General features: G+C 71.6%; 102 protein-coding genes, 3 pseudogenes and 1 riboswitch (1 of these 106 only partly in view). Of the genes and pseudogenes, 58 read left to right on the top strand and 47 right to left on the bottom strand.

The window, feature by feature from the left end; genetic code table 11:
- A protein-coding gene (locus ACIRP2_RS35055) for a hypothetical protein (protein ID WP_404257528.1) crosses the window boundary here: on the top strand, positions 1-213 show its final stretch. It extends 1,032 nt beyond the left edge of the window; 213 of the gene's 1,245 nt are visible here — the last part of the coding sequence; its start codon lies beyond the left edge, outside the window; its stop codon occupies positions 211-213.
- Here ACIRP2_RS35055 and ACIRP2_RS35050 read toward each other — a convergent pair.
- Positions 182-1,696 carry a hypothetical protein gene (locus ACIRP2_RS35050; protein ID WP_404257526.1) on the bottom strand — a complete coding sequence of 505 codons (1,515 nt, stop codon included), beginning with the start codon at positions 1,694-1,696 and terminating at the stop codon, positions 182-184. The two genes, ACIRP2_RS35055 and ACIRP2_RS35050, sit on opposite strands and share 32 nt — an antisense overlap.
- Positions 1,697-1,801: 105 nt before the next feature.
- Here ACIRP2_RS35050 and ACIRP2_RS35045 point away from each other — a divergent pair, with 105 nt between their 5' ends.
- Complete coding sequence (locus tag ACIRP2_RS35045; protein WP_404257524.1) at positions 1,802-2,971, top strand: glycosyltransferase; 1,170 nt, start codon at positions 1,802-1,804, stop codon at positions 2,969-2,971.
- A 1-nt stretch (position 2,972) separates the two neighbouring features.
- On the opposite strand, the gene ACIRP2_RS35040 is transcribed toward ACIRP2_RS35045, so the two are convergent.
- From ACIRP2_RS35040 to gmd, 5 genes are read right to left on the bottom strand one after another with little or no spacing between them, the layout of a single operon-like run.
- A complete protein-coding gene (locus tag ACIRP2_RS35040; protein WP_404257522.1) occupies positions 2,973-3,800 on the bottom strand; it encodes a glycosyltransferase family 2 protein in 828 nt (275 codons plus the stop codon).
- Entirely contained in the window at positions 3,797-4,486 is a 690-nt protein-coding gene (locus ACIRP2_RS35035) for a hypothetical protein (RefSeq protein WP_404257520.1), read from the bottom strand. The genes ACIRP2_RS35040 and ACIRP2_RS35035 overlap by 4 nt, the downstream gene beginning before the upstream one ends.
- Positions 4,483-6,744: a LamG-like jellyroll fold domain-containing protein gene (locus tag ACIRP2_RS35030; protein ID WP_404257518.1), complete on the bottom strand. Its 2,262-nt coding sequence runs from the start codon at positions 6,742-6,744 to the stop codon at positions 4,483-4,485. Before ACIRP2_RS35030 ends, ACIRP2_RS35035 begins: the two co-directional genes overlap by 4 nt.
- Positions 6,741-7,052 carry a hypothetical protein gene (locus ACIRP2_RS35025; protein ID WP_404257516.1) on the bottom strand — a complete coding sequence of 104 codons (312 nt, stop codon included), beginning with the start codon at positions 7,050-7,052 and terminating at the stop codon, positions 6,741-6,743. Before ACIRP2_RS35025 ends, ACIRP2_RS35030 begins: the two co-directional genes overlap by 4 nt.
- Positions 7,049-8,062, bottom strand: a complete 1,014-nt coding sequence (gene gmd, locus ACIRP2_RS35020; protein WP_404257514.1) for a GDP-mannose 4,6-dehydratase — start codon at positions 8,060-8,062, stop codon at positions 7,049-7,051. The genes ACIRP2_RS35025 and gmd overlap by 4 nt, the downstream gene beginning before the upstream one ends.
- 116 nt (positions 8,063-8,178) lie before the next feature.
- Here gmd and ACIRP2_RS35015 point away from each other — a divergent pair, with 116 nt between their 5' ends.
- A complete protein-coding gene (locus tag ACIRP2_RS35015) occupies positions 8,179-9,162 on the top strand; it encodes a GDP-L-fucose synthase family protein (RefSeq protein ID WP_404257512.1) in 984 nt (327 codons plus the stop codon).
- 114 nt (positions 9,163-9,276) lie between these two features.
- Here ACIRP2_RS35015 and ACIRP2_RS35010 read toward each other — a convergent pair whose 3' ends face one another.
- From ACIRP2_RS35010 to ACIRP2_RS35000, 3 genes are all read right to left on the bottom strand, one after another.
- The gene (locus ACIRP2_RS35010) at positions 9,277-10,824 is read right to left on the bottom strand and encodes an exopolysaccharide biosynthesis polyprenyl glycosylphosphotransferase (protein ID WP_404257510.1); all 1,548 of its coding nucleotides are present in this window, start codon (positions 10,822-10,824) and stop codon (positions 9,277-9,279) included.
- A 343-nt stretch (positions 10,825-11,167) separates the two neighbouring features.
- On the bottom strand, positions 11,168-12,166 hold the full coding sequence (locus tag ACIRP2_RS35005; RefSeq protein ID WP_404257508.1) for an MASE1 domain-containing protein: 999 nt from the start codon (positions 12,164-12,166) through the stop codon (positions 11,168-11,170).
- 66 nt (positions 12,167-12,232) lie between these two features.
- Positions 12,233-13,063 carry a PP2C family protein-serine/threonine phosphatase gene (locus ACIRP2_RS35000; RefSeq protein ID WP_404257506.1) on the bottom strand — a complete coding sequence of 277 codons (831 nt, stop codon included), beginning with the start codon at positions 13,061-13,063 and terminating at the stop codon, positions 12,233-12,235.
- Between the two features lie 166 nt (positions 13,064-13,229).
- Between ACIRP2_RS35000 and ACIRP2_RS34995 the strand changes: the two genes are divergently transcribed.
- Positions 13,230-13,529: a DUF1876 domain-containing protein gene (locus ACIRP2_RS34995; protein WP_404257504.1), complete on the top strand. Its 300-nt coding sequence runs from the start codon at positions 13,230-13,232 to the stop codon at positions 13,527-13,529.
- Between the two features lie 144 nt (positions 13,530-13,673).
- A complete protein-coding gene (locus tag ACIRP2_RS34990; protein ID WP_404257502.1) occupies positions 13,674-14,795 on the top strand; it encodes an XdhC family protein in 1,122 nt (373 codons plus the stop codon).
- A gap of 75 nt (positions 14,796-14,870) precedes the next feature.
- Here ACIRP2_RS34990 and ACIRP2_RS34985 read toward each other — a convergent pair whose 3' ends face one another.
- The 3 genes from ACIRP2_RS34985 to ACIRP2_RS34975 all read right to left on the bottom strand — a co-directional run bounded on the left by ACIRP2_RS34985 (position 14,871) and on the right by ACIRP2_RS34975 (position 19,475).
- The gene (locus tag ACIRP2_RS34985; RefSeq protein WP_404257500.1) at positions 14,871-16,574 is read right to left on the bottom strand and encodes an acyl-CoA dehydrogenase family protein; all 1,704 of its coding nucleotides are present in this window, start codon (positions 16,572-16,574) and stop codon (positions 14,871-14,873) included.
- Between the two features lie 67 nt (positions 16,575-16,641).
- The gene (locus ACIRP2_RS34980; protein ID WP_404257498.1) at positions 16,642-17,253 is read right to left on the bottom strand and encodes a TetR/AcrR family transcriptional regulator; all 612 of its coding nucleotides are present in this window, start codon (positions 17,251-17,253) and stop codon (positions 16,642-16,644) included.
- A gap of 137 nt (positions 17,254-17,390) precedes the next feature.
- Positions 17,391-19,475, bottom strand: coding sequence for a SpoIIE family protein phosphatase (locus ACIRP2_RS34975; RefSeq protein ID WP_404257496.1), 2,085 nt, complete (start codon positions 19,473-19,475; stop codon positions 17,391-17,393).
- A 364-nt stretch (positions 19,476-19,839) separates the two neighbouring features.
- On the opposite strand from ACIRP2_RS34975, the gene ACIRP2_RS34970 reads away from it, so the two are divergent.
- On the top strand, positions 19,840-21,525 hold the full coding sequence (locus tag ACIRP2_RS34970; RefSeq protein WP_404257494.1) for a PHP domain-containing protein: 1,686 nt from the start codon (positions 19,840-19,842) through the stop codon (positions 21,523-21,525).
- Between the two features lie 59 nt (positions 21,526-21,584).
- Here ACIRP2_RS34970 and pgm read toward each other — a convergent pair whose 3' ends face one another.
- Positions 21,585-23,225: a phosphoglucomutase (alpha-D-glucose-1,6-bisphosphate-dependent) gene (pgm, locus tag ACIRP2_RS34965; protein ID WP_404257492.1), complete on the bottom strand. Its 1,641-nt coding sequence runs from the start codon at positions 23,223-23,225 to the stop codon at positions 21,585-21,587.
- Between the two features lie 228 nt (positions 23,226-23,453).
- Here pgm and ACIRP2_RS34960 point away from each other — a divergent pair, with 228 nt between their 5' ends.
- Both ACIRP2_RS34960 and ACIRP2_RS34955 read left to right on the top strand, forming a co-directional pair.
- Complete coding sequence (locus ACIRP2_RS34960; protein ID WP_404257490.1) at positions 23,454-23,936, top strand: GNAT family N-acetyltransferase; 483 nt, start codon at positions 23,454-23,456, stop codon at positions 23,934-23,936.
- A gap of 367 nt (positions 23,937-24,303) precedes the next feature.
- A complete protein-coding gene (locus ACIRP2_RS34955; protein WP_404257488.1) occupies positions 24,304-24,621 on the top strand; it encodes a cupin in 318 nt (105 codons plus the stop codon).
- Here the strand turns inward: ACIRP2_RS34955 and ACIRP2_RS34950 are convergent.
- Positions 24,611-25,876: an MFS transporter gene (locus ACIRP2_RS34950; protein ID WP_404257486.1), complete on the bottom strand. Its 1,266-nt coding sequence runs from the start codon at positions 25,874-25,876 to the stop codon at positions 24,611-24,613. The two genes, ACIRP2_RS34955 and ACIRP2_RS34950, sit on opposite strands and share 11 nt — an antisense overlap.
- A gap of 80 nt (positions 25,877-25,956) precedes the next feature.
- Between ACIRP2_RS34950 and ACIRP2_RS34945 the strand changes: the two genes are divergently transcribed.
- A complete protein-coding gene (locus ACIRP2_RS34945; RefSeq protein WP_404257484.1) occupies positions 25,957-26,832 on the top strand; it encodes a LysR family transcriptional regulator in 876 nt (291 codons plus the stop codon).
- A 215-nt stretch (positions 26,833-27,047) separates the two neighbouring features.
- On the opposite strand, the gene ACIRP2_RS34940 is transcribed toward ACIRP2_RS34945, so the two are convergent.
- On the bottom strand, positions 27,048-27,404 hold the full coding sequence (locus ACIRP2_RS34940) for a YciI family protein (RefSeq protein WP_404257482.1): 357 nt from the start codon (positions 27,402-27,404) through the stop codon (positions 27,048-27,050).
- A 155-nt stretch (positions 27,405-27,559) separates the two neighbouring features.
- Between ACIRP2_RS34940 and ACIRP2_RS34935 the strand changes: the two genes are divergently transcribed.
- The 4 genes from ACIRP2_RS34935 (at position 27,560) to ACIRP2_RS34920 (ending at position 31,172) form a co-directional block, all read left to right on the top strand.
- Positions 27,560-28,186: a GNAT family N-acetyltransferase gene (locus ACIRP2_RS34935; protein WP_404257480.1), complete on the top strand. Its 627-nt coding sequence runs from the start codon at positions 27,560-27,562 to the stop codon at positions 28,184-28,186.
- A gap of 216 nt (positions 28,187-28,402) precedes the next feature.
- Complete coding sequence (locus ACIRP2_RS34930) at positions 28,403-29,290, top strand: ABC transporter substrate-binding protein (protein ID WP_404257478.1); 888 nt, start codon at positions 28,403-28,405, stop codon at positions 29,288-29,290.
- A gap of 153 nt (positions 29,291-29,443) precedes the next feature.
- Complete coding sequence (locus ACIRP2_RS34925) at positions 29,444-29,707, top strand: type B 50S ribosomal protein L31 (RefSeq protein ID WP_404257476.1); 264 nt, start codon at positions 29,444-29,446, stop codon at positions 29,705-29,707.
- 532 nt (positions 29,708-30,239) lie between these two features.
- Positions 30,240-31,172, top strand: a complete 933-nt coding sequence (locus tag ACIRP2_RS34920; RefSeq protein ID WP_404257474.1) for a carbohydrate kinase — start codon at positions 30,240-30,242, stop codon at positions 31,170-31,172.
- Between the two features lie 174 nt (positions 31,173-31,346).
- Here ACIRP2_RS34920 and ACIRP2_RS34915 read toward each other — a convergent pair whose 3' ends face one another.
- Positions 31,347-32,639 carry a hypothetical protein gene (locus ACIRP2_RS34915; protein WP_404257472.1) on the bottom strand — a complete coding sequence of 431 codons (1,293 nt, stop codon included), beginning with the start codon at positions 32,637-32,639 and terminating at the stop codon, positions 31,347-31,349.
- A gap of 197 nt (positions 32,640-32,836) precedes the next feature.
- Between ACIRP2_RS34915 and ACIRP2_RS34910 the strand changes: the two genes are divergently transcribed.
- From ACIRP2_RS34910 to ACIRP2_RS34880, 7 genes are all read left to right on the top strand, one after another.
- The gene (locus tag ACIRP2_RS34910) at positions 32,837-34,114 is read left to right on the top strand and encodes a beta-ketoacyl-[acyl-carrier-protein] synthase family protein (protein ID WP_404257470.1); all 1,278 of its coding nucleotides are present in this window, start codon (positions 32,837-32,839) and stop codon (positions 34,112-34,114) included.
- A gap of 13 nt (positions 34,115-34,127) precedes the next feature.
- Entirely contained in the window at positions 34,128-35,999 is a 1,872-nt protein-coding gene (locus tag ACIRP2_RS34905) for an acyl-CoA dehydrogenase (RefSeq protein ID WP_404257468.1), read from the top strand.
- Between the two features lie 260 nt (positions 36,000-36,259).
- Positions 36,260-36,535 (top strand): acyl carrier protein, encoded by a 276-nt coding sequence (locus ACIRP2_RS34900; protein ID WP_404257466.1) that lies wholly within the window; start codon positions 36,260-36,262, stop codon positions 36,533-36,535.
- A complete protein-coding gene (locus tag ACIRP2_RS34895; protein WP_404257464.1) occupies positions 36,532-37,755 on the top strand; it encodes a beta-ketoacyl-[acyl-carrier-protein] synthase family protein in 1,224 nt (407 codons plus the stop codon). Before ACIRP2_RS34900 ends, ACIRP2_RS34895 begins: the two co-directional genes overlap by 4 nt.
- A 76-nt stretch (positions 37,756-37,831) precedes the next feature.
- A riboswitch (cobalamin riboswitch) is annotated at positions 37,832-38,021 on the top strand.
- Between the two features lie 90 nt (positions 38,022-38,111).
- Complete coding sequence (locus ACIRP2_RS34890) at positions 38,112-39,122, top strand: ABC transporter substrate-binding protein (RefSeq protein ID WP_404257685.1); 1,011 nt, start codon at positions 38,112-38,114, stop codon at positions 39,120-39,122.
- On the top strand, positions 39,119-40,210 hold the full coding sequence (locus tag ACIRP2_RS34885) for a FecCD family ABC transporter permease (RefSeq protein ID WP_404257462.1): 1,092 nt from the start codon (positions 39,119-39,121) through the stop codon (positions 40,208-40,210). Before ACIRP2_RS34890 ends, ACIRP2_RS34885 begins: the two co-directional genes overlap by 4 nt.
- Entirely contained in the window at positions 40,207-41,001 is a 795-nt protein-coding gene (locus ACIRP2_RS34880) for an ABC transporter ATP-binding protein (protein ID WP_404257460.1), read from the top strand. The genes ACIRP2_RS34885 and ACIRP2_RS34880 overlap by 4 nt, the downstream gene beginning before the upstream one ends.
- An 83-nt stretch (positions 41,002-41,084) precedes the next feature.
- On the opposite strand, the gene ACIRP2_RS34875 is transcribed toward ACIRP2_RS34880, so the two are convergent.
- A complete protein-coding gene (locus tag ACIRP2_RS34875) occupies positions 41,085-42,113 on the bottom strand; it encodes a PRC and DUF2382 domain-containing protein (protein ID WP_404257458.1) in 1,029 nt (342 codons plus the stop codon).
- A gap of 724 nt (positions 42,114-42,837) precedes the next feature.
- On the opposite strand from ACIRP2_RS34875, the gene ACIRP2_RS34870 reads away from it, so the two are divergent.
- The 4 genes from ACIRP2_RS34870 to ACIRP2_RS34855 all read left to right on the top strand — a co-directional run bounded on the left by ACIRP2_RS34870 (position 42,838) and on the right by ACIRP2_RS34855 (position 46,716).
- The gene (locus ACIRP2_RS34870; RefSeq protein ID WP_404257456.1) at positions 42,838-43,305 is read left to right on the top strand and encodes an SAM-dependent methyltransferase; all 468 of its coding nucleotides are present in this window, start codon (positions 42,838-42,840) and stop codon (positions 43,303-43,305) included.
- A 387-nt stretch (positions 43,306-43,692) separates the two neighbouring features.
- Complete coding sequence (locus ACIRP2_RS34865) at positions 43,693-44,928, top strand: cytochrome P450 (RefSeq protein WP_404257683.1); 1,236 nt, start codon at positions 43,693-43,695, stop codon at positions 44,926-44,928.
- A gap of 104 nt (positions 44,929-45,032) precedes the next feature.
- Positions 45,033-45,755: an adenosylcobinamide amidohydrolase gene (locus ACIRP2_RS34860; RefSeq protein ID WP_404257454.1), complete on the top strand. Its 723-nt coding sequence runs from the start codon at positions 45,033-45,035 to the stop codon at positions 45,753-45,755.
- 52 nt (positions 45,756-45,807) lie between these two features.
- A complete protein-coding gene (locus tag ACIRP2_RS34855; RefSeq protein WP_404257452.1) occupies positions 45,808-46,716 on the top strand; it encodes an NAD(P)-dependent oxidoreductase in 909 nt (302 codons plus the stop codon).
- A gap of 187 nt (positions 46,717-46,903) precedes the next feature.
- On the opposite strand, the gene ACIRP2_RS34850 is transcribed toward ACIRP2_RS34855, so the two are convergent.
- From ACIRP2_RS34850 to ACIRP2_RS34820, 7 genes are all read right to left on the bottom strand, one after another.
- Entirely contained in the window at positions 46,904-47,869 is a 966-nt protein-coding gene (locus ACIRP2_RS34850) for an RNA polymerase sigma factor SigF (RefSeq protein ID WP_404257450.1), read from the bottom strand.
- A 300-nt stretch (positions 47,870-48,169) separates the two neighbouring features.
- Positions 48,170-48,778, bottom strand: coding sequence for a helix-turn-helix domain-containing protein (locus tag ACIRP2_RS34845; protein WP_404257448.1), 609 nt, complete (start codon positions 48,776-48,778; stop codon positions 48,170-48,172).
- A gap of 45 nt (positions 48,779-48,823) precedes the next feature.
- Positions 48,824-50,782: a dipeptide ABC transporter ATP-binding protein gene (locus ACIRP2_RS34840; RefSeq protein WP_404257446.1), complete on the bottom strand. Its 1,959-nt coding sequence runs from the start codon at positions 50,780-50,782 to the stop codon at positions 48,824-48,826.
- On the bottom strand, positions 50,782-51,609 hold the full coding sequence (locus tag ACIRP2_RS34835; protein ID WP_404257444.1) for an ABC transporter permease: 828 nt from the start codon (positions 51,607-51,609) through the stop codon (positions 50,782-50,784). The genes ACIRP2_RS34840 and ACIRP2_RS34835 overlap by 1 nt, the downstream gene beginning before the upstream one ends.
- Complete coding sequence (locus tag ACIRP2_RS34830) at positions 51,606-52,664, bottom strand: ABC transporter permease (protein WP_404257442.1); 1,059 nt, start codon at positions 52,662-52,664, stop codon at positions 51,606-51,608. The genes ACIRP2_RS34835 and ACIRP2_RS34830 overlap by 4 nt, the downstream gene beginning before the upstream one ends.
- Positions 52,661-54,808, bottom strand: a complete 2,148-nt coding sequence (locus ACIRP2_RS34825) for an alpha/beta hydrolase family protein (RefSeq protein WP_404257440.1) — start codon at positions 54,806-54,808, stop codon at positions 52,661-52,663. The genes ACIRP2_RS34830 and ACIRP2_RS34825 overlap by 4 nt, the downstream gene beginning before the upstream one ends.
- Positions 54,809-54,868: 60 nt before the next feature.
- On the bottom strand, positions 54,869-56,521 hold the full coding sequence (locus ACIRP2_RS34820) for an ABC transporter substrate-binding protein (RefSeq protein ID WP_404257438.1): 1,653 nt from the start codon (positions 56,519-56,521) through the stop codon (positions 54,869-54,871).
- 471 nt (positions 56,522-56,992) lie between these two features.
- Here ACIRP2_RS34820 and ACIRP2_RS34815 point away from each other — a divergent pair, with 471 nt between their 5' ends.
- The 8 genes and pseudogenes from ACIRP2_RS34815 to ACIRP2_RS34780 form a co-directional block, all read left to right on the top strand.
- A complete protein-coding gene (locus tag ACIRP2_RS34815) occupies positions 56,993-57,892 on the top strand; it encodes a TIGR03619 family F420-dependent LLM class oxidoreductase (protein WP_404257436.1) in 900 nt (299 codons plus the stop codon).
- Between the two features lie 165 nt (positions 57,893-58,057).
- The gene (locus tag ACIRP2_RS34810; protein WP_404257434.1) at positions 58,058-58,978 is read left to right on the top strand and encodes an NADP-dependent oxidoreductase; all 921 of its coding nucleotides are present in this window, start codon (positions 58,058-58,060) and stop codon (positions 58,976-58,978) included.
- Positions 58,975-59,733, top strand: a complete 759-nt coding sequence (locus ACIRP2_RS34805; protein WP_404257432.1) for a GNAT family N-acetyltransferase — start codon at positions 58,975-58,977, stop codon at positions 59,731-59,733. Before ACIRP2_RS34810 ends, ACIRP2_RS34805 begins: the two co-directional genes overlap by 4 nt.
- Positions 59,734-60,004: 271 nt before the next feature.
- A complete protein-coding gene (locus ACIRP2_RS34800; protein ID WP_404257430.1) occupies positions 60,005-61,210 on the top strand; it encodes a PP2C family protein-serine/threonine phosphatase in 1,206 nt (401 codons plus the stop codon).
- An 86-nt stretch (positions 61,211-61,296) separates the two neighbouring features.
- Entirely contained in the window at positions 61,297-61,968 is a 672-nt protein-coding gene (locus ACIRP2_RS34795; protein ID WP_404257428.1) for a TetR family transcriptional regulator, read from the top strand.
- Positions 61,965-62,738, top strand: coding sequence for an SDR family NAD(P)-dependent oxidoreductase (locus ACIRP2_RS34790; protein WP_404257426.1), 774 nt, complete (start codon positions 61,965-61,967; stop codon positions 62,736-62,738). The genes ACIRP2_RS34795 and ACIRP2_RS34790 overlap by 4 nt, the downstream gene beginning before the upstream one ends.
- Before the next feature lie 56 nt (positions 62,739-62,794).
- Positions 62,795-63,835 (top strand): NAD(P)-dependent alcohol dehydrogenase, encoded by a 1,041-nt coding sequence (locus ACIRP2_RS34785; protein ID WP_404257424.1) that lies wholly within the window; start codon positions 62,795-62,797, stop codon positions 63,833-63,835.
- 112 nt (positions 63,836-63,947) lie between these two features.
- Positions 63,948-64,247 (top strand): annotated as a pseudogene (locus ACIRP2_RS34780) (DUF6191 domain-containing protein); the annotation flags it as partial.
- A gap of 167 nt (positions 64,248-64,414) precedes the next feature.
- Here ACIRP2_RS34780 and ACIRP2_RS34775 read toward each other — a convergent pair.
- Genes ACIRP2_RS34775 through ACIRP2_RS34765 form a run of 3 tightly spaced genes read right to left on the bottom strand, consistent with a single transcriptional unit; the run spans position 64,415 to position 66,386 of the window.
- A complete protein-coding gene (locus ACIRP2_RS34775) occupies positions 64,415-65,119 on the bottom strand; it encodes a phosphatase PAP2 family protein (RefSeq protein ID WP_404257422.1) in 705 nt (234 codons plus the stop codon).
- On the bottom strand, positions 65,116-65,718 hold the full coding sequence (locus tag ACIRP2_RS34770; RefSeq protein WP_404257420.1) for a phosphatase PAP2 family protein: 603 nt from the start codon (positions 65,716-65,718) through the stop codon (positions 65,116-65,118). Before ACIRP2_RS34770 ends, ACIRP2_RS34775 begins: the two co-directional genes overlap by 4 nt.
- Positions 65,718-66,386 (bottom strand): DedA family protein, encoded by a 669-nt coding sequence (locus ACIRP2_RS34765; protein ID WP_404257418.1) that lies wholly within the window; start codon positions 66,384-66,386, stop codon positions 65,718-65,720. Before ACIRP2_RS34765 ends, ACIRP2_RS34770 begins: the two co-directional genes overlap by 1 nt.
- A gap of 255 nt (positions 66,387-66,641) precedes the next feature.
- On the opposite strand from ACIRP2_RS34765, the gene ACIRP2_RS34760 reads away from it, so the two are divergent.
- From ACIRP2_RS34760 to abc-f, 3 genes are all read left to right on the top strand, one after another.
- On the top strand, positions 66,642-66,974 hold the full coding sequence (locus tag ACIRP2_RS34760; RefSeq protein ID WP_404257681.1) for a BlaI/MecI/CopY family transcriptional regulator: 333 nt from the start codon (positions 66,642-66,644) through the stop codon (positions 66,972-66,974).
- The gene (locus ACIRP2_RS34755) at positions 66,971-67,909 is read left to right on the top strand and encodes a M56 family metallopeptidase (protein ID WP_404257416.1); all 939 of its coding nucleotides are present in this window, start codon (positions 66,971-66,973) and stop codon (positions 67,907-67,909) included. The genes ACIRP2_RS34760 and ACIRP2_RS34755 overlap by 4 nt, the downstream gene beginning before the upstream one ends.
- 393 nt (positions 67,910-68,302) lie before the next feature.
- Positions 68,303-69,943, top strand: coding sequence for a ribosomal protection-like ABC-F family protein (gene abc-f, locus ACIRP2_RS34750; RefSeq protein WP_404257414.1), 1,641 nt, complete (start codon positions 68,303-68,305; stop codon positions 69,941-69,943).
- A gap of 84 nt (positions 69,944-70,027) precedes the next feature.
- On the opposite strand, the gene ACIRP2_RS34745 is transcribed toward abc-f, so the two are convergent.
- The gene (locus tag ACIRP2_RS34745) at positions 70,028-70,549 is read right to left on the bottom strand and encodes an NUDIX domain-containing protein (RefSeq protein WP_404257412.1); all 522 of its coding nucleotides are present in this window, start codon (positions 70,547-70,549) and stop codon (positions 70,028-70,030) included.
- Positions 70,550-70,842: 293 nt separating this feature from the next.
- Here ACIRP2_RS34745 and ACIRP2_RS34740 point away from each other — a divergent pair, with 293 nt between their 5' ends.
- Complete coding sequence (locus tag ACIRP2_RS34740; RefSeq protein ID WP_404257679.1) at positions 70,843-74,292, top strand: phosphodiester glycosidase family protein; 3,450 nt, start codon at positions 70,843-70,845, stop codon at positions 74,290-74,292.
- 83 nt (positions 74,293-74,375) lie between these two features.
- Here ACIRP2_RS34740 and ACIRP2_RS34735 read toward each other — a convergent pair whose 3' ends face one another.
- From ACIRP2_RS34735 to dhaK, 3 genes are read right to left on the bottom strand one after another with little or no spacing between them, the layout of a single operon-like run.
- Positions 74,376-74,786 (bottom strand): PTS-dependent dihydroxyacetone kinase phosphotransferase subunit DhaM, encoded by a 411-nt coding sequence (locus tag ACIRP2_RS34735; RefSeq protein ID WP_404257410.1) that lies wholly within the window; start codon positions 74,784-74,786, stop codon positions 74,376-74,378.
- Positions 74,783-75,397, bottom strand: a complete 615-nt coding sequence (gene dhaL, locus ACIRP2_RS34730; protein ID WP_404257408.1) for a dihydroxyacetone kinase subunit DhaL — start codon at positions 75,395-75,397, stop codon at positions 74,783-74,785. Before dhaL ends, ACIRP2_RS34735 begins: the two co-directional genes overlap by 4 nt.
- 20 nt (positions 75,398-75,417) lie before the next feature.
- Entirely contained in the window at positions 75,418-76,410 is a 993-nt protein-coding gene (dhaK, locus tag ACIRP2_RS34725; protein WP_404257406.1) for a dihydroxyacetone kinase subunit DhaK, read from the bottom strand.
- A gap of 273 nt (positions 76,411-76,683) precedes the next feature.
- Here dhaK and ACIRP2_RS34720 point away from each other — a divergent pair.
- The 3 genes and pseudogenes from ACIRP2_RS34720 to ACIRP2_RS34710 form a co-directional block, all read left to right on the top strand.
- Positions 76,684-76,902, top strand: a pseudogene (locus ACIRP2_RS34720) (zinc-binding dehydrogenase); the annotation flags it as partial.
- Positions 76,903-77,131: 229 nt separating this feature from the next.
- Positions 77,132-77,584 carry a WD40 repeat domain-containing protein gene (locus ACIRP2_RS34715; protein ID WP_404257404.1) on the top strand — a complete coding sequence of 151 codons (453 nt, stop codon included), beginning with the start codon at positions 77,132-77,134 and terminating at the stop codon, positions 77,582-77,584.
- A 117-nt stretch (positions 77,585-77,701) separates the two neighbouring features.
- Positions 77,702-78,277 carry a hypothetical protein gene (locus tag ACIRP2_RS34710; protein WP_404257402.1) on the top strand — a complete coding sequence of 192 codons (576 nt, stop codon included), beginning with the start codon at positions 77,702-77,704 and terminating at the stop codon, positions 78,275-78,277.
- 268 nt (positions 78,278-78,545) lie between these two features.
- Here ACIRP2_RS34710 and ACIRP2_RS34705 read toward each other — a convergent pair whose 3' ends face one another.
- The 6 genes and pseudogenes from ACIRP2_RS34705 to ACIRP2_RS34680 form a co-directional block, all read right to left on the bottom strand.
- Positions 78,546-79,583, bottom strand: coding sequence for a TIGR03571 family LLM class oxidoreductase (locus tag ACIRP2_RS34705; RefSeq protein ID WP_404257400.1), 1,038 nt, complete (start codon positions 79,581-79,583; stop codon positions 78,546-78,548).
- 77 nt (positions 79,584-79,660) lie between these two features.
- Positions 79,661-80,491: an aldo/keto reductase gene (locus ACIRP2_RS34700; RefSeq protein WP_404257398.1), complete on the bottom strand. Its 831-nt coding sequence runs from the start codon at positions 80,489-80,491 to the stop codon at positions 79,661-79,663.
- Between the two features lie 17 nt (positions 80,492-80,508).
- Complete coding sequence (locus tag ACIRP2_RS34695) at positions 80,509-80,856, bottom strand: nuclear transport factor 2 family protein (protein ID WP_404257396.1); 348 nt, start codon at positions 80,854-80,856, stop codon at positions 80,509-80,511.
- Positions 80,853-81,299, bottom strand: a complete 447-nt coding sequence (locus ACIRP2_RS34690) for a heme-binding protein (protein WP_404257395.1) — start codon at positions 81,297-81,299, stop codon at positions 80,853-80,855. The genes ACIRP2_RS34695 and ACIRP2_RS34690 overlap by 4 nt, the downstream gene beginning before the upstream one ends.
- A gap of 40 nt (positions 81,300-81,339) precedes the next feature.
- Positions 81,340-81,606 (bottom strand): annotated as a pseudogene (locus ACIRP2_RS34685) (hypothetical protein); the annotation flags it as partial.
- A 406-nt stretch (positions 81,607-82,012) separates the two neighbouring features.
- Entirely contained in the window at positions 82,013-83,011 is a 999-nt protein-coding gene (locus ACIRP2_RS34680; protein WP_404257393.1) for an SDR family NAD(P)-dependent oxidoreductase, read from the bottom strand.
- An 83-nt stretch (positions 83,012-83,094) separates the two neighbouring features.
- Here ACIRP2_RS34680 and ACIRP2_RS34675 point away from each other — a divergent pair, with 83 nt between their 5' ends.
- The 3 genes from ACIRP2_RS34675 (at position 83,095) to ACIRP2_RS34665 (ending at position 86,037) form a co-directional block, all read left to right on the top strand.
- Positions 83,095-84,009 (top strand): AraC family transcriptional regulator, encoded by a 915-nt coding sequence (locus ACIRP2_RS34675; RefSeq protein ID WP_404257391.1) that lies wholly within the window; start codon positions 83,095-83,097, stop codon positions 84,007-84,009.
- Positions 84,010-84,330: 321 nt separating this feature from the next.
- Positions 84,331-85,230, top strand: a complete 900-nt coding sequence (locus ACIRP2_RS34670) for a GNAT family N-acetyltransferase (RefSeq protein WP_404257389.1) — start codon at positions 84,331-84,333, stop codon at positions 85,228-85,230.
- Positions 85,231-85,326: 96 nt separating this feature from the next.
- A complete protein-coding gene (locus ACIRP2_RS34665; protein WP_404257387.1) occupies positions 85,327-86,037 on the top strand; it encodes an alpha/beta fold hydrolase in 711 nt (236 codons plus the stop codon).
- Between the two features lie 242 nt (positions 86,038-86,279).
- On the opposite strand, the gene ACIRP2_RS34660 is transcribed toward ACIRP2_RS34665, so the two are convergent.
- Positions 86,280-86,546 carry a GlsB/YeaQ/YmgE family stress response membrane protein gene (locus tag ACIRP2_RS34660; RefSeq protein ID WP_404257385.1) on the bottom strand — a complete coding sequence of 89 codons (267 nt, stop codon included), beginning with the start codon at positions 86,544-86,546 and terminating at the stop codon, positions 86,280-86,282.
- A 401-nt stretch (positions 86,547-86,947) separates the two neighbouring features.
- Here ACIRP2_RS34660 and ACIRP2_RS34655 point away from each other — a divergent pair, with 401 nt between their 5' ends.
- A complete protein-coding gene (locus ACIRP2_RS34655) occupies positions 86,948-87,730 on the top strand; it encodes an isoprenyl transferase (RefSeq protein WP_404257383.1) in 783 nt (260 codons plus the stop codon).
- A gap of 174 nt (positions 87,731-87,904) precedes the next feature.
- Entirely contained in the window at positions 87,905-88,837 is a 933-nt protein-coding gene (locus tag ACIRP2_RS34650; RefSeq protein ID WP_404257381.1) for a UTP--glucose-1-phosphate uridylyltransferase, read from the top strand.
- 156 nt (positions 88,838-88,993) lie between these two features.
- On the opposite strand, the gene ACIRP2_RS34645 is transcribed toward ACIRP2_RS34650, so the two are convergent.
- Positions 88,994-89,467 (bottom strand): carboxymuconolactone decarboxylase family protein, encoded by a 474-nt coding sequence (locus ACIRP2_RS34645; protein ID WP_404257379.1) that lies wholly within the window; start codon positions 89,465-89,467, stop codon positions 88,994-88,996.
- A 549-nt stretch (positions 89,468-90,016) separates the two neighbouring features.
- Between ACIRP2_RS34645 and ACIRP2_RS34640 the strand changes: the two genes are divergently transcribed.
- Genes ACIRP2_RS34640 through ACIRP2_RS34630 form a run of 3 tightly spaced genes read left to right on the top strand, consistent with a single transcriptional unit; the run spans position 90,017 to position 93,689 of the window.
- Positions 90,017-91,363 (top strand): discoidin domain-containing protein, encoded by a 1,347-nt coding sequence (locus ACIRP2_RS34640; protein ID WP_404257377.1) that lies wholly within the window; start codon positions 90,017-90,019, stop codon positions 91,361-91,363.
- Positions 91,363-92,661 (top strand): MFS transporter, encoded by a 1,299-nt coding sequence (locus ACIRP2_RS34635; RefSeq protein ID WP_404257375.1) that lies wholly within the window; start codon positions 91,363-91,365, stop codon positions 92,659-92,661. The genes ACIRP2_RS34640 and ACIRP2_RS34635 overlap by 1 nt, the downstream gene beginning before the upstream one ends.
- Positions 92,658-93,689, top strand: a complete 1,032-nt coding sequence (locus ACIRP2_RS34630; RefSeq protein ID WP_404257373.1) for a TolB family protein — start codon at positions 92,658-92,660, stop codon at positions 93,687-93,689. Before ACIRP2_RS34635 ends, ACIRP2_RS34630 begins: the two co-directional genes overlap by 4 nt.
- 152 nt (positions 93,690-93,841) lie before the next feature.
- On the opposite strand, the gene ACIRP2_RS34625 is transcribed toward ACIRP2_RS34630, so the two are convergent.
- Positions 93,842-94,489 carry a TetR/AcrR family transcriptional regulator gene (locus tag ACIRP2_RS34625; RefSeq protein WP_404257371.1) on the bottom strand — a complete coding sequence of 216 codons (648 nt, stop codon included), beginning with the start codon at positions 94,487-94,489 and terminating at the stop codon, positions 93,842-93,844.
- 240 nt (positions 94,490-94,729) lie between these two features.
- Between ACIRP2_RS34625 and ACIRP2_RS34620 the strand changes: the two genes are divergently transcribed.
- From ACIRP2_RS34620 to ACIRP2_RS34605, 4 genes are read left to right on the top strand one after another with little or no spacing between them, the layout of a single operon-like run.
- Entirely contained in the window at positions 94,730-95,281 is a 552-nt protein-coding gene (locus tag ACIRP2_RS34620; RefSeq protein ID WP_404257677.1) for a 2Fe-2S iron-sulfur cluster-binding protein, read from the top strand.
- Positions 95,278-96,270: an FAD binding domain-containing protein gene (locus ACIRP2_RS34615; RefSeq protein WP_404257369.1), complete on the top strand. Its 993-nt coding sequence runs from the start codon at positions 95,278-95,280 to the stop codon at positions 96,268-96,270. The genes ACIRP2_RS34620 and ACIRP2_RS34615 overlap by 4 nt, the downstream gene beginning before the upstream one ends.
- A complete protein-coding gene (locus ACIRP2_RS34610) occupies positions 96,267-98,477 on the top strand; it encodes a xanthine dehydrogenase family protein molybdopterin-binding subunit (protein ID WP_404257367.1) in 2,211 nt (736 codons plus the stop codon). Before ACIRP2_RS34615 ends, ACIRP2_RS34610 begins: the two co-directional genes overlap by 4 nt.
- On the top strand, positions 98,470-99,618 hold the full coding sequence (locus ACIRP2_RS34605; RefSeq protein WP_404257365.1) for an XdhC family protein: 1,149 nt from the start codon (positions 98,470-98,472) through the stop codon (positions 99,616-99,618). The genes ACIRP2_RS34610 and ACIRP2_RS34605 overlap by 8 nt, the downstream gene beginning before the upstream one ends.
- 67 nt (positions 99,619-99,685) lie before the next feature.
- Here the strand turns inward: ACIRP2_RS34605 and ACIRP2_RS34600 are convergent, their stop codons facing one another.
- Complete coding sequence (locus ACIRP2_RS34600) at positions 99,686-100,465, bottom strand: hypothetical protein (protein WP_404257363.1); 780 nt, start codon at positions 100,463-100,465, stop codon at positions 99,686-99,688.
- Between the two features lie 181 nt (positions 100,466-100,646).
- Here ACIRP2_RS34600 and ACIRP2_RS34595 point away from each other — a divergent pair, with 181 nt between their 5' ends.
- Both ACIRP2_RS34595 and ACIRP2_RS34590 read left to right on the top strand, forming a co-directional pair.
- The gene (locus tag ACIRP2_RS34595; RefSeq protein WP_404257361.1) at positions 100,647-101,999 is read left to right on the top strand and encodes a hypothetical protein; all 1,353 of its coding nucleotides are present in this window, start codon (positions 100,647-100,649) and stop codon (positions 101,997-101,999) included.
- 318 nt (positions 102,000-102,317) lie between these two features.
- Positions 102,318-102,782: a sec-independent translocase gene (locus ACIRP2_RS34590; protein ID WP_404257359.1), complete on the top strand. Its 465-nt coding sequence runs from the start codon at positions 102,318-102,320 to the stop codon at positions 102,780-102,782.
- Positions 102,783-103,070: 288 nt separating this feature from the next.
- Here the strand turns inward: ACIRP2_RS34590 and ACIRP2_RS34585 are convergent, their stop codons facing one another.
- Positions 103,071-103,535, bottom strand: a complete 465-nt coding sequence (locus ACIRP2_RS34585) for a carboxymuconolactone decarboxylase family protein (RefSeq protein ID WP_404257357.1) — start codon at positions 103,533-103,535, stop codon at positions 103,071-103,073.
- A 127-nt stretch (positions 103,536-103,662) separates the two neighbouring features.
- On the bottom strand, positions 103,663-104,931 hold the full coding sequence (locus ACIRP2_RS34580; protein WP_404257355.1) for an MFS transporter: 1,269 nt from the start codon (positions 104,929-104,931) through the stop codon (positions 103,663-103,665).
- A 106-nt stretch (positions 104,932-105,037) separates the two neighbouring features.
- Here ACIRP2_RS34580 and ACIRP2_RS34575 point away from each other — a divergent pair, with 106 nt between their 5' ends.
- Positions 105,038-105,595, top strand: a complete 558-nt coding sequence (locus tag ACIRP2_RS34575) for a CGNR zinc finger domain-containing protein (protein WP_404257353.1) — start codon at positions 105,038-105,040, stop codon at positions 105,593-105,595.
- A 99-nt stretch (positions 105,596-105,694) separates the two neighbouring features.
- On the opposite strand, the gene ACIRP2_RS34570 is transcribed toward ACIRP2_RS34575, so the two are convergent.
- Entirely contained in the window at positions 105,695-106,360 is a 666-nt protein-coding gene (locus tag ACIRP2_RS34570; RefSeq protein WP_404257351.1) for an SDR family NAD(P)-dependent oxidoreductase, read from the bottom strand.
- Between the two features lie 75 nt (positions 106,361-106,435).
- Positions 106,436-106,963 carry a MarR family winged helix-turn-helix transcriptional regulator gene (locus ACIRP2_RS34565; RefSeq protein WP_404257349.1) on the bottom strand — a complete coding sequence of 176 codons (528 nt, stop codon included), beginning with the start codon at positions 106,961-106,963 and terminating at the stop codon, positions 106,436-106,438.
- Between the two features lie 202 nt (positions 106,964-107,165).
- Between ACIRP2_RS34565 and ACIRP2_RS34560 the strand changes: the two genes are divergently transcribed.
- The 4 genes from ACIRP2_RS34560 to ACIRP2_RS34545 all read left to right on the top strand — a co-directional run bounded on the left by ACIRP2_RS34560 (position 107,166) and on the right by ACIRP2_RS34545 (position 110,397).
- The gene (locus ACIRP2_RS34560; protein WP_404257347.1) at positions 107,166-107,591 is read left to right on the top strand and encodes an ASCH domain-containing protein; all 426 of its coding nucleotides are present in this window, start codon (positions 107,166-107,168) and stop codon (positions 107,589-107,591) included.
- A 490-nt stretch (positions 107,592-108,081) separates the two neighbouring features.
- Positions 108,082-108,705, top strand: a complete 624-nt coding sequence (locus ACIRP2_RS34555) for a histidine phosphatase family protein (protein WP_404257345.1) — start codon at positions 108,082-108,084, stop codon at positions 108,703-108,705.
- A gap of 259 nt (positions 108,706-108,964) precedes the next feature.
- Complete coding sequence (locus ACIRP2_RS34550) at positions 108,965-109,558, top strand: TetR/AcrR family transcriptional regulator (RefSeq protein WP_404257343.1); 594 nt, start codon at positions 108,965-108,967, stop codon at positions 109,556-109,558.
- A complete protein-coding gene (locus ACIRP2_RS34545) occupies positions 109,555-110,397 on the top strand; it encodes an alpha/beta fold hydrolase (protein WP_404257341.1) in 843 nt (280 codons plus the stop codon). The genes ACIRP2_RS34550 and ACIRP2_RS34545 overlap by 4 nt, the downstream gene beginning before the upstream one ends.
- A gap of 153 nt (positions 110,398-110,550) precedes the next feature.
- On the opposite strand, the gene ACIRP2_RS34540 is transcribed toward ACIRP2_RS34545, so the two are convergent.
- Positions 110,551-111,051 carry a transglycosylase SLT domain-containing protein gene (locus ACIRP2_RS34540; protein ID WP_404257339.1) on the bottom strand — a complete coding sequence of 167 codons (501 nt, stop codon included), beginning with the start codon at positions 111,049-111,051 and terminating at the stop codon, positions 110,551-110,553.
- A gap of 627 nt (positions 111,052-111,678) precedes the next feature.
- A complete protein-coding gene (locus tag ACIRP2_RS34535; RefSeq protein WP_404257337.1) occupies positions 111,679-112,041 on the bottom strand; it encodes an ArsR/SmtB family transcription factor in 363 nt (120 codons plus the stop codon).
- Positions 112,042-112,451 lie beyond the last annotated feature (410 nt).

The raw sequence follows: 112,451 nt of genomic DNA, 5'->3' as shown, positions 1-112,451 counted from the left end.
ACTCTCTCCATCCAGGTGGTCTTCTCGTTCGCCGCCGTCGCCTTCCTCACCTGCGGCTACGCGCTCGGCGGGGTGCCGGGCGCGGCCTGGGGCCTGTGCCTGGGGTCCGTCTGCAAGGCGGTGGCCACGTGGGCCCGGGTGGCCCGGCTGAGCCGCCGCACCGTGGACGGCCGGGCGCCCGTCAGCGCGGGCGCCATCCGTTCCGGCTCCTGAAACTGGTGACCAGCAGCAGACAGAGGGCCGCGATCGCCAGCTTCCCGACGGACTGCAACAGCGGTCCGCGCAACAGGATGAAGGTGTACCCGGCGATCAGCGGCGCGGTGACGGCCAGGACGCTGCCGGGGCCCGGACCGTCCCGGGAGACGGCGAGCGCGTATCGCCGGTCGGTGCGCGCCGCGGCGTACCCGATCAGTGCGAACGCGCCGACCATGCCCGGGGCGCCGAAGTCGACCCAGAGCTCGGTCCACAGCGGCGCCGACAGGTTGGTCATGTTCATCCCCATCCACTGGCCGACGCGCACCCCCGTGTCCTCCGGCTTGCCGCTCCACACCGACCGGGGCACGAAGAACAACGCGGAGCCCGTCAGTTGACGCCCATAGGTGTGGCCCCGGGTGTCGACCCAGGTGACGGTGTTGGCGAACATCACCGCCTGGTCGTAGTCCTTGATGGCCAGCGGCTCGAAGACCGACGACGAGTCCACCGGCCGGTACCCGGCGCTGTCGTAGCGGAACCGGTCCGCGTACGGGAACAGCACCAACGCCCCGACCACTCCCGTGACCAGCACCGAGCGGTACATCGCGGCGCTGCTCGGGAACGCGGTGAACAGGAGCGAGACCAGTACGGTGACGAACCAGTAACGAGCATTGGAAACAGGGTTGTTGACGATGACGTTGAGGACCAGCAACGCACACCAGACGAGCACCGTCGAGGGGGAACGCCGGGCCCTGCGCGAGGTCACCAGCCGACGGGTCCAGAAGAGCAGCCCGAGCAGCGCGGGTACCGTACCGAAGCCCTTGAGGAAGGCCGACCCCACATTGGACTGGTCCGACACCACGCCGCTGGCCGCGACCGAGGCGCTGATCTCCTGGCGACTGGTGAAGAAGACGGCGGGCCCGCCGAGCTTCACGATGTAATAGCCGCTCGCCGCGAAGGCCAGCACCACCAACAGCCTGAGCCGTATCCGGTGAGCCGTTGCCGGACCGCTCCCGGAGCGTGCGGTGGCCCGGCGGCGCAGCGGGCGCCGGGACGCCAGCAGCGCCCCGAGGTCGAACGCCGCACACCCCACCAGGACCAGCGCGATGGCCGTGACCAGATCCGACCGCGGCCCGACCATCGGTGTCGGGGTCTGCCCGATGACCACCTGCGCGAACGGCGCCACCCCCATCGCGATGTACACGAACATCCAGAAGACGCCCTGCAGCAGGCGGCGCCGGGTGGACAGGATCATCGTGGCGAGCCGGGCCCCCGCATAGCAGGTCAGCGCGAGTTGCAGCCAGTACGCGGTGTCGCGGACGCCGGTGCCCGGCTGCGCGGCGATCACCGCGGGCAGGAAGCAGACCAGGCCGAGGATGAGCGGCACGGCGAGGGCGCGCGACAGCATGGCCCACGCCAGGGGCTTCGCCGGCGGCTGGACCGGTCCTTGTCGGCCGTGCTCCGGTACGGGGGCGGACGGCGCCGCCTCGTGCACAGACGTCATCTGCCCCCCGCTCCGTGGATCCATGAACACTCTAACGAATCAACCCACTTGGGGGGTTTGGATGACTATTCTGTAAAAGACCGGCCGAGGCTGAGGGGGACTCTGGTGAAGATCCTGCATGTCGTCACACTGCACACTCCGGACCACGCGTTCGGCGGCCCGACCAGGGTGGCGCTCAACCTGTCGAGGGTCCAGCGTGCCGGCGGCGACGACGCCCGCATCATGGCGCTGGGTGACGGCTTCGAGGGGCGGCTGCCGCGCGAGGTCGAGGGAGTCCCGGTCCATCTCTTCCAGGCACGTCATCTGCTCCCCATGTTCGAGGTCAGCGGAATCACCTCCGGCGCGCTGCTGCTCGCCGCCCGGCGCATGATGCGCGGCGCCGATCTCGTCCATGTCCATCTCATGCGCGACCTGGTGACGCTCCCGGCCGCGCTGCTCGCGCTGGCCTCCCGCACGCCCCTGGTGGTCCAGACCCACGGCATGGTGGACCCGACCGAGAAGCGGGTCGCCCAGCTGACCGATCTGCTGGGCGTACGCAAGGTGCTGCGTGAAGCCGACGCCGTACTGCATCTGACCGAGAGGGAACGCCTCGATGTGAACGCCGTCGCCGCCCCTGTGCCGTTGACCCGCACCGTACGGCTGGTCAACGGCGTGAGGCCGCAGGAGCCCAGGCCCGCCCGCGCGCCGGGGCGGCCGCCGACGGTCCTCTTCCTGGGCCGGATCCAGGAGCGCAAGCGCCCGCAGGACTTCGTCGCCGCGATGCCGACGGTCCTGGCCGAGCACCCGGACGCCCGGTTCCTGCTCGCCGGTCCCGACACCGGAGCCCTGCCAGGGACCCTGGAACTCGCCCGCGAACTCGGGGTGATGGACTCGCTCCACCACATGGGACCGCTCGGCCACGAAGAGGTTCTGGCCGCGGACGGGGAGGCCGATGTGTACGTACTGCCGTCGATCGAGGAACCCCTGGCCGTCTCCGTCCTCGAAGCGATGTCCGTCGGCACCCCCGTGGTCATCACCCGCACCAGTGGCCTCGGCCCCGATGTTGCCGAGGCCGGGGCCGGCCGGGTGATCGACAGCCGGGTCGGCGAGGACGGGGAGAACGCCCTCAAGGTCGCCCGCGCGGTGCTGGAACTCCTCGAACCCGAGGCCAACGCACAGGCCGGCAAGGCCGCCTGGGACCTGGTCAATGAGCACTTCACCATCGATGTCGTGACCCGGACCCTCCGGCGGACCTACGAGGACGTGGTCCGCCGGAGAGGCCGTCGGCCGGCCTGAGTCACACGACCTTTCCCTCACGGGACTTGAGTGCGATCTGCCAGCGGTAGAAGCTCATCGCCAGGGCGAAGTCGAGCCCCGCCCGCCCGTCGAGGAAGCCCCGCCGGTACACGTACATGTATACGAACGACACCAGGGGCTTGAAGGGGGCCTTGTGGAACAGCTGCCCCTGGCGGGACTTCACCTTGCGCACCTGCTCCTTGACCTCCGGGTGATGTTCCAGCCATGCCTCCCAGTCCGAGTACCGGTTGTGCCGCTCGAACCAGGCCGTGACCGGGTCGAGGTCCTGATGCTCGATCGGATGGCGGAGCGAGCCGACCGACTCGGCGACCGGCTGGTAGTGGCCCTCGACCTCGCCGATGCCGGGCGCCTCCAGATCACCCACCTCCGGGTAGTGACAGCGGGTGCGATCGGTCAGCGACCGCTTGCGGATGGTGTAACCGTGCCGCAGCCGCTTCCCGGAGAACCAGTAGCCCAGCGGTATGTCGTACGCCGCCGGTCCCGGCGCCCCGGGATCGGCGAAGATCTGCCGCAGTTCGGCCAGCAGACCCGGACTGAGCCGCTCGTCCCCGTCGAGCAGCAGAATCCAGTCCAGGTCCGTGCGGACATGGTCCAGGCACCACTGCTTCTTGCGCGGATGACCGCCGTCCCAGGTGTACGTGATCACCTCGGCCCCGCACTCCTCGGCGATCTTCGCCGTGTCGTCCGTACTGTGCGAGTCGACGACGACCACCGCCTCGAAGTGGCCGAGCACCGACGTGACCGCCTCGGCGATGTTGAGTCCCTCGTTCTTCGTGGGGATCGCCACGGCTATCGGCAGCTTGCTCATCCGAGGTCTCCTTCCGGCAGCCAGGCGTAGCAGCCTGTGGAGGTGAAGGCGCGGGCCGCCTTCGGGACGGTGATCCCGGACCGCTTCCCGGAGGATCCCGACGCCAGGGTCCTTCCGTTCGCCCCGGTGATCCGCCAGGTGCAGCCCTCGGTGGGAGTGACGTCGTGGTAGCGGCCGGGTCGGATCCGCTCGTCCTCGTACGTGCCGTCGGCGTACCCCCGCGAGGCCTCCCGCACCAGGTCGCCGTGGTGGGGGCAGAGGTGCGCGACAGCGGGCTCCGCGTCGGCGATCTCGCCCGTCACGATCGCGCCGACCGCCGTGTCCCGGTCGACCTTCACCAGGTACGTGAGCCTGTCGCAGGTCTCCTGACCGGTCTGGAGCACCGCCGCCGGATCCATTCCGCGGGGTACCCGGTCGACGAGGTACTCCTTCTGCTTCTTGGTGAAGGTGCCGGTGGCCGGTGTGAGTTCATCGGTGGGCAGCCTGGGCGGTTCGCTCGTGCGCCGGGCCGGGGGGCCAGGGGACGCGGTGGTCCCGGGACCGGCCGGGGAGGCGGCGACGGGGGTCCGGCCGGCCGAGGGCCCGGCGCCGGTCGCCCCCTCGTGCCCCTCGGAGGACGAGCCGCAGGCGGTCAGCGCCGCCGTCAGTACGACGACGGCGGCACCGGCCCGGAGCGGATGCCTCATCCACCCGTCCTCAGGGCGTAGTGGGCACTGACCTGAGAGCTGCTCAGCGCGGTCGGGTAGACGGCGGTCTCGTCGATCTGCCCCGCGAAGAAGTTGCTCGTCGGCCGGCTCGGCCAGTTGTTCAGGTTGTCCCCGCCGACCCGCCAGTAGCCGCTGTACGCCTCGTTGGCGGTGTAGAGGGCGCTGGAGGCGCGGAGCTGCCCGTCCACGTACAGGGCCATGCCGCCGGTGCCCTGGGTGGCGACGACATGGTGCCAGGCGCCGTTGTTGTAGGCGGCGGGAGTGGTGATGGTCCTGGTGCCGCCGCTGTGGACACCGAAGACCAGCCGCCCGTCGTCGCGCATGTACACGTGCTTGTCGTACTTGGTGCTGTTCTGCATGGTCACGTTGCCGAAGCCGATGATCTTCCCTCCCTTGGTGGTCGTCGTTCTGATCCAGGTCTCGACGGAGAATCTGGTGGGCTGCGGGTGAAGCTTGTTGCTGTAGGCGTACTGGTTCGTTCCGTTGAAGCCGATCGCGGTGGAGGGCCCCGCGATCGCAGCCGGAGTCTGCCGGTAGGCGGGGGAGTTGCGCAGGAACCCGTTGTCCCGTCCGCCGCCGGTGTCGGCCGCGAAGGTCGAGGAGCCTTCGTCGTACCGCCAGTACAGCGACGCGCCGTCGGCCATCACCCGGGCGGGGTACTTCTCGGCGGCGGACGCCACGGTGGCGGAGAGAGCGGGCGACTTGGCGCTGGTGTTGGTGCCGTCGCTCGCGCTGATCCGGTACGAGTGGGTCTCGCCCGGGGCGACGGCGGTATCGGTCCACCTCAGCTGCGGCCGGTCCCAGAACAGCGAGTATCCGGTCGTGGTGTGCACGGGGGTGCTCGCACCGTCCTTGTAGATCCGATAGGTGAGTTCCCCGTCGTCGGCGTCGAAGCTCGCCTGCCAGTTGACCTCCACCTTGCCGGGGGCGACCGTGGACAGGCTGACGTTGGGCACCCAGGGCGCCCCGGTGTCCGGACCGTCGGCGAACCGCGTCAGGCCCTGCTGCCGGGCGCCGTTGACTGTGGTGAACTCGCCGCCCACCCACAGGTAGTGATGGCCGCCCTTGTCGGCCTGAGCCATCACCCTCGGCCCGACCGGCTCCCCGATGCCGTCATTGGTGTCCGGGAACCACGGGAGCAGTTTCGGATCGCCGACCGACTGGGCCAGCAGGTGCCTGCGCGGCTGGTCCGGGAACTCGCCCATGCTGGAGCAGTCGTGCGCGTGACTCCCGCTGTACAGAACCCCGTTGTGCACCAGGACGGCCTGTGTGGCACCCAGGCAGGTGTCCCGCCAGCGCTGCTCGAAGTTGCTGAGGTTCAGCGCGATACGGCCGTCGAAGACACCGCCTCCGGTGCCCTCGTTGGCGGTGTAGAAACCGGTGGCGTCCGTGGCCAGGTCCTGCACCGTGGAGGTGTTCGGAATGAAGCCGGCCGGGTAGCTCTTGGTGACGGCCCCGGTGGTGGCGTCCACGACGGCCAGCGCGTGCGACGTGGTGCCGTTGACGGTGAAGAAGTCGCCGCCGAGCAGTACGTGCTTGCCGTCGGGCGTCAGTTCCAGGGCCCGGCCCACCTCGTCGGTGTCGGCCTTCCACGGCTTCAGCGCGGCGCCGGTGGTGACCGCGGCGAACTTTTTCCGGGTCTGCCCCGCCACGCTGTTGAAGTCGCCGCCCAGATAGACGGTGTCCGCCGTGACGGCCAGCGCCCGCACCGTCGCGGAGACGGAGAGCTTGAAGTCCTGGCGCGGGGTGCAGGTCGCGGTGTCGATCGCGGCGACATTGCTCACCCCGACCCCGCTCACCGCCCCGAACTGCCCGCCGACGTACAGGGTCTTCTGGTCCGGGGAGAGGGCGAGCGCCCGTACGGTCGCTGTGCCCGACGACAGCGTGAACGACAGGCTGCAGCCGGTCGGCGCACCGGTCGCGGCGTCGAACGCGGCGAAGTTCACCGCGGGCTGTTCGGAGGTACCGGCGCCCGCGCCCGGCGGCCGGACGGTGGAGAAGGTGCCGCCGGTGTAGACGACACCGGCGTCCGACGCGGCCATCGACCAGACGATGCCGTTGGTCTGCCAGGTGGTGAGATCGTCCGCGGTCAGCGAGACCGGCGGGGTGAGGGCCGCGGCGGGGGAGCCCCCGGACGCGGCGGAGGTCAGTGCTCCGGCGAGCAGGCAGAGCGCGGCGCCCGCGGCCCGTGTCCGGCCGTGCCCGGTGGGTCTGCGCCCCGTACTTCCGTTCATCATTCAGCTCCGAAGGTGAGAACGAGCTGCGGCCGGGAGGCCGCGGTTCCTGCCTCGTCCGGCCGGCGGCGAAGACGCTCCGTCCCGCTGCCGACGAGGGCGAGTGAGTGGTCCGGGACCGGGGTCCGGACCGGTGCGGACGCGCTCGGATCCACCGGACGGCCGATGGAGGAGACCGAGGAGGCGCCCGTGATGTTCCCCGGCACGGTCGTGGGGTGCGACAGCCGGGTGCTGTGGGGGAGCGCCGAACCGGGCCACACGACGGTGACCGGCGCGGCGGTGCCGCGGTGGAGGACGGCCGTACGGTTCATCGGTCCACCCGCACGGCCGCTCCGGCGAGTTGGTCGGACAGCTGGCGGATGTCCGCCTCGACCATGATCGTGGCGAGCTCCCGCGCCCTCACCGCAGGTTTCCAGCCGAGGAGTTCCTCGGCCTTGGCCGCGTCACCGATCAGCGCGTCTACCTCGCTGGGGCGCTCGTACTTGGGGTCGTGACGCACGTGCTCCCGCCAGTCCAGTCCCGCGTGGGTGAAGGCGTACTCCAGGAACTGCCGGACGCTGACCCCCTCGCCGGTCGCCACCACGTAGTCGTCCGGACCGTCGCACTGCAGCATCCGCCACATCGCGTCGACGTATTCGGGTGCGTAGCCCCAGTCGCGCACGGCGTCGAGGTTGCCCAGGTGGAGGTGGGTCTGGAGGCCCGCCTTGATCCTGGCCACCCCACGCGTGATCTTCCGGGTCACGAAGGTCTCGCCGCGGCGTGGGGACTCGTGGTTGAAGAGGATCCCGTTGACCGCGAACATCCCGTACGCCTCACGGTAGTTGACGGTCGACCAGTACGAGTAGACCTTGGCGACGCTGTACGGGCTGCGCGGATGGAACGGGGTCTTCTCGTTCTGCGGCGGCGGGGTCGCTCCGAACATCTCCGAGGACGACGCCTGATAGACACGGGTGTCGATTCCGCTCGCCCGGACGGCCTCCAGCAGCCGGATGGTGCCCAGCCCCGTGATGTCGCCGGTGTACAGCGGTGCGTCGAACGAGACCCGGACGTGCGACTGCGCACCGAGGTTGTAGACCTCGTCGGGCCGGATGTCACGCAGCAGGTTCACCAGTGCGACCCCGTCGGCGAGGTCGGCGTGATGCAGCACGAAGGATCTGTTCGCCTCCTCCGGGCCCTGGTAGATGTGATCGATCCGCTCGGTGTTGAAGCTCGACGAGCGGCGGATCAGCCCATGGACCGTGTACCCCTTGTCGAGCAGCAGCTCGGACAGATACGAACCGTCCTGTCCGGTCACGCCGGTGATGAGCGCGGTCTTCGCCACGCCTCCCCCCTCCTGTGGTCGCCTGAAAGGCTGTTGGTACCAGCCGAAATATCGGGAATCGAGTGATCTGCGGCAAAACATCACCGCGGCCGGTGGTTGCTGGCACAATCCGACCCATGACGCCTGATCTCCCCGGATCTCCCCAGGAATCCGTCCGCCCCCTCCTGCGACCCGGCGCCCGCATATTCGTCGCGGGCCACCGCGGCCTGGTCGGCTCGGCGGTGGTGCGCCGCCTCACCGACGCCGGGCACGAGGTGATCACCCGCGACCGGGACCACCTCGATCTGCGCGACACCGCGCGGACCGGAGCGTTTCTCCGCGAGGTCCGCCCCGACGCCGTGGTGCTGGCTGCCGCCAAGGTCGGCGGGATCATGGCCAACAGCACGTATCCGGTGCAGTTCCTCGAGGACAACCTGCACATCCAGCTCAGCGTCGTCGCCGGAGCGCACGCCGCCGGGGTCGAGCGGCTGCTCTTCCTCGGCTCGTCCTGCATCTACCCCAAGCGCGCCCCGCAGCCCATCCCCGAAAGCGCCCTGCTCAGCGGCCCGTTGGAACCGACCAACGAGGCATACGCACTGGCCAAGATCGCCGGAATCGTGCAGATCCGGTCCTACCGCCGGCAGTACGGCGCCTCGTACATCAGCGCCATGCCCACCAATCTCTACGGACCGGGTGACAACTTCGATCCGGAGACCTCGCACGTACTGCCCGCGTTGATCCGCCGCTTCCACGAGGCGCGGCGCGACGGCTCGCCCGCGGTCACGCTCTGGGGCTCCGGGAACCCCCGCCGCGAATTCCTGCACGTCGACGACCTGGCCGCCGCGTGTCTTCTGCTGCTGGAACGCTACGACGGTGACGAGCCCGTGAACATCGGCTGCGCAGAGGACCTGACGATCCGTGAACTCGCCCGCATCGTGGGCGAGGTGACGGGATATCGGGGCAACGTGGAATGGGACGCCTCCAAGCCCGACGGCACCCCCCGCAAGCTGCTCGACGTCTCCCTTCTCACCTCCCTCGGGTTCACACCACGGATCGCCCTGCGCGACGGGATCGCCCGCACGTACGCCTGGTGGCTGGAACGGGCGGCCGCGCGGGCCTGAGCGGACGTGACGCGCCGTCCGGCACGGGCCGGCCGCCGCGATGCGACGGCCGGCCGTCCCCCTGGCCCGGTACGGCCGGTGGTCTCGTACTCCTCGCATCGACCGCCGCCGCTCTCAGTACGCCCCGCGGCCGTCGGTGACGGCGCGCAGCGTACGGGCCATGAGTCCCATGTCCGTGGCCACCGACCAGTTGTCGACGTACCACAGGTCCAGCGAGACGGTCTCCTGCCAGGACAGGTCCGAGCGTCCGCTGACCTGCCACAGGCCGGTCAGCCCCGGTCTGACCGCGAGTCGTCGCAGTTCGCGCTCGTCGTAGCGGGACACCTCCTCCGGCAGCGGAGGTCGTGGACCCACCAGCGACATGTCGCCGCGCAGCACATTGACCAGCTGTGGCAGTTCGTCGAGCGAACTCCGCCGCAACAGACGCCCGATTCCGGTCACGCGGGGGTCGTGGCGCATCTTGAACATCGGGCCGTCGTTCTCGTTCGCCGTGATCAGCCGTTCCTTGTGGCGTTCGGCGTCCACCACCATCGTTCGGAACTTCCACATCGTGAACGGCCGGTTGTGCTGCCCCTGGCGGATCTGGCGGTGGAGCGCCGGCCCGTCGGAGCCGAGTCGCACCGCCGCCCCGATCAGGAGGAGCAAGGGCGCGAGGACCAGCAGACCGAGCCCGGCGCCGCCCCGGTCCACGACGGCCTTCACGGCCGCCTGCGGCCCCCGGCGCAGCGGGGGAGCGACATGCAGCAGAGTCAGCCCGGCCGCGGCGGCCGGTCGTATCCGGCCGGCCGCGATGCCGGAGAGTTCCGACAGCACGGACAGCGGGAGCCCGCCGTCGTGCAGACCCCAGAAGAGCTGGCGAAGCCGCTCCTCGGAGAGCTGCGGTCCGGGCACCACCAGAGCCAGGTCCGCGTCATGGGCGAAGGCCGAGCCCAGCACGGTCGACACGTCGTCGTCGGCCGGTGCCGGTGCGAGCCGGCCCGGCACCTGGACCTCGCACCGCAACGGCGCCGTTCCCACCGGTACGGCGGCCACGACCGTGTACGGGTGATCCGTGCGGGAACCGAGCAGCCGCACCGCTCGTTCCACCCCCGTGGCCTCCCCGACCACCAACACCCGCCGCACGGAACGTCGTTGCCGCCCCGACCAGGGCAACCGCCGTGCCCCCCAAGCGGCGACGCACACCAGGAGGCCGGGCAGCAGTGCCACGACCGCCGTCGCGGGGTCGACCGAATCGCCGGTCATGGTCCGCGCCACGGCGAGCACGCCGATGAGCAGCAGCCAGTCGCCGATCGTGCTCGGTACCCCCGGCGGGCCGCCCGGAGGCCGGTCCGCGTACCGGCCGCGCGCGGCCCGCACACAGGACCAGGCCAGTGCTGCCGCAGCCGCGGCGACCGCCGCCCGAGACTGCCCCCCGGCCCGCAGGACGAGCCATGCCGGAATTCCGAGCCCCAGAAGCTCGGCGCAGATGACAGCAGGCAGGAACCGGCCCGTCCCGCACTTCTTCGCCGCTGGTTCCGAACGTTCGCGCTCTACGGCCGGCACCCTCCACAGATCGTCGAGTTCCTTGCTGCGAGGCCGATTCGACACAGACCGCGGACGTGGTGCCCCCGCCAGTCCCACCGGTCCTGATCTGTCCGAATCGGGTAGCTCGACATGCCCCATGAACCCCCCAGTCACAGTTGCATCGCCATAAACGGGGCGCATCCGCCGATCCCATGGACTGACGGATGCGCCCTCGCTCGGTGCACGATATCCACACACGTGCCATTTCGCTGGAGTTCCAGTGAAGTTCAGACATGCACACTGACTCGGAACTCGTCCCGTTCCGTGCTGGATCTCTCGGTCTGTGCGTGACTGTTCGCATTTGGCGGGTGCTGGATTCGGATGATGTGCGCTGATGGCCGGGTTCGACCCGCAGGATGTGCACCACGACGACCTCCCGGCAACACCGTTCCCGGCGGCGAGCGGGCTTACGCGCGGCCTTCCGGCCACCCGACGAGCCGTGTCAGAGCCTGTCGGGTTCGTCCTCGGGCCGGGCCGGCCAGGCGGTCGGCGCCGCCCTCCGCGGAGACAGACGTTCCACCAGATCGGCCAGCTCCTCGCAGGCATCCTCGATTCTCCGGCGGATGTTGCCCTGTTCGGTGACGACGGCGGCGAGCAGCAGCGCGGTGAGGGCCACGGAACCGTTCAGTACCGCGAGATTGACCATCACATGAAGGAGGGTGTGGCCCTCGAAGGGGCCCACGCCCTGTGTTCCCGCCACGACCGCGAGGACCGACACCAGGAAGGCGCACGGCGCGCTCCCCGCCAGCTGGAATCGCAGGGCCGCCCAGATGAGGAGCGGAAACACCAGGTAGATCATCGCCAGCGCGCTCCTGGTGGCCACCAGTGACACCGCGACGGAGGCGGCCGCCAGCGCGCTCGCCTCGATCCACCGGTCGGTGATCCGCGGCATCCGCGCCCTGCGCATCACGAGCAGCAGCGGAGTCACCACGAGCACGCCCATCGCGTCCCCCGACCACCAGGCCGTCCAGACCGGCCAGAAGCCGCTCAACGGCAGATCGTCGTCCAGCACCAGCATCCATGTGCCCGCGGTCGCGCTGATGGTCATGCCGCCGAGCGCACCGGGGAAGACCAGCATCAGGCCGTCGCGCAGCCGGTCCAGTTCCGTGCGGAAACCGGCCCTGCGGAGTATCAGGTAGGAGCAGACCGGGGCCAGCGTGTTGCCCGCCACGACGACGGCGGTGAGGAGCGACACCGAGTCGTCGAGCGTGGAGATGACGCACAGGGAGCCCAGCGCGATACCCGGCCACACAAGGGGACCCATGCAGAGAAGGGCGCTCAGCGCGATGCCCGTCGGCGGCCACAACGGGGTGACGACCTCCCCGTGGACGGACACCCCGCGGAGCAGACCGAGACCTCCGGCCAGGTAGTAGACAGCGGCGACGGCCAGGATGCGCAGTGCGGCCGAGGCCGTACGTCCGGTTCTTTCGCTGCGGATCACACACCTCATCAGACACCCGCCCGGACGGGTGGCGGCTGTGTGACACGCTCGGCCCGGGGCAGGGCCTCACCAGGGTCCGGGGACGGTCCCGTGCCGCAGGACGAGTACGGCCGCGTCGTCCTGGTGCCCGGTCCGTTCCGCCGCGCGCAGCACCGCGTCGGCCAGCTCGTCGGCGTCGCCCGCGGCCCGGGAGGCCACCAGCCGCATCAGCGCGTCCAGGCCTTCGTCGACCGGGAACGAGGGCCCCTCGACGACCCCGTCGGTGACCAGGACGAAGGCTCCGGGGCCCGTCAGCCTGCGCCGGGTGACCGGATAGCGCTCACCCGCCTGGATGCCCAGCGGCAGACCGCCCTCGTCGGTGGTGCAGCCGTACTGTCCGTCGGTCGTGGCCCACACGGCGGCGACATGGCCGGCGCGGGCGCTGTGGAGTTCCCCGCTGACCGGGTCGAGACGGACGAAGGTGCAGGTCGCGAAGAGACCGGAGTTCACCGAGAGCAGCAGATCATTGGTCCGGCCCATGACCTCGCCGGGGTCCGCGGCGGTGGCGGCTATCGCCCGCATCGCGATGCGGATCTGCCCCATGAACGCGGCCGCCTCGACGTCGTGGCCCTGCACGTCCCCGATGGCGAGCGCCAGCGCTCCGTCCGGCAGCACGAATCCGTCGTACCAGTCGCCGCCGATGTCGAGTCCGCTGCGGGCCGGCATGTACCGGGCGGCGGTCTGCAGCCCCGGGAGGGCGGGCAGTGCCGGAGGGAGCATCTCGCGCTGAAGCGCCTCGGCCAGCTCCACCCGTGCCTGATGCAGCTCCACCTCGCGGCGTGCCCGTGAGGTGAGCTGTTGCAGGGTGGTGAGCAGTTCACCGGCGCTCGCCGCACGGGGAGGACGACGCCGGTTCATGGGCCGCTCCGCACTCGGTGGAAGTGACTTCCCTCATCGTATTTCGACGTCGTGATCTCCGCAGGGCGAGACGGAACGCGCGAACGGGCCCGGCCGGGTGGATCCTGATGGCAGGACCGCGTCGTGGCGGCGCACCGAGTCCGGACGCGGTCGCAGGAGGTGCTCGATGACCCGCAAGCTGGAGTGGAAGGTCCGTGTCGGTCTGTCCGAGGACGACGGCACGACCAGGGCCGAGGCGGTGCTGGACACCGGCTCCGAGAAGCTCGTCGGACACGGGGTCGCCCGCTGCAACCCGCAGGACGTGGACATTCCCGCCATCGGCGACGAACTCGCGGCGAGCCGCGCCATGAAGGATGTGGCCGCACAGCTGATGAAGGCCGCCGACCAGGAACTGGAGTCGGTCGGAGCCGGGCCCGCGAGCGGCCCCGTCGCACCGCCGTACGCATGGTCCGACACGACGGCCTGAGCCCGCTCGAAGGAACGGGGCCCGCATCTCGACGAGAGCGTCGGGGCGCGGTGACGGTGCCCCGGCACACGGACGCGCCCGCCGCCGGGCACGGCCCACGAGCCATGGAGCGGGTGGCGGCAGCACTGCGAGGGGAGGGGGCCCATGCGTGAGATCCTCCCGGTGCTCAGCCGCTGGTACACCGCAGGGAAGCCGTTCGGGCTCGCCACCGTGGTCGCCGTCAGCCGCAGCGTGCCGCGAGGCCCCGGTGCCGCCATGGCCGTCGGCCCGGACGACGAGGTCGTGGGCAGCGTCTCCGGCGGCTGCGTCGAGGGCGCGGTGTTCGAACTGGCCAAGGAGGTCGTGGAGAGCGGCCGGGCCCAGCTGCGGACCTTCGGCTACAGCGACGCGGACGCCTTCGCCGTCGGGCTCAGCTGCGGTGGCGCGATCACACTTCTCGTACGTCCCGTGACGCCGACGTGCGACACCTCCTTCGGCGAGGTCGCCGCATCGGTGGCCGCACACCGCCCGGTGGTGGTCGCCACCGTCACCGACGGACCCGCCTTGCGCGGCGCGGCCCTCGCCGTCGGGCCGGACACCGTCTCCGGGTCACTGGGCACGAGCGGCCTCGACGCCGCCGTCACCGCCGACGCGCGGGGGGAACTCGCCCGGGGAGCCACCGGCCTGCGGCACTACGGCCCGGACGGCGAACGGCGCGAGGACGACGTCACCGTGTTCCTCCAGTCCTTCGCGCCACCGCCCCGGATGCTGGTCTTCGGCGCGATCGACTTCGCCGCGGCGGTGGCCCGGACCGGAGTGTTCCTCGGCTACCGCGTGACCGTCTGCGACGCACGCCCCGCCTTCGCCGACCCACGCCGGTTCCCGGAGGACGTGGAGGTGGTCGTCGACTGGCCGCACCGGTATGTGCGCGACACGGAGGTCGACGGACGGACCGTGATGTGCGTACTCACCCACGACCCGAAGTTCGACGTCCCGCTCCTGGAGGTGGCCCTGCGCACCCCGGCCGCGTACATCGGGGTGATGGGCAGTCGCAGGACCCACCGGGACCGACTGGTCCGGCTGCGCGAGTTGGGTCTCGGCGAGGCGGAACTGGCGCGCCTGCGCTCGCCCATCGGCCTCGACCTCGGCGCGCGCACCCCCGAGGAGGTGGCCGTGTCGATCGCGGCGGAGATCGTCGCACTGCGCTGGGGCGGCACCGGGCGCCCGCTCACCGACACGACCGGGGCGATCCACCGGCCGTCGCCCGACACCCGTGCGCCTGCGTGAGCCGGGTGATTCTCACCGCGCCACCGCACCGTGCCGCCGGCCCGGCGCGTCGACACCGCCCCGGCCCGCGACGGCTCAGCCGGTCCCGCCGAAGTGCCGCTCCACGATCGCCCCGGCATCGGTGCCGCGCGGCAGCACGCCGTACTGGTGGCCGCGCGCCTCGCCGAGCCGGGCGGCGACGAACGCCTCGGCCGCGGCCGCGGGAGCATGACGCAGCATCAGCGAGGACTGCAGAGCCAGCGCCATGCCCTCGACCGTCGCCCGGGCCCGGCTCTGGGCGGCGAGCGGGTCGCTCAGGTCCTCGGCCAGGTCACGGCGCACCCGGCGGACGTGCGCGTCCAGTTCGTCATGGGCGCCGGCCGTGATCTCCAGTTCGGCCCAGAAGGCGTCCAGCGACCGCGGGGTCCTGGCGATGCCCCGGAGCACATCGAGGGCGATGACATTGCCGGAGCCCTCCCACACCGCCATCACCGGCTGTTCGCGATAACGCCGGGCCAACGGCCAGTCCTCGGTGTAGCCGTTGCCGCCCAGGCACTCCAGCGCCTCGTAGGCGTGGTGCGGGCCGCGTTTGCAGATCCAGTACTTGGACACCGCGGTGGCCAGCCGCCGGAACATCGCCTCGGACTCACCGCTGTCGGCCTCGTACGCGTGCGCCAGGCGCAGGGCGGTCCAGGTCGCGGCCTCCGTCTCCAGCGCCAGATCGGCGAGGACCGCCGTCATGGCCGGCTGGTCGACCAGCCGGGCACCGAAGGCGCTGCGGTGGTGCGCGTGCCAGAGGGCCTCGGAGACCGACTGGCGCATGCCCGCGGTGGTGCCGAGCACACAGTCGAGCCGGGTGTGGTTGACCATCTCGATGATGGTGGGAACGCCGCGTCCGGGCTCACCGATCCGCACCGCCCACGTGCCGTCGAACTCCACCTCGGACGAGGCGTTCGACTTGTTGCCGAGCTTGTTCTTCAGCCGCTGGACACGAATGGTGTTGCGGGTGCCGTCGGCCAGCACACGCGGTACGAGGAAGCAGGTGAGCCCGGCCTCGGCCTGGGCCAGGACCAGGAAGGCGTCCGACTGCGGCGCCGAGAAGAACCACTTGTGGCCGGTCAGCAGATGGGCGCGGCCCTCGGGGTCGGAGGCAAGCGGGACCGCCCGGGTGGTGTTGGCGCGGACGTCGGAGCCGCCCTGCTTCTCGGTCATCCCCATGCCGAACGTCAGACCGGACTTGCGGCCCGGGGCGATCGGCCGCGGGTCGTACGAGCGGCTGAGCAGTCCGGGCAGCCAGTCCCGTCCGACATCCGGGTCGCGCTGCAGGACCGGGACCACGGCGTGCGACATGGACATCGGGCAGCCATGGCCGGGTTCGACCTGGGCGAACAGCATGAACGAGGCCGCCCGCGCCACCGCCGCCCCGGGCTTGGGGTCGGCCCAGCCCGCGGTGTGCGTGCCGTGGCTCACCGCCGCACCGATGATCTCGTGGTACGCGGGGTGGAATTCGATCTCGTCGACGCGGTTGCCGTAACGGTCGTGGGTGCGCAGGACGGGCGGAGAGGTGTGGGCGAGCTCCGCGTCGACCTGGAACCGCTCGGAACCGACGAGGGTGCCGATGTCGTGGAGCTCCGGCTCGTGCCAGGCCGCGCCGAAGGTTCGGACGGCCTGTGCGAGCGGCAGATTGGTGCCGTACTCGTCGAGGCCGGTCCTGGGCGGTGCCTGGTTGGTGACCTCGTGGGTGGGGTGCGGCGCCGGGGACTCGGGCCGAAGGCCGGTCCGGTGGGTGGTGACGGTCATCGCGGGTTCCTGTCCTGGGTCGACGGTCGGGCGGCGGGGGAGTGGGGCGGCGGTGTGCGGCTCGCGATCAGGTGCTGTCGGCTCCGACCGCTCTGAGGCAGAGCGTGGTGATGCCCTCGACGAACGGTGCCGGGTCGGCCCGCTCACCGACCGGCGACAACGGGCCGAGCAGCGCCTCGCCGACCGCTCCGATCACGGCGGCGGCCGACAGTCGCGCGTTCTGCGCGGGCAGTTCACCCGTGGCGACACCGGCGGCGACGGCCGATTCCGCGAGGGCGTGATAGCCGCGCCGGTAGGTCAGGCGCTCCTGCTCGACGAGCGGATCGACGGGTTCGGCCAGCAGCGCCCAGGCCGTGCGCGGGGCGCGCAGCGCACGGTACGAGAAGACCTCGACCAGCGCGCGCACCTGCTCGACGGCCCCGCTCCGTGCCCGCACGGCCTCCTCCACCGCGCTGAGTTCGTGGCCCGCGACATGACGGAAGACCGCGGCGAGCAGCTCCTGCTTGGAGGCGAAGTGGTTGTAGACGCTGCCGGTGGCGACGCCGGCCCGGTCGGCGAGCGCGGAGATGCTGGCCGCCGCGTATCCGCCCTCGGCCAGCAGCTGTCGTGCGGCGTCCAGCAGTCGTTCACGGTGAGCGATCCGCGTCGCCTCCGTGCGGGCGGTGGGTCGGTAGGCCACGATACTCTGAACCTCGATTCATATCTTGCTCTGTCACTCAAGCACGGTCGGCCTCCAGGTGCAATGGTTCGTCGCCGACCGTGCGCACCACGGCCGTGGGAATGGGCGCCGAGCGCAGAGGGTGACGCGTGAGGAGGTCAGGACGCGTCTGCCGCGGACGGGATGTCCTGCTCGGTCCACAGGGCCTTGCCGTCCTGGCCGAACCGGGTGCCCCAGTGGGTGGCGAGCTGGGAGACGATGAACAGTCCGCGCCCACCCTCGTCGACGGTGCGCGCATGGCGCAGATGGGGCGACACCCGGCTGCTGTCGTGCACTTCGCAGGTGAGCGTGCGGTCCAGGATCAGGCGCAGTTGCAACGGGGCGGTGCCGTAGCGGACGGCGTTGGTGATCAGTTCGCTCACGATGAGTTCGGTCGCCTCGATCGTCTCCGCGTCGAGGTTCCAGCCGTCGAGCCGGTCGCGCACGAGCGTACGGGCGATGGCGGGGGTGGTCCGGTCGTGTGCCAGCTCCCAGGTGGCGACCCGGTCGGCCGGGACGACACCGGTACGGGCCAGGAGAAGAGCGGCACCCTCCCGGTGGACCTCGGCCGGAAGGCCGTAGACCACTTCGTCGCACAGGTCCTGCAGGCCGCGGCCGGGGGCCGTGAGCGCGTCCCGTACCCGGGTCGGGACCCCGCAGGGCAGCGGCGTGCCGGCGAAGAACGCCAGAACACTGCCCTCGTCGAGCTCGAAGGCGGCGGTGGCGAACGGTGAGCTGTCGCCGGAGAAGAGCCGCGGCCCCTCCGGCACGTCCAGTACGGTCGTGGCGCCGTCGGGCGTGACGAGACCCGGCGTCGGATCCCCCGCCCGAGCGATGGTGCACGTGCGGATGAACGGGTCGTAGACGGCGTACAGGCACGTCGCCGTGACGGATTGTCCGTGTACCCACTCGCCGGGCGGCAGCGCGGCCCGCTCGGTGGCCAGACGGTCGGCGGTGTCGGTCAGCCGGGCCAGTACCTCGTCGGGTGGCAGGTCGAGACCGGCCAGCGCGTGGATGGCGGTCCGCAACTGCCCCATGGTGATGGCGGTCTGCAGGCCCGGACCGTCCACGGCGCCGACGATCAGGGCGGTGCGCGCGCCGGACAGGCCGATGGCGTCGAACCAGCTCCCGCTGTTGTGTCCGGGCAGCAGGACGTGTGCCGTCTCCACGCCGATCCGGGCACCGTCGAGCTGGGGAAGGAGCCGGCGCTGGACCGTCGACGCGATCACGTGGTCACGCTCGTACCGCCGTGCGTTGTCGATGCTCAGCGCGACATGAGCGGCTGCCGTGAGGGTGAAGGGGAGATCGTCCTCCTCGAAGGGCTCCGTTCCCCGGCACCGGTAGAAACTCACCAGACCGAGGACCGCGCCGTGCAGCTTCAGCGGGACCACGATCAAGGAGTGGGCCCCGGTCTTCTCGACCAGCCGGGCGCTGTCGGGGTCCGCTTCGAGCCAGGGCGTCCGGGGGGTGATCCCAACGAGCCGGGGCCGCAGGTCCGAGGCGGCCAGCGCGTAGGGGGTACGTCCGGGCAGCCGGCGCATCTCTCCGACGAGACCGCCCCGGTGGCCGTGGGCACCGGGACCTCGAACCGCGGCCCGGCGCAGCGGGAAGTCGGGCCCCAGAGGGCCGAGCGGAGGATCCGAACCACGCAGGACCTCCTCCACCACCTCGACCACGGCGAAGTCGGCGAACACCGGGACGACGGCCTCGACGAGGCCCTCGCAGGCCGCCGCCACCTCCAGTGACCTGCCCACCTTCGTGCGCACCGCGGCGAGGCACGCCGCCCTGGTACGCGCCTTCTCCCGCTCGTCGACATCGACGACGGCGGCCAGCAGCCCGAGGGCGTGTCCGTGCGGATCGTCCAGCCGGTAGACGGAGACCATGAGGCTGCGGTCGGGCCCCGGAGCGTCCAGGAGCCTGCCGCGGATCAGCCGTTCGCGCGTGGCCACGCCGCTGGCCAGTACTTCGCGCAGTATCCGCTCCGCCCTGTCCGGATCTTCGAGCCGGTACGCGTCGGCGAAATGACGCCCCACGAGGCGGTCACCGGCGACCGCGTCGGAACGCGGGTTCGCCCGCACCACCCGCAACTCCGTGTCCAGCACATGAAGGCCCACCGCGGACTGGCTGAAGAGGGTGCGCAGAAGTGCCGCCCCCATCCTGTCGAACGACGTCGTGACAGGGTCCGGCGCACCGGCGTCCGACACGGACTCACCCCCATCAGGCTCCGCCACCGCCCGAATCGGTGGGTAGAGACCACCGTCGACGCGATCGGCGCGCTCCGCCACCGGTCAGCGGCGTACGGGTGAAATCCGCACGGATCCGGGAGGCCCGCCCGGGGGCCGAGAAGTGCCGGCACGCGAGCCGATCCGGGGCATGCCCGTCCGCACCCGCGGCCTCACCGCGCCCGGGCGGCCCGTGTCCGTGCCCACCGGTGCGCCGCCGGAGGGACCCCCGCCCGTCGGACCCGGTTCATCCGATGGTTCCGGAATCAGGAAATCCTCCGGGCGGCGGTCCTGCGAACCGGGCCTCGGGACGCAGCCGCCCCCGCACGAAGGAGAACCTCGCGTCATGTCCCACCCCGTGCCCGAATGGGCCGACCCCCGGGTACCCGCCCAGTCGCTCGACCCCCAGGGACTCAGCCGGCGTGCGCTGATGCGCCGTGCCGGGCTGTTCGGCGCCGCCTTCGCCGCCGCGTCGCTGCCGCTGCCCGCGCTGGCCGACCAGAGCGGAAGCCGGTCCCGAGGAGACGGGCAGGGCCGCGCACACGGACGGGCTCCCGACCTGGTCTATCTGGTCGGTGATCACCACAACCACTCCGTCTACAGCCACGATGCCAAGTACACCTTCTCCCAACTGGCCTCGGCGGGGCAGCGGTTCGGTCTCGACTGGATGGTCCTCACCGAGCACAGCAACTTCGGGCACGCGGAGTTCGGGGCCGCGCGTGAACACCAGGAAATCCTGGAGGCCCGCGCCGACAACAAGCGCATGCTGATCTTCCAGGGGCTGGAGTGGTACATCCCCGGTGCCGAGCACTGCACCGTCTTCTCGCCGCCCGGGCGGCACGAGGTCGAGCTCCTCACCCGGTTCGAGGAGGCCTTCGACGGCAAACTGCTCGGCTACACCGCCGGTGCGCCGGCACACCCCGACACGCCGCGCAACGAGGCGCACGCGATCGAAGCCCTCAGGTGGCTGGCCGAACAGCGCCGCACCCGGTACGTCGACGACGTGCTCGTCCTCGCCAATCACCCCATGCGACTCGGCATCGACTCCCCGCACGAGATGCGTGCCTGGCGCGACGCGGCCCCCGGGATCATGATCGGCATGGAGGGGGCTCCGGGCGCCCAGGCCGGAGCGATCCCGGGCTGGCACCCGGACACCAACATCCGCGGCGAATACACGAATTCACCGTCCGCCGACTCCTGGCCCGGCTACCCCCGGGAGGCGTACGTCACCTACGGCGGCTTCGACTGGGCGACGGCCACCGTCGGCGGCCTGTGGGACGCCATGCTGGCGGAGGGCAAGCTGTTCACCATCACCTCCAACTCGGACGTCCACCGTGTCGCCCAGGACACCTGGGCCAACGGCCCCTGGCCGCCCGGGCAGAGCTTCGACGACACGGGTCACGTCCCCGACCCGTACGACACCACCGAGCCGCAGCCCGGCGGCGACTTCTGGCCGGGCCAGTTCAGCCGCACACATGTCGGCGTCACCCGGTACGGCTACCGGGACGTGATGGAGGGACTGCGGGCCGGCCGGGTCTGGGTCGATCACGGCCACCTCATCGACGGCATCGACGTCAAGGTGCGCGGCGAGCACGGCAACAGCGCCACCCTCGGCGGCCGACTGCGCGCCAGGCGTGGCGAGAAGCTCACCCTCACCGTCACGGTGACCGCCGCCTCCCGCCGCAATCCGCACGGGCTGCTGCCGAGCCTCGAACATGTCGACGTCATCCGCGGCGCCGTCCGCGGCCCGGCCGCCGACCGCGACGACTGGCACGCCCCGGACACCCGGCTCGTCCACACCAGCGACGTCTCGGGGCGCCGCGGCACGTACACCCTGCGGATCCCCGTCGGCCGTGCGGACGAGCCGTTCTACCTGCGGTTGCGCGGCAGCGACGGCAGGCGGCACGGAGAGGGGTTCCTCGGCGCGGCGGTCGACCCGCACGGACCGCTCCCGCACGAGCCCGGCAAGGGCGATCCATGGCTGGACACCTGGTTCTACACCAACCCGGTCTTCGTGGACATCGTGCGCTGACGTTCCGTCCGGAGCCGTCCGGAGCCGTCCGGAGCCGCCCGGGGCGGCTCCGGACGCGCTCAGGCGCCCAGGGCCGAGGAGACCACCGCCCTGGCCTCCTCCTGCACCCGGCCGAGGTGGTCGGTGCCCAGGAACGACTCGGCGTAGATCTTGTAGACGTCCTCGGTCCCGGAGGGGCGGGCGGCGAACCAGGCGTTCTCGGTGGTCACCTTGATCCCGCCGATCGGTGCGCCGTTGCCGGGCGCCTCGGTGAGCACGGCCGTGACCGGTTCGCCGGCCAGGGTGTCGGCGGTGACCTGTTCGGGGGAGAGCCGGGCGAGAACCGCCTTCTGCTCGCGGTCGGCGGGAGCGTCGATCCGGGCGTACGCCGGTTCGCCGAACCGGGCGGTGAGCTCGGTGTAACGCTCCGAGGGGGACTTGCCCGTCACCGCGAGGATCTCCGCGGCGAGCAGCGCAAGAATGATGCCGTCCTTGTCGGTCGTCCACACCGATCCGTCACGCCGCAGGAACGAGGCCCCGGCCGATTCCTCGCCGCCGAACCCGATCGCTCCGTCGAGCAGTCCGTCCACGAACCACTTGAAGCCGACCGGCACCTCGACGAGTTCACGGCCGAGAGCGGCGGCGACCCGGTCGATCATGCCCGAGGAGACCAGCGTCTTGCCGATGCCGGCGGCGGCCGGCCACCGCTCGCGATGGGCGTACAGGTAGTCGATGGCGACCGCGAGGTAGTGGTTCGGGTTCATCAGCCCGGCGTCGGGGGTGACGATGCCGTGCCGGTCGGCGTCGGCATCGTTCCCGGTCGCGATCCGATAGCGGTCGCGTTGCCCGATCAGCGAGGCCATCGCGTACGGCGAGGAGCAGTCCATCCGGATCTTTCCGTCCCAGTCCAGCGTCATGAACCGCCAGGTGGGGTCGGTCAGCGGATTGACCACGGTCAGATCGAGGCGGTGCTGTTCGGCGATGCGGCCCCAGTACGCGACCGACGCGCCGCCCAACGGGTCGGCGCCGATCCGCACCCCGGCCGAACGGATCGCGTCCAGGTCGAGCACGGACGGCAGGTCCGCCACATAGCTGCCGAGGAAGTCGTACGTCCCGGTGGTCGACGCCGCCCGCGCTCGGGCGTACGGCAGCCGGCGCACGTCCTTCATGCCGTCCGCGATGATCTCGTTGGCCCGCTCCTGGATCCAGCCGGTGGCCTCGGACCCGGCCGGGCCCCCGTTCGGCGGGTTGTACTTGAACCCGCCGTCACCGGGCGGGTTGTGGGACGGGGTGACCACCACACCGTCGGCGAGGTGCGCGGTCCGGCCCCGGTTGTGGGTGAGGATCGCGTGCGACACCGCCGGAGTGGGGGTGTAGCCGTCGGCAGGATCGACGAGCACCGTCACGTCATTGGCGGCGAACACCTCGATGGCGGTGATCCGGGCCGGTTCGGACAGTGCGTGGGTGTCGGCGCCCAGGAAGAGCGGCCCGTCCGTGCCCCGGTGCGCCCGGTACTCGCTGATGGCCTGACTGGTGGCGGCGATGTGGTCCTCGTTGAACGCGGTGGCCGTGGACGAGCCGCGATGGCCGGAGGTGCCGAACGCCACCCGCTGGTCCGGTTCGGCCGGATCCGGGTGCAGCGTGTAATACGCCGTCACCAGCCGGGCCACATCGGTGAGATCCTCCGGCCGGGCCGGCTGTCCGGCTCGTTCGTGCGGCATCTGCCACTCCTCCGTGTCGTCGGTTGCTGCGATCTTCCCCCGCGCCATTTTCGCGGGTGGCCCGCGTCGGCCGACGCCAGCCCCGCCGTGGACACGGAGGGGCCCGCAGGAGCGGCGCCAATTCGGTGGAGGCACCGACGGGCTCCGGCATATGTTCGTCCACGACGACGAACGATTCACCGCCGACCGCGACAAGTGGCGGATTCCGGCCGCACGGGAAGAGATGAAATGGCACCGAACGAGTCCGCACCGGCCGACCGTGTCGTGTTGCGCGAGGCCGCCGCCGAGGACGCGGAGCCGCTCACCGGGCTCTTCCTCGCCTCCCGCGCCGCGGCCATGCCGTACCTGCCGAAGCTGCACAGCGACGCGGACACGCTCGCCTGGATGACCCATGTCGTCCTGCCCGGGACGACGGTGTGGGTCGCCGAGACCGGGGCCGGCGACGCGCTGGGGTTCGCCTCGCTCGACGGAACCGAGCTGGAGCACCTGTATCTGCGGCCCGACGTACGGCGGCGGGGCATCGGCTCGCTGCTCCTGGCCAAGGCGCGCGAGACCGCCCGCGACGAGCTCGGCCTGTACGTCTTCCGACGCAACACCGACGCCCGCGCCTTCTACGAGCGCCACGGTTTCACCGCGGTCGCGTTCGACGACGGCAGCCGCAACGAGGAGAGGGAGCCGGACGTCAGATACCGGTGGACCGCGAACGGCTGAGCCTGCGCGCCCGCCGGTGTGAACGCGCAGGTACATCCGCGTCCCCCGGGCGGGCCGTCCGGCCGGTCGGGGCAGGGGGGGCGAGCGGATCGAGGACGAAGGGCGACTGCCCGTGCGTCGCGGACCTGCACCGTCCGCCACCGAAGCGGGCACACGGGCAGTCAAGGGGCGCGGACCGGTGCGCGTCCACGCCGGGCCCCGGCGGCCCCGCGCCACTCGTTCCGCCGATCGACCGTCGCGGCGCCGTCGCCGGGGCACCCGGCCCCCGCATGCCGGTGCAGCGCCCTTCCCGGTCCCCGGCGATCGGCGACGCCGGTGGGTGCCGCTCAGGATCGCGAGGGGACGAGGGCTGCGGCACAGTGGGCACATGGACGATCTGAATGCCCTCGCCGACGAGCATCTGGCCGCGGCCCGCACCTCCCCGCACGGCCGCAGCGCCCACCGCCTGCTGCACGAGGAACCCCTGCGCCAGACCGTCATCGCCCTCACCTCGGGTTCCGCCCTGGACGAGCACAACGCACCCGCCGCGGCCTCCCTCCAGGTGCTCCGCGGCAGGGTGCGCCTCACGGCGGGCTCGGGCGACGTGGAGCTGGGCACCGGCGGACTCCACCCGATCCCGCAGGAGCGGCACGGGCTGCTGGCGCTGGAGGACGCCGTGGTGCTGCTGACGACCGTCAACGAATGACGGCGCCGGTCCCGCGACGCGCGAGGGAGGCCATCCGGATGCGCTCCAGTACCCACAGGACGAGACTTCCGGCGGCCAGCACGCCGCCCAGGAGGCAGATGCCGCTCCAGCCCGCACGCGACCAGACCACCGAGGCGAGTGCGGCTCCGGTCGCCCCGCCCATGAAGAAGACCGTCATGAAACCGGAGTTGATCCGGTTGCGGGCCTCCGGGCGGAGGCCGTAGATCACGTTCTGGGCGCTGTTGAGCCCCGCCTGCTGGGCGATGTTCAGCGAGATCACCCCGGTCGCCAGCCACAACAGGGAGGACTCGCCGGCCAGCAGGGGCAGCCAGGAGAGCGTGAGGAGCGCGGCCGCCGTTCCCGACACGGCCTGCACCCGGCCGCGGTCGCTCAACCGGGCCGCGAAGTTCATGCCCACCACTCCGATGACGCCCACCAGCCCGAAGAGTCCGATCGCGGCCGCGTTCCAGCCGAAGGGGGGTCGTGTCAGCAGAAACGTCAGCGCCGTCAGCTGCACGCTGTACGAGGCCATGGAGAACGCGCCGATGGCCGCCCGCCAGCGCAGCAGAGGTTCCTGCCGCAGCAGGGCCAGCGTGGAGCGCAGGAGTCCGGTGTACGGCATCGGGGTCGCGTCGTGGTGCCGTGGCAGCCGGGGGAGCCGGTTGTGCAGAAGAACCGCCATGACGGCCACGAGCAGCGCGTTCACCCCATACACGGTCCGCCAGCCGCCGAGCTCGGACAGCGCACCGGAGGCCAGCCGTCCGAACAGCCCGCCGAGCAGGACACCGGACATGACGACGCCGACGGTCCGGCCGCGTTCGGCCGGCGCCGCGAGGGCCGCCGCGAACGGCACCACGACCTGGGCCCCGACGGAGGTCAGCGCGGTGAGCAGGGTCGCGGCGATCAGCAGGGGGCCGGACGGCGCCGCGGCCGTCAGCAGGAGGAAGAGGGCGGTGAGCGCGAAGAGGGCAACGGCGAGCCGTCGGCGGTCCACGATGTCCCCGAGGGGAACGAGCAGGATCAGGCCCAATGCGTACCCGGCCTGGGCGGCGGTCACGATCAGGCCCGCCGCCGTGACGCCGATGTGCAGATTCAGCTCGATGATGTCGAGCAGCGGCTGCGCGAAGTAGTTCCCGGCGACCGAGAGACCGGCGGCGACGGCCATCAGCAGGACCAGGCCGCGGCCGGCGACGGGCGGATCGGGGAGAACGCGGGGGACGGTCGTGCTGCGGGTCCCGTGTGTGGAATGAGCCATGCCCCTCAGCCTCGGGGATCCATCATCCATGAGTCCAACACATGTTTTTCATTTCATCGATCGTGGTTCACGATGGATGGATGGAACTTCAGCAGATGCGGTACGTCGTCGCGGTGGCCGAACTGGGCAGCTTCACACGTGCGGCGAAGCGCTGTCTCGTCGTCCAGTCCGCGTTGAGTCATCAGATCGCCCGGCTGGAGAAGGAACTGGGGGCCCGGCTCTTCGACCGCACGAGCCGTCAGGTGCGGCTCAGCGCGGCGGGCGAGGCGTTCCTGCCGGAGGCCAGGCAGGCACTCGACGCGGCGGAGCGGGCCCGCGCCGAGGTCGCCGCCACGGCGGGGGAGGTCCGCGGCCGTCTCGCGGTCGGAGCCATCCCGACCATTGCCTCGGTCGACATCCCGGCGGCGCTGCGGGCGTTCCATCTGCGTTATCCGAAGGTGCACATCGTCCTTCGGGACGGGGCGAGCAAGGACCTGGTCCAGGACGTGCGGGACGGTGCGCTCGACGTGGCGTTCCTGGGTGTGCTGCCGCGCTACCGGCCGAAGGGCGTGAGCGATCACGAACTCGCCACCGGTGAACTTGTCGCCGTGGTCGCCCCCGCCCACCCCCTGGCCGGGAAGTCGGAAGTGGGCCTGGAGCGGCTGGCGAAGGAGATGTTCGTCGACTACCCCGACGGCACCGCGGCCCGCGCCCAGTCGGAGGAGGCGTTCGCGGCGATGGGCCTCACCCGCGAGGTGGCGTTCGAGGTCAGCGGCACCGACTTCATCGTCCGGCTGGTCCGCAGTGGGCTCGGGATCGCCATGCTGCCTTCCGCCTTCGCGGCGGAACTGACCGGAGTACAGGTGCTGTCCGTCCGTGACGCGCCCGCACGCACGGAGCGGCTGGTCTGGAGCCGCTTCCGACCCACCCCGGCCGCCGCGGCGTTCCTGACCGGGCTGGGAGTGGATGCGGGCTGAGCCCGGGCCTCTCGTTCGGATCAGGCCCGGCTCGCGTGGATCGGCGCCGCGCCCGGCCGCGCCGCCTTCGGTCGCGAGGGCGTCCCGTCCGAGCGCTCGGCCCCGTTCGAGCAGGGGCCCCGTCCGGCCGCCTCCTCCGCCGCACGGCCCACGGCACGGGGCCCCGCCCGCCGGTCCGGCCCGACCCTGAACCGGCTCGATCCGGAAGACCGTCCTCAGTCCTCCGCCTCCCCCTCGAACGGCCGAACCTCGATGGGCAGTGTGATCGCCTGCGCGGCCTTGCGGCCCCATGCGAGGGCGGCGTCGAGATCGGGTGCCTTGATGATGCACAGCCCGCCGAGGTACTCCTTCCCCTCGATGTACGGGCCGTCGGTGAGCAGCGTGTCGCCGCCCGTCGCCCGCACGACCGTGGCCGTGGCCGGGGCGCTCAGTCCGCCGGCGAACACCCAGGCCCCGGCCCGCCGGAGCTCCTGGTGGAAGCCGTCCACGTTCCGCATGATCCTTTCCAGCACCTCGGGGGAGGGCGGCTCGCCCCCGGCGGGTGTGACCACGCTGAGCAGGTAGTGCTTCATGATGTTCCTCCTCGGACACGACGCCGGCGCCGTGCCGGCGTCACACCCTCTATACGAACGGCCGCCGCCCGGATCGACACGGAACACGGCCCCGGGTTCGAGGATTTTCCGCGCGTGACTTGTGGGAGCGCTCCCAATCCCGGCAGGATGAGCCGATGAACGAGCCCGCCCGCTTACGGGCCTACCGCCCCGACGACCGTGCGGCCCTCGCGGACATCTGCGTCCGCACGGCCGACAACGGTGGCGACTCCCGGCATCTGTACCCGGACCCGGAGCTGGTCCCGTCGATCTTCGCCGCCCCGTACGCGTACCTCGAACCCGACCTGGCCTTCGTGATCGACGACGGTACGGGCCGGGCGGTCGGATACATCCTGGGTACCGCCGACACGCCCCGGTTCGTGCGGGAGTTCCGCAGGCGATGGCTGCCCCTCGTCCGGGACCGTTTCCCGGCACCGGACGGCACACCGCGCACCCCCGGCGAGGAGATGGCCGGGCTTCTGCACACCCCGGAGCGGATGATTCTCCCCGAACTCGCCGACCATCCCGCGCACTTGCACATCGATCTGCTGCCCGCCTGGCAGCGGAAGGGGTACGGCAGAGTGCTGATGCGCACGTTCCTGGCCGCACTGCGGGGCAAGGGAGTCGCGGCGGTGCATCTCTCGATGCTCACCGCCAACACCCCGGCCAGGGCGTTCTACGACCGGCTCGGCTTCGGCGAGATCCGGGTACCCGACCCCGGGCCCCTCACCCATCTGGGACGCGGCACCGCACCGGACCTGTGACGGACCACCGGGCTCGGCGGGGGTGATGCCCCGCGCGCACGCGCACGGTGCGCCGCACGCACACCGACGGGGTGCCGGTCCCGGCCATGCGCGGGCGTCTTCGCGTCATCCGCGCCGGACCGGCCGCGGAGAGGGTGTCGCGGATGTCCGGTGGGCAGGTACTGATGTACGACCCGGGAAAAGGGGCGAACCGGCCGGTGCCGAGGGGCGTGTGACATGAGGGAGCAGACCGTGTGGCAGTTCTCCGACGATCGTGGACAGTCGTCGACCGCGGAGCGGTGCCCGGTGCGGGTGCTCGCCTACGTCCAGGCCGGGGCGTCCCTGTGGGACCAGGGCATACGCCCGAGTGCGATATTCGGCTCCGATCACGACGACCACGCCGTACCGGACACGGCGAAGACCGGCTCACTGCCGTTGACCGAGGTGCGCTATCTCGGCGCGGGCGGCGCCCTGGACGTGGACACCCTGCTGGGCGCCGAGCCGGACCTCGTCGTGGCCGTCAGTTACGGCGGCGGTCATGTCTACGGGCTCGCCCCGGAGACCGCCAAGCATCTGGAGGAACACGTCCCGGTCGTCGTCGTCGACGTGGGGCAGGCGCGCACGCTCCCGGAGATCGGTGCATGCTTCGCACGGCTGGCCCGTTCGCTCGGCGCCGAGGAGCCCGCGTCGGCGGCACGGGACCTGGACGCCGCCCGGGACCGGCTGCGCGCACTCGCCGCCGGAGCGGAGCGGCCCCGGGTGCTCGCCCTCTCCCCGGCCGGTCGGGACCGGGCGCATCTCGCCCGCCCCGGCATGTGGCCGGAGCTGCGTGCGCTGGCCGAGCTCGGCGTCGACCTCGTGGAACCGGCCGAGGGGCCCGGCGCGAACTGGTCGACGGTCGGCTGGGCGGAGGCCGCGGCTCTGCGCCCGGCCGTCGTGCTCACCGACATCCGGTCCAACGCCACCTCTGTCGACGAGCTCCGCACCGGCGATGCGTGGTCGGCGATCGAACAGGGAGCGGACGTGCTGCCCTGGAACCCGGAACCGGTCTGCAGCCCGCAGGCCCACGCGATGTTCCTGACGCTCGTGGCCGACGCGCTGGAGGCCGCCGCCCATCGGCGATGACGTGCTCGGCCGCAGAGCTTCGCCGCCCCGCCCGCCGCACGGCGCGTGTCTGCCGATGCCCCGTACGGACGCTTCCGATCGCGCGGGCCGCCCTGGTTCGCGAGGCTGGCCAGGAGTGCCCCGAGCCGACATCGCACGTCCCCAGGAGCAGGCATGCAGCAGGACAAACACCCGCCCTACCGTCCCGTCGTCTTCCGGGACCGTTCGGCGGGTTACGCCTTTCTGACCCGGTCCACCGCATCGAGCGAGCAGACGATCGACTGGGACGACGGCAACAGCTACCCCGTCATCGACGTGGAGATCTCCGCGCAGAGCCATCCCTTCTTCACCGGTAAGGCCCGGGTGGTCGACTCCGAGGGACAGGTCGCCAAATTCGAGCGCCGGTACGGTGAGGAGGGACGCAAGGACGCCCCCTGACCCACGTACGGGGCCCGCACGGCCCCCGACGGGAGGCCCTTGTCCGGGAAGTGCCCGCGTGAGCACCCGAGCACGCCCGTCCGCCTTCCCCGGCAGGCCGCGCCGCGACCCGAGTCCCCCGCCCCCTGGCATGCGCCTTTGGAGGGGTGGGGGACTTTGTCGGTCACCCCTCCTGACGTCTTCGGCCGACCTCTCGTACCGGCGACCCGGAACCGACCGCAACCGTCGGGTCCGGCGGCCCGGACGGCACCGGATCGACGCGGCTCCGGGCCCCGCCCGTGACGGCCGACGGGTACGCCGTCGGCCTCGCCCCGAACCTGCGGACGGCCCGGTTCCTCCGCGGGGACGGCGGACGGACGACCGCACTCGCCGACGTGTGCCCGCTGATCCGTACCGGACCGACGATCGCGCCGGATCCGGGCCACGGCGACCGCAGCCCTCGGGCATGAGGCAGGATCGGGCTCAATGTGTTCGGAGGCCGCACCGCCCACCGGGCCCCCTTCGTCGCCGCACTCCAGGAGACCCCACCCCCATGCTCGACAGACTCGACCTGCTGGTCATCGGTGAATGCGTCGCCGACATTGTGCGGCTGCCGGGCGCGCCCGATCAGGTCCACCCAGGTGGCAGCCCGGCCAATGTGGCGTACGGCCTGGCCAGGCTCGGGCACGGTGCCACGCTGCTCACCCAGCTCGGCCCGGACGACAACGGCCGGCTGATCAGGGACCACCTGGCCGGCGGCGGGGTCGAGGTCCGCACGGACGGCGCCACGGCTCCCACCCCGGCCGCCGCCGTGACCCTGGACCGGGCCGGCCGGGCGGCGTACACCTTCGAGATCACCTGGACGCTGGCCCCGGTCTCCCTGGACCGGACGCCCCACCACGTCCACACCGGGTCCATCGCGACGGTGAGGGAGCCCGGAGCGGCCACCGTCCTCGCCGCCGTCGAATCGCTGCGGACGTCCGCGACCGTCAGCTACGACCCCAATGTCCGGCCCGAGCTGATGGGGGACCACGACGCGGCCGTCCGCAAGGTCGAGCGGTGCGTCGCACTCAGCGATGTGGTCAAGGCCAGCGACGAGGACCTGCAGTGGCTGTATCCAGGTCAGGAGCCGGAACAGGTCGCCGAGCGGTGGCTCGCCGCCGGCCCGGCCGTCGTCCTGGTCACCCGGGGAGGCGATGGCGCGTTGGCCGTCGTTCCCGGCGGGAAGGTTGCGGTCGAGGCGCTGCCCACCGTCGTCGTGGACACCGTGGGGGCCGGCGACGCCTTCATGTCGGGCACCTTGCACGCCCTCGCCTCGCACGGGCTGCTCGGCACGGACGGCCGGGAACGGCTGCGCTCGGTGGACGAGGCAACGGTGACCGATGTCCTGCGTCACGCCGCGGCCTGCGCCGCCGTCACCGTGGCACGGTCCGGCGCCAACCCGCCGGACGAGGCTGAGCTGAAGGCGGCGCTCGCCGGGTGCTGACCACGACGGTGCCGCCGCGCTCCCGCCGGATCGCGGCCCGGCCTGCTGTCGGCGCCAGTCCCGTCGGACCGGGACGGGGCGGCGCGCAGCCCCCGCCGTCGGGCCGGTGCTCGGCAGGGGACATCCGGCCCGCACGGTGCACGGATCGTCGGCCGCGCCCCGAGGAGCCGTTGCTCACCCGGGCGCGACGGGCCGGGGCCCGCTGTCGTCGTCGAGGAACTCGACGACGGCGAGGGCGAACAGCGCGCTCAGCGCGATCCACACGGTGACCAGGCCCGTCGGCCGGTCCCACGCCACCAGGACCGCCGCGGCCACCACGACCACCGTCCAATTCAGCCAGGCCTTGGTCCGGTGCACCCACCTGCCGACCGGGCCGCCGGTGAAGCCGGCCGCGTCCCGCACGGCGCCGATGCCGTCGCCCCACATGGCCTTGACACGGGTGGGGACGCGGCCGTCGCCGATGAGCCACGCCACGAGAGCCACCACGATGCCGAGGGTGATCACCAGCCTGACCAGGGTGCGTACGGGGCCGGCCAGGGCGTCGAAGACGGAACCGGCCGCCGGCTGCGACACCTCGGGCGGAAGACTGTCCAGATAGAACGCCCGGCCCAGCCACACGACCAGCCCGAGCACCGCGGCACCCGCGGCGACCGCCAGTGCCGTCGTGATCAGCGCGCGGCGGCGGCGCACCGCGAGAAGCACCCCGCCCGCGGCCGATGCCAGAGCGACCAGGGGCAGCCAGAAGCCGATGATCTGCAGGGCCCGGAACCACTTCTTGGTCCTGCCGACGGATTCGGAGGTCAGCACCGTGAAGTCGGTGTGGATCTCGGGGATCTTCGCGGCGATCCCCAGCCCCCGATCGACGAGGTTGTGTTTCAGCCGGTCGATCACGGGCGCCAGGTCGATGGTGACGGTGTTGCTGCTGAGCTTCACCGCACCGCTGCCGCTCCCGGTCAGAGCCTTCAGCGTCGCGGACTGGGCGGTCCGGTTGAGGTCGGTCCAGATCGTCTCGAAGGCGTCGCTGGCGACCAACCTCTCGGCGGTTCGGTGAACGAATTCCGAGACTCCCGTGGTGACGGGGCCACTCAGCCGCCCGAGGGCCTTGTCGACCACGGGCCGGTCCGCGGGGGCGACGTCGGCCAGCAGCGCCTTCACGTCGAGGTGCTTCATGACGGCGTCGGTGACGCGGTCGGTCACCGCGGTCTGCACATCGAGGTCGGATGCGAGCGGCGCCATCATCGCCACGTAGTTGTCGGTGTCGCCGAGCTGGTCCTTCGCCCAGGTGGACACGATGCTCAGCGGTGTGAGGACGGCCGCGACGACGATGAGCAGCGCCGCGAGGAACGAACGGGCCCGCGGGCGGTGCCGCTCGGGGTGACGGGCCTCCAGCGCAGCCACCCTGGCGCGCAGCGCCGCCAGTTCCGAGCCTGCCTCCGGGGACTCCGGCCGATCGCCGTCCGCTTCCATGTCCCCAGGGGATGCCCTGCCGGTGCGCGCAGCGCGGCGGACTGCTGCGGACGGGGGAACACGGTCACCGGACGCGCGGCGGGACCCGGTCCATTCGGCGCGGCGGTGACCCGTTCGGCCCAGTGGGCGCATCCTCACCGGGGCTACTGCCGTTCGACAACCGGTGGACGTGATCGATTACGAGGAGGGGGCGGAACATGGGGCGGACCGATGCGGGTGTCGCGGTGACGGGCGTGGGGGTGGTGAGCCCTGCGGGCGCGGACGAGCGCACCTTCTGGGCGGGACTGTGCGAGGGCGATTCCATGGCCCGCGGCTGCGACGAACTGGCCGGGCTGCCGGTCGACTTCGCCTGCCCGGTGGACGGGATCGACCTGGACGAGGCCGTCGGTGGACGCTCGGTGTGGCGGATGGCGAGGTTCGTGAAGATGGCGCTGGTCGCGGCCCGGCAGGCCGTGGCGGACGCGGGACTGTCACCGGAGCGCTGGGACGGCGACCGGGTGGGGGTGGTGCTGGGTGTCGGCGTCGGCGGGGTGTCCGTGCTCGCCGACAGTCTGCGCAAGCTGGACGACGCCGGGCCGGAGGCGGTGTCGCCGCTCCTGGTCCCGATGATGATGCCCAACGCCGCCGCCGGTGAGGTCGCCATCGCGTTGCGGGCCCACGGCCCCAGCCTGGCACCGGCCACGGCGTGCGCGTCCGGGGCGACCGCGATCGCCGTGGCCCGTGACCTGCTGACGAGCGGGCGGTGCGACGTGGTGGTGGCGGGCGGCGCCGAGTCCGTGCTGACTCCGCTGGTGGTGAGTGGGTTCGCGGCAATGGGCGCGCTCTCCCTGCGGACCGACGATCCGGCGGGGGCGTCGCGGCCGTTCGCCGCGGACCGGGACGGATTCGTGATCGGCGAGGGTGCCGCCGTCCTCGTGCTGGAGCGGACGCCCGACGCGCACGCCCGCGGCGGACGGCCGCGCGCCCTGCTCACCGGTACGGGGTCCGCCACCGATGCCCACCACCCCACGGCCCCGCATCCGGACGGAGCGGGCGCGCGCAGGGCCGTGGGCGCGGCTCTGCGCGAGGCGGGCTGGGCGGCCCACGACGTCGACCACATCAATGCGCACGGCACGTCGACCCCGCTGAACGACGCGATGGAGACCGCGCTCATCTCGGGACTCTTCCCCCACCGTCCCTCGGTGACCGCCCCCAAGGGCGTGCTCGGGCACACCCTCGCCGCGGCCGGGGCGATCGAAGCGGTGGCCACCGTACTGACCCTGGAGCACGCTCTCGTCCCGCCGATCGCCAATCTGGACTCGCTGCCGGACGGGTCCGACCTCGACTGCGTGGTCAAGGAGCCCCGCACGCAGGACGTCGAGCGGGCACTCAGCCACTCCTTCGGCTTCGGCGGACACAACGTCGTGCTCGCCTTCCAGCGGGCCGAGACGGACGGCCGGTCGCGGACGGCCCCCGGTGTCCTCGCCGTTGACTGATCGTTGTCGTCTCATGACCGCAACGATCGACAGCCCCTCCGCCGAACGATCCACGGACCTGCTCACCGGCGTGCTCCTCGGCGACGGATTCCGCCGGGAGCACGCGTTCTGGCAGCGGCTGATCAGCACGGAACCGTTCCGCCGGCCGGACCGCCGCACTCCCGAGGAGCGCCTGCGACTCGCCTACGAGCGACTCCGGATCCTCAACGACTGCCTGGACAGCGGCGCCCGGCTCGCCGCCGACCCGCGGGCCCTCGCGGCCCTGCACGAATGGCTCGGCCCGGTCGACCCGGCACTGACCACGGTGGCGGGCATCCACTACAACCTCTTTCTCGGCAGCCTCCTCGACCACGACGGCGACGGACGGCGTGATCTGTCGGACTTCCTGCGGCTGCGGAGCGTCGGCACCTTTCTCTGCACGGAGGTGGCGCACGGCAACGACGCGGCCGCCGTCGAGACCACGGCCGCCTACGACCGCGAACGCGACGGGTTCGTTCTGCGCACGCCTCACGCGGGCGCCCAGAAGTTCATGCCCAACACCAGTCCGGCGGGTGGGCCCAAGACGGGGCTCGTGGCCGCGCGTCTGCTCGTCGACGGCACCGATCACGGGGTCTTCCTCTTCCTCGTACCGCTCACCGACGCCGCCCGGGCCCTGCCCGGGGTGCGGGTCCGCAGGCTTCCCACGCGCACGGGGAGCCCCGTGGACCACTGCCTGACCTCCTTCGACGAGGTCTTCGTGGCACGCGACGCGTTGCTCGGCGGGGACCACGGACGGATCGGTGACGACGGCGAGTTCAGCAGTGCCGTCGGCAATCGCAGGCGCCGACTCCTCGCTTCGATCGGACGCGTCACCTCCGGCAAGATCTCGATGAGCGCCTGCGCGGTCGGCTGCGCCCGCGCGACGCTCGCGGTCGCCGTGCGCTACGGCGGCCACCGGTACATCTCCGGGCCCCGCGGCTCCCGTAGCGTGCCGGTGATCGCCCACCGCAGCCACCACGGCCCGCTCGCCCGCGCCATGGCCACCGTCTTCGCGATGAGCCTGCTGCACCGCCGGGCCCTGGACCGCTGGGAGGCGTGGGCGGACGGATCGGGTCCGGACCGCGAGGAGGCGGAACGACTGGTCGCCGTCGCGAAGGGGTGGATCACCTGGCAGGCCAGGTCCGTGATCGTCGAATGCCGCGAACGGTGCGGTGCGCAGGGGCTTCTGGAACACAACGGCATGAGCGAACTCATCACCGGGGTGGAAGGCGCCATCACGGCGGAGGGCGACAACCTGGCCATCCACGCCAAGGCCGCCGCGGAAATGCTCCTCGCCGCCGAACCGGCCGGGCACGGTGCTCCGCCCGGCGGGCAATCCGGCGACCTCGACGACCCCCGGTTCCTCGGCGGGCTCCTGGCGGCCCTGGAGGGGATCTGGTTCGGCCGGGCCAGGGAGCGCATGAGCCGCGCACCGCACGGCGACCCGCTGGGACGGTGGAACGCCGCGTCCGGCCCGGCCCTGCGTGGTGTCGAGGCGCACGCCCACTGCCAGGCGGCCGAGGCGTACACGGACGCGGTGACCGGTCTTCCGGAGGGTCCCGCCCGTGAGCGACTGATCGACCTGCAGAGGCTGTTCGCACTCGACCGGATCTCGCGGAACAGCGGTGACCTGCTGGCCGCAGGACATCTGACGGTTGATCAGGTCAATGATCTGCCGGACGCCGTGGACCGACTGATCACCGCCGTCGCCGCTCATCTGCCCTCCCTCGTGGACTCCTTCGCGCTGCCGCCGGAACTGCTCGCCGACTGGCCCATCGCGGGGGCCGACTACGTCGAGGCGTACGACGATCCGGAGGCCGGCTGGCGGCCGGACGGGGGCCGGGCGACGGCTCGGGGGGAGCGGTGAGGGCCGTGACAGGAACGGGAACAGCTGTGCCATCCCGCTCGGTGCGGGAGGCGGCCGGAACCCTCGGTGTCCGCGCTGTGCTGCTGGTCTTCTGGGGTACGGCAGCCGTCCTGTCCCGGTGGTGCACGCAGCCGCGGCAGGGCGGTGGCGAATCGGTTCGGCACAAGGCGTAACTGGAGACACGTCACCCAGTTGATTCGGCGTCGGGACGGTGCCCCCGCCGTCACCGGCAGTCGTACCGAATGATGGAGAGGAAGCTCATGAGTGCGATTCATCCCAAGATCACCGAGGTTCTGACGCACACCTTCAAAGTGCCCGCCGCCGAGATCCGTCCGGATTCCACGATGGACAGCCTGGAGATGGACTCCCTCGCCGTCGCCGAGTTCGCCGTACTGATCAGGGAGACGCTGGGTGGCCGGGGAGACTTCGACAATCTCCCCAAGGGCGCCACCCTGGCCGAGATCACGCGATTCATCGACGGGGCCGACGGCGGGTCGCCGGTGAGCGGTGCGGCACCGATGAGCAACGCCCGATGAGCAGGCCCGCCATCGCCGTCACCGGCCTGGGCATGATCACCCCGGTCGGCAACGACACCGAATCCACCTGGAAGGGCGTGTGTGCCGGAATCTCGCCGGTGCGTACCGTCGCGGCACTCGAAGGCTGCGCGATCGACTTCGCCTGCACGGTCGACGGAATCGATCTGGACGCAGCGATCGGTGGACGCACCTCGTTCCGGATGGGGAGGTACACCAAGTTCGCCGTTCTCGCCGCGCGGGAGGCGGTCGCCGACGCCGGGCTCGACCCGGCGGAGTGGGAGGGCGGCAGGGTCGCGGTGGTCGTCGGCACCAGCAGCGGGGGCTCCGCCTCGCTGACCGAGCAGGCCGTCGTGCTCGACCGGCTCGGACCTGACGCCACCTCGCCGTCGGGCATCCTGCTCACCATTCCGAACATGCCGGCGGCCGAGATCGCGATCCAGCTGCGGGCGACCGGTCCCAGCATGGCGCCGTGCACCGCCTGTTCGTCCGGCGTCACGGCCCTGTCCGTCGCCCGGGATCTGCTGGTCACCGGGCAGTGCGACATCGCGATCGCAGGAGCCACCGAGTCGATCGTCTATCCCGCCGCCATGGCCGGGTTCGCCCGGTCCGGAGCCGGGGCCCGGCGCGACGGCGACGCGACCGGGCTGTGCCGGCCCTTCGCCGCCGACCGGGCCGGGCTGGTCATGGGCGAGGGTGCCGCCGTCATGGTGCTGGAACGGGCGGACGACGCCCGTGCCCGGGGCACGGCACCGCGGGCGCTGGTCGCGGGCGCCGGGGCCACCACCGACGCCCACCATCCCATCAGTCCGCATCCGTCCGGCGTGGTGGCCCGGACGGCGGTGGAGATCGCGCTGCGCGACGCCGGGTGGGAGGCGGGAGACGTCGAGCACGTCAACGCACACGGCACGGCCACCCCGGCCAACGACGCCACCGAGGCCGCCCTCATCGCCGGGGTCTACCCGCACCGGCCGCCCGTCACCGCCCCGAAGGGCGTCCTGGGGCACTGCATGGGGGCGGCCGGAGCGATCGAGGCCGCACTGACCGTCCTGACGCTGCAACGCGGAATCGTGCCGCCGATCGCCAACCTGGACGCACCGGCACCCGAGTTCGACATCAACTGCGTCACCAGGTCCCCGCTGCGACAGCCCGTCCGGCGTGCCGTCAGCCACTCCTTCGGATTCGGCGGACACAACGCCGTGATCGCTCTTCAGCGCCCGTAGCACCAGGCAGGTGGTGCGACGGGAAACGGCCCGGCGTACCACCGGCCACACCGCCCGTGAGCTGCGCGGAGGCCCGTGATAGCTTGCCGGGGCCAGTCGAACTCCACGAAGGGGTCAGGGAATCCGGTGAGAATCCGGAACTGACGCGCAGCGGTGAGGGGGACGGGCGGGGCCACGGCCACTGGGAACACCCTCGGGTGTCCTGGGAAGGCGTCCCGTCCGCAGGAACCCGAGTCCGAAGACCTGCTGGCACCTGCGCCCGGTACCGGGCGCAGGACGCCGTGCAACGGGCTCCGCGTATGGGCCCAGAGACGCAGAGGGACTTTGTGCCGTCCATATCCGACCCCGTCCGCACCATGGCCGCGCTCGCGGCGGGACTCGTCCTGCTGACCGCCTGCGGGGGCGGAACAAGCGATTCCGTCGCGAAGCCCGGTTCCACCGACGGATACCCGGTGACGTTGAGGAACTGCGGACGCACCGTCACCGTCGAATCCGCACCGCGGCGCGCCGTGTCGGTCGACCAGGGATCGACGGAGATCCTGCTCTCCCTCGGCCTCGCCGACCGGCTGGCCGCCACCGCGACCTGGACCGACCCGGTGATGAAGGGGCTGGAGAAGGCCAATGCCGGGGTCCCGAGGATCGCGGACAACCGGCCGTCGTCGGAGAAGGTCCTCGACCAGGAGCCCGACTTCGTCAGCGCGTCGTTCGAGTCGACGCTCGCCAAGGGCGGCGTCGCCCCGCGCGAACAGTTCGAGGAACTCGGGGTCCCCACCTATGTCTCGCCCGCCGACTGCACCGGCAAGGACAACAGCGGCAGCGGCGACGGCGCCCGTACCGAGCCGCTGACCATGGACAGCGTCTACGACGAGGTGCGCGAACTGGCCAGGGTGTTCGGCGTGGCCGAGCGCGGCGACAGGCTCGTGGCGCAACTGCGGGCCCGGGTGAAGAAGGCGGCCGAGGGCGTCGACGCCTCCGACGCCACCATCCTCTACTGGTTCTCCGACTCCAAGGCCCCGTACCTGGCCGGCTGCTGCGGAGCACCCGGCATCATCACCCGGGAGCTCGGCGCCAAGAACGTCTTCGACGACACCCGGGACGAATGGCCCCAGATCAGCTGGGAGACCGTCGCCGACCGCAACCCCGACGTCCTGGTCATCGGTGACCTGACCCGTAAGGCACAGACCGCCGAGAGCGCCGCGAAGAAGATCGAATTCCTGGAGTCCAACCCCGTCACCAAGAACATGGACGCCGTCAGGCACCGGCGGTACGTCCTGCTGAGCGGCCAGGCCATGAACCCGTCCATCCGGACGGTCGAGGGCGTGGAACGCGTCGCCGCCGGGCTGCGCGCCTTCGGGCTCGCGGGATGACGGACACCGGACGCGCCGCGGCCCCGGACACGTCACGGACCTCCGCGACCGGCGTGGGCGGCGCGACGGGTCCGCGGAAGCTGCGCGGCGGAGTCCTGTGGGGCTGCGGCATCGCGCTGCTCGTGCTGTCCGTCGCGATCGCCGTCACCATCGGCCCCGCCCGTATCTCCGTCGCCGACGTCTGGTCCACGACGGCCTCCCACCTCGGCTGGGGCCGATCACGGCTCACGCCGATCCGGGACGGCATCGTCTGGAACCTGCGCATGCCGCGCACCCTGCTCGCCGCGGTGTGCGGCGCCGGGCTCGCGGTCTGCGGCACCGTCATGCAGTCCCTGCTCCGCAACCCGCTCGCCGACCCGTTCGTCCTCGGCGTCTCCTCCGGTGCGTCGACCGGCGCGGTCGTGGTCGTCGTCCTCGGCGTCGGCGGGGGAGCGGTGTCGATCTCGACAGGCGCGTTCATCGGCGCCCTGTGCTCGTTCGCCCTCGTCCTGCTGCTCAGCCACACCCTGGGCGGCACGACCGACCGGGTCGTCCTCTCCGGTGTCGCGGCCATGCAACTGTTCTCCGCGCTCACCTCCTTCGTCGTGATGACCTCCGCCGACGCCGAGCAGACCCGCGGGGTGTTGTTCTGGCTGCTGGGCTCGCTCGGCGGAGTCGGTTGGAGCGATGTGTGGGTCTGCTCCGCCGTTCTCGTCGTGACGCTGCTCATCTGCCTGGGACACGCCCGTACACTCGACGCCTTCGCGTTCGGCCAGGACGCCGCGGCCGCGCTGGGCGTCCATGTCGCGCGCACCCGGATCGTGCTGCTGTGCACGACCGCGCTGCTGACCGCCGCGCTGGTCAGCTCGGCCGGAGCCATCGGCTTCGTCGGCCTGGTGCTGCCGCACGCCGCCCGTGCGCTCGCGGGCTCCGGTCACCGGCGCTTGCTGCCGGTCACGGCCCTGGCCGGGGCCGTGTTCCTGGTCTGGGTCGACACCCTGGCCAGGACGGTCCTCGACCCGCAGGAGGTACCGGTCGGCGTCGTCACCGCCCTCATCGGTGTTCCCGCGTTCGTCCTGGTCCTGTACCGCACCAGGAGGATCGCATGACGAGCGGAGCCACGCCGGGGCTTCGGGCCGAGCGGGTCAGTCGGGAGGCGGGCGGCCGGCTCGTCCTCGACGGGGTCCACCTCGCCCCGCCGCCCGGCGCCACCGTCGGGCTGATCGGGCCGAACGGATCCGGCAAGTCGACTCTCCTGCGGGTGCTCGCCGGAGTCCTCGCCCCGGAGACGGGCGTGGTCACCCTCGACGGCCGACGGCTCGACGAGATCGGCCGCCGAACGGTGGCGCGAAGGATCGCCGTGGTCGACCAGCACGCCGTGACCCAGGTCGAGCTGAGCGTTCTGGACGTGGTGCGACTCGGCCGCATCCCGCACCGCAGGGCCTGGGCGGCGCCCGGCCGGGCGGACGACGAGGCCGTGCGCGAAGCCCTGGAGCGGACCGGTCTCGCCGACCGCTGCGGCCAGTCCTGGCACACCCTGTCCGGAGGCGAGCGGCAAAGGGTCCAGATCGCGCGCGCACTGGCTCAGCGACCGCGTGAACTGCTGCTCGACGAGCCGACGAACCACCTGGACATCCAGCACCAGCTGGAACTGATGTCGCTGATCGCCTCGTTGCCCCTCACCGGTGTGATCGCTCTGCACGACCTCAATCTGGCCGCGATGTTCTGCGACCGGATCGTCGTCATGAAGCAGGGGCGCGTGGTGGCCGCCGGAACCCCCTCGGAAGTGATCACCGAGGAACTCATCGCCGACGTCTACCGGGTCAGGGCACGGATCGCGCCGGACGGCCCCGACGGGCGGCCGTCGGTGCGCTTCGTGCCCGGGCGCCCCGAGCGCTGAGAGCGGGAGGACGGACCCCGGCACACACGGGTCCGCCCCTCACTCGCGGTTGTACCGCGGCGGCACGCCACGGTGTGCGGGGGTCAGCGGTGGCGTCCCCGGCCGAACTCGCCGCCCGCGTCCTTGCCACCGATGTCCTTGCCGCCGATGCCCTTGCTGTCCGCGTAGTCGATCTGCTCCTTGCGGAGTTCGGCGGAGATCTCCTTCTGCTCGGTCACCCTCTTGGTCTCCATGCGGACCCGTTCGACCGGCACCGTCTCCTTGCGCATCGTGGCACGCTCGGCATGCAGGGTGACCTCGACATCCTGCTCGCGGATGTCCGAACGCCCCGCCGCCGCCCTTTCGCCGGGCTGCAGGGGTTCACGGATCACCCGCACCTCTTCGTGCGTCACCGGCACCGTCCTGGTGACGTTCTCGGTGACGACGTACTTGTGCAGGCGGGCCCTGCCGCTCTCGTACTCCTCGGTGCCGACGAGCAGTTGCTCCTCGGAGCGGATCAGCTCCTCCTTGCCGCCCAGGTCTGCGGCGGACCGTTCGGAACCCGCCCCGGCGCCGACGAGCGGACGGGCCGCGCCGGCCGTCCCGGTGCCCGCGCCCACCGGACCGCCCGTCCGGGACGGAGTGCTCCGAGAGGTGCCCGCAGCGGTTGTCGGGGTTCCGGCCGCGGTAGGCCGCTCACTCCCGGTCGGGCGCCCGGTGCCTGCGGCTCCCGCCGCGCCCATGGCCGTGGTGCCGGTCCCGGACGTCGTCCTCCCGGTGTCCGCACGGTCGCTGAGCCTGGCGGCGGTGTTTCTCGCAAGGCCGTAGTGGCGGTAGAGCTCTTCCTCCTCCGCCACCGACAGATGCGCGTCCGCGTCCACCCGGGGGGCTTCCTTGACGCGGTCCTTCGGATGTGAGATGTGCAGGTCGGAGCCCACACGACGCGCCCCCGCAAGAGGCACGAAGCTCTCCTTCATGCCGAACAGGCCGGTCTTCACCGTGATCCAGTCCGGGCGGCCGGTGTTGTCGTCGACATACACCCGGCCCACACTGCCGATCTTCTCGCCCGCGTTGTCGTACACCGTCAGGCCGTCGAGCTCTCCGGAATCCGTGAAACCGTCAGCGGCTCCCATGACCGATTCCTCCTCGCCTGGGCGCGTCCTGTGGCTGGGTCCATCAGGGGAGGCGCGTCCGACTTCCATCGCGCCTCACCCGGATGGACGCTGCAACCTCCCCGCCTGCGGAGCCCGTCCCCCGCATGCTCGGCGGCTCGGCGCCGCCCGCCCGTCATGGTGGTGCGCCTACTGCTCCCGCGTTAGGCCAATCGGGTGAGATGTGACGGGTGTGCGCCGTGGTCCCCACGCGGCGGCCGGGGGTGTGTCGAGGTGCCGCACGTCTCCGGGCGACCGCGGACGGCCGACCCGATGCCGGGCCTCCGCGCGCCGTGCCGGCCGTGCCGCCGCACCACGGATCCGCGCCGTGCCGCCGCATGAGGGGACAGGGCGGGGACCCGTTCGCATGCCGAGATGCCCCGGCCGAGGCGACACCCCTTCCCGCCGACGGGCATCGCCCCTGGCCGATGGCACCACGTCCGCACCGCGCACCAGGATCGGGAGGCCACGGGGCGGCGGTGAGAGGTGCCCTTCCGGAACGGCCGCGAAGGAGGGGTCGGCGACCGGGCTTCGACGCCGAGGCGTACAGGCAGCGCAACACCGTCGCACACCGCATCGACCGCCTCGAGCAATGGCGCGGCCCGGCCGCACGGTGCGCCGGACGCGCCGTCGCCCACCAGGACGCACTCCACCTCGCCGCCGTCATCGCCTGGGCACGACGCCCACGATGAGATAGAACCTGGCCATGCCAAGCTTCGAGGTCACGCCGATAGGCACGGTCCGGAACAATCGGGCGGACGTCCAGCACACGGACAACTGGGGTGCCGTCCGCAGCACGATCACCATCGACGAGCGTTTCGGTGAGGCGTGCCTCCAGGGTCTGGAGGGCTTCTCCCACGTGGAGGTCCTCTTCGTCTTCGACCGGCTCCCGGAACGCGACGACTACCGCGAACCACGCCCCTACCGCGGTCGCTGCGACCTCCCGCCCGTCGGCGTCTTCGCCGACCGCGGCCCCCGCAGACCGAACCGCATCGGGGCGACGTGCTGTGCCATCGAGTCCGTCCACGGACGCGAACTGACGGTGGTGGGCCTCGACGCGGTGTCGGGCACCCCGGTCGTCGACCTGAAGCCGGCGATGGTGGAGTTCCACGCCGTGGACGTCGAGCAGCCGGAATGGGTCAGCGCCCTGATGTCGGAGTACTTCCGGCCGTGAACGGTCTGCACGGTGAACCCTCGATCCGCCCTCGACCGGGGTCGGCGACGGATCGCTCCAGGCAGACCGAAGGCACTCCTGCGCGTCGGCCCGGACCGGGCGTCCGGCCGGGCTTCGGCGCCCCGGGCCACCTCGCCGCATGCCCCGGACACGACACCGGCCGAATCCGCTCCCGGGTACCGCCCACCGGCCCACGACCGTCAGGAGAGTCCCCGTTGACCAGCACCCCGTACCGCATGGACCCGGCCGGCGGCTGCCCGCACGCGGACAACGCCGGGCCACCTCGCCGCATGCCCCGGACACGACACCGGCCGAATCCGCTCCCGGGTACCGCCCACCGGCCCACGACCGTCAGGAGAGTCCCCGTTGACCAGCACCCCGTACCGCATGGACCCGGCCGGCGGCTGCCCGCACGCGGACAACGCCGAACTGCTCGCCCGAGGGGCCGTGGCATCCGTCGTGCTTCCGGGCGACGTGGCCGGGATGGCGGTCCTCGGACACGAGGCGCTCAAGGAGTTCCTCGCCCACCCCGACGTGGCCAAGGACGCACGCCACTTCACAGAGTTGGCCGAGGGACGTATCCCCGACGGCTGGCCGCTGAGGACTTTCGCGACCGTACGGGGCATGACGACGGCCGACGGCGCGGACCACCGGCGGCTGCGCTCACTGGTCGGCAAGGCTTTCACCGCACGGCGGGTGGAAGCGCTTCGGCCGCGGATCGAGACCGTCACCGCCGAACTGCTCGACGGCGTCGACCGGGCCGCCGCGGAGGGCGACGGCACGGTCGATCTGCGCGCCCGGTTCGCCCTGCCGCTGCCGATGGGCGTCATCTGCGACCTTCTCGGCGTCGACGCCCGGTACCAGGACCGGCTGCACCGTCTCTCGAGTCAGGTGGTCGCGACCGACACCGGCCCCGAGGAGGCGATGGCCGCCAACAGGGAACTGCCGGCGCTGCTCGCAGCGGTCGCCGCCGCCCGCGCGGAGCAGCCGGGCGACGACCTGACCAGCGCCCTGATCGCCGCCCGTGACGAAGACGGTGGCCGACTCGGCCGGCAGGAGCTCATCGGCACCCTGCTCCTGCTGATCATCGCGGGGCATGAGACGACGCTGAACCTCCTCACCAACGCCGTAAGGGCGCTGTGCACCCACCCCGACCAGCTCGGCCTGGTGAGGTCCGGCCGGGCGCGGTGGGCCGACGTGGTGGAGGAGACACTGCGCTGGGACAGCCCGGTCAGCTACTTCCCGTTCCGCTATCCGACCCGCGACCTCACCATCGACGGAACCGTCGTCCCCAAGGGCACACCCGTGCTCGCCGGATATTCGGCCGCCGGTCGGGACCAGGCCGCGCACGGGCCCGATGCCGACGTCTTCGACGTGACCAGACCGGCCAGGGCCAACGCGGCCCGGCATCTCTCGCTCGGCCACGGACCGCACTACTGCCTGGGAGCGCCGCTCGCCCGGATGGAAGCGACGATCGCCCTGGAACAGCTGTTCACCCGTTTCCCGGAGCTGGACCTCGCCGTGCCCGGCAGCGTGCTGCCCCGGCGCGCCGGGTTCGTCGGCAACAGCACGGGAACCCTTCCGGTACGGCTCCGGTCCGGCACGGCTGCCTCCGCGGACTGAAGGCCCCCGCACTCGTCCGTGCGGCGCGAGAAACCACACCGGCGTCTCACCGGAGCACCGCACGGACACCGGGGCCACGGCCGAAGCCCCTGCCTCGGGCACATATGATCGACCGGCCGACTGCCGACCTCGTCCTGCCGCGCCACTGGGGGTCCCTCATCCGTTCCGTACGAATCCGGCTGCCCCAACAGCGGGGTGAACTGCTCGCCCGGCACGAGGAGGGGCAGGACCTTCACCATCTGGTGTGGCGGCTGGGGCCGGGCTGGCGGGTGTGCAGCAGCGCCGTGCTCGGTGGCGGCATCGGTCCACGCGCCTGGATCCTCAACGCCCAGGTGCCCGGCGGCTATCCCCGTCTCGATCCCGACCGTCACCTCGCCGAGATCGCCGCGGCGGAACATCTCACGGGGCCCGGCGCCGGACTGATGACGGCCGCCGATGTCACCGCGTACACCGTCGCGGCCGACGAGGGGGTGACGGCGACCGTCACCTGCGGACTCGGCGTACGCGGCTGGGCCGCCGCCCCGGCCGAGGGCACCGGGGAACCGCCCCGGCCGGGCACGGTCAACATCGTCGTCACCCTCCCGGTGGCCCTCTCCGACGCCGCACTCGTCAACGCGGTCGCCACGGCCACCGAGGCCAAGGTCCAGGCACTCCTGGACGCGGGACTCGACTGCTCCGGCACCCCCACCGACGCCGTGTGCGTCGCCGCCCCCTCCCCGGGGTCCGCCCCCGGGGAGGCCTTCGCCGGACCGCGCTCCCGCTGGGGCGCGCGACTCGCCAGAGCCGTGCACGTTGCCGTCCTCGAGGGCGCGCTGAGGCAATCCTGAGAGCTCACCGCGCCGCGACCGCGCAGGCGCGGCCGACGAAGGGAGTCCTCCCGTGAACCCGAGCGCCGCCGACACCGCACGGCAACGGCCGACCGTCGCCGTCCTCGGCACCGGAATCATGGGATCGGGCATGGCCCGGAGCCTGCTCCGGGCCGGACTCGACGTCCGTGCCTGGAACCGCACACAGGCCAAGGCCGCCCCGCTCGCCGCCGACGGTGCCACGGTGACGGTGACGGCGGAGGAAGCCGTGCGCGGCGCCGATGTCGTTCTCGCCATGCTCCGCGACGGCCCGGCCGTCGCCGCCGCACTCACCGCCGCGTCACCCGGGCTGCACACCGGGCAGGTACTGCTCCAGAGCTCGACGGTCGGGCCCGACGCCACCGACGATCTCGTCCGGCGCGCGGCGGATCTGGGCCTGATCTATCTCGACGCGCCGGTCTCCGGTACCAAGCAGCCTGCGGAACAAGGAAAGTTGACGGTATTCGTCTCCGGTCCGTCCGCCGTCCGCGAGACCGTGGAACCCGTGCTGGACGCGGTCGGAGAGCACACGGTCTGGGTCGCCGAGGTCCCGGGAGCGGCCTCGCGGCTGAAACTCGTGGTCAACACCTGGGTGATCAACCTGGTCAACAGCGTCGCGGAATGCCTCAACCTGGCCGAGGGCCTGGAAATCGATCCCCGGACCTTCCTCGATGCCATGAGGGGCGGCCCGTTGGACTCCCCGTACCTCCAGGGCAAGGCGGCCGCCGTCCTCACCGGTGACCTCACCCCGAGCTTCACCCTGTCCACGGCCCTGAAGGACGCCCGCCTCATCCTGGCCGCCGCAGGGTCGTCGGGTGTGCGGCTGGACCTGGTCGCCGCTTCGGCCGACCGTTTTGTGCGTGCCGAGGCGGCGGGGCACGGGGGCGAGGACATGATCGCCACCTTCTACGCGGGCCGGGCACCGGGCAAGGACGGCGGCTGACTCCGCCTCGGCCCGTTCGGCCCGCGCAGCGGTGCGGGGGAGGCACGGGGGCGGGTCGCCGACCTTCGGACGAGCCGCCCGACCACGCCCGGCCGCGCCGTACGAGAGCGACGCACGAACACGGGCGCCGGGCCGGGCGGTGACGCGGTCTCCGCTCGGCAACCGGCGGACACCGCGTCCGGCCACGTCATTCCTCGACGAACATCCCGCTGCGGAGCTTCAGCAGAATCCTGCTGATCAGTCTCGACACATGCATCTGCGAGATGCCGAGCTCCGCGCCGATCTGTGACTGGGTCATCTCATGACCGAAACGCATGTCGATGATGCGGCGTTCACGGTCGTCGAGGTCGCTCAGCAGCGGCGCGAGCGCATGCAGGTTCTCGACCGTCTCCATCGCGGGATCGGGTGCGCCCAGGACATCCGCGAAGGTGCGTCCCGGCGCCTTGCGCCGTCCCGCGTCCGCCGGGTCGGCCGGCACGTCCAGCGAACCCGCCGTGTACCCGTTGGCCGCCACGATGCCCTCGCCGACCTCGTCCTCGCTGAGCCCGAGCTGCTCGGCCAGCTCCGGGACGGTGGGGTCGCGGTCGAGTTCCGCGGCCAGGGAGTCCCTCGCCCTGGCGATGTCGACCCGCAACTCCTGCAGCCTGCGCGGAACGTGCACCGCCCAGCTGGTGTCGCGGAAGAACCGTTTGATCTCCCCGGTGATGTACGGGACCGCGAAAGAGGTGAACTCGATCTCGCGGGAGAGGTCGAACCGGTCGATGGCCTTGATCAGCCCGATGGTGCCGACCTGGACGATGTCCTCCATGTCGCCGCCGCCCCGGTGCCGGAACCGTCCCGCGGCGAACCGGACGAGGGAGAGGTTCATCTCGATGAGGGTGTTGCGGGCGTACTGGTGAGCGGAGGTTCCCTCCTCCAGGACCTGGAGGCGTTCGAAGAACAACCGGGACAGGTCCCGAGCGTCTGCCGGGGCGACCTTCCCCGCGTCCTCGATCCACGGCAGCTCTCCGGTATCGGCGGCAAGGTCCGCGGTCTGTCCGGCGCGCGGGGCGGTTCCCGGGCACACGCCGGGGCCGAACGGCACGACTGCCGGTGTCGACCGTGCACTCTCCGCTCGCTCCGCACTGGCAGTCCGCGAGGTGTGCGCCGTCATTTCGTCACGCTCCCCTGGTCGTAGGTGAGGTGTATGCGCCTGCCCCTGAAGGCGGTTCTCATGCGAGCAGACCGGAGTTGATCAGGTCACACGGCATCAATGGCCGGGAACTTTCGTGATGGTTCGTCATATCCATGCGGACGGCGCCGCATCGGACAACGGAACCGCCCCACCGGTACGGGGGAGCCCGGTGGGGCGGTCACCTCCAGACTGCCACAGTCGGCGGCGCGTCGGGGGCGACCGGCTGATATCAACCGGTAGTTGAGCCGAAAACGGTGGCAGGCCCGAGGAATGCACGTCTCAGTCGCGCGGGTACCCGACGATGGTGTGCGTGACGGCCGGGGAGTCCTCGGTCGTGTAGTAGTGGCTGCTGAGTCCCGAGAAACGAGCTGTGTCCCCCGCCTCCAGGAGATGCGGGACATCGTTCACCACCAGCGTCACCTGGCCGGACATCACCAGCACGTACTCCACCGAGTCCGCACCGTGCGAGCTGACTTGGCTCTGGGCGTGCGGATGCAGCCGGGTTCGGTAGATCTCGATGTGGCCCTGTTCATGGCCGGAGAACAGCAGGTTGACCGAGGTCTCGTCCTCCGGTTCGTCCAGCGAGGCGACGCGGACGATCTCCGGCCGGAGCAGCGGCTGACGGAGCAGATCCGTGCAGCTGGTGCCCAGCACGTCCGCGATCCGCACCAGCACGTCGACCGTCGGATTGGCTTCGGCGCGCTCGATCTGGGACAGCAGCCCCTTGCTGACACCGGTCGCCGCCGACAGTTCGCGCAGGCTCCAACCACGAGCCAGCCGTCGGCGGTTGAGATTTCCGGCCAATGCGGTCCGCACGCCGGCGGACTGCTGCGCTTCCGGTGGACGCGGGGGCGCGGGCAGGCCGGCGGTGACGGGCGGCTCGGACACCGTTCCTCCTCGCTCTCGGTGGTACGCGCAGGTCAGCCGCACACTCTACCGGCGTGACCCCCGTCCGGTCAGATTCTCGTCGTCGTGGTCCGTCGCCGAGGGAAGCGCGTCGATCAGGCGCCGGGTCCAGGGGCGTTCGGGAGCGTCCAGCACATCGGCCGTGGCCCCCTGCTCGACGATCCGCCCTTGGCGCATCACGGCCACCCGGTCGGCCATCTGCCGCACCACACCGAGATCATGCGTGATGAACAGCACCGCGAAGCCCTCGCTCCGCTGGAGCGAGGCGAGCAGATTGAGCAGCTGTGCCTGGACGGACACATCCAGTGCCGCCACCGCCTCGTCGCAGATCAGGAGCCGGGGCCGGGCAGCCAGAGCCCGGGCGAGGGCGACCCGTTGACGTTCGCCGCCGGAGAGCGCGGCCGGGCGGCGCGAGGCGTACGCCTCCGGCAGACCGACCTGTTCGAGCAGGGTGCGCACCTCGGCTCCGGACGTGTCGCGCCCGCGCCGGCCGGCCGCGGCGGTCAGCGCCTCGCGCAGGGTCGCGCCCACCGTTCGGAGTGGATTGAGCGAGGAGTACGGGTCCTGGAAGACGATCTGCACCTGCTCCGCCAGGCGCCGCCGGTCCGCGGCGCCGGGGCGGCGCCCGGCGGGCAGCGCGATGCCGCCCACGCAGACCGTGCCGCCGTCGAACGTCTCCAGGCCGACGGCGATCCTGGCGAGTGTCGTCTTGCCCGAGCCGGACTCACCGACCAGGGCCACGACGGTGCCCCGGGGGACGGTCAGGCTCACCTCGCGCAGTGCGGCACGATCCCCGGCCGAGGAGCGGAACGTACGGTCGACGGAGCGGGCGATCAGCGCGGCGTCCTTTGCGTCCACCGGGACCGGCCGGGGCACGGCGACGGTCCGCGCGGGCGGTGCGGCGAGGGCCTCGCCGATCTCACCGATCCGTACACAGGCGGACAGCCGCCGCACACCGGGTGCGGCGTCGAGGGCCGATCCCGTCCCCGCGCCGGACGGCGGCGGCAGCAGCACGACCGGTTCGGTGCGGCAGACCTCGGCGGCGTGGGCGCACCGGTCGGCGAACGGGCAGCCGCCGCCCCGGGCACCGGGGGGCGGCACGGAGCCGGGGACGGCCGGGAGCTCCTCGTACCGTTCGCTCACCGACGGCTCGGAGGCCAGGAGACCCGCCGTGTACGGATGCAGGGGGCGCGACTCCAGCTCGCCCGAGCGCCCGTGTTCCAGCACGCTTCCCGCGTACAGCACATACACCCGGTCACAGGCGGAGAAAGCGACCCGCAGATCGTGTGTGATCAGCACCAGTCCCATGCCCCGGCTCCGCTGCAGGCCACGCAGGAGATCGAGTACGGCGCGCTGGTTGGCGGCGTCCAGCGCGGTGGTCGGTTCGTCCGCGATCAGCAGCTCCGGGTCGCCGGCGAGCGCGGCCGCCGCCGCCACCCGCTGCCGCATTCCGCCGGAGAGCTCGTGCGGGTAGCGGTCGGCGACGTCCGGGCCGAGCCCGACCTCGGCGAGCCGCCGCTCCACGTCCGCGCGTACGGCGTCCTTCCTCCGGCGTCTTCCGACCCCGCCGTCGAACTCGCGCAGCCCGTCGGCGATCTGACGTCCGCAGGTGAGCTGCGGATGCAGCATGGTGAACGGGTCCTGCATCAGCAGCGTGACGCGCCTGCCGCGCAGGGCGTGCCGCTCGCGCGGAGTCAGGGTGAGTACCTCCCGGCCGTCGATCCGTACGGACCCGGCCGTCACCCCGGTCCCGGTCGGCAGCAGTCCGGTCACCGCGCGCATCGCCAGCGACTTGCCGCTGCCGGACTCGCCGACGATGCCGACGCACTCGCCCCGGCGGACCTCCAGCGAGATGCCGTCGATGATCGGGACCGCGCCGCCCGCACCCGCTGTCGCGGCGACACTCAGGCCGTCCACCACGAGGAGCGGACCGTCGGCCGGTGCCGGGGAAGGAGTACGGTCGTCCGTCACCGGGCGCGCTGCCATCAGGACCTCCCACGGTCGGAGAAAGCCTCGAACAATCGGTCGCCGAGGAGGTTGAGCGCGACGGCGGCGGCGATGATCAGCACGGCCGGTGCCAGGGCGGCGGACGGGTTGTCGTACAGCAGGGTGCGGTTCTCGGAGAGCATCCGCCCCCAGTCCGGAGCGCCCGGCGGAACGCCGAGCCCCAGGAAGGAGAGGGAGCTGAGCGCGACGATGGCCCCGGCGAAGTTGAGCAGGGTGTTCGCCACCACGACCGGCAGCACGTTGGGCCAGATGTGACGGACCATCACTGTGAAGGGGGGCAGACCCAGCGTCTCGGCCGCCTCCACGTAGGCCCGATGCCGCTGCTCCAGCACGGCGGACCGCACCAGACGGATGTCGGCCGGCGACGTCAGCACGACGAGAACGCCCACGGCCAGGGCGTAGCCGCCACCGCCGATACCCGCGACGACGATCGTCACGAGCAGGGCGGGCAGCGCCAGCAGCAGATCGGCCCAGCGGCGCACGACGGTGTCGATCCAGCCGCCCGAGTAGCCCGCGAGGAGCCCGAGGACATTGCCGACGGCCATCGAGCCGAGCGCCACCAGTGCCGCACCCACCAGCGTGCTCCGCGCCCCGGCGACGACCATCCGGGCGATGTCCCGGCCGAGTTCATCGGTGCCGAGCAGATGTCCGCCGCCCGGCATGACCGCGCCGGTGGCGAGATCCTGCGCGTCCCAGTCGGGCAGAAGGAGTTGGCCGACGGCCGCGGCCAGCGCGAACAGCGCCAGCAGGACGGAGCAGCAGACGGTCAGCGGCGAGAAACGGCGTTGAGGCGCGCGCGTCTTCATCGGACCTCCTGCGCGGGGACGTCGGGCGACGGGACGGCGGGGGATGCCCCCGCCACGGCGGACGCCTTCGCCACGGGCGCGGTCCGCAACCGTGGATCCAGCAGGGGCTGTACGAGATCCGTGACGAGGTTCGCCAGACAGACCAGGGCGGCGATCAGCAACGCCTCGGCCTGGACGACGGGGACGTCCCGGAAGGTGACCGAGTCCACGAGCAGGGAACCGAGGCCGGGCAGTGCGAAGACCTGCTCCACCATGACCGTCCCCGCGAGGAGATAGGCGAGGACCAGGCCGATCCCGGTGAGGACGGGCACGACGGTGCCGCGCAGCACGTACCGCAGCAGGATGTCCTGTTCCCGCACCCCCCGGGCGCGGGCGAAGGTGACGTGCTCCCGGTCGAGTTCGCGGATCACCGCGGCCCGGGTCAGCTTCAGCAGTACGGCGGTGACGGCGAGACCGAGAGCGACGGCGGGCAGCACCAGATGCGTCAGCCGGTCGGCGCCCGAGCCCTCCCCGGGGCCATAGGCCGGGAACCAGCCCAGCATCAGCGCGAACACGTAGATGAGCAGCAGGCCGCCGGCGAACGCGGGGGTGGACAGCGCCACCACGCCGAGACTCTGGACGGCCCGGTCGGTCGCCCGCCGGTTGCGCAGGCCCGCCAGGACACCCAGCGGCAGTCCGAGCAGCAGAGCCACGGCGAAACCGAGACCGACCAGTTGCCCGGTGAGCACGAGCCGGTCGCCCAGCGCGGCGGCGACGCTTTCGCCGGTGCGGATGGACGTACCGAGATCGAGGCGGACGGCGTCACCGAGCCAGTACCAGTACTGCACGGCCAACGGGCTGTCGAGGTGGTGGCGGGCCCGGACGGCGGCCAGGGCCTCGGGGGTGGCGCTGCGCGGTCCGAGCAGGGTCTGGGCGGGATCGCCGGGGGCGGCCTGCAGCAGGGCGAACACGGCGACGGACAGGACGATCAGCAGACCGAACGTGCCACCGAGGCGGCGCACGACATGGCCGAGCGGCAGAGCCGCGCGTACACGCGAACGGGCGGCGGTCCTCACCGGTCACCTCCGGCCGGGACCGGGGCGGCCGGACCGGAAGGTGTTCGGGGGGCGACACCTTCCGGCCCGGCCTCGGAAGCCGTGCCGGGGTTCGGCTCGGGGGAAGCGTCCCCCGGCACGGCGGTTCGGTGGGGGGCCGCGGAGCGCGGGCCCAGGTGGGTGGCGAGCCACTGTTCGACCCGGGCGGCGGCATCGAGCAGATGCGCGCCGTCGGTGAACTCATGGCCCTCGTCCGGGTACACGTACAATTCGACGGGCGCGCGCCCGGCACGCAGCAGCGACCGGTACAGCTCGTGGGCCTGGCCGACGGGTGTGACCCGGTCCGCGGACCCGTGCACGATGAGCGTCGGCGTTCCGCCGCCGCCATGGGCGAAGACCGGGGAGCGCCGGATCAGTTCGGCCGGCGCGTCCGTGCTCCCGATCCCGTAGGTCCGGTCGTAGCCCCCGCCGATGTTGCTGGTGTGGGTGAAGCTCAGCCAGTCGGTCGGCGCCGAGACGACCACCGCCGCCCGGAAGACATCGGTGCGTGCCGCGGCCAGGGCCGCGAGAAAGCCGCCGTAGCTGTGTCCCAGGACGGCGGCCCGGTCCGGGTCGGCGAGCCGGGCGTCGACGAGGTGGCGCACGCCGGACAGCACATCGTCCAGGTCGCCGCCGCCGACGTCGCCGACCACGGCACGGGCGTGCTCCAGTCCCCGGCCGCTGCTGCCGCGGGGGTTGGGCAGCAGCACCAGATACCCGGCGGCGGCGAGCGCGGGCGCGATGCCCAGCACGTCGCCCGGCGCGTACCCGGCGGACCAGAGCCAGGCGGGACCGCCGTGCACCAGAACGGCCAGGGGCCGGGGACCGGCGCCCGTACCGGACGAGAGCAACAGCCCCCGCACCGTGCGGCCGTCGGAGGAGCACCAGGAGGTCTCCTCGGTGCGGAGCCCGGCGAGCACGGGGTCGGCGGGAGCGTTCAGCGCGGTGACGGGTGCCCAGCTCCAGGCGTTCGGCCCCTCGGTGAGGGCGACGACGGCCTCGGCCGGACGGCCCGGCGCGTCGAGCACGGTAGCGGCGAGCCGCAGGTCGTCGCTGAGCGACAGCGCGGGTTGGTGGGACGCGCCGCCGAGGGTCGCCCGTCCCGCCCAGAGCGTGCCGCCGGGGCGTGCGGTGTGTCCGACGCGGGAGCCGGTCCCGTCCCAGCCGGCGAACCACAGCGGGCCGGGCGCGGTGTCCCCGGTGTCGTCGAACCGCAGCCAGGTCGCGTCCTCGACGCCCGGCACCACCTCTGTCCGCCCGGTCGTCAGATCCGCCACGACCGGGCGTCCGGCCACGATGGAGATCCCTTCGCAGACCGCCGCGGACCGGCCGTCCGCGGAGACGGCGGGAGCGCCCAACTGACCCCGGGGCGTGTGCACGGTCCTGGACGTGCGGGCCACGAGGTCGATCGCGGCGAACCGCGCACCGTAGTAGCCGGCGGGCAGTGTCTCCTCGGAGACGGTGGCGACAGCGGTGGTCCCCCCGCGCCAGGCGACGTTCCACACGGTCAGGCCGGCCGGGCCGGCCTCACGCACCGAGCCTTCCGCGAGATCGACGAGATGCAGCGAACGGCGGCCGGTGTCCGGGGTGAAACGTTCGGGCGCGGGGACGGCGCCGAGACGTACCGGCAGGCCGAGATTCATGCCGTCCCGTTCGGCGCCGTCCTCGGCGCACAGCAGCAGCGCCTGCCTGCCGTCGTCGGAGACGAGCAGTTCCTCCACCGCACCGGGGGCGACGGCGACGGTGCGTACGGCTCCGGAGGCCGTGTCCAACGCCGCGAGACACACCTCGGTCCCCGTGGGCCCTTCGGCCTCGGCGATGTGGAGCAGCGTCCGGGAGTCCGGCAGCCAGCGCGGACTGTGGCGGTCCGGGGGCGCGGGCGACTCCTGCGGTGTGAAGAGTTCGGGAGGCGGCACGGCGGCATCCTGGCCGCGCACTCCGGCCGGGACCGGGGACAGGACCAGCCCGACGCTCCTGGGACCGGCTGCCGCGACGGCGACGACGCGCCCGTCCGGGCTGATCCGGGCCTCGACCGGATGGGTCAGCCGCAGCATCGCCTCACGGACGCGCCGTACGACGATCGCGGTGTTCCGCTGCGGCGGCATGGGCGCGGCGGTACTGGGCATGATGGTCCGTTCCTGGTGCGGGTGAGGGGCCGGCTCCGCGAGCGGGGGAGCGCGGTGGGGTCAGGCGGCCTTGCGGATCCGGGTTGCCCACGGTCCGATGAACGAGAACGGTCCCTGGTCGAGCAGCACGATCTCCTCGGAGAGCGCTGTGGCGGTCTGCGCCCACCACAGCGGGAGGTACGGCAGATCGACGCCGGCCGTCCGTACGGCCTTCATCAGCTCCCGGGCGCGGATGTCCTTGTCGGTGGCGGACTTGGCGGTGTCGAGCGCCGAATTGACGCTCTCGTCGTCGTAGTGCGCGATGTCCGTGGTGGTGGCCGCGGCGTTGAGATACGGGTCGGCGAGTTCGGCCGGGTCGCCGGTGACGGGGAAGTACCACAGGAACTGCAGGGGTTGCTTGCCGGAGCCGAGGTCCGCCACCCACTGCTCCAGGGTGATCTCCTTGACGTGCAGCGTGATGCCGATCTTCTTGAGCGAGGCGGCGAGCGCCAGTGCCGCCTTGCCCAGCTGCGGACCGCTGTTGGGGTAGTGCAGCTCAGCCGTGAAGCCGTCCTTCGCCGAGGACCTGGCCAGCTCCGCACGGGCGGCGTCCAGGTCGTACGGGACGGCGGGGATCGAGTCGTAGCCGGAGCGGACTTCGCCCGCCGGCATCAGATCACCCCACATGTCGGGCGACGGCAGCGCGACGGCGACCTCGGCCCTGCCGTGCAGGATGCCCCTCACCATGCCCTCGCGGTCGGTGGCGTGGGCGATGGCACGCCGGACGTGGATGTCGTCGAACGGTGCTCTCGCCGTGTCGAACGCCAGTGACACCACCGAGCGGTCGCCCGTGTACGTGACATCCGCGCTCGACTCCCAGCCGCGGGCCTCGTCCGACGCCAGGTTCAGACCGCCGTCCACCGCACCGGACTTCATCGCGACCAGCCGCGTCCCGGCGTCCGGGACGAAGGACAGCTTGAGCTTCCGCACGGCGGGCCGCTCGCCCCACCAGGCGTCGTTGCGCTCCAGCAGTACGTGGTCGTCGGCGGCGAACTCGGTGATCCGGTACGGGCCGGTGCCGAGCAGCAGCGTCTTCGCCGTGCCGATCCGGCCGCGGTTGCGGGTCAGGAACGCGCGGCTGCTGATGAGGAGTCCGCCCGCGGTCGTCGTCCATGCGAACATCGCGTCGGGCGTCTTGAGCCGGATCGTCACCTCGTGGTCGCCGGTGGCCTTCACCGACCGGACACCCGCGTAGGCGTAGCCGAGCGCGGAGCCGTTCCTCGGATCCCGGACGGCCTCGACGGACGCCACCACGTCGTCCGCGGTGAAGGGGGTGCCGTCGGTGAAGGCGACGCCTCGGCGCAGGGTGTACACGTACGTCCTGGCGTCGGGCTGTTTCCAGGACGTGGCGAGCCCGGGGCCCAGCTTCCCGGCCGGGTCGACCGAGAGCAGGGACTCCTGAGCCAGCACCGCGACCATGTAGTTGAGCACGCCCGACTCACGGCCCACATCGAGGCTGGAGATGGACGAGGGCAGGGCGAGGGTCAGGTCGCCGATCGGCACGTCCGCGCCCAGGGCCCGGTCGCCCGTGGCCGCACGGCCGTCGCCGGACCCCTTCGCCGGCGGGGGCGCACAGGCGGCGAGCACGCCGGACGCGGCGAGCACGCCCATGCCCGCGCCGGTGAGGCGCAGCAGTCGCCGCCGGCTGAGGTCGCCACCCGGTTCCGATGTCATCGGGAACCACCCATCTCGCATTCGTCCACTGGAACTGCCCAACTGGGCGTGGACAGTAGTCGAAGCCTTTGGGGACGTCAAAGGCCGGCTTATGAATGTCCAGGACGTGGACATGCGGCGGCCGTGCACCGGGGGACGGGCCACCGGACGTGCTCGGGGGGCCGCCTCGACGTGTCCGCCCCGGCCCGCCCGCGTGCCGTGCGGGGAGGGGGCGGTCCGGCCCTTCGCGCCCACCGGGGTCGTGGCCGAGGCGTCGCGCAGCCGCGAGGCCGTGGGGGCCGGGGTGGGCCGATGTGACGGACCCGTACCGGCCGACCGGCCCGGTGCGCGGGGGAGTCGGCGGCCCGCCCGCCCTTCCCCCGCCGGGGAGGCGAATACCGCCCTTTCCTGTCGAGGCGGCTGATTTCCGCCCCTTCCGGCCGGAACGGCCTTGTGCTGTCCGGTTGTTAGGCTCCACAGGTGAAATTCGGTGTGAACATACTCAACTTCGGTGCCGGAACAACCCCGGAAGGGCTTCTCCAACAGGCCGTCGACGCCCGGGACTTGGGGTACTCCTTCGCGATGGTCTCCGACCACATCGCAGTCACCCCCGATGTGCACGAGACGTATCCGGCCCCGTTCTACGACCAGTTCGTGCTCGCCTCGCACATCGCCGGACGGGTACCGGGACTGGTGCTCGGCACGACCGTCACGGTGATCCCGTACCGGCATCCGCTGCAGACGGCCCGACTCGCCGCCAACATCGACAACCTGAACGCCGACGGATTCATCCTCGGCGCGGGGATCGGCTGGTCCCGGGCCGAATACGAAGCTCTGGGCGTGCCCTTCGCGGAGCGGGGACGGATCACCGACGAATACCTCGCCGCCATCCGTGCGGCCTGGGCCGAAAACACCACGACGTTCCGGGGCGAGCACGTCTCCTACCGGGACGTCCGGACCGCGCCGGCACCCGCGTCCGCTCCCTGCCTGCCCGTCTGGGTCGGTGGCAACTCGGCCGCCGCCCAGCGCCGCGCGGCCCGGCTCGGCGAGGGCTGGCATCCGTACCGGCTGCCGCTCGACGCGATCCGGTCGGGGCTTCCGGTGATCGCCGAGGAGGCGGAGCGGGTCGGGCGTCCCGTTCCGGCGCTCGTGCCGCGGCTGCAGATCCGTGTCACCGACGCACTCCTGGGGAGCGACCGCCCCGCCGGGCACGGCACGATCGACCGGATCCGGGCCGACCTGGCGGAACTCGGCGAGCTGGGCGCCACCCATGTGCTGCTCGACGTCAACCCGGACACACCCGCCGAACGGGGGACCGCGGACGACGACCGGAAGCTGCTCGAACTCCTCGTGAACAAGGTCGTCGACCCGGTCACGGGCGGCGTCCGCTGAATCGTTGCGGCCCGATGAACACCGCACCGGCCCGGGAATACGCGCTCCGAATTCGACCTTCCCGCTCCTGTACGAGGTGATGACGGGACCGGTGCCCCAGCGGTGACCGGCCCTGTCGTCGGCGCCGCGAACCGTCGGCGCCGTGGAACAGGAGAGAGGGAGCCCATGCCCAAGGCGTACGTGTTCACCCGCAACGGCGGGCCGGAGGTGGAGGCCCTCGCCGAGCAGGAGGTGCCGGTGCCCGGTCCCGGTGAACTTCTCGTCGCCGTCCGGGCGGCCGGGGTCAACCCGGTCGACTGGAAGCTGCGCACGGGCTACACCCGGCCCGGCAGCGCGCCGCAGCCGCTTCCCACCGTCTTCGGCAGCGAGGCCGCCGGAGTCGTCGAGGGCGTGGGCCCGGACGTCGAAGGATTCACGGTCGGGGACGAGGTCTTCGGCAACCCGGTGACCGGTGGGTACGCCGAGTACACGCTGCTGCCCGTCGCGGTGACCGCGCACAAGCCGGCCGCGCTGTCGTTCACCGACGCGGCCGTGCTGCCGGTCGCGGCGGCCACCGCGTACGACGGCGTGCGTCAGCTCGCACCCGCCCCCGGTTCGACCCTGCTGGTCACCGGGGCCGGAGGTGGCGTGGGAACGGCCGCGGTGCAGCTGGCGCGTCACGTCGGCGCCCGGGTCGTCGGCGTGGCGAGCGCCGACAAGAAGGATTTCGTCGAGTCGCTCGGCGCGGTGCACGTCGGATCCGGCGACGGACTCGCCGACCGGGTGCGGGCCGCGGCCCCCGACGGCATCGACGCGATCTTCGACCTGGTCGGCGGGGACACCTTGCGCGCCGTGGCCCCGTTGCTCGCGGACCCGGCCGCGCTCGTGAGCGCCGGGGGCAAGCCATTGGCGGTGGAGCTCGGAGGCACGGCCGTCGCGCGGGCCCGCACCGCGGCAGTCCTCGACGAGGTGGCGAACCTCGTGGTCACCCGCGTGCTGCGGACGCATGTGACCGGGACCTTCCCGCTCGACGAGGCCGGAGCGGCACTGCGCGCCGTGGAGGACGGACACACCCGCGGCAAGATCGTCATCGAGGTGGCCGCATGAGCGTGCCCCGCGCCGCTGCCGATGACCGGCACCCGCTCGACAATCCGGTCCGCGCCGCGCTGACCGGCCCGCACGCCCACTTCGCCGAGCACCGTGGGCGTGTGCTGCGCTACCCGGCGGACGTGGCCCCGTGGGTATCGGTCCCGGACGCGCCGCAGGCCGAGGACTGGGCCGACGCCGCCGCGCTCGCCGGACCCGGCGGCGCCGTCACGATCACCGCCTTCCGCGAGCCGCCGCCGGACGACTGGGAGATCACCTTCCACGCCGAGGGGGTCCAGCTCGTCGACGGCGGGATCGCCGCGGCACCCTTTCCCGAGGCCGTACGGCTGGGACCCGCCGACGTGCCCGAGATGCTCGATCTGGTCGCCCGCACCCGCCCGGGGCCGTTCCTGCCCCGTACGGTCGAGCTCGGCACCTATCTCGGAGTCCGGCGCGAGGGGGCGCTCGTCGCGATGGCCGGTGAACGGTTGCGCCCGACCGGCTGGAGCGAGATCAGTGGTGTCTGCACGGACGAGTCCGTGCGCGGGCAGGGGCTCGGCGGCGGGCTGGTCCTCGCCGTCGCCCACGAGATCGGGGAACGTGGCGAAACACCGTTCCTGCACGCCTCCGCCACCAACACCCATGCCATCCGGCTCTACGAGTCGCTGGGATTCGTGCTCCGGCGCCGGACGTCGTTCCTCTCGGCGCTCGTACCGGGGCACCCGCCGACGCGCCTGTCGGGATCCGGCGGTGTCCGTGAGGCGGTCGTGCGCTGACGAGTCGCGCGGTGACCTTCGGCCCGGGTGGCCCGGGCCGAAGGTCACCGCCACCTCCCCTTCCGGGACCTTCGGCGCGGCCCGAGAGGCCGTAAGCCCCGTGTGCCGCCCCCGCTGATCCGGTTGGACTGGGAACGAACGCCGGCGCGGGGCCGGCAGATCCCGGGAGGAACGGGCCGTGACGATCGGGCTCCGGCGCCAGGCGGCGAGGGTCTTTCGTTTGGATCAGGCCGGATCGGCGAGGCGCGGCACCGGGGCACGCGAGCCCCGCATGAGCCGGACGAAGGACCCTGGGCGCGGAGCGACGCCCCCGCACGCGGACGCGGGGGAGGCGGCCGTCTTCGCCCCCCGGGTCGGCAACGGAGCACTCTTCGGCGGTCTGGCGCTGCTGACCGTCCTGGTCGGCCTCCTCGACATCCGCACCGGCGACGAGATGCACCTCGTGCCGCTGCTGGTGGTGGTGCCGGCACTCGTCTCGGTCTTCGGGACGATCCGGCAGACCGTGGGCGTGGCCACCTGGATCATGATCGTCGCCGTCTGCTCGCGACTGGTGACCGGGGGAACGTTCTGGTCCATCACCAGCAGTGTCGTCTTCACCGTGCTGGCCTGCTTCCTGGGCGTCGGTGCCTGTGCGCTGCGGATCCGCCATGCCGCCGAGATCGCCAGGCTCCGCTCCGCCGCCGTCGCACTCCAACGGCAGATCCTGCGCCCGCTGCCCGTCCTGACCGACCAGATCCTCGCCCACGGCATCTATGCGCCGATCGAGGAGGACCGGCTGGTCGGCGGCGACATCTACGAGGTCGTCCAGTCCCCCTACGGAACGCGGGCGATCATCGGCGACGTCCAGGGCAAGGGGCTCGCCGCGATCGGAGCGGGCTTCGCCGTGCTCGGCGCGTTCCGGGAGGCCGCCATCCGCGAGCCCACCCTGACCGGCGTGGTCGACGCGCTGGAGGACGCGGTCGCACGGCACAACGTCTTCTCCGCCCAGACCGGAGAGATGGAACGCTTCGTCACCGCCCTGGTGCTCGGCGTCGACGGAGACGACCGGGTGCAGGCCGTCAACTGCGGTCATCTGTCGCCTCGACTGCTGCACGACGGCGTGGCCCGAGCGGCCGTGCTGCGCCACACGTCCGTTCCGCTGGGCATGGCGGAGCTCAGCGCGGAGGCGCGGGTCGCGGAGCGGCTGGACTTCCCGCCCGATGCCACGCTCCTGCTGTTCACGGACGGGGTCACCGAGGCCCGGGACGCGTCGGGCGCGTTCTACCCCCTGGACGCCCGGCTGGGCCATTGGGCGCGGCGGGGGCCGCGCGAGGTGCTCGACGCGCTCCACGCCGACCTGGAGGCCTTCTCCGGGGGCGTGCGACGCGACGACATCGCCGTGCTCGCCCTGTGCCGGGCGCCGGCAGGCGGGCATCGACGACGCCCGGCGGCGGGTCACGGCGCCCGCCGCGCCGCCGAGACGTTCAGCCGCCGGTAGGGGCACGGGGAGGGCGGCCGCATGCGACCCGATGTCCCGATGGGACTTCTGTCGCGGTGGGACATTTTTCGGTGTACGGTGCACGTATGAATCCGGAACGGAAGGCCCCGGAGCGACGGAGCCGCAAGGCCCGCAGGACCCGGGACGCACTGGCGCAGGCCGCGTTCGAGCTCGTACTCGACCGGGGTCTGAAGGAAGTGACGGTCGAGGAGATCGCGGAACGCGTGGACGTCGACCGGCGCACCTTCAGCCGGTACTTCACCAGCAAGGAGGCCGCCGTTCTGGACTCGATCCGGGGCGACGGCGACCGGATCAACAACGCCCTGCGCGCACGCCCCGCCGACGAGCCCCCGCTGACCGCGTACCGCCACGCCGTCCTCGACTGGCTCGACGACCCCGGCGCACAGGCATGGCACCGCCGCGCCCGGATCTTCGACCTGCTGGTCCTCGCCGAGCAGGAGCCGACCCTCTACGCGGCGTTCCACCACATCCGGGTGGACGCCCAGGAGGACTCGGTCGCCATCGTCGCGGACCGGCTCGGGGTCGACCCCCGGCTGGACATCCGCCCCGCCGTCACGGTCGCCGCAGGCGCCGGGGCGCTCCTGGCGGCCCAGGCCGCCTGGGTGCGCGGCGGACACCCGGACGACCTGCCCCAACTGGTCGGGCAGGCCTTCGACGCCCTCTCCGGGGAACTGCTCGCGCAGCTTCCCACCGGGCCGGCGTCACACAGCACCACGGAAGGAAACAGCACCTCATGAGCATCTCCCTCACCCCCGCGGACCAGGAGTTCGCAGGCAGGACCGCCCTCGTCACCGGCGGTGCCTCCGGCATCGGGCTGGCCCTCGCCCACCGGCTGGCCGCCGGCGGCGCGTCCGTCGTCGTCGCCGACTACGACGAGGCCAACGCCCGCAAGGCCGTCGCCGAACTGGAGAACGCCGGGGCGAAGGCCGCCGCGGTCGCCATGGACGTGACCGACCCCGCCTCCGTCGAAGCGGGTGTGCGATTCGCCGTCGACACCTTCGGCGCCCTGCACCTCGCCGTCAACAACGCGGGCATCGGGGGGCCGAGCAACCCCACCGGGGAGTACGCGATCGAGGACTGGGACCGGGTCGTCGCCACCAACCTCAGCGGCGTCTTCTACTCGATGCGTCACGAACTCCCCGCCATCGTCGAGGCGGGCGGCGGTGCCGTCGTCAACATGTCCTCGATCCTCGGAACCAACGGTTTCGCAGGGTCTCCCGCCTATGTGGCCGCCAAGCACGGCGTCGTCGGCCTCACCAAGACGGCCGCCCTCGAATACGCGGCACGGAACGTCCGGGTCAACGCCGTCGGCCCCGGCTTCATCGACACACCGCTGCTGCGCAACACGGACGGCCCCGCCCGCGACCACCTGATCTCGCTGCACCCGGCCGGGCGTCTCGGCCAGGCGGAGGAGGTCGCCGAACTCGCCGCGTTCCTGCTCTCCGACCGCGCCTCCTTCATCCACGGCAGCTACCACCTGGTGGACGGCGGATACTCCGCCTCCTGAACGGGCCACGGGGGAACGGGGGCGAGCAACAGTCAGTAAAGAGCGAGGAGAACCCCATGAAGGCCGTCCAGTACCGCGCCGTCGGCTCGGCACCCGAGGTCGTCACCGTGCCCGATCCGGAGCCCGGCCCCGGCCAGGTGATGCTCAAGGTCACCGCCGCCGGTGTCTGCCACTCCGACATCGCCGTGATGAGCCGGCCCGCGGAGCAGCTGCCCTTCCCGCTGCCGCTCACCCTCGGCCACGAGGGCGTCGGCACCGTCGCCGCGCTCGGCGACGGGGTGAAGGGACTCTCGATCGGAGAGTCCGTCGCCGTCTACGGCCCCTGGGGCTGCGGTACGTGCGTCAAGTGCGCCGAGGGCAAGGAGAACTACTGCCTGCGCGCCAAGGAACTCGGCATCACGCCGCCCGGGCTCGGCTCGCCCGGCGCCATGGCCGAGTACATGATCGTCGACGACCCCCGCCACCTGGTGCCGCTCGGTGACCTCGACCCGGTCCAGGCCGTGCCGCTCACCGACGCGGGCCTCACCCCGTACCACGCGATCAAGCGGTCCCTGCCCAAGCTGGTGCCCGGCGCCACCGCCGTCGTCATAGGCACCGGCGGTCTCGGCCACGTCGCGATCCAGCTGCTGCGTGCCATGACAGCCGTGCGGGTCATCGCCCTCGACGTCACGGACGAGAAGCTGGCCCTGGCCCGTGCCGTCGGCGCCCACGAGACGGTGCTCTCCGACGCGCACGCCGCGGCGAAGGTCCGTGAACTGACCGGCGGCGTCGGAGCGCAGGTCGTCCTCGATTTCGTCGGAGCCCCGCCGACCGTCGCCACGGCCGGGGCCGCGGCCGCCATCGACTCCGATGTCACGATCGTCGGCCTCGGCGGCGGCGCGCTGCCGGTCGGCTTCGGCTCGCTGCCGTACAACACGACGGTGACCTCCCCCTACTGGGGATCGCGCGCCGAACTCACCGAGGTGCTCGACCTCGCCCGCGCCGGAGCCGTCGAGGTCCACGTCGAGACCTACACGCTGGACGAGGCGCCGCTGGCCTACGAGCGGCTGCACGACGGCAGGATCAACGGCCGCGCCGTCATCCTCCCCAACGGCTGACGGGTCGGACCCCGATCCTCAGCACGGTGCGGGCCGTCGCGCGGTGCGACGGCCCGCACCGTCATTCCCGCGACCGATGCGCACCGTACCGTGCGTCGGCACCACTGGGCCGATGGAATTCGTCGCGCTGATGACACTGCCCGGGCCGGTGATCGGCCTGACCGTCGTCGCCCTTCTCGACCAGCTGATGCTCCGAGCGGGGCGGGCCGGCCTGCTGCCGTGGCGCAACAGTGCCCGCCGGGGCCAGGTGTCGGCGACCGGGTTCGAGCAGTTGGACGCGAGCTTCTCGCCCGGCAAGCAGAGCGAGCTCAAGGAACGCCGGAGCGCCCTGTTGCTGCGCGACGACGAGGAGGACGGCGCCCCGCCCCACCGCTCGACCGTCGACCTCGAGGGCGGCCGCGCCGTCATCCGCCCGACCGGCCACTCCTGGACTCTCTCGTTCGGATCGTGCCCGGCTCGCGTGCCCCGGTACCCGCACTGCGGCGCAGCACCGGGTCCGCCGCGGTCCGGGTGGGACGCACGGGAGACACGAGGGGCATCGCACGGACCTCGTTGTAGGTGCGGCCCGAACGGGACCGGTCACCGCGAAAGCGGCGCCGTCCGTATCAGCGCGGTCCCGAGCCCCACCCAGACCGTGGCGAACAGCCATCCGGCGAGCACGTCCGTCACCCAGTGCACCCCGAGCAGAACCCGGCTCAGGCCGACGGCCGCGGCCCAGCAGACGACCAGGGCGGCGCCGGCGACACGAAGCGGACGAGGCACCCGCCGGCCCTGCGCCCGGACACCGATGGCGGTGAGCAGCAGACCCGCCATCAGCGCGGACGTCGTCGCGTGGCCGGAGGGGAAGGCGAAGCCCGAGGCGTGCGTGGCCCAGTCGCCCAGCGGGGGGCGGGGCCGGGCGATCACCCTCATGAGGCCGTAGCGGACGCCCTGCCCGAGCAGCAGGAAGGCCAGGGCCCCCGCTGCCTGTCCCAGCCGTCGACGCGTGTCACCGCCCGCGACCAGCCCGGCCGTCACCGCCGCGGCGTACGGGAACACCCCGGTGCCGGTGGCCGTGACGGCCCGAGCGGTCGCCACGAGGCCCGACGGCCGGTGCCCCGACGACCAGTGGTGGAGGGCTCGGTCCAGGGCCGACGGGGAGCCGTGCCGGGAGGCCAGGACGAGAGTCGTCAGCACGACGAATCCGAGCAGCCCCACCAGCGCGGCCCCCAGCGGAGCGCGGAGAGATAACGCGGCGGGCGCGGACGACCGGCCGCCCGCGAGCGCCGAAGCTTCTCCGGTCACCGGTTGGCCACCAAGAGGCGCAGCGGGCTCTCGCGCAGCCGCACCACAGCCGGGGCGCAGCGTCGTGCCGCGATCGTCAACGGCCAGGCGACCAGCGCGCCGGTGACCACCCCGACGAGCACGTCGTGCGGGTAGTGCACACCGATCCAGACCCGGGACGCCGCCATCAGCAGTGCGGCGGGCACCGCGACAGCCCCGAGTCGGCGGTCGGTCAGCCAGATCGCCACTGCCGCGGCCGCCGCGATGGCGGCATGGTTGCTGGGGAAGGACCAGTCGCCGAGTGCGGGGCACGCCTCCACCGTCACGACGTGGAGGGTCTCGCAGGGCCGCTGCTCGTGGAAGAGCGACTTCACCACGTCGTTGACGAGATACGCGGCCACCACCACGAGCGGCGCACAGAGCGCCATGGCGGTGCGGGCGGGCCCCGCCGAGCGCGAGCGCCACCAGGACGCGAGCATCAGCAGGGCGAACAGAGCGAGCCCGTAGTCCGACCAGAGGCGGACGACCGAGTCCAGAGCGGCGGGGGAGCGCTGGGCCAACTCGGTGATCCAGGTGTAAAGACCACCGTCGATCGAGGTGGCGGTGGAGGCGAGTGGCATCAGCTGTTCTCTCCTTCTGCGGTGCGCCGGCCGCGGGAACGCAGCAGTTCGGCGGCGAGCGGGATGAGGGAGACCACGACCACGACAGCGACGATCGGCAGCAGGTAACGGTCGACGTTGGGCACCGACGAGCCCAACGCGTACCCCGCGAGGACCAGCCCCACGGTCCACACCGCCCCGCCGACGACCTGCCACAGCGTGAACAGTCCGGCAGGGACGTTGAGCGCCCCGGCGAGCGGATTGAGTACCGTGCGTACGACGGGCACGAAGCGGGCCAGCACGATCGCCCGCGCATGGCCGTATCTGCCGAGCAGCTCCTCGGCGCGGGCGGCGCCCTCGTGCAGCCGCTTGGCGCGGCTGCGGGCGAGAAGGGCCCGGCCACCGCGGCGGCCGATCCAGTAACCCGTCTGCGCACCGAGCAGCGCACCGGCGACGGCGGCGATCAACACCTGCGGCAGCGACAGATGGACCGGACCGTGGGTGCCCGACACGCAGAGAAGGCCCGCCGTGAACAGCAGCGAATCGCCGGGCAGGAAGAAGCCGACGAGCAGTCCCGTCTCGGCGAAGAGCACGACGGCGACGCCGAGTGCACCGAATGCTCCGAGCAGTGAACCTGCGTCCAGCACGTTCACCGCTTGTGGCGCGGCCGCCAGTGAGAATACGGACACGGTGGTGGGTCTCCCATAATGGTGAGCGGGCGGCCCGACGGAACGCCCGGACTGACTACAGTGATGTAGACGGTCTACGTCACTGTAGACGCCCGAAGGGGGAGGAGAGTTCCCATGTCCCAGGTGAAGGGGATATCGAGCGGAGAACCCGCCCCCCGCCCGCAGGGCGAAGCGGTCCCGGGGCCGTCACCGGACACGGCGCCCGAGGGCGCGACGCCCCATCGCACCGCATCGGAGCGGCGTCCGTCCGGCGAGCTGGAATCCACGATCCTGGCGGCCCTGTGGGCGGCCGAGGCGCCGCTCACCCCCGGCCAGGTGCAGGGCGCGATCGGGGCGGCGCTCGCCCGCACCACCGTCACGACGATTCTGTCGCGCCTCTACGAAAAGGGTACGGTCACCCGCACCCGGGCCGGCCGCGGATTCGCCTACACCCCGACCGAGGACGCACCCGGACTGACCGCCCGCCGGATGCACAGCGAGCTGCGGAAGGAGGAGGACCGCAGCACCGTGCTGGCGCGATTCGTGTCACAGCTCACCGACGAGGACGAGCAGTTGCTCCGGGACCTGCTCGACGGAGAAGCCCGATGATCTATGCCGTATGGGTTCCGCTGCTGATGCCCTGCGTCGCGGTACCCGCCGCCCGCCGGCTGGCGGACGCCCTGTCGCCCGTACGTGCCGTGCGGCTGCTCGCCTCGACGGGCGCCGGTCTCGCCCTGTGCAGCGTGCTCGCCCTGGCCCTGCTGGTGGTGCCCGGAGCCACCCGCTTCTCCGCCGTCTCCGCCCTCGGCGAACTCGTCAGACCGCTCTCCGACGCCGCTCCCGTCGTCGCCGTCCCCCTCGCGGCTGCGGCACTGGCGCTGCTCGCGGGCTGCACCGTGGCGGTGGCCCGTGCCGCCCACCGCCACTGGGCGGAACTGCACCGGGCCGCGCGGTCGCCCGGGTGCACGGAGGGCGAACTGGCCGTCCTGCGCGACAGCCGCCCCGACGCCTACGCCCTGCCCGGGCGTCCCGGCACTCCCGGCCGGATCGTCGTCACCACGGGCATGCTGCGCGCCCTGGACCCCGCCGAACGCGACGCCCTGCTGGCACACGAACGCGCGCATCTCACGGGCCGCCACCACCTCTTCATCGCCGCCGCCGAAATGGCAGCCCTCTGCCACCCCGCGCTGCGTTCGCTGCGCGCCCCCATGCGCTACGCCCTGGAGCGCTGCGCCGACGAGGCCGCAGCCTCGGCGGTCGGCGACCGCCGGGTCGCCGCCCGGGCCATCGGCCGCGCCGCCCTCGCCGCCCGAGCCGCCGAGGGGGCCGCCCGGCCCCGGCCACGAGCGGCGCTCGCCGCGGCCGCCGGACCCGTGCCCCGTCGCGTCGCCGCGCTGCTCGGCCGGAGCGCCCCGCGCCCCCGCGTGGGCCGGATGGCCGCCGCGGCGCTGCTGGCCTGCCTCGTCGTCTCCGGGGCCGCCACGTTCGACGCGACGAACGATCTGCACAGCAGTATCGAAGCGGCTCAGGGCCAGAATCCCTAGCACGCCCCTCCTGACTCCTTCGAAGCGGCTCCTCGCGACCTGCGCCATGGCAGGCCGTGACCGCGAGTCACATGGTGCGGACGCGGACGGATCCGACATCTCCCGAACCGACGGGGAACACCTGCGCCCACCGGGTACGCCTCGTCCGAACCGGCCGGAGGCGGTCGGAAATTCTCCCGGACCGCCCCCGGCCACGGCTACACTGACGCCCATGGGTTCGTACTACTTCTTTCGCTGATTCCGGGCAGGGACGCCGCCACGCGACGTCGAGCGTCGCCGGGTGACCCCGAGGGTCCCCCCTGCGTGCCGCGATCCCTTCCGCCCGTCCGGCATCCCCGCCCAGCCGCGCACCGTCGTGCGCCGCCGAGGCATGTCACCTCAGGGAAAGCACCCATGACCCCTCAGCACGCCCGCGCCCAGCTGACCATGAAGGACGTCTCCAGGATTCACGGGGACCGAACCGTCCTCGACCAGGTGTCGCTCACCGTCCGCCCCGGAGACAGAGTGGGAGTGATCGGTGAGAACGGCTCCGGAAAGTCCACGCTGCTCCGGCTGATGGCCGGAGCGGAGGCACCGGACAGCGGCGAGATCGCTGTCCGCTTCCCCGGCGGCACAGGACACCTCTCCCAGACCCCGGTTCTCGCCCCCGACCACACCGTCCAGGACGCCGTCGACACGGCCCTCGCCGAACTGCGCGCGCTCGAACGGGAGATCCGCGCCGCCGAGGAGGCGCTCTCCGGAGCCGGAGCCCCGGACGACCACCGACTCGCCGCGTACGGCGATCTGCTGACGGCGTACGAGGAGCGCGACGGATACCGGGCCGACGCCCGCGTCGACGCCGCGCTCCACGGCCTCGGAATCGGCCGTCTCGCCCGTACCCGGGTCCTCGGCACGCTGTCGGGAGGCGAACGGTCCCGCCTCGCGCTCGCCTGCGTGCTGGCGGCCGACCCCGAACTCCTGCTGCTCGACGAGCCGACCAACCATCTCGACCTCCGCGCCACCACCTGGCTGGAGGAACGCCTGCGCGCCCACCGCGGCACCGTCGTCGTCATCACCCACGACCGGACCTTTCTGGAGCGGACCACCACCGTCGTCCTGGAGGTCGATCGTGATCTGCGCGGCGTCGTCCGGTACGGGGACGGCTGGGCCGACTACCGCACGGCGAAGGCCGCCGCCCGCCGCCGCTGGGCACAGGACCACCAGGAATGGCTGGACGAGGTGGCGCGTGCCGAAGAACTCGTGAGCGCGGCCGGACGACGCCTCGTCGGGACGGGAAAGGACCCGGGGGAGGGCTGGGGCAAGCACCGTCGTTCGCACGAGGCCAAGCTGTCCGGTCGGGTCCGGGCAGCCAGAAGCCGCCTGGACGGGCTGCGCGGGGCGCCCGTGCCCGCCCCTCCCCGGCCCCTGCGCTTCCGCGCCGACATCGCCGTCGCCACCGACAGCGATGCGGAACCCGGACCGCTCGTCGCGCTCCGCTCCGTCGCCGTCGGCGACCGGCTGCGGCTGCCGGAGTTGCGTGTGGACCCCGGGCAGCGCCTCCTGGTGACCGGCCCCAACGGTGCCGGGAAGTCCACCCTGTTGCGCGTCCTGGCCGGAGACCTCACCCCCGATGCGGGAACGGTGCTCCGTCGGGCCAGGATCGGATACCTCCCCCAGGAGCTCCCCGTGCGGCCGACACGCCGCTCCTTGCTGGCGACCTTCGCCGCCGGGCGGCCGGGCCACCCGGACGAGCATGCCGAGAGCCTCCTCACTCTGGGCCTGTTCCGTCCCGAGGACCTGACGGTGCCGGTGGCCGCCCTCTCCATCGGCCAGCAACGACGCCTCGCACTGGCCCGCCTGGTCACCCGCCCCGCCGACCTGCTGGTGCTCGACGAGCCGACGAACCACCTCGCGCTCAGCCTGGTGGAGGAGGTCGAGACGGCGCTCGCCGAGTACCGGGGAGCCGTGGTCGTCGTCTCGCACGACCGGAGCTTCCGCAGCCGCTTCACCGGTGACCGGCTGGAACTGCGCGAGGGCCGCCCGGTCGTGCCGTGACACCCTTCGGCCGCGGCCGGACAAGCGTCGGCCTGCAGGGTTCGTACAAGCGGGAGGCCGGCCGCGCGACGGCGAACAGCCCGTTCAGGAGCCGTCCTGAGCGGGCGTCACCCGTCCACCCTCCACGTGCTCCCGCAGCCGGTCGAGGAAGACCCGCTGCCCGGTGACCAGACGCTCGGCCGCCTCCCGGGGGGCGTACCAGGCGAACCGGTCGACCTCGGGGAACCGGCGCGACACACCGGACCCCCGCGGCCACTCCATGGTGAATGTCCCGGGAACGGCCGTGGCGGCATCGAGATCAGCCTCCAGCGCCCACACCGTCACGGTCTTGCCGCCGGACTGACGGGCCTCACCGAGTGCCACCCACTCACCCTCCGGTGCCGGACGGCCGAACTCCTCCTCGAACTCACGACGGGCGGCCGCCGCGGGCTCCTCGTCGGGGCCGTACTCACCTTTCGGGATCGACCATGCCGCGCTGTCCCGGCCCGCCCAGAACGGGCCACCCATATGGGCGATGAGCACCTCGAGCCCGGCCCGGTCGGCTCCCGACGGCCGGCGGAACAGGAGTAGACCCGCGCTGCGCGTGGAGCGTTTCCGGGATGACATGCCCTCAAGTCTGCGTGCCGGTACCGAACACGCCCGACGACGACACCCCGTCCCGTTGGCCGTCTTTGTCATCGAGTCGACGCGTCCTGTTTCCCCCGAGGTCCCCGATGCCCTCTGGTGCGCCGCTGTGCGCGCGGACATGCTGTCCGCCGACAGCGCTTTCTGCCCGTGCACCGGGCCGCGCGACCATCGCGATTCCAGGAGGATCTGTGGCCCGAGGCACAGTCGACAGAACGACCCGATGGCGCTTCGGGGCCGGGGGAGACCACAGGCCGGTCGCGCGACCGCTCGTACTGTTCGCCACGGTCTGCGCCCTGACGGGCGGCGCGATCTCGCCCGCCCTCGCCGATTCGAACCCCGACCCCCGTCCCCGTACCTCCGCCGAGGTCCTCAGACCGGTCGCCCCGCCACCCGCGAGCAACCCGGCAGGGGACCTGGGAACGGTCGTGGACGGCGAAGGGATCGAGACCGCTCGCACGTCGCGCCCGATCGCCCCCGGCGTCCGTCTCAGCTCGTACGACCGGCTGGAATCCGACACATGGCTGCGGGTCGACTCCCTCTCCGTGGATCTCGCCGGCAGCGGGGTGCACGCCGACTACCTCTCCTCCGGCAAGGTCTCCGAACGGCACACGGTCTCCGAACTCGCCGCGGGACACGACGCGGGCCACGGCCGCCGCACCGTCGCGGCGATCAACGGCGACTTCTTCGACATCAACCAGACCGGTGCGCCGGAGGGGATCGGCATCAAGGACGGGGTCACCGTCCAGTCCCCGGCGCCGGGAGCCGACCGGGCCGTCGGCATCGGTCCCGGCGGCGCGGGCCGCATCCTGAACCTCTACTTCGAGGGAACGCTCACACTCCCCTCCGGGCAGCGGCCGCTCGCCGCGTACAACGCCGCCAATGTGCCGGCCGGGGGAATCGGCGCCTACACCTCCACCTGGGGCAGCGCCGACCGTGCCCTCACCGTGGACGGAGCGACCCCCGTCGTCGAGGCGGTCGTACGGGAGGGCAAGGTCGTCTCCGTCGCGCACGGCCCCGGATCGGGAGCAGTCCCCGACGGCACCACCGTCCTCGTCGGCCGTGAGGCCGCGGCCGCCGCCCTCGACGCCCTGAAGCCCGGCGATCCGGTGTCCCTGACCTACCGGGCACGCACCGACGGCGGAGCCGTGCCCCGCACCGCGGTCGGCGGCCGCGAACTCCTCGTCGTCGACGGGGTCGCGCAGAATCACGACGGCGAGGGCAACAACACCGCCGCACCCCGTACCGCCGTCGGCTTCTCCCGGGACGGACGGAACATGCAGATCCTCACCGTCGACGGGAGGCAGGCCGACAGCGGTGGCGTCACCCTCACCGAGCTCGGCCTGATGATGCGGCGCGCCGGGGCGTACAGCGCACTCAACCTGGACGGCGGCGGATCGTCGACCCTCGTCGCGCGCGAGCCCGGCAGCGACGCGCTCCGCGTGGAGAACAGCCCGTCCGACGGGAGCGAACGCACCGTCCCCAACGGTCTCGCCCTCACCGCTCCCGACGGCAGCGGCCGGCTCCAGGGGTTCTGGGTCCAGCCACGCACGCCGGCCGGTTCCGCACCGGGCGTCGATCCCGTCAAGGGCGGCCACCCCGACCGCGTCTTCCCTGGCCTCACCCGGCGCCTCACCGCGACCGGGTACGACGAGACGTACGGCCCCGCCCAGGGCACCCCGCGCTGGCGTACGGAGCGGAGCGCCGTCGGTGCGGTCGACGGCAACGGGCTCTTCACCGCGCGCCGCGGCGGCACCACCGACATACATGCCGAAAAGGGAGCGGCGCACGGCACCACCACCCTGACGGTCCTCGACCGGCTCGCCCGGATCGAGCCGACCACCCGACGGGTGGGTCTCGCCGACGCCGACGCGACCGGCACCTTCGGCATCGTCGGCCTCGACGCCCACGGCGCCAGCGCCCCCGTCGAGCCGCGCGACGTCGCGCTCGACTACGACCGCGCGCTCTTCGACATCCGCGACGACGGCCGGGGCTCCTTCAGCGTCACCTCACGCACCGGAGCCGGCGCCGGGCAGATCAGGGCGACCGTCGCCGGTGCCACGACCGTCCTCGCCGTCAGCGTCGGCCTCGCCGAGCAGGCCGTCTCCTCCTTCGACGACGCGGACTCCTGGAAATTCAGCCAGGCACGGGCGAGCGGATCCCTCTCCGGCACGCCCGACGGACACACCGGGACCGGCCTGAGGCTCACCTACGACTTCACCCGGTCCACCGCCACCCGCGCCGCCTATGCGGCCCCGCCCCAGCCCGTCCCCGTGCCCGGCCAGCCCCAGTCGTTCAAGCTGTGGATCAAGGGCGACGGGAAGGGCGCCTGGCCGACCCTCCACCTCAAGGACGCCGCAGGTTCCGACCAGTTGCTGCGCGGACCGTACGTGACGTGGACCGGTTGGCGGCAGATCACCTTCGCGGTCCCTCCCGGAGCCGCCATGCCGCTCTCCGTGTCCCGCTTCTACCTCGCGGAGACCGCGGCAGCCCAGCAGTACACCGGCGAAATCGTCATCGACGAGCTCACCGCCCAGGTGCCGCCCACCGTCGACCTTCCCGAACAGGCGGCACCGGCGGACCCGTTGATCGATCCGGCCGCCGTGACCGAGCGCCGGGACTGGCGGTTCGCCGTCATGTCCGACGCCCAGTTCGTCGCCCGCGACCCGGACAGCGCGATCGTCACCCAGGCACGGCGCACCCTGCGCGAGATCAAGGCCGCCCGACCGGACTTCCTGGTGATCAACGGTGACCTCGTCGACGAGGGATCGCCCGCGGACCTGGCCTTCGCGCACCGGATCCTCACCGAGGAACTCGGCGACTCGCTGCCGTGGTACTACGTACCGGGCAACCATGAGGTGATGGGCGGCAGCATCGACGGTTTCGTCACCGAATTCGGACCCGCCCAGCGGACGTTCGACCACAAGGGCACCCGATTCATCACTCTCGACACCTCCGGCCTCAGCCTGCGCGCCGGGGGTTTCGCCCAGATCAAGGAGCTCCGGGCCCAGCTGGACGCGGCGGCGAAGGACCGGACCGTCGACTCGGTCATGCTCATCGAGCACGTGCCGCCGCGAGACCCGACCGTACAGAAGGGCAGCCAGCTCGGGGACCGGAAGGAAGCGGCCCTGATCGAACAGTGGCTCGCCGACTTCCGCCGTGCGACGGGCAAGGGGGCCGCCTTCATCGGCGGCCACGTCGGGGTCTTCCACGCCTCGCACGTCGACGGAGTGCCGTACCTGATCAACGGCAACTCGGGGAAGGCACCGGCCGGGCCGGCAGACGAGGGCGGCTTCACCGGCTGGTCGCTGGTCGGCGCCGACCGCATCGGCTCCGGTGAACAGGCCACCGCCCGGCAGCGGCCGTGGCAGGGGGGTCCCGACTGGGTCTCCGTGCAGACCCGTGCGCATGTCGACACGCTGGAGATCGGCGCGCCGGCGGTGCTCGGCACCGGAAGCCGGGCCGAGGTCACGGCGACCGTCGTACAGGGTGGCCGCCGTGTCCCGGTCGGCTTCCCGCTGGCCGCCGACTGGACCGGATCCCCGAATGTCCACATCGGTGACCGCGACGGTGTCCGCCAACGCCACACGGCGGTCCTCGACCCGTCCACCGGCACCCTCACCGGGCTCCGGCCGGGCACCATCACGCTCGCTGTCACGGTCAACGGCACGACACAGAAGGTGCAGGTCAGGATCGGGGCAGCCGGGTCCGCACCGGCGGCCTGACAGCCCGAGAACCTGCCCGGAGCCGCCCCGCACCCCTGAAAGCCGGGTGCGGGGCGGTCTCATGGACCGTGGAATCTCGGCTGCTACACCTTGCGATATCCGTATGCCTCGGACGCCGCGGCCGCCACCTCCGCGATGTCGCCGCCCGCCGACGCGGTGACCACGGCGGCCACGGCGCCCTCCAGGAACGGCGCGTCCACCAGTCGCGATCCGTCCGGCAGTTCGTCGCCGTCGGCCAGCATCGTCTTGACCGTGAGTACCGCGCTGCCCAGATCCACCAGTAACGCGACCCCCGCACCGCCGTCCACCGACCTGGCGGCCTCGGCGATCAGCTCCTCACTGGTCCCGAGACCACCCGCGGGCGTGCCACCCGCGGCGGCGACCGGCGCCGTCGCACCACCGGCTGCGAGGCCCCTGGCCAGCTCGGCGACGGACTCGGCCACCGGGCCGCTGTGCGAGACCAGCACGATCCCGACCTGCTTCCCGCCGCTCATGCGTCACCTCCGTCGGCGCCACTGGTCTCGGCCAACGCGGCGATCAGCAGCGCGGAGGACGTCGCCCCGGGATCCTGATGCCCGATGCTGCGCTCACCCAGATAGCTCGCCCTGCCCTTGCGGGCCTGTAGCGGCACCGTCGCCAGTGCTCCCGCCTCGGCCGCCTCCCGGGCCGCCCCGAACGAGGTGTCGAGTGCCTCGGCGGCCGGCAGCAGCGCGTCGAGCATCGTCTTGTCCCCGGCCTGCGCCCCACCCAGCTGCGCCACGGCCGCGACGCCCACCCCGAGCGCCTCCGCCAATTGCTGCGGAGACACGGTGGGCGCGTCGCCCAGCGCCTTTCCGGTACGTCGCAGCAGCGTCCCGTACAACGGCCCCGAGGCCCCACCGACCGTCGAGATCAACTGACGCCCGGCGAGCATCAGCACAGCACCCGGGGTGGTCGGCTGTTCCTTGTTCAGGAGCGTGGTCACCGCGGCGAATCCGCGCTGCATGTTGCTGCCGTGGTCGGCGTCCCCGATCGCCGAGTCGAGCTCGGTGAGGTGGTCCGCCTCACGGTCCACCGCGGTCGCGGCCGCGGTCATCCAACGGTGGAAGAAGTCGGCGTCGAGCACATGATCTCCTTGTCGGCGGGTCAACGGCCCCAGCGCAGCGCCGGAGTCTCCACCGGCGCGTCCCAGAGGCGCAGCAGCTCCTCGTCGACCTGGCAGAGCGTCACCGAACAGCCCGCCATGTCGAGCGAGGTCACATAGTTCCCCACGAGCGTACGAGCCGCCACCACACCCCGCTCGGACAGCACCCGCTGCACCTCGGCATTGAACCCGTACAGCTCCAGCAGTGGCGTCGCACCCATCCCGTTGACCAGCACGATCACCGGTGCGGTCGGCTGCAGGTCTTCCAGCACCGCGTCCACCGCGAAGTCCGCGATCTCCCGCGACGTCATCATCGGACGCCGCTCCCGCCCCGGCTCGCCGTGAATGCCGATGCCGAGCTCCAGCTCGCCCGACGGCAGGTCGAACGTGGGGGACCCCTTGGCGGGCGTGGTGACGGCGCTGAGCGCCACCCCGAAACTCCGCGACGCCTTGTTCACCCGTCGGGCGACGGCCTCCACCCGCTCCAGTGGCGCACCCTCGTCGGCCGCCGCCCCGGCGATCTTCTCGACGAACAGCGTCGCGCCCGTGCCGCGCCGCCCGGCCGTGAACAGGCTGTCGGTCACCGCCACGTCGTCATCGACGAGCACCTGGGCGACCTGCACCCCCTCGTCCTCGGCGAGCTCGGCGGCCATCTCGAAGTTCAGTACGTCACCGGTGTAGTTCTTGACGACGAAGAGCACCCCCGCCCCGCTGTCGACCGCGGCGGCGGCCCGGACCATCTGATCCGGCACGGGCGAGGTGAACACCTCTCCCGGACAGGCTGCCGACAGCATTCCCGGCCCGACGAACCCGGCATGCAGGGGTTCGTGCCCCGATCCGCCCCCGGAGACGAGCGCCACCTTCCCCGCCACGGGCGCGTCACGCCGTACGACGACACGATTCTCGACATCCACGGTGAGCTCGGGATGAGCGGCGGCCATACCGCGCAGCGCATCCGCGACAACGGTTTCGGGGACGTTGATGAGCATCCTCATGGGTACCTCCTGGGGAGCTTGGCAGGTGAGTCTTCGATCTGTGTTCTTGCTGGTCGGATTAGGTATGGACAGTTCTCGACCATGGCGGATCGTGGCGGATCGTGGCGGTTCGTGGCGGCCGGAAGCGGGCTGTGGCAGTACTGATGCTGACTCAATGCTGACTTTTATGACAGTCCGCCAGGTCTGCTGGTCGGATGCGGGTCGGCTGAAGTTCTCCTGCCGGAAGTATCGACCTTGCGGGGGCGAAGATCACGTGGGCGGGCGCTCAGGCGCGTGGCCGGCGCGCTGGGCAGCATCGCCGGGCAGCTCGCCCGCCTGTGCGGAGCGTCCCGGGTGATCGGTTCGGCCCGCTCCGAACAGAAGGTCCGCCACCTGCGCAAGACGCTCGGCTTCGGCCACGCCTTCGTCCACCACGGAGGGATACGCCGGCACCTCCACGACCTGGAGGTCCACTTCGACAACGTCGGCGGGTCACACCTGGAGGCGGCCGTCGACGCCCTGAAGCCGCACGGCCGGGCGGTCATGGCCGGCGGCATGGAGGAGATCCTCTCCGGCCGACCGCTCGGGACACGCAACATGCTCTCGGCGATGGCGCGCCGGACTCGTCAGCCTGTGGAACGTCACCCGCCCCGACGACGTCAAGCCCGCGAAAGCGCCCCTGAACCTCGACTGCCCCGACGTTTTCTCCCATCGTGTCGCGTTCAGCCCCGACGGTCACACCTTGGCCGCCGCATGCGACGACGGCGCCGGAACCATCAGCCTGTGGAACACCACCGACCCGACCCACCCCGGCCGTTCCCTGAAGGCCGGGCATCGCGTCAACTCCCTGGCGTTCAGCCCCGATGGCCGCACCCTGGCCGCCGGATCCAGCGACAGCAAGGTCCACCTGTGGAATGCCACCGACCCCAACCACCTCACGCGCAGGGGCAGCCCCCTGACTGTCCCCGGCGGCAGCCTGTGGTCGGTGGCGTTCGGCCCGGACGGTCACACCCTGGCTGCCACCACCGACGACGGCATGGCCACGCTCTGGGACCTGAACGTCGAGTCCGCCATCAGCCGTATCTGCGCCGGCAGCAATGGAGCCCTGAGCCGACAGCAATGGAGCCGATACGTCACCCAACTGCCGTACGAACCAACCTGTGTGACCACCCAGCACTCCAGCCGTAGAGGATGATCTGGCTGGTTGCTGGAGTATGTGTCGTAGGCAGTGGCCATGGTGGGCGTTATGGCCACGGTGTCGGGGACTCCGGCGGAAGCCGGTTGTCGGTCCCCCTGGGTAGGGTTCCGAGGCATGGTGCCCAAGAGTTTCTACGACTTGAGGTTTGGTGTGTCTCCCGGCGGGGCCAGGAAGGACGCGCACCACATCTGCGGCAGTCTCGAGGAAGCCATGCGTGCGCTGGACTCCGAACTCGATGACTACATCAACGTATGGCTGCTGTTCGACTACGGCCCCAGTACTGCGCTGGCCCTGGACGTGTACCAGCAGGGCGAACGAGTGCGTTCGATCGATCTTCACCCGTTCATCGCGATCCGAGTCGACGGCTACCCGGACATCACCTTCCGCGGACCAGGCAAGCCGACCGGCTACGCCGTTGGCGCGGATGATCCGGAGAAGGTGAGGATGGTGCTTGCCGACGGGATGTTCGAAGGCGACCTCGACGGAAGGACCGAGGTCACTGTGGACTGGGACAGCATCCTCGTCCCACCGCTCGTGGGCGACATCGCGGAGCACGGTGACTACGTCAAGCTTGGCGATGGCCCCCTCGATGACCTTGGCGACCTCGATGACCTCGACGAGGACGAGTTGGCGGATGAGCTGATCGACCGGGGCTGGGTCGAGTACGGGGATCACGACTTCGAGGCGTGAGCCGGGTGGGGAATGACCTTCGGACTCCACCGTGGATGCCCAGTTTCATGGTTCTTGGGTGGTTTGTCGTCGGTCATGGCCATCGTGGGTTCGGGCCTGGTGACGCTGCCGCCGGTAGGACCAGCGGATTCGGTGGGCTGAGTCCTGAATGGGTTGGACGGCCAGGACGGTGAACAGGTGCTGGACCTCGTTGCAGCTCAGCGGGATCAGCTGGTCCGGTGCTGGATGCTGGGCGTGTTCGTCGGCCGTTATGAGGACGCCTTGTCGTCTACGAGGGGTGCGTGACCTGCCTCCGCCCGTCTGTCGTGACCGGTGCGGCCGACCGGGTGGGGAAGCGGGGCAGGACGGCGTCGGCGAGTTCCTGCAGCACCTCGTCGACGGGCCGGTCGTTGGGCCGCAGATTGAAGGAGACATGGGCGACGCCGAGCTCGGCCATCTGCTCCAGGTGATGGATCAGAGCCTTGCTGCCGGTACTGAGGCCGAGCCGGATGGGGCGGGGTGGGGCGCCGGCGTCACGCTGCAGATCCAGGACCATGGGAGTGAGGTACGGCTTGTTGTCGTGCCCGGTGAGCTGCTGCCACGCGCGGGTCCTCAGACGTAGGGCGCCGAGGTCACGGGGGTAGTTGAGTGAGGCGTCGGCGTGCCCGGCGATCCACTCGGCGGTCTGCTGTGCACCTCCGGCGACGGCGATCGGGATGCCGGCCGCATGGATCGGGTGGGGAAGGACCTCCAGCTGACGGTCGGCGTCGAGACCGGCCCGGGGCAGTTCCAGCGGGCCGCCGCGCCAGGCGGCGCGCAGGGTCTCGAAGCCTTCGCGGAAGGCCGTGCCGCGGGTGTCGAAGTCGCGTCCGAACAGCGGATATTCCACGGGGCGGTCTCCGCTGGCGACCCCGAGCAGCATGCGGCCGCCGGACAGGACGTCCACGGTGGCAGCGGCCTTGGCGACCAGCAGTGGCTCGCGCAGGGGCAGGACCACGGCACCGGTGCCGAGGACGACGTGGTCGGTGACGGCGGCGAGATGGCCGAGGTGGGTGAAGGCCTCGAAGACCGATCCGGCGTCGCCGAACCGTACGGGGTCGTAGAGCGGGACGTCGCGCAGCCACAGGGCGGCGAAGCCGAGCCGGTCCGCCAGTCGCGCGAGCCGGGTGTGCTCGGCCAGGTCGGGAACGCCGAAGGGGCGACCGGCCGCCCGGTCGACGCGCTGACGTGCCGGACCCCAGTCGTTGTCCAGGGGAAGTTCGAGGCCGACGGTGAGACGCCCGTCGGCGGGGGTGAGGCGGGCGAGTGCGGGGTGCGGGGTTGCCACGAGGGTGTCCTTCCGGGATGGACGGGGCTCCGTTCCGGGCGGCCTGCCCGGAACGGAGCGGGGCGGGATGTACCGGCTCAGTTGAGCTCGTCGGGGTGCGGACCGGTCCGCAGCCCGCGATCGAGTGAGGTCACGGTCCGCATCTCCTCTTCCGTGAGTGCGAAGTCGAATACGTCGAAGTTCTGGCGGATCCGGGCCGGGGTGACCGACTTCGGGATGACGATGTTGCCGAGCTGCAGGTGCCAGCGGATGACGACCTGGGCGGGGGACTTGCCGTACGCGGTGGCGATGGCGCCGACCGCGGGATGGTCGAGAACCGCGCCCTGGGCGAGCGGGCTCCACGCCTCGGTGGCGATCTCGTGCTCGGTGTGGAAGGTCCGCAGGTCGGCCTGAGTCAGGCCGGGGTGCAGCTCGATCTGGTTGACGGCCGGGGTGAGCGTCGCGCTGTCCAACAGCCGCCGCAGGTGGCCGGGCTGGAAGTTGGAGACGCCTGCGGCGCGGATGCGCCCTTCCTGGGCGAGGCGTTCGAGGGCGCGCCAGGAGTCGCGGTACAGGTCGCGCGCGGGCGCCGGCCAATGGATCAGGTAGAGGTCCACGTGATCGAGGCCGAGCTTGGCGAGGCTGGTGTCGAAGGCGCGCAGGGTGGCGTCGTAGCCCTGGTCCGCGTTCCACAGCTTGGTGGTGACGAACAGTTCCTCGCGCGGCAGTCCGGACGCGGCGAGGGCGCGGCCGACGCCGGTCTCATTGCCGTAGATCGCGGCCGTGTCGATGCTGCGGTAGCCGGTCTCCAGTGCGGCGGTGACGGCGGCGGTGGTCCGGTCGTCGGGGACCTGGAAGACGCCGAAGCCGAGCTGGGGGATCTCGACGCCGTTGTTGAGCGTGACGGTGGGGACGGTGGACGGTGCCATGACGTGCGGGTGTTCCTTCAGTCGGTACGCGGGGAGAGGGTGTAGCGGACGGTCTGCGCGCTGATGAGGCCGTCCCGGAAGACGAAGGTGTCGACGCCGTCGATGACCTCGTGGTCGGCACCGGTGGCGGTCCACTGCAGGAACAGCACATTCCCGGCGAACTGCGGAGTCAGCCGCCAGTCGGCGTCCGGGAGGTCGGCCAGCAGACGACCGATCCCCTCCTTCACACCCTGGCGACCCGTCAGGGTGCCGTCGGGGGCGAGGAAGACGGCATCCTCCGTGTAGTTCTGGCTGATCAGGTCGAGGTCTCCGGTGCCCAGTCGGTTGCCGTGGTCGGCGAAGACCTCCTGCGGAGTGCGGGTCACAGGGAAAGCTCCTCACATGCGGTGGTGGCGAAGGCGTGGTCCTGCTCGGGAGCGCCGCCGCCGACGCCGAGGGCACCGATCAGCCGGCCGCTGCGACGGACGGGGACGCCGCCGGCGATGAACAGCAGTGGCCGGTCGAGCGCGGTGGGCAGGGAGTGGAAGGGCCCGTCGGGCTTGACGAGGTCGACCAGTTCCGCGGTCGGGGCATCGAGCTGCAGGGCGGTGTAGGCCTTGCGGGTGCTGGTCTCGCCCGAGATCAGGACCGCCCGGTCGTCGCGCCGGAAGGCGAGCAGGTGGCCGCCGGCGTCGAGGACGGTGACGCTGACCGCGACCCCGGCCGCCTCGGCGGCGCGGCCGGCCGCCGTGATCAGGATCTCGGCGTCCGCGGTGGTGAGCGGGGCGACGGCGGGACTGACCGCAGGAGTGACAGTGGTGGTGCTCATGGGGTGCTTCTCCTTGGACGTGCTGGAAGTGAAAGGGGAGTCAGAGGTGTACGGGGGTGCGGACGGCGGCGCCGACGGGCTCGCTCGCGGGGGCGCGGCGTTCCCGGGCGGCTGACCAGAAGGCGAGGACGAGCGCTGCGGCGGCGAGGACGATGGTGATCGCGGCGAGGATCTCGCTGTGCGCGGTCGGAGTGCACAGCGCGAGCACGACCGCGAGGCCGCCGAGAGTGACGTACGGCATGGGCATCAGCGTGCGGTCGGCGAGGCGACCGCCGAGCAGGTTGCCGAGGAACATGCCGATCCCGAAGGCCCCGACTGCCAGGGCGAGGAGCGCGAGAGGCATGGGCTCGATCCTCCTCCGATTGCTTGATTGAGCTCGTAGCGTGACTCCACAATAATTGCATGCGCGTGATAAATGCAAGCGCGGGTAATGCGTGTGCTCTGAATCAAGGTGGTCGCGAGATGCGACGCCGGCGGTGGAGGGCTGCCCGGGGCGGCTTCGGTGGCCGATGCGGCCGGGGTTGGTCGTGGGCGTGCTCCGGATGAGTGCCTGCGGGCTCGTTCCCGTGGCTCGGTGCGGGCCCGGAGCGAGGGGGGCTCGTGTGATCCTGCCGGTCGGGGCTGCGTTCGGGTGCGCCCACTGCCTCGGGCCGTAGAAGTGGATCGAGGTCGCCGCGTGGGCGATGTTCACGGGTCGGCGGTGCGGATGGCGGTCACACAGTACGGAGGGCGGCGGCGCCGTACTCCCAGAGCCGGTCGGCTGCCTCCCGGTCGAGCGCGTGGGCAGCCACGCCTCCGGGCTGATCCCCGTCGCCCTGGACGACCCGTGCCTCCTGGTTGTCCTCGAAGTAGCGGCCGGTGACGCCGTCCAGGAGAGGTGAGGCGGCCAGCAGGGCGGAAGTGGAGGCCCCCTGGGCCGGACTCTTGTAGTACGGCGGCGGCGTCAGGTTTCCGGCGCCGTCCATCACGCCGAACGAGCGCATGGTGTCGCCGTCGAGGTGCCGCTGCAGGCGGGTGAGGATGAAGCCCGGGGCGAGCGCGTTGGCGGCGATGCCGTCGGCCGCCCAACGGCGGGCACCCACCGTGAACAGGATGTCGGCGGACTTGGACTGCCCATAGGCCGCCCAGGGGTCGTACGGCCGCCGCTCGAAGTGCGGATCGTCGAAGTCGAAGGGGGCGCCCCGATGGGCGCCGGAGCTGACGACCACGATGCGGGCGGAGCCGGCGTCCCGCAGAGCCGCGTGCAGACGGGTGGCAAGTGCGAAGTGGCCGAGGTAATTGGTGGCAAGCTGCATCTCCCAGCCGCCCGGGGTGAGGACGCGTGCGGGAAGGGCCATGATCCCGGCGTTCGCGACGAGGATGTCGAGAGGTCCGCGCCAGGCTCGTGCGAAGGCGTCGACCGAGGGTGGATCGGACAGATCGAGTCTCGCTGTGCGTACCCGGCCCGCGCCGCGGGCGGTGGCGAGCCCCCGGACGAGCGGCTCTGCGGACTTCGGGCGGCGCGTGGCGATCGTGACCTCCGCACCGGCGGTGGCCAGGGCCCGGACGGTCTCGGCTCCGATACCCGAGCCGCCGCCGGTGACCACCGCACGTCGACCGGTGAGATCGACTCCGTCGATCACCTCTTCTGCGCGGGAGTGGGAGGGGAAGGGGGTGGTCAGGAGGATGGATTCGTCGTGCGAGGGCCTGTCGGCCCGGGGGTTCGTCGTCATACGTCAACGCTAGGACGACCAGGCTGGACGTTCTATGATTGATGGTCCCAATTTCTTTAGCATCAGTCCGAACGGGAGTGATGGTGGATCCTCTTGAAGATGTGCTGACCCTGCTGGAGACACGCAGCCATCTGTCCGTGAGCCTGGCGGCGGGAGGGCGGTGGGCCGTGCGGTTCGACGCCCCCGACGGCGTGAAGTTCAATGCCGTCCGGCGCGGCTCCTGCCTGTTGGAGGTCGACGGGGTCGACGAGCCGATCGAACTGGCGGAGGGCGACTGCTATCTCCTCGCACGGCAGCGCTCCTTCACGCTCCGCAGCGATCCGGATGCCGTCCCCGTCGCCGCCGCCCCTCTGTTCGCCCGGGCCGAAGGTGGCATCGCCAGGGCCGGCCGGGGCGACGACGTGTTCCTCGTCGGAGGGCGCTTCTCCTTCAGGGCCGGCGCCCGCGAGCTACTGCTGGACAGGCTGCCCCCGGTCATCCGTGTTCCGGCCGGCACCCGGCATGCGGAGACGGTGCAATGGGCGCTCGCCGCGATCGATCAGGAGCTGACGCACCGACAGATGGCCTCCACCCTGGTGGCCGAGCATCTCGCCGTCGTCATGCTGGTCCATGTGCTGCGTCTGCACCTGGCGCACGAGCCGCACGGGGTGTCCGGATGGCTGGCAGGCCTCGGAGATCCCGTGGTCGCCACTGCGCTGGCCTCCCTGCACAACGATCCGGCGCGGGCTTGGACCGTGGCCGGACTGGCTCGTGCTGCCGCGGTGTCCCGGTCCACTCTGGCCGCTCGCTTCAAGGCCACGGTCGGGCAGGGGCCACTGGAATACCTCACGCGGTGGCGCATCGAGCTGGCGGCCCGGCAACTGCGGGAAGGCGGTGCCACACTCACCTCCATCGCCCACTCCGTGGGATACGGATCGGAAAGCGCCCTCAGCGTCGCCTTCAAAAGAGTGCGGGGAAGGTCTCCCGGTGACTACCGCAAGCATGCGCTCATGCCTTGATGCCGTCGCGGAGGAGACCGTCAGGACCATGACCGGGAGTTGCCCGGACTCCGCTCCATACCTCGGGTCGTGACCGGTCGCCCTGCCCGGCTCCTGCTCTCCTCGGCCACGCCCGACCGTCGCACCACCCGTGCCGCGTACAACGCGGCGGGAGAAGTGGGGACGGCCGCAGACCCGAAGGACGTGGCCCCCGGGCTCCGCGGCGACGGCCTCGGCCGACAGGCCGAAACTGCCGAACCCGCCGGGCGCAGGAGCGCCACGGGGCCGGTCCGTTCGGCAACTTCCTGGGCCTGGGCGACATTCGCTGACTAGAGTCAGAGAATGGATTCAGTGCAGATCGATCGGGTACGGCGGTTCAACCGCACCGTGACCGAACGCGTGGGTGTGCTCCACGACCACTACTTGGGCCGCGACCGGCCCGTCGGCGAGGCCCGGCTTCTCTGGGAGATCGGCGAACACGGCCGGGACGTACGGCGGTTGCGCGAACGCCTCGGGCTCGACTCCGGATACGTCAGCCGCCTGCTTCGTTCCCTGGAGACCGATGGCCTGGTGACGGTGGAGCCGCAGCTTCGGGACAGGCGGGTGCGCACCGTTCGGCTCACCGAGGCGGGTCGCGCAGAGTGCGCCGTGCTCGACGGTCGCAGCGACGAGCTGGCAGTCTCTCTTCTGGAGCCGCTCAACGCCGCCCAACGCGCCCGGCTGGTCGCTGCCATGGCCGAGGTCGATCGGCTGCTGACTGCCGCGACGGTCACGCTGGACGTCGTCGATCCGGACCATCCCGAGGCCGAGCACTGCATGCGGTGCTACTTCGCCGAACTGCGGGAGCGCTTCGAGGCCGGTTTCGATCCCGAGCGCAGCCTGCTGCCCGACGCCGGTGAACTCCGCCCGCCGCACGGCCTGTTCCTGATCGCCCGGCTGCACGGAGAACCAGTCGGCTGCGCCGGTCTGAAGCTGCCACCCGGCGCCCCGGCCGAGGTCAAACGAATGTGGGTCGCCCCGCAGGCCAGGCGGCTGGGTCTCGGCCGCCGGTTCCTGGCCGAACTGGAAGCGCGGGCTGTCGAGGACGGCCGAGTCGTACTGCGGCTGGACACCAACAAGGCACTCGACGCCGCGATCGGCCTGTACCACTCCTGCGGCTTCCAGGAGGTCCCCGCCTTCAACGCCGAGCCGTACGCCCACCATTGGTTCGAGAAGCGGATCGTCACCCCGCCGACGGGATGACGGTGGACAGTCGCGTGCCGGCCGCGCCCCGCCCCGCGATTCGGCCGCCGGTGAACGCCGATCCTCCGGCAGGACCGTCCCGTACAGTCTCGGGACATGATTGATCTCCGTTCGGTCGACGTGGGAGGAATCCGGCTGGCCTACGAGGTCTCGGGCCGGTCGGACGCTCCGCCGATCCTTCTGCTCCACGCGTTGGGAGAGGACGCCACCGACTGGGAGGCGGCGGTGATACCCGGCCTCGCCCGCAGTCGGCGTGTGTATGCCCTCGACCTTCGCGGTCACGGCCGAAGCGACTGGCCGGGGGACTACTCGCTCGAACTGATGCGGTCCGATGTGCTCGGCTTCCTGGACGCGCTGGGACTGGACACGGTGGACCTGATCGGGCACTCCATGGGCGGCGTCGTCGCCTACCTGCTCGCGGAGGATCATCCGCAGCGGGTGAGCAGGCTCGTCCTGGAGGACGTTCCGGCCCCGCACCCCCGGGAGCGGACCATCCCGACCAGGCCGGACGGTGATCTGTCCTTCGACTGGGAGATGGTGACGGCCGTCAGGAAGCAGATCGACGTGCCCGACTCCGGGTGGCTGCATCGGCTCGGCGCGATCACGGCCGACACTCTCGTGGTGGCCGGGGGACCGGGCAGTCATGTGCCCCAGGACGGCATCGCCGAACTGGCCCGTCGGATCCCGGGCGGGCGGGTGGTCACGATTCCGGTCGGACACCTGGTCCACCGCGCGGCGCCGGAGGCGTTCATGAAGGCGGTCTCGGAGTTCCTGTCGGTGGAGGAGGACATCCGTCCTGGCCGGTGACCGGTCGGCCGGCCCGCGAGAAGCCTGGCCGACTGTCCCGGCTGATCGTCGAGTGCGACCGGCTGTCGGCTCCTGCCCCACGCACCCGACCTGAACGCGGTTCAGGCATCCGGTCCGTGCTCCGGCGCACCGCCGGGGGCAACCGCGCGTGCTGCCGACGGGCACCGACACCCGGTGCCGCCCTGCCGCCCTGCCGTCCGGCAGGGCGGCAGACTCTGCGTCCGCGAGGTGGAACGGGCGGATCAGTGGGTGCGGCGCCCCGAGACGAGCCGGTAGACGGCCAGCACGATGACGGATCCGACGACGGCGGCGATCCAGGTGGAGAGATGGAAGAAGCCGTTGATCGAGTGCACGCCGAAGACGACCTTCCCGAGCCAGCCGCCCAGAAGGCCTCCGACGATGCCGATCAGCATGGTGATCAGGCAGCCGCCGGGGTCCTTGCCAGGCATCAACGCCTTGGCGATCGCACCGGCCAGCAACCCGATCACGGCCCACGCAATAATGCCCATGGCGCACGCACCTTTCATCAGAACGCCGTTGTTGGCGGAGTACCACCCTCCCTCGTGCCCCACTCCGATTTCCGCAAACTCGCTGGCCACCACGGTGGGACAGCACCATCGGCGGGCTGTCGGTCCCTTCTGGGGCGCGGCGTGACGCTGCCGGCGTGTCACGGCCCCCGGACGAAGAACCTGCTGTCGGGCGACGCCTTGTACATCGTGATCGCCACACCCGCCCGAGCCCGGTCGAACACGATCGACGGCCGAGCGGCCGGGCCGGACGGACGGCCCGGCCGCCGCGTTTCCTTCCGGTCAAGTGGCCCGTGCAGCAACGTCATTGGGTCGCTCGCCGGAGGCGGCGAGGGTGCCTGGTAGGGTCGCCGGACGGTAGCCAGGCACGATGGAGAAGGTTCATGAAGCTGCTCCCGCTGTTCCTCCGACGGCCGATCGAAGCGGTGTACGAGCGTCGACTGGCTGCCACTCTGGAGGGGCTGCCACGCCCGCGGCATGTCGGGATCATGGTCGACGGCAACCGCCGCTGGGCACGACAAGCGGGACACACGGACGTTTCGGAGGGATACCGGGCGGGCGGTGCCAAGGTGACCGAGTTCCTGGGCTGGTGCACCGCCGCCGGAATCGAGCACGTGACCCTCTTCATGCTCTCCGACGACAACCTCGGCCGCCCCGCCGAAGAGCTCGGCCCGCTGATCGAGATCATCGAAGAGACCGTCCGGGACATCACGGCCGAAGGCCGTCCCTGGGAGGTCCAGGTGATCGGCTCGCTCGACATGTTGCCCGGCGCCAGTTCCCGGGTGCTCAAGGAGGCCACCGCCGCAACGGCCGGGTGCGGCGGGCTCAAGGTGGACGTCGCGGTCGGCTACGGCGGCCGACGCGAGATCGTCGACGCGGTGAAGAGCGCCTTCGAGGAACACATGGCAGCCGGTGGCGACCCGGCCGAACTGGTCGAGCGGTTCGAGATCGAGGACATCTCCCGCCACCTGTACTCGCCGACCGCCGACCACACCGACTTCATCATCCGGACCTCCGGCGAGCAGCGGTTGTCCGGCTTTCTGCTCTGGCAGTCCGCGTACGCCGAGATGCACTGGGTGGACTGCTACTGGCCGGCATTCCGGCACCTCGATTTTCTGCGCGCACTGCGTTCGTACGCGAATCGCGAACGACGATTCGGCAAATGACCGGATGACCGTCCCCGGCGCGGGGACGTGCCGCTCCGTGACTCCTTCCTGTGCCGGTGACCGCCAAATCGGTCCGGATCGGTGATTGCCGCACGGCCGTGGGCCGGAGCGTTGGTAGCGTCGGAGGATGCCGCGCCGTCCGGCGAGGTGTGCCGTTCGACCGAGAGAGATCTGATGCCCCCGACGATCCGCAGGGCGGTGATCCCCGCCGCCGGGCTCGGCTCCCGCCTTCTGCCCTTGACCAAGGCCACCCCGAAGGAAATGCTGCCGGTCGGCGACAAGCCGGTGATCGAGCACACCGTGCGCGAACTGGTGGCGTCCGGCATCACGGACATCACCATCGTCGTCTCCGGTGGCAAGTCCCTGATCCAGGACCACTTCCGGCCCAACCCCGTCCTGGTCGACCAACTGCGTGCCGACGGCAAGACCGCGTACGCGGACGCCGTGGAGGAGGTCGCCGAACTGGCCCGCCAGGGCCACATCACCTACCTCGACCAGCACGGCCCGTACGGCAACGGCACACCGGTGCTCAATGCCGCCAGGCACCTCGGGGACGAGCCGATGCTGGTGCTCTGGCCGGACGACGTGTTCGTGGCCGAGGTGCCCCGCGCCCAACAGCTGATCCGTGCATACGAGGCGACCAACTGCCCGGTGCTGGCGCTCATGCCGATGGATCCGGGCGACTCCCGGCGCTACGGGGTGCCGGTGGTCAAGGAGGATCTGGGCGACGGCCTGCTGCGCATCGTCGGCCTGGTCGAAAAGCCCGAGCCCGCCGACGCCCCCTCGGCGTACGCGGCCATCGGCGGCTACGTCATCACCCCCGGCATCATCGAGGAACTGCGCGAGCAGACCGGGCGCTGGCACGAGCACCGCGACGGCGAGGTCTACCTGACCGACGCCATCAATGCCTATGCCTCCGGCCGCGCGGTGTACGGGCAGGTCATCTCCGGCCGCTGGTACGACACCGGCAACCCGGCGGACTACCTCGTCGCCCAGATGGCTTTTGCTCTGGCGCATCCCGAGTACGGGCCCGTCCTGCGCCGCCTCGCCCGCGAACTCGGCGACGGCGAGCACTCCGCATCCGGCACGGAGACCGTCCCGGCCTGATCAGCCGCTCCCTCAGGGGCGCCCGCCCACGGCGCGCGGCCGGCCCGGGTGAGCGACTCGGCCCCATGGGCCCACCGTGATGCGCGGAGCGGGGACACGGTGCGTGTGCCGATGGCGTGCCGGACGGCGCCGGTGGTGCCGTCGGGCAGCCTCTTGTCACCCCCGGCCGGGCTGGTAGTCACCCCCACGCTGCCGGGTGATGACGCCCAGTCGGTTGGAGGCGTTGATGAGGGCGATGAGCGACACCAGGGCGCCGAGCTGCTCCTCGTCGTAGTGCTTGGCGGCGTCCGCCCAGGCCTCGTCCGTGACCCCGCCGAACGCGTCGGCGATGCGGGTGCCCTGCTCCGTCAGCTCCAGGGCGGCGCGCTCGGCATCGGTGAAAACCGTTGCCTCCCGCCAGGTCGCAACGAGGTTGATGCGCACCGGGGTCTCTCCGGCGTGCGCGGCGTCCTTGGTGTGGAGATCGGTGCAGAAGCCGCACCCGTTGATCTGACTTGCGCGGAGCAACACCAGGTCCCGGGTTGCGGACGGCAGCGTCGACTCCTCGATGACCACCTTGCTCGCCGAGGCGATGTGCCTCAAGGCCTTGGCCACGAGCGGGCTGCCGAAGAGGTCCAAGCGGGCTTTCATGGCTGCACTCCTTGCTGTTGTCTGCGGATACACCTCACTGACGGAACCGTTCGGCGGAATGTGACGACGGCGCATGTGACGCGGGTCTCCCGGTCGGATCGCGGCGCAGACCCACGACGCCGTGCGGTGCTTCTGCCGAGACGTCGTCACGCCCACCACGCCCCGGACGGCGCTTCCGGCCCGGCTCCACGGGCGGCTGTGCCTGATTCACCCGGTGATCCCGCCGCCACGGACGGATCCGTGGCGGCCCATCCGGCGAAACTGCCCAGAACGGGGGAATCGCGCGCCGGCCGTGCCGAGACGGTGCTGCTTCGGAACGCCGAACAGCGGCTGGGACAAAGGGAGTTGGAGGACTGGTAGGAAAGTTTCCTGTTCGCTAGCATCCTGGATGGCGGCTTGGCGCGGTGCCCGACCCTTCGGTGGGCATGACGCGCTCAGTGAGAGCTCTGCCCCGGCCGCCACGATGCCGCGCCCTGCCCGAACGCGGGCAAGCGCGAGGTCGCGCACCGAAGCCCAGCTCTCGCCACCCACAAGGCCAGGAGTCCAGGGATGCAACTGATCGGCTCAGCTCCACTCCTCACGCGCGAACGGCGCCGTACGGTGGGCATGGTCGCCGCCGCCGTACTCCTCCTCGTCGGCTCCCTGTTGCTCGTCGACCCCGACAGGGCCGGTGCCGCTGCCGACCCACTCATCTCGCGTGGCAAGCCCGCCACCGCGTCCTCCAGCGAAGATTCCGGTCTCGGCCCGCAGAACGCCTTCGACGGTGACCCGGCCACCCGCTGGGCGAGCGCCGAGGGCAAGGACCCGCAGTGGATACGTGTCGACCTCGGTTCCACCGCCGACATCACACGGGTGGTGCTGAGCTGGGAGGCCGCGTACGCCAAGGCGTACCGGATCGAGATCTCCGCCGACGGCGCCACCTGGAGCCGGCTCGCCGACGAGACGGCCGGGAACGGTGGCACCGACGACTGGTCCGCCCTCTCCGGCAAGGGCCGCTACCTGCGTGTGTACGGTACCGCGCGCGGCACCGCCTACGGCTACTCGCTGCACGAGGTCGAGGTGTACGGCACGCTCGGCGGCACACCTCCGCAGACCGGTGCCTTCACCGTGGTCGCCGCCGGTGACATCGCCGCCCAGTGCACCGCCTCCGACAGCGCCTGCGCCCACCCCAGGACCGCCGCACTGGCCCAGAAGCTCGATCCGAAGTTCTACCTGACGATGGGCGACAACCAGTACGACGACGCACGGATCGCCGACTACCGGGCCTACTACGACAAGACGTGGGGCGCGTTCAAGAGCAAGACGCATCCGGTACCGGGCAACCACGAGACATACGACCCGGCCGGGTCACTGGCGGGCTACAAGGCCTACTTCGGGGCCGTCGCGTATCCCCAGGGCAAGACCTACTACAGCTTCGACGAGGGCAATTGGCACTTCATCGCCCTCGACTCCAACTCATTCGACCGGAGCGCCCAGATCGACTGGCTCAAGGCCGACCTCGCCAAGAACGACAAGGCATGCATCGCCGCCTACTGGCACCACCCGCTGTACTCCTCGGGCGGGCACGGCAACGACCCGGTCAGCAGGCCGGTCTGGAAGATCCTGTACGGAGCCAAGGCCGACCTCGTGCTCAACGGGCACGACCACCACTACGAGCGGTTCGCGCCACAGAACCCCGACGGGAAGGCCACCGCCGACGGAATCACCGAGATCGTCGGCGGCATGGGGGGCGCCGAGCCGTACCCCATCGAGAACGTCCAGCCCAACAGCCAGAAGCGGATCAGCGGTGAATACGGAGTCCTGAAGCTGGACTTCACGGACTCCGGCTACGGCTGGAGCTACGTCGGCACCGACGGCAAGGCCAAGGACACCAGCCCGAAGTACACCTGCCACTGATGTATCTGGCGACCACAGGCCGCCGGGACGCGCCGGCCCCGCAACGCACCGGCGGAGCGGGCCGACGCGTCCCCGGCACCGTCCTGGCACTCGGCGCGGTCAGCCTCGTCACAGACGTCTCCTCCGAGATGGTCACCGCGGTGCTGCCGCTCTACCTCGTCCTCGGACTCGGTCTCTCACCTCTCCAATTCGGCGTCCTGGACGGCTTGTTCAACGGCGCCGCCGCCGTCGTACGACTGCTCGGCGGGCACGCCGCCGACCGCGGCCGACGCCACAAACGGGTCGCCGGGGCCGGTTACGCGCTCTCCGCCTGTTCCCGGCTCGGCCTGCTGCTGGCGGGCGGCGCCACCGCGGGGATCGCGGCCGCCCTCGCCGCCGACCGCATCGGCAAGGGCATCCGTACGGCCCCCCGGGACGCGCTGATCACCCTGAGCAGCCGACCCGAGGCGCTCGGTCGGTCCTTCGGCGTGCACCGGGCGATGGACACCACAGGTGCCCTGCTCGGCCCGCTCGCCGCGTTCGCCCTGCTCTGGGCGACCGCCGACGCCTACGACGCGGTGTTCGTCGTCAGTTTCTGCATCGGTCTGCTCGGCGTACTGCTCCTCGTCCTGTACGTCCCCGGGCACTGCCCGGCACCACCGGCGAAGCCGACTCCCCGGAGAGGCACGGCATTCGGAGCGCTGCGCGACGCCGCCTTCCGGCGGATTCTCGGGGCCGCCGCCCTGCTCGGCGCCGCCACCATTGGCGACGCCTTCGTCTACCTCCTGCTCCAGCGCCGTCTCGACCTGCCCATCGGCTGGTTCCCGCTGCTGCCGCTCGGTGCGGCGGCGTGCTACCTGCTGCTCGCGGTCCCGGCGGGCCGGATCGCGGACCGGGTCGGCCGACGACTGCCGTTCCTGTACGGACATGTCGCGCTGCTCGGCGTGTACGCCGTACTCGTCACCACGAGCGGCGGCGCGACCCCGCTTCTCCTCGTTCCCGTCCTCGTGCTGCTCGGTGTCTTCTACGCCGCCACCGACGGGGTGCTGATGGCCCTCGCCGGGCCTGTGCTGCCCGTGGACGGCAAGGCAGGCGGACTCGCCCTGCTCCAGACCGGCCAGGCGCTGGCCCGGATGCTCGCCGCGGCGGGTTTCGGAGCCGCGTGGACGGTGTGGGGGCCGAGTCCCGCGCTGTGGGCGGCGATATCGGCCCTGCTCGCCGCGCTCGCGGGCGGCTGGGCGCTGCTGCCGCGCAACCCCTCCGGCACCCCGGCTCCCGAGGAGCCGGGAGCCCAGATCCCCGACTGGCGGACCGCATGAGTACCGGATTCCCGAGCCCCGCGACCCGACTGCGCCCTCGCACCCGTATCGCCGTGGTGGTGGTCGCGGTGCTGCTCCTCGCGGGCGGTTCCGTCGGGTACGCCCTGCACGCGAAGCACCGGACGGACGGGCGACGGGGCGTCGCCGACGCGTCGTTCACGCTCCGCGGACCCGCGCTGTACTTCCGTGACACGGCCACGGGACGCGTCGCGCATCAGCCGTTCGCAGGCGTTCCCGGAGGCGGCGGCCCGGACACCCGCACCACCGGTGGACCGGCCTGCGAACGGTTCTACGCCGCCGGTGGCACCGGACTCTGCCTGCGTGCCGAACCCGGGGTGCTGCCGAAGACGTACGCGATCGTTCTCGACCGCGGACTGCGCGAGAAGCGACGGATCACCATGCCGGGCGTTCCCACTCGCGCCCGCGTCTCCGCCTCCGGGCGGATGCTGTCCTGGACGGTGTTCGCCACCGGTGACTCGTACGCCACCACCGCCTTCTCCACCCGGACCGCCGTTCTGGACCTGCGCACCGGCTACCTCGTCAAGTCCATGGAGGAGATCCCCCTCACGATCGACGGTGCGCGCCACCACGCCCCGGACGTCAACTACTGGGGGCTGACCTTCGCCCGTGACGACAACCGCTTCTACGCGAACGTCTCCACCAAGGGCCGCACCTACCTCGTCGAGGGGAACATGAGCGACTGGTCGGCGAAGGCCCTGCGACAGAACGTCGAGTGCCCCTCCCTGTCGCCCGACAACACCCGGATCGCCTTCAAGAAGAAGGTTTCCGACGACCCGGCCGCGCCCTGGCGGCTGTACGTCCTCGACCTGCGGACCATGCGGGAGACGCCGCTCGCCGAGAAACGCGGCGTCGACGACCAGGCGGCCTGGCTGGACGACGGCACGGTCGCCTACGCGCTGCCGGGCGGGGCGGGCCGGGCGAGCGACGTCTGGACCGTCCCCGCGGACGGGACGGGAGCACCCCGGTTGGCAGTGGCGGGCGGGTCGTCGCCGGTGGCGGTGGGCTGAGCGAGGAGGCCCGGGGCGGAAGCGGTCCACCCGGCAGGATCAGGACGGCCGGGCCGGGTCCGGGACTTGTCCCGGAAGGCGGGCCGGGCTCCGAGCACTGCCTGGGCGGGGCGGGCCCGCCCGGGCGGGTGTCCGGCCGAGGTCCGCCCGCCTCAGGTCCGACCGCTCTCCGGCCCGGATGTCCCGGACCGGGGTGCCTCGGGCTCGGCCGTCGCGGTCCGGGGTGTTCCGGGCGCTCCCGCCCGCAGTCCGTCCATCACGAGGTCCAGCAGGCGCGTCGCACGTGGCTGCCAGTCGCTGTGCGGGTCGATCTGCCAGAGCCCGGCGATGGCGAGCAGGAAGTCGTCGGGGGTCAGTCCCGGGCGGACGGTGCCGGCGTCCTCGTTCGCTTTCAGCAGGAGCGTGACAGCACGGGTCACCGGGCCGTGACCCAGTTGGGCCAGGCTGCCGTACTGGCTGGTGGTCCTGCGCAGCGCGTCGGCCAGGCCGGCCTTGGCCATGGCGTACTGAGCCAGGCGGTCCATCCACTCCCTGAGAGCCTGGTCGGGGGTGCGGGTCCGGAGCAACTGGGCTGCGGTCTCGGAGACTTGCTGCATCTCGTAGCGATAGACCTCCAGCACGAGGGCCTCGCGGTTGGGGAAGTTGCGGTAGAACGTCCCCTGCCCGACGCCCGCCTTCCTCGCGATCGTGCTCAGCGGGGCGTCCGCGGCCTCGGTCAGTTCGGCCAGTGCGACTTCCAGGATGCGCTCGCGATTTCGTTGCGCGTCCGAGCGCAGAGTGACGCTCTTCTCCTCCGGCACTCGCCCTCCTTCCGGAAATCACGGTCAAGTCCGGCTCTTGCTGACCGGACAACTGTCCGCTAAGTTCATGGGTAAGCGGACGGTTGTCCGCTTGGGTCCACCATAGTGGCAGATCCGGCCATGTGGCCGATCGGTGCCCATCATTGCCGGTTCAGCAGACCACATCACTTCCTTCCTCCCGGACCGTCCGCCGGGATCATCCCGTTCGACGCGCATCAGCAACGCGAAAGAAGGCTGATCATGGTCCCATCGACGTCCAGCACCATTACTCTGAACATCAATGGTGAGAAGTACACGCTGCCCGTCGACCATCGCACCACCCTGCTCGACGCGCTGCGCGAGCATCTCGATCTGACGGGTACCAAGAAGGGCTGTGACCAGGGCCAATGCGGCGCCTGCACAGTGCTGCTCGACGGGCGGCGGGCCGTCTCGTGCCTTCAGCTCGCGGTCGCGGCCGAGGGGCGCGCGATCACCACCATCGAAGGTGTGGCCGATGGTGATCGACTGCACCCGGTGCAGCAGGCCTTTCTCGACCTCGACGGCTATCAGTGCGGCTATTGCACACCGGGGCAGATCTGTTCGGCCCTCGCGGTGATCGAGGAACACGCGGCGGGCTGGCCGAGCGCCGTGACCGCGGACATCCGTCCCGAAGCGGGGGTTCCCGCGCTCACCGCCGAAGAGATCCGTGAGCGGATGAGCGGAAACCTGTGCCGTTGCGGCGCCTATGTGGCGATCGTGCAGGCGGTCGCGCGGGCGGCGCAGGCGACGGACGACAAGGAGGCTGCCGCATGAGGGAGTTCGGTTACGAACGCGCCTACGACGTCGCCGGAGCGGTCGCCCTGATCGGCGCCGACCCCGACGCCCGCTTCCTCGGCGGCGGTACCAATCTCGTCGACCTGATGAAGGCCGGCGTGGAGAGGCCCGCGCTGCTCATCGACGTCCGCGAACTCCCCCTCGACGGCATCGAGTTCGTGCGCGGTGGCGCGCTGCGCATCGGTGCCACCGTCACCAACGGCGACCTGGCCGCGCATCCCGAGGTGCGCCGCCATTACCCGGCGTTGGCTCAGGCGGTCCTGGCCGGAGCCTCGGGGCAGCTGCGCAACATGGCCACGGTCGGCGGGAATCTTCTCCAGCGGACCCGCTGCGGCTACTTCACCGACCTCGGCAAGCCGTGCAACAGGCGTGTTCCCGGCAGCGGTTGCCCTGCCATCGCGGGCGAGCACCGCAACCACGCGATCCTCGGCGCCTCCGAGCACTGTGTCGCCACGCACCCCTCCGACATGGCGGTCGCACTCGCCGCGTTCGACGCGGTCGTCTCGTACGAAACGGCGGACGGCAAGGGCGAGTTGCCGATCACTGAGCTCCATCCGCCCGTGGGCGACACCCCGCATGTCGAGACCGCTCTTCCGTCCGGCGCGCTGATCACCGGCGTCACGCTGCCGCCGTCCCCGATCGCCGCCCACTCGCGGTACAGGAAGGTGCGCGAGCGCGCCTCCTACGCGTTCGCGATCGGCTCGATCGCCGCCGCTCTGGATGTCCAGGACGAAGTCGTACGTGATGTGCGTCTCGCTTTCGGGGCGGTCGCGTCCCGGCCCTGGCGGGCCCGCGCGGCCGAGCGGGCGCTACTGGGCGGCCCGGTGGGCGCGGAGGCGTTCGCCGCTGCCGCGGATGTCGAACTGGCGGCCGCCGAGGCGCTTCCCGAGAACGGATACAAGGTGACCTTGATGCGCAATCTCGTCGTGGCCGTGCTGACCGAACTCGCCGAGGAGGCCGCCCGATGACCACGACGACCGGAAGCGCCGCCGTGACGGGGGCCGTGGGGTCGGCACACGCCCGTGTGGAGGGCCGCGACAAGGTCACCGGGGCGGCCCGGTACGCCGGAGAGATTCCCTTCGCCGAACTCGCCCACGGGTGGCTGGTGCTGTCGACCGTGGCCCGTGGCCGTATTCGATCGGTGGAGGACGCACCCGTCCTGGCCATGCCGGGTGTCCTCACCGTGCTGCACCACGGGAACGCCCCGCGCGTCGAGACCGACTACGTGGGGATGCTGGGGCGTCCGAGCCCGGTCCTCGGGATCTTCCAGCACGACCGTGTGCCCTTCGTGGGCTGGCCGGTCGCGCTGGTCGTGGCCGAGACGTCCGAGCAGGCCAGGGAGGCCGCCGAGGCGCTGGTGGTCCGATACGACGAGGAACCGCACGATGTCGCGTTCTTCGCCGGACGCGCGGGTACGTACACACCGCAGGACACCGCGATGGTCCGGGCGGAGACGGAAAAGGGCGACCTGGAAGCCCAGCTCGACGCCTCCGACTTCGTCGTGGACGAGGAGTACACCACTCCGGAGGAGCACCACCACCCGATGGAGCCGCACGCGGCGACGGCTCGCTGGGACGCCGGCCGGCTCGATGTCGTCGACTCCAATCAGGGCAGCACCTGGGTGGCGAGCGAACTCGCGCAGTTGTTCTCCCTCGACCCGGCCTCCGTACGGGTGCGGTCCGAGCATGTCGGCGGCGGGTTCGGTTCGAAGGGTCTGAGCCCCCATCAAGTGGCCGCCGTGATGGCCGCCACCGTGCTCCAGCGCCCGGTTCGCGTGGTGCTGACCCGTCGCCAGATGTCGTCCCTCGTCGGCTACCGCAGTCCCACGGCGCAGCGGATCCGGCTCGGCGCCGACGCGGACGGCCGACTGCGCGCGTTGGATCACCAGGCGCAGAGCCTCACGTCGACCGTGCACGAATTCGTCGAGTCGAGCGCCGTGCTGGGACGCGTGATGTACGACGCCGACGCGCACCACACGCTTCACCGGCTGGTGCGGCTCGACGTGCCGGTCCCGTCCTGGATGCGTGCTCCGGGCGAGGCACCGGGTTCCTTCGCCCTCGAATCGGCCCTCGACGAACTGGCCGAGAAGTGCGGCGTGGATCCGATCGCGCTGCGCGCACGCAATGAACCCGGGACGGGCCCCGTGTCGGGGTTGCCGTTCAGCAGCCGCAATGTGCTCGCCTGCTTCGAGGAGGGTGCCCGCAGATTCGGCTGGGCGGATCGTGACCCGCGCCCGGGTCTTCGCCGTGAGGGGCGTTGGCTGCTCGGGACCGGGACGGCGGCGGCCTCCTATCCTTCCGGAGCCGGACCGTCCACGGCGGCGGTGACCGCGGAGGCGAACGGAACCTTCACCGTTCGGATCAACGCGGCGGACATCGGGACCGGGGCACGGACCGCGATGACCCTGGTCGCCGCCGACGCGCTGGAGGTGGAGCCGGACCGGATCCGTGTGCGCCTCGCGGACAGCGACCTCGGCCCGGCGATGATCGCCGGGGGTTCGATGGGCACACGCTCCTGGGCGTGGGCGGTGACGCTCGCAGCGGGCGACCTGCGCGAGCGGCTGGCTCTCGGAGGAGGCATCCCGCCCGAGGGGGTCACTGCCCGGTCGAACACGGCCGAGGCCATCGGCGCCCTCGCGAAGCAGGAACGGCACTCCTTCGGAGCGCAGTTCGCCGAAGTCGCGGTCGACGTCACCACCGGTGAGATACGCGTGCGCCGGCTGCTCGGCATCTTCGCCGCGGGCACCATCGTCAACCCCCTCACCGCCCGCAGCCAGTTCATCGGCGGGATGACCTGGGGACTGTCCATGGCCCTCCACGAGGAGGCGATCAGGGACGATGCCTCCGGTGGTCTCGTCGGCGCCGACCTCGCCGGATATCACCTCGCCTCGCACGCCGACGTGCCGCTCATCGAGGCGGATTGGGTGGACGACCCCGTTCCGGGCGACCCGGTCGGGATCAAGGGCATCGGCGAGATCGGCATCGTGGGCGTCGCCGCCGCTGTCGCCAACGCGGTGTGGCATGCGACCGGCGTACGCCACCGGAGCCTGCCGATCCGTCCGGACCGCGTCCTGCGCGCGGCGGACGAAGCCGGGATCCGGGCGGCGGATGACGTCACGGGTCGCGCGGTGGACGAAGCCCGGAGCCGGGCGGAGGGCGGAACCCCGAGTGCTTGACATCGCCGAGGAGCTGAACCGCTGGTCCGAGGAGGGTCGGGACTTCGCCGTCGCCACCGTCGTGGCCGTCGACGGCAGCGCGCCGCGCGGTCCCGGTGCGGCCCTGGCCGTGGACCGTCACGGCACCGCCATCGGATCGGTCTCCGGCGGTTGCGTGGAGGCGGCGGTCTACGACCTGTGCGTCCAGGCGCTCCAGGACGGCCGGACGGTACGCGAACGGTTCGGCTACGGTGACGAGGACGCCTTCGCGGTGGGGCTCACCTGCGGGGGCGTCCTCGACGTCCTGGTCGCCCCGGTGCGAGGGGACGCTCCGGTGCTCCGGGCAGGGATCTCGGCCGCGGCCCGAGGAGACACGTCGGCGCTCGCCCGGGTGACCCGGGGGCCGGACGAACTGCTCGGCAGGGCGCTGCTCGTCCACCCCGACGGAACGTACGAGGGCAGTCTCGACGGACATCCGGAACTGGACCGGACGGCGGCGGCGGAGGCCCGCGCGATGCTGGACGCCGGCCGCACCGGCTCCGTCGAACTCGCGGAGGGCGGATCGCGTTGCCCGGACGGTGTGACGGTGCTCGTGGAGTCGAAGGTGCCGCCGCCCCGGATGATCGTCTTCGGCGCCGTGGACTTCGCGACGGCGCTCGTACGCGTGGGCAAGTTCCTCGGTTACCACGTCACCGTGTGCGACGCCCGGCCGGTCTTCACCACCCGCGTCCGCTTCCCGGAGGCCGACGACCTCGTGGTCGACTGGCCGCATCGCTACCTCCGGCGCACCGTGACCGACGAACGAACCGTCCTGTGCGTGCTCACCCATGACGCCAAGTTCGATGTTCCTCTGCTGGAGGCGGCGTTGCGGCTGCCGGTCGCGTACGTCGGCGCGATGGGCTCACGGCGCACCCACGACGACCGCGAGCGACGTCTGCGCGAAGCCGGTCTCACCAGTCGTGAGTTGGACCGCCTGCGCTCCCCGATCGGCCTCGATCTCGGCGCCCGCACCCCCGAGGAGACGGCCCTGTCCATCGCGGCGGAGATCGTGGCGGAGCGCCGGGCCGGGACAGGGCTTCCGCTGACCGGTTCGGGAACGCCCATTCACCCTGACGTGCACGAGAAGAAGGAGCGTGGCGACCGCTCCCGTGCTGCGGCATGACCCGGCTCGGTTCCCCGTGCCGGTAGGCGGCCCCGAACGGTGCCGGTGACGTGCGGCTCCGCGCTGATCAGTGCGTACCGGGTAGTTCGGGCCCGGAGAAGTCGGGCCCGGAGAAGTCGGGGCTCGAGAAGTCGGGAGCGCTGAAGCCAGGCCCCCTTCGCGGCTCCGGCACCAACTTCGCGGCGTCCGCCCCGTGTGGTGCGGCCGTTTCGTCCGCGGGGCCCGCGCCCTCGGGGGACATGGGCTGGAGCGACGCTGACAGAAAGGGCAGGATCCCGCGTTCGAGCAATGCTTCCTGCCATGTGTCGCGCGCACGGGTCAGCTCGGGGTCCGTGCCGTCGGCCGCCGAGCGGTTTCGCGTCGCGACCACCAGGAGCCAGACGAGGCCGGCGAGTACCGTCGCCACCGCCACGCCTGCCGCCACCAGCCCGGCCACGAGCATCACGTCGGCCAGGTGCGAGTGCATGTCGACCGCCCGGAAGGCGAAGCCGATCAGGCCGAAGACCGCGGCAGCCGTCGCGGACAGCCCCGGTACCAGCACGGCCACCGCGTGCAGAGTGCTGCTTCTGGTGGCTGTCGCGCCGTGGGAATCACGCCGTGTGCGACGACGTGTCGTGTCCGACGAGGCCGAGGCATCGAGCACCTGACGGTAGGCGCGGTATTCGGAGGCGGCCGAGGCGGCGATGGCGGTGCGCGCGCCGAGTGCTCGGGTACGCAGCTGTTCGTTGTTGAGAGCTCCGGGGGCGCGGCGCCTCTCCTCCTGGATCGTGGGGGAGTTCAGTGCCTGATCCAGGATGCGTTCGAATGCGGGCAGGTCCTCTGCCCGCAGGTGATCCGGACGGTCCACGAGTCTTCCTTAGTCGGTGAAGTGCGCTCAGCGGTTGCTCACGATGATTCCCGGATTGCGCAATCCCTAAATCGTGTCGGCGCAGCCGCCGCGGCCGGACGGGTGCGGCAAGATAGTTGCTATATTACGCAACTGAGCAACCGTGAGTGCCGCGATCCGCCGCACGGAGGAGGAACTGCCCATGACTGTCGTACGCCGAGCGCTACCACGACTCGGCCCGGTCCTGGTCCTGGCGGTTCTCGCCCTGATGGCCTGTGCGGTGCTCGCGCCCGTCCGGGCACAGGCTGCCGGGGGCGGCCTCGACGACGTGGCCGAAGCCCTGAGGAAGAGCCCCGTGTACGTCGATCCGCGCGCCCGGGATCAGCTCTCCGAGGCCGGCGCCGATGACCTCGCGAAGAAGATCGAGGGTGCTGACAAGCCCGTCTTCGTCGCGGTGCTGCCCGAGTCCGCCGAGTTTCCTCCCGAGACCCTGATGCGGGACCTGCGCACCCGAGTCGGCATCGCCGGGCTGTACGCCGTCCGCCTCGGCGACGGTTTCCGTGCGAACGCGGACTCCTCGGTGATGTCCCGCAACGCGGTCGGCAATCTCGCCGGTGCCGTCAAACGCTCGCACCCCGGCGATCCCGAGGGGCTTCTCGCCTCCTTCGTCGACCAGGCCACCGAGCAGGCCAAGGGGCAGGCACCGACTGCCTGGAGCGGCTCCGGGGGCGATGGCGGGGGAGGTGGCGGGGGAGTGCTGCTCACCCTCGGGGCGGTCGCGGTGGTCGGCGGCGGAGGGTACGCCCTCTACCGGCGTTCCGAGAAGAAGCGCAGGCGCGCCGAACTGGATGCCCTGCGGGTCGTCGTCGACGAGGACATCACCGCCTTCGGTGAGGAGCTGGAACGACTCGACTTCGACCCGTCGGAGCCCGGCGCCGACGACGCGATGCGGCAGGACTACTCCCACGCGCTGGACATGTACGACAAGGCCAAGGAGCTGATGGCCGTGGCCGCGGAGCCGCGGGACGTCCAACCGGTGACCGCGGCACTCGAAGAGGGCCGGTTCGGGCTCGCCACCCTGGCGGCGCGCCGTGCCGGAACCCCGGTGCCCGCACGCCGTGCCCCCTGCTTCTTCGACCCCCGCCACGGTCCGTCGGCCGTGGACGCGCTCTGGGCGCCGCCGGGTGGTACGCCGCGCGACGTCCCCGTCTGCGAGGCCGACGCCGGGCTTCTCGCGGCCGGTCATGAGCCGATGACCCGTCAGGTGCAGACGGCGCAGGGCCCCCAGCCCTATTGGAACGCCGGACCCGTCTACGCACCCTGGGCGGGCGGCTACTTCGGCGGCGTCGGCGGAGTCGTCGGTGGTCTGCTCGTGGGCACGATGTTGGGCTCGATGCTCAGCGCTCCCTCTGCCTTCGCCGACACCGCGTCCGTCGAAAGCACCCCAGGCGGCGGAGAGTTCACCGGAGCGGACTTCGACCCGGGTGACTTCGGCGGTGGCTTCGGAGGGGGCGGCTTCGAAGGCGGAGGCGACTTCGGCGGCGGAGACTGGTGAGTCGGGCAACCGCACGGCGGGACAGGGGCGGTCCTCGACAGGGCGGTGCCATCGCCGTGATCGGTCGAGGCGGGACGCGCAATGGCTCAGCCGGGACGCGGCCCGATCCGGCTCGACGTGGTTGGTCCGTGACCGATGACGTGCGCGCGTTCGCCGGTCGACGAGTCTCGCGACCCGCGACGTGCCGGTCGCCGGGTCCGGGCCATGGGTCGATGCCGACCCTTGCGGCGTTCCGCAACTTTCGAACTGTAGAAATGCGACCAGCCTGCCGATCGGTGCCCGAAGCGCCCGAGCGGGGACGGCTCGAGGAGTGGCACGGTGTTCTCTGATGTGGGTCCGCTGGAACTGATCACTCTTGTCTGTCTTGCCACCCTTCTCTTCGGCCCGGACAAGCTGCCGGAGCTCATCCAGAACGTGACGGGCTTCATCCGTAAGTTCCGGGAGTTCTCCGAAAACGCGAAGCAGGAGATCCGTTCCGAACTCGGGCCGGAGTTCAAGGATTTCGAGTTCGAGGATCTCCACCCCAGGACGCTCGTGCGCAAGCACGTCCTGAACAGCGACGGCGACGGCCTCGGACTCGACGAGCTCCGCAGCGCCCTCGACCCCAGGCAGGAACTGACGGAGGTCGCCGAAGCCATCCGCGACACAGTCGATGCTGAGGTTGCGGAGAGTTCCCCGCCGGGATCAGCCGCGTCGTCGATGGCGCCCGGCGCTGTGTCTCTCCACAAGGAGGGAGACAGGAAGGTGTCCGACCAAACGCCCTTCGACGCCGATGCGACGTAGGGTCCTTCGTCTGGAACGGGCCGGATCGGCGGGGTGCGCCCGCGTACCTGCGGCTTCGGCGAGTCGGCGCCTCGGCCGCACCGCAAGGATGTCGACGTGCCGTCTGCACAACCCCGCCCTCGCGCGACGGGCGAACCGGCCCCTGCGGCCGCTGACATGGGCTGTGGGTGAACGAGCCGGTCCACATCACCCGAGGTCGGTTCAGCTGTCGGCGGGCCCGCTTCACCTCGCGGTCGATGGCCCAGGCGTCGGCGATCCTCCCGATACGGCCGAGCTTGCCGGGGTTGATCACCGCGCGGATGGTTGGGATCTGTCCGTCGAACACGTCGAGGGCCAGGGCGTGGAGCACCTTTCCGTCCCGGTCGCGGAAGAACACGCCGGGCCGGCCGTCGATCTCGTACGGCGCGAGGCCGCATCCGCGACCCTGATCCCCTCCTCCGCCGGCTCCAGTGCGGCATGCTCGGCCTCGGTGAAGACCGTGGCCTCCCGCCACGCCGCGATCAGGTTCAGCCGCGCCGAGGGGTCGTCGACGGCAGCGGCCTCGTCGGTGTGCATGTCGATGCATGCGGCGCATCCGTCGATCTGACTCACGCGCAGCGCCACCAGCTCCTGTGTCGCGGCCGGCAGTGGTGAATCCTTGAGTGCCCTGCCCGCCGACATGAAGTACTTGAGGGCCTTTCCGGCGGTCGGGTCGGCACAGCAGTTCAGTCGCGCATCCGTGGTGTGTTCCTTGGTGCGCGTCCGTGGCTTCATCCCCTGAGACGAGGTGGCCCGGCCGCCTGTGACATGCGCGTATGTGCCCTGCGTCTCCACGCTGTCGACGAGCGCGATGTCGAGCGGGCGGCTCCTGGGCGGCCGGCTCCGGCCGCGGGCAGGTCGATCATTGCGGTGCGGTCGGTGAGGGGGATTCGGGCAGGCCGTTCTGCCCGGGGACGCCGGCACCCGAGCCCGGGCGAGGTGCCGGTGCGTCGGGGTGCGGGTTGCGCCGGATCAGTGTGTACAGCAGTGCTCCTGCTGCCTGCAGGACGGCGATACCGGTCAGATACCGGTGTGCGGTGCCCGTGGTGGCCAGGCCGACGAGGACGGAACCCAGGGCGGCGGCCGAGATCTTCAGCCCGGCGCCGATGGTGAACACCTGGGTCCGCCATTGCGGTGGCGAGTGGTCGGCGCGGATACGGAGGGTCGCGGTCAGTACGAGGCCGTCGCATGCCCCGGCCACGGCGAAAGAGGCCGCGGCTGTGGGTGCCGAGGGGGCGAGAGCGGCAGCGGTCAGCCCCGTGCCGGTGCCGAGCAGGCCGATGAGAGCCAGTCGCTGTGGGGAGGCCGCGGGCCGCAGACGGGCGATCCCGAGTGTTCCGGTCAGGGCTCCGGCCGCGAACGCCGTCATCAGCAGGCCGCCCGCTCCCGCGCTCCCCAGGCTCTCGGCGAGGAGGACGCTGGTCGTGGTGAGCGCGCCGATGCCGATGAAAGCCAGACACGTCGCGGCGGTGATGGCGCGCAGTTCCTGTTCCTGCCGGACCGTCCTCACACCGGCGGCCAGGTCTTGGCGGAGCCGTGCCGGTGAGACCCGCACGGCGGCGGTATCGGGTCGCAGCGGGAGCAGCGCCATCAGCGCTGCGGCACAGGCCGCGGCTGCCGACAGCATGAGCACGGCCGTGGTCGGGGAGAGCGTCGCGGAGACCAGCCCGGCAGCTCCTGGGCCGGCGACGGCGGCTGCGTTGTAGATCGCGGCATCCCACGAGTAGGCGCGGTCCCGCTCCGCGCCCGCCGGCAACAGCCGCGTGATCAGGCTGGAGAGCCCTCCGGAGACGGCCGGTCCGCAACAACCGCCCGCCGCTGCGACGGCGAGTACCGCGGGGAGGGGAACGCGTCCGATGCTCATCGCCAGCACGGAGATCGCCAGGGCGAAGCCGCCGAGCGCGCCGACGTAGAAGAGCCGGGGGCGGCGCGCCCGAGCTGCCACGGCACCGGTCAGCGGGGCCGCCAGGACGTGCGGTGCCATCCAGGCCGTCAGGACGAATGCTCCTTGCGCCGCGCTGCCTGTGCGGTGGGCGGCGAGCATCACCACGGCCACGGCCATGCCCTCGTCGGCCATCCGCGCGCAGAACGCGGTCATCAGGTATCGCAGCACCCCTGAGGGCCTCGGCATGGCCATCTCCTAGATGTAACGGCATGTCTCCATAAGACGTTACAGTGGACCACGGGATTGCACAGCGGGCATGACAGCCCGGCGCACAGATGTCAGGAGAGCAGTCATGGGCCGTCAGGGTTTCGCGGTCGCCCAGCGCCTGATCGACATCGCGAACGCCGTACGGGCCGGTTCCGACCTGCCCCGCGACGTTGCCGTGGACCTCCTCGCGCGCCACGGCGAGGCCCCTGAGGATCTGACCGAAGCAGCACTGTCCGACGCGGACCTCCGGGCGCTGCGGGACGCCGCGGTCCGCATGTCCGGCGTCCTCGCGGAGAGCGACACCGACCGGGCGGCCGTCGTCCTCAACGAGATGCTGGCCGAGTACGCCACCGCTCCCCGGCTGTCCCGGCACGACGGCCACCCCTGGCATCTGCACGTCGACCACCACGACGCCGACTGGGCTCACTGGTTCCTGGCTTCCGGCGCACTGGCCCTGGCCCAGATCCTCACCGAGCACGGCCGCGCCACCTGGGGCGAGTGCGAGGCTTCGAACTGCCGCACCTTCTACCTCGGCACCGGCCCCGGGAGTCCGCGCCGCTACTGCTCGACCACCTGCGCGTCGCGCGCGCGGGTCACCGAGCACCGCCGCCGCAAGCAGACACGGCCCTCGTCCCACGGCTGAACAGCTGGGAGAGTTCTGCCCGGCAGAGGGGCGCGTGTCAGTCGTCGCGTCGAGTGGCTTCGACGACGTACCGGTAGCTGCCCGTGGTCCGGGCCGGGGTCAGGCGCCGATGAAGTGCTCGGCCTGGTCGCGACCGGTGTGGAGGTTCCAGTAGTCGAGGGCGATTTCGTCGGGTGCCCGGTGGGGCACGCCTTCGGGGGCCTGGGTGCCGATCATGAGGTCGATGGCCACGTTGGCCACGTAGATGCCCTGGTCGGCCAGGGTGTTGTGCAGGTTGATCGCCCAATTGCGCTGGCCCGCCTGGGCGATGTTGGCGTCGGCGAGCATCGGGTACGGGTTGATGGCGCCGCCGCCGGTGGTGAACAGCAGGGTGCCGGACCGGGCCTTGAGCATCCCGGGCAACACTGCCTGCGCGGCGGCGACCGCGCCGTAGAGGAGGCTGTCGACCTGCGGACGCAGGGAGTCGAGGGTCACCTCCTCGGGCGAGGTCATGGTCAGGCCCGCATGCGGGGAGAACTCCAGCACGTCGATCCGGCCGAACCGCGCGATCGCACCCTCCAGCGCACCGGTGAGCCGGGCCGGGTCGGCGACGTCGGCCGGGTAGCCCTCCGCGACGATCCCGGCCTCGGCGAGCTCGGCAACCAGGGCGTCGAGCCTGTCCTGGGTACGGGAGATCAGGGCGACGTCGAAGCCGTGACCGCCGAAGACCTTGGCGATGGACAGGCCCAGGCCCGGTCCGGCTCCGACGATGGCGATCGTGGGCATGGCAGTGCTCCTTGACGTGGGGCGGTGCGGTCCCGGCCGGGCGGCCGGACGAACGCGAGGGGGCGTGGGCGAGACTCAGCCCCGGTCGGACGGCGGGGTGGCGCCGGGCGGCGCCCAGTCGGTGGGGCACGGCGCGTTGAGGGCGCCGAGGATGCGCTGGGAGGCGGCGCCGAGCTGACGCTGCTGCGCCTTGGTCAGCGGGTCGAAGACGAGGCGGCGCACCGCCTCGACATGGCCGGGTGCCGCGGCGGCGACCTTGGTCGTGCCGTCGTCGGTGAGGGTGGCCAGGGTGGCGCGACCGTCGGAGGGGTCGGGACGGCGGCGCACCCAGCCACGCTTCTCCAGACGGATGACCACGTTGGACAGCCGGGAGAGCGTGCTTCCGGCGTACTGGGCGATCTCACTCATCCGCAGGGTGCGCTCCGGCGCCATCGACAGTGCGGACATCACCACGTAGTCGAAGTGGGCCATGCCGGCGTCCCGCTGCATCTGTGCCTCCAGCGCGGCCGGCAACTGGGTCAGCACATAGGCGAACGCGTACCACTGCTGCTGCTCGTCGGTGTCGAGCCAACGCGGCTCGGCGATGTCCCGTGCGTCTTCCATGCCGTCAAGATACTCCAAGCGTGAAGTAAAAAGTCAAGCCCGTCGCTCCTGCCCCGAAATGAAGTCACAGCATGTTCGGTCCGTTCGGCGGGCACTTCACCCGCAGCATCCACCCCCACGTCGAGGTCCTCGTCGATGGCCGGGTCGGGGCGAGCCGGGCGATGCCATTGATCGACACGACCGGCCTTCGTACCATCTCCCGATGGGACATGACGACCTTCCGAGCCTTGAACTCGCCTTCCCCGGCCCGGAACGTGATCGTGGCGTAGAGGCGATCCTGAGCGGCCGGAAGACAGCGCTCACGGGACTCCTGGAGATCTTTGAGCACGCCGGGGAGGCCATACCGCAGGCCGGTCAGCGGTTCTCGGTGCTCGATTCCCGGGGGTGTCCGGCCGTTACGATCGAACTCGTCGACGTACGCGTCGTTCCCATGAAGGAGATCGACGACGACTTCGCGCGAGCCGAGGGGCGCGGCTACGGCGACGTCGCGCAGTGGAGGGAGGCCCACGAAGAGTTCTTCCGGAGCGATGGCGTGAGCGAGTTCTTGGGTGGTACCCCCGTCATCGACGACGAGACTCTGGTCGTTGCCGAACGCTTCCGAGTGGTCGAGCCCGCGCACCCCGTGTAACCGGTGCTCGTGTCCGACTCGTCGGGAGTCCGGGAGCGGCGACCACGGCGGGCCGCCTGCCCGCAAGCATGTCAAGGCCGTCGCCGAGCACCTCGGTGCCCGCCGCCCCGCTCTCGCCGCGTACGGCGAAGCCCGGCCACCGTGCACGGAGCCCGCTGCCGGGCATCGCGAGCGGCACTCCCGGTGGAGGACCTGTTGCTTGACCTGGGGCGTATCGGTGGAGTCGATGCTCTCCAGTCAGGACAGCTCGGTCCTGACGGTGGTGCAGACGTGCAGGCTGCCGTCGGTTTCGCGGCGAGCCGGCGGGCCGCCGCAGCCGCAAGGCCCCGAAGGCACGCCGCAGCCCTTGCCGTCGGAGAGTGCGAAGAACATGCCGCCGCCGACGGACTTCGCCGCCTCGGGGTGCCGGGCATCGGCGTGAGGAACCAGAGGTGCAGGCCGTGACGTCCACCGATGGAGAAGATCGCCGGTGGACTCGATGGAGCGTGGAATGATCGGCACGGCCACTCGCTACCTCTACCTCGTCAGGCACGGTGAGGCGTTGCCGGACGAGAGCGGGCTGACGGAGAACGGCCGCCGGCAGGCCGTACTGCTCGGCCGACGCCTCCGGGGCATTCCCTTGGCGGCTGTCCATCACGGCCCGCTGCCCCGGGCGGAGCAGACCGCATGCCTGATCGGGGAGCAACTGAAGAACGTTCCTCTGTACGTCACGGAAGCCGCCGGTGACTACGTCCCCTACATGCCGGCCAGGGAAGAGCTTCCGGCGGAGTCCGCAGAGTTCTTTCTCCGCTTTCTCCACGGTGCCGCGATCGAGGAGCGTGAGCGCGGACCGGAGTTGGCCCGCCAGGCACTGGACTTGTTCACCCGGCCGGTGGACGGCGAACCGGACCGGCACGAACTGGTCGTCACCCACAACTTCCTGGTCGCCTGGCTCGTCCGGGAGGCCATGTGCGCGCCGAAGTGGCGCTGGCTCGGACTCGATCACGGCAATGCGGCACTGACGGTCATCCGCTACGCGCCCGGCCGGCCCGCTTCCGTCCTCGTCGCCAATGACATGCGGCATCTGCCCGCCGAACTGCGTTGGACCGGCTTCCCTCCCGCATCGCACATCTGAGCCGATCGGCTTGGATCGTCGATTCGACGTGCCGTCGCCCGACGCGCGGTGGGTGCGAGGCGTGCCGTCGCTCCGGCTTCCGTGAGGTGGTCGCTGCGATCGCCTGGAAGTCCCGTACCGGGCTCGGGCGTGCGGGGTCGAGCCGCGGAGAAGTGACGCCGGGATCGATCGAGGTCGTGCCCGCCTGAGGGCACCCCTCGTTTGTGTTCCTAGGACCTCTAGGTTATACCTAAAGGTCCTAGGAACTTCGGAGGGTGACATGGTGCGAGCCGGGCTGACGGCGGAGCGGGTGACCATCGCGGGCGCCGAGTTGGCGGACGAGGTCGGGCTCGACCAGGTGACCATGTCGCAGGTGGCGCGCCGACTCGGTGTGAAGGACGCGAGCCTCTACACGCACATCCGTGGCCTGGAGGACTTGCGCGGACGGATCGCGCTGCTGGCGGCGGACGAGAAGACCATCCGTATCGCGGAGGCGACCGCCGGGCGGGCGGGCAAGGAGGCGCTGGTCGCGTTTGCGAACGCCTGGCGGGAGTATGCCCACCAGCATCCGGGCCGCTACATGGCGACGCAGACCCCGGTCCGGATCGATCCCGAGCTGGCCGCGAGAGCCCCCGGACCGCGGCGTGCGATCGAGCTGACCTACGGCATGCTGCGCGGCTACGGACTGGTCGAGCCCGATCTGACCGACGCGGTCCGTCTGCTGCGCAGCACGTTCCACGGGTTCGTCGCCCTGGAGGCCGCGGGCGGCTTCGCGCACGAGCGTTCGCTGCAGCATTCCTGGGTCCGCGCCCTCGATGCCCTGCACTCCCTCCTGGAGCACTGGCCCCCGTCCCGAGAGGGAGACCCGTCATGACCGAACCGACCATCGGCAGCCTGCGCGTGAACGGCGCGACGCTGCACTACGAAGTGCGCGGCCAGGGCCCGCTCCTGCTGCTGATCCCCGGCGGGACGGGCGGCGCGGCCTCCTTCGACGACGTCGCCGACGACCTGGCCGCCGAATACACCGTCGCGACCTATGACCCACGCGGTATGTCCCGCAGCACCCTGGACGACCCCGACGCCGAGCAGCGAGTGGCCGAGCACGCCGACGACGCGTTCCGCATGCTGGAGCTGCTGTCGCGCGGTGAGCCCGCCCGGGTGTTCGGCGCCAGTTCGGGCGCGATCGCGGCCCTGCATCTGCTCGCCACCCGTCCCCGACGCCTCGAACGCGTCGTGGTGCACGAGCCGCCGGTGGTGGAGGTCCTGCCGGACGTCGCCGAACACCGCGCGCTCATCGCGCGCGTGCAGTCGACGTTCCACACCCAGGGGCTCGTGCCGGCGATGGCCGTGTTCGCCGCGGGTCTGAAGAAGGACGACGACCCCACCGAGCCGAAGGCCGAGATCGAGCTTCCGCCTCAAGCAGCCGCGCGGGCCGAGCAGACGATGGCCGACCTGCCGTACTTCGTCGAGCGCATCGTGCCCGCCTTCATGTCCTACGCCCCCGACATCCACCGACTGCGGACACTGTCGGACCGGCTCGTGCTCGCCTGCGGCCAGGACTCGCGGGGCGAGCTGCCCCACCGTGCTGTCGCATCGCTTGCCCAGCGTCTCGGCGCAGAGCTCCAGCACTTCCCCGGCGGGCACATCGGCCTGACCACGCACCCCGACCGGTTCGGCGAACTTCTTCGGAAGGCGTTCCGCACCCGGACCTGAATCCCGGCGCCCTGGTCGACCCGGTGGGACCGGCCGGCGGTGGCGGGTCGGTCCCGAAGGTGTCAGGGATCCGGTACCGGCAGCCGGGCTCGTCCGCGAGCGTCCGCTCCTCGTCCGTGCGGCCCGGGAAGGGCGCGCCGCAGGGCCTCTCTCCTACGGCTGAGCGGATACGGACTTTCCGCTCCTGCCCCAGTTGGTGTGCAACCGGTCCAGGTAGGACTGCGCCTGACTGCCGGGGTGAGCGCCGCGCGCGAACGCCAGCATGTTGCCCGACCCGGTGTTGTATCCCAGCGCCAGGAGTTCGTCCTTCGTGTACGTCCCCGACCGATGGGCCGGCAATTGCGCAGCCAGGTCGTGCAGATGCCAGGCTGCTGCCTCGATCGCCAGGTTCCGGTCGTCGGGCAGTTCCTCCCACCGGCGTTTCGCGAAACCATGTCGCGCCTTGGTCGCGTCGAAAGCGGCACGGTGCATGTTCGCGATGCCGAAGGAGGCATCCGGCTTGTAACGCTGCCAGGCCCGCTCCAGCTCCGGGTCGTGCGGCTTGTACGACTCGTTGTAGAGGATCGCCATCAACAGCGTCGGATCGACGTCCGCGCGGTTCGCGTGGGTGCGTACCTGCGGTGCGTAGAACGCGGGGTCGTAGGACCCGGGCAACGGTGCGTCCGGGCCGCTCTCGACAGGTGCCGGAGCACTCGGTGAGGCAGCGGCGGTCGAGGCCGGTGACCCGCCTGCAGGGGTGTTTCGCGGGCCGTCCGCGGGCCGGGACGCATGACCGCAGCGCACCAGGACCCACGCCGCGAGCACCAGTACCAGCACCCCGAGCCATCGCCGACGCGCCCCGGAGTCCGTCACCGTTCGCTGCCTCTCCCGTGCGTCACCTGTGTTCCCCGGAGCCAGCCTACGGAGTACGGCCGGTTTCGGCACACGGCAGCGCCGCAATGGAGGTTCGGCGCAGTGCCGCCCACCGGGGGAGTGCGGTGGGCTTTTGGTGTCGCTCCGCCCTGTGCACGTCATTCATGCAACACGCAAGAACGCCGCCCGGCGGGAGCGGGATCCCGCGCCACGGTCCGTCCGGCGGTCCGCGCGTCCGGCCCGTCGGCGCAAGCCGTGGGACCCGACTCCGCTTCAGATGCTGCCGTACGTCGGACTACGGCCCGAGCCCGCTCCCGGGCGTGCGATCCGATGCGCGTCCGATCGGGTTCGTCGGCGTGCTCGGCCGGGGACCGGAGCGGTCGGCGACGATTCCGGCACCGGGCCGGCGGGCCCTCGGCCTCTCGGTCCTCAGGCGCCGATCCCGCGGCGTCCACGCACCGGCTCGGGCATGGTTTCGGCGCGTGCCACCAATTGGCGGACCATCAGCCGCACCACGGTCACGATGTCCGGGTCGTCCACGAAATAGACCATCCGCCGGCCCTCGCGACGCGAGCGTACGAGTCCCGCGAGCTTCAGCTTCGTCAGGTGCTGACTGACGGCGGGCAGCGCGCCGCCCACCCGCTCCGCGAGTCCGGTCACATCGCTCTCGCCCTGGGCCAGCGCCCACATGATGTGCAGCCGTGCCGAGGATGCCAGCAGTCCGAACGCCGCGGCCGCCTCCGCGAGTACCTCGGCGGACGGGTCCTCGAAGCTGTCGACGCCTGTCGCCACCGCCGGTCACTCCCATCTCCGAAGGGTTGCTTGCGAACCTCCCCAGTCTAGGTGGTGTCCTCAAACTGCCGTCCGCCGCGCAACGCCTGGCACGCACGCTCGCCGTTGTGCCGGAGTCGTCCATGTACGTCCGGTGCGAGGACGATCGTGCGCCTACCGATCCATGACACCGGGCCCCGCTCGCCGATCCGGACGAAGGGCTCTGTGCCGCCCTCGGGAGCCCCGGGCGAGGCCGACCGCCGACGCCGACGGCCCGGTTCGCCGTCCCGTACCGCCGACGAGCCAAGGGAACTCCGGTATTCCGGGCGCGACTTGAGAGCCCTGAAGCAAGGTCGCCCACCGCGCAACCGGTGCAGCCCGCGCCGCGTCCTCATCTGTACAGTTGCGCAATCAAGCAACGCACTGATGCC

The organism is Streptomyces sp. NPDC101194 (genome assembly GCF_044767885.1).
Classification (GTDB): Bacteria; Actinomycetota; Actinomycetes; order Streptomycetales; family Streptomycetaceae; genus Streptomyces.
This window is presented reverse-complemented; position numbering and strand designations above follow the sequence as displayed.

Coding starts and splice junctions, on each gene's coding strand:
- ACIRP2_RS35050 (WP_404257526.1), bottom strand. CDS start 1,696: ATGACGTCTGTGCACGAGGCGGCGCCGTCCGCCCCCGTACCGGAGCAC.
- ACIRP2_RS35040 (WP_404257522.1), bottom strand. CDS start 3,800: ATGAGCAAGCTGCCGATAGCCGTGGCGATCCCCACGAAGAACGAGGGA.
- ACIRP2_RS35035 (WP_404257520.1), bottom strand. CDS start 4,486: ATGAGGCATCCGCTCCGGGCCGGTGCCGCCGTCGTCGTACTGACGGCG.
- ACIRP2_RS35030 (WP_404257518.1), bottom strand. CDS start 6,744: ATGATGAACGGAAGTACGGGGCGCAGACCCACCGGGCACGGCCGGACA.
- ACIRP2_RS35025 (WP_404257516.1), bottom strand. CDS start 7,052: ATGAACCGTACGGCCGTCCTCCACCGCGGCACCGCCGCGCCGGTCACC.
- ACIRP2_RS35015 (WP_404257512.1), top strand. CDS start 8,179: ATGACGCCTGATCTCCCCGGATCTCCCCAGGAATCCGTCCGCCCCCTC.
- ACIRP2_RS35010 (WP_404257510.1), bottom strand. CDS start 10,824: ATGGGGCATGTCGAGCTACCCGATTCGGACAGATCAGGACCGGTGGGA.
- ACIRP2_RS35000 (WP_404257506.1), bottom strand. CDS start 13,063: ATGAACCGGCGTCGTCCTCCCCGTGCGGCGAGCGCCGGTGAACTGCTC.
- ACIRP2_RS34995 (WP_404257504.1), top strand. CDS start 13,230: ATGACCCGCAAGCTGGAGTGGAAGGTCCGTGTCGGTCTGTCCGAGGAC.
- ACIRP2_RS34990 (WP_404257502.1), top strand. CDS start 13,674: ATGCGTGAGATCCTCCCGGTGCTCAGCCGCTGGTACACCGCAGGGAAG.
- ACIRP2_RS34985 (WP_404257500.1), bottom strand. CDS start 16,574: ATGACCGTCACCACCCACCGGACCGGCCTTCGGCCCGAGTCCCCGGCG.
- ACIRP2_RS34970 (WP_404257494.1), top strand. CDS start 19,840: ATGTCCCACCCCGTGCCCGAATGGGCCGACCCCCGGGTACCCGCCCAG.
- pgm (WP_404257492.1), bottom strand. CDS start 23,225: ATGCCGCACGAACGAGCCGGACAGCCGGCCCGGCCGGAGGATCTCACC.
- ACIRP2_RS34960 (WP_404257490.1), top strand. CDS start 23,454: ATGGCACCGAACGAGTCCGCACCGGCCGACCGTGTCGTGTTGCGCGAG.
- ACIRP2_RS34955 (WP_404257488.1), top strand. CDS start 24,304: ATGGACGATCTGAATGCCCTCGCCGACGAGCATCTGGCCGCGGCCCGC.
- ACIRP2_RS34950 (WP_404257486.1), bottom strand. CDS start 25,876: ATGGCTCATTCCACACACGGGACCCGCAGCACGACCGTCCCCCGCGTT.
- ACIRP2_RS34945 (WP_404257484.1), top strand. CDS start 25,957: ATGGAACTTCAGCAGATGCGGTACGTCGTCGCGGTGGCCGAACTGGGC.
- ACIRP2_RS34940 (WP_404257482.1), bottom strand. CDS start 27,404: ATGAAGCACTACCTGCTCAGCGTGGTCACACCCGCCGGGGGCGAGCCG.
- ACIRP2_RS34935 (WP_404257480.1), top strand. CDS start 27,560: ATGAACGAGCCCGCCCGCTTACGGGCCTACCGCCCCGACGACCGTGCG.
- ACIRP2_RS34930 (WP_404257478.1), top strand. CDS start 28,403: ATGAGGGAGCAGACCGTGTGGCAGTTCTCCGACGATCGTGGACAGTCG.
- ACIRP2_RS34925 (WP_404257476.1), top strand. CDS start 29,444: ATGCAGCAGGACAAACACCCGCCCTACCGTCCCGTCGTCTTCCGGGAC.
- ACIRP2_RS34920 (WP_404257474.1), top strand. CDS start 30,240: ATGCTCGACAGACTCGACCTGCTGGTCATCGGTGAATGCGTCGCCGAC.
- ACIRP2_RS34915 (WP_404257472.1), bottom strand. CDS start 32,639: ATGGAAGCGGACGGCGATCGGCCGGAGTCCCCGGAGGCAGGCTCGGAA.
- ACIRP2_RS34910 (WP_404257470.1), top strand. CDS start 32,837: ATGGGGCGGACCGATGCGGGTGTCGCGGTGACGGGCGTGGGGGTGGTG.
- ACIRP2_RS34905 (WP_404257468.1), top strand. CDS start 34,128: ATGACCGCAACGATCGACAGCCCCTCCGCCGAACGATCCACGGACCTG.
- ACIRP2_RS34900 (WP_404257466.1), top strand. CDS start 36,260: ATGAGTGCGATTCATCCCAAGATCACCGAGGTTCTGACGCACACCTTC.
- ACIRP2_RS34895 (WP_404257464.1), top strand. CDS start 36,532: ATGAGCAGGCCCGCCATCGCCGTCACCGGCCTGGGCATGATCACCCCG.
- ACIRP2_RS34890 (WP_404257685.1), top strand. CDS start 38,112: ATGGCCGCGCTCGCGGCGGGACTCGTCCTGCTGACCGCCTGCGGGGGC.
- ACIRP2_RS34885 (WP_404257462.1), top strand. CDS start 39,119: ATGACGGACACCGGACGCGCCGCGGCCCCGGACACGTCACGGACCTCC.
- ACIRP2_RS34880 (WP_404257460.1), top strand. CDS start 40,207: ATGACGAGCGGAGCCACGCCGGGGCTTCGGGCCGAGCGGGTCAGTCGG.
- ACIRP2_RS34875 (WP_404257458.1), bottom strand. CDS start 42,113: ATGGGAGCCGCTGACGGTTTCACGGATTCCGGAGAGCTCGACGGCCTG.
- ACIRP2_RS34870 (WP_404257456.1), top strand. CDS start 42,838: ATGCCAAGCTTCGAGGTCACGCCGATAGGCACGGTCCGGAACAATCGG.
- ACIRP2_RS34865 (WP_404257683.1), top strand. CDS start 43,693: ATGGACCCGGCCGGCGGCTGCCCGCACGCGGACAACGCCGAACTGCTC.
- ACIRP2_RS34860 (WP_404257454.1), top strand. CDS start 45,033: ATGATCGACCGGCCGACTGCCGACCTCGTCCTGCCGCGCCACTGGGGG.
- ACIRP2_RS34850 (WP_404257450.1), bottom strand. CDS start 47,869: ATGACGGCGCACACCTCGCGGACTGCCAGTGCGGAGCGAGCGGAGAGT.
- ACIRP2_RS34840 (WP_404257446.1), bottom strand. CDS start 50,782: ATGGCAGCGCGCCCGGTGACGGACGACCGTACTCCTTCCCCGGCACCG.
- ACIRP2_RS34835 (WP_404257444.1), bottom strand. CDS start 51,609: ATGAAGACGCGCGCGCCTCAACGCCGTTTCTCGCCGCTGACCGTCTGC.
- ACIRP2_RS34825 (WP_404257440.1), bottom strand. CDS start 54,808: ATGCCCAGTACCGCCGCGCCCATGCCGCCGCAGCGGAACACCGCGATC.
- ACIRP2_RS34820 (WP_404257438.1), bottom strand. CDS start 56,521: ATGACATCGGAACCGGGTGGCGACCTCAGCCGGCGGCGACTGCTGCGC.
- ACIRP2_RS34810 (WP_404257434.1), top strand. CDS start 58,058: ATGCCCAAGGCGTACGTGTTCACCCGCAACGGCGGGCCGGAGGTGGAG.
- ACIRP2_RS34805 (WP_404257432.1), top strand. CDS start 58,975: ATGAGCGTGCCCCGCGCCGCTGCCGATGACCGGCACCCGCTCGACAAT.
- ACIRP2_RS34800 (WP_404257430.1), top strand. CDS start 60,005: ATGAGCCGGACGAAGGACCCTGGGCGCGGAGCGACGCCCCCGCACGCG.
- ACIRP2_RS34795 (WP_404257428.1), top strand. CDS start 61,297: ATGAATCCGGAACGGAAGGCCCCGGAGCGACGGAGCCGCAAGGCCCGC.
- ACIRP2_RS34790 (WP_404257426.1), top strand. CDS start 61,965: ATGAGCATCTCCCTCACCCCCGCGGACCAGGAGTTCGCAGGCAGGACC.
- ACIRP2_RS34785 (WP_404257424.1), top strand. CDS start 62,795: ATGAAGGCCGTCCAGTACCGCGCCGTCGGCTCGGCACCCGAGGTCGTC.
- ACIRP2_RS34770 (WP_404257420.1), bottom strand. CDS start 65,718: ATGCCACTCGCCTCCACCGCCACCTCGATCGACGGTGGTCTTTACACC.
- ACIRP2_RS34755 (WP_404257416.1), top strand. CDS start 66,971: ATGATCTATGCCGTATGGGTTCCGCTGCTGATGCCCTGCGTCGCGGTA.
- abc-f (WP_404257414.1), top strand. CDS start 68,303: ATGACCCCTCAGCACGCCCGCGCCCAGCTGACCATGAAGGACGTCTCC.
- ACIRP2_RS34745 (WP_404257412.1), bottom strand. CDS start 70,549: ATGTCATCCCGGAAACGCTCCACGCGCAGCGCGGGTCTACTCCTGTTC.
- ACIRP2_RS34735 (WP_404257410.1), bottom strand. CDS start 74,786: ATGAGCGGCGGGAAGCAGGTCGGGATCGTGCTGGTCTCGCACAGCGGC.
- dhaK (WP_404257406.1), bottom strand. CDS start 76,410: ATGAGGATGCTCATCAACGTCCCCGAAACCGTTGTCGCGGATGCGCTG.
- ACIRP2_RS34710 (WP_404257402.1), top strand. CDS start 77,702: ATGGTGCCCAAGAGTTTCTACGACTTGAGGTTTGGTGTGTCTCCCGGC.
- ACIRP2_RS34700 (WP_404257398.1), bottom strand. CDS start 80,491: ATGGCACCGTCCACCGTCCCCACCGTCACGCTCAACAACGGCGTCGAG.
- ACIRP2_RS34690 (WP_404257395.1), bottom strand. CDS start 81,299: ATGAGCACCACCACTGTCACTCCTGCGGTCAGTCCCGCCGTCGCCCCG.
- ACIRP2_RS34680 (WP_404257393.1), bottom strand. CDS start 83,011: ATGACGACGAACCCCCGGGCCGACAGGCCCTCGCACGACGAATCCATC.
- ACIRP2_RS34670 (WP_404257389.1), top strand. CDS start 84,331: ATGGATTCAGTGCAGATCGATCGGGTACGGCGGTTCAACCGCACCGTG.
- ACIRP2_RS34665 (WP_404257387.1), top strand. CDS start 85,327: ATGATTGATCTCCGTTCGGTCGACGTGGGAGGAATCCGGCTGGCCTAC.
- ACIRP2_RS34660 (WP_404257385.1), bottom strand. CDS start 86,546: ATGGGCATTATTGCGTGGGCCGTGATCGGGTTGCTGGCCGGTGCGATC.
- ACIRP2_RS34655 (WP_404257383.1), top strand. CDS start 86,948: ATGAAGCTGCTCCCGCTGTTCCTCCGACGGCCGATCGAAGCGGTGTAC.
- ACIRP2_RS34650 (WP_404257381.1), top strand. CDS start 87,905: ATGCCCCCGACGATCCGCAGGGCGGTGATCCCCGCCGCCGGGCTCGGC.
- ACIRP2_RS34645 (WP_404257379.1), bottom strand. CDS start 89,467: ATGAAAGCCCGCTTGGACCTCTTCGGCAGCCCGCTCGTGGCCAAGGCC.
- ACIRP2_RS34640 (WP_404257377.1), top strand. CDS start 90,017: ATGCAACTGATCGGCTCAGCTCCACTCCTCACGCGCGAACGGCGCCGT.
- ACIRP2_RS34635 (WP_404257375.1), top strand. CDS start 91,363: ATGTATCTGGCGACCACAGGCCGCCGGGACGCGCCGGCCCCGCAACGC.
- ACIRP2_RS34630 (WP_404257373.1), top strand. CDS start 92,658: ATGAGTACCGGATTCCCGAGCCCCGCGACCCGACTGCGCCCTCGCACC.
- ACIRP2_RS34620 (WP_404257677.1), top strand. CDS start 94,730: ATGGTCCCATCGACGTCCAGCACCATTACTCTGAACATCAATGGTGAG.
- ACIRP2_RS34615 (WP_404257369.1), top strand. CDS start 95,278: ATGAGGGAGTTCGGTTACGAACGCGCCTACGACGTCGCCGGAGCGGTC.
- ACIRP2_RS34610 (WP_404257367.1), top strand. CDS start 96,267: ATGACCACGACGACCGGAAGCGCCGCCGTGACGGGGGCCGTGGGGTCG.
- ACIRP2_RS34595 (WP_404257361.1), top strand. CDS start 100,647: ATGACTGTCGTACGCCGAGCGCTACCACGACTCGGCCCGGTCCTGGTC.
- ACIRP2_RS34585 (WP_404257357.1), bottom strand. CDS start 103,535: ATGAAGCCACGGACGCGCACCAAGGAACACACCACGGATGCGCGACTG.
- ACIRP2_RS34580 (WP_404257355.1), bottom strand. CDS start 104,931: ATGCCGAGGCCCTCAGGGGTGCTGCGATACCTGATGACCGCGTTCTGC.
- ACIRP2_RS34575 (WP_404257353.1), top strand. CDS start 105,038: ATGGGCCGTCAGGGTTTCGCGGTCGCCCAGCGCCTGATCGACATCGCG.
- ACIRP2_RS34570 (WP_404257351.1), bottom strand. CDS start 106,360: ATGCCCACGATCGCCATCGTCGGAGCCGGACCGGGCCTGGGCCTGTCC.
- ACIRP2_RS34565 (WP_404257349.1), bottom strand. CDS start 106,963: ATGGAAGACGCACGGGACATCGCCGAGCCGCGTTGGCTCGACACCGAC.
- ACIRP2_RS34560 (WP_404257347.1), top strand. CDS start 107,166: ATGGGACATGACGACCTTCCGAGCCTTGAACTCGCCTTCCCCGGCCCG.
- ACIRP2_RS34555 (WP_404257345.1), top strand. CDS start 108,082: ATGATCGGCACGGCCACTCGCTACCTCTACCTCGTCAGGCACGGTGAG.
- ACIRP2_RS34550 (WP_404257343.1), top strand. CDS start 108,965: ATGGTGCGAGCCGGGCTGACGGCGGAGCGGGTGACCATCGCGGGCGCC.
- ACIRP2_RS34545 (WP_404257341.1), top strand. CDS start 109,555: ATGACCGAACCGACCATCGGCAGCCTGCGCGTGAACGGCGCGACGCTG.